General features: G+C 63.0%; 104 protein-coding genes and 1 pseudogene. 68 read left to right on the top strand and 37 right to left on the bottom strand.

The genetic code is table 11. The features are described from left to right. Positions 1-343 precede the first annotated feature (343 nt). The 16 genes from XINFAN_RS01035 to XINFAN_RS00960 all read left to right on the top strand — a co-directional run bounded on the left by XINFAN_RS01035 (position 344) and on the right by XINFAN_RS00960 (position 11,722). A complete protein-coding gene (locus tag XINFAN_RS01035; RefSeq protein WP_094463139.1) occupies positions 344-592 on the top strand; it encodes a helix-turn-helix domain-containing protein in 249 nt (82 codons plus the stop codon). 98 nt (positions 593-690) lie between these two features. Then, complete coding sequence (locus XINFAN_RS01030) at positions 691-966, top strand: DNA -binding domain-containing protein (protein WP_094463138.1); 276 nt, start codon at positions 691-693, stop codon at positions 964-966. 111 nt (positions 967-1,077) lie between these two features. Then, entirely contained in the window at positions 1,078-1,374 is a 297-nt protein-coding gene (locus tag XINFAN_RS22145; RefSeq protein ID WP_094463137.1) for a transcriptional regulator domain-containing protein, read from the top strand. 46 nt (positions 1,375-1,420) lie between these two features. Continuing rightward, complete coding sequence (locus XINFAN_RS01020; RefSeq protein ID WP_233352084.1) at positions 1,421-1,849, top strand: DUF2285 domain-containing protein; 429 nt, start codon at positions 1,421-1,423, stop codon at positions 1,847-1,849. A 140-nt stretch (positions 1,850-1,989) separates the two neighbouring features. Continuing rightward, positions 1,990-2,271 (top strand): helix-turn-helix transcriptional regulator, encoded by a 282-nt coding sequence (locus XINFAN_RS01015; protein ID WP_094463135.1) that lies wholly within the window; start codon positions 1,990-1,992, stop codon positions 2,269-2,271. 114 nt (positions 2,272-2,385) lie between these two features. Continuing rightward, complete coding sequence (locus tag XINFAN_RS01010; RefSeq protein WP_435530836.1) at positions 2,386-3,465, top strand: replication initiator protein A; 1,080 nt, start codon at positions 2,386-2,388, stop codon at positions 3,463-3,465. Beyond that, positions 3,462-4,115 (top strand): ParA family partition ATPase, encoded by a 654-nt coding sequence (parA, locus tag XINFAN_RS01005; protein WP_094463133.1) that lies wholly within the window; start codon positions 3,462-3,464, stop codon positions 4,113-4,115. The genes XINFAN_RS01010 and parA overlap by 4 nt, the downstream gene beginning before the upstream one ends. Continuing rightward, complete coding sequence (locus XINFAN_RS01000) at positions 4,112-4,855, top strand: DNA-methyltransferase (RefSeq protein ID WP_094463132.1); 744 nt, start codon at positions 4,112-4,114, stop codon at positions 4,853-4,855. Before parA ends, XINFAN_RS01000 begins: the two co-directional genes overlap by 4 nt. Next, on the top strand, positions 4,852-5,106 hold the full coding sequence (locus tag XINFAN_RS00995) for a hypothetical protein (RefSeq protein ID WP_094463131.1): 255 nt from the start codon (positions 4,852-4,854) through the stop codon (positions 5,104-5,106). The genes XINFAN_RS01000 and XINFAN_RS00995 overlap by 4 nt, the downstream gene beginning before the upstream one ends. Beyond that, positions 5,103-5,588, top strand: coding sequence for a DUF2840 domain-containing protein (locus tag XINFAN_RS00990; RefSeq protein WP_094463130.1), 486 nt, complete (start codon positions 5,103-5,105; stop codon positions 5,586-5,588). Before XINFAN_RS00995 ends, XINFAN_RS00990 begins: the two co-directional genes overlap by 4 nt. Next, on the top strand, positions 5,585-6,127 hold the full coding sequence (locus tag XINFAN_RS00985; RefSeq protein ID WP_094463129.1) for a S26 family signal peptidase: 543 nt from the start codon (positions 5,585-5,587) through the stop codon (positions 6,125-6,127). The genes XINFAN_RS00990 and XINFAN_RS00985 overlap by 4 nt, the downstream gene beginning before the upstream one ends. Positions 6,128-6,193: 66 nt before the next feature. Next, a complete protein-coding gene (locus XINFAN_RS00980; protein ID WP_094463128.1) occupies positions 6,194-6,529 on the top strand; it encodes a DUF736 domain-containing protein in 336 nt (111 codons plus the stop codon). Positions 6,530-6,531: 2 nt separating this feature from the next. Beyond that, the gene (locus XINFAN_RS00975) at positions 6,532-7,296 is read left to right on the top strand and encodes a lytic transglycosylase domain-containing protein (protein WP_094463176.1); all 765 of its coding nucleotides are present in this window, start codon (positions 6,532-6,534) and stop codon (positions 7,294-7,296) included. 243 nt (positions 7,297-7,539) lie between these two features. Then, positions 7,540-9,279, top strand: a complete 1,740-nt coding sequence (locus XINFAN_RS00970) for a relaxase/mobilization nuclease domain-containing protein (RefSeq protein WP_094463127.1) — start codon at positions 7,540-7,542, stop codon at positions 9,277-9,279. A gap of 24 nt (positions 9,280-9,303) precedes the next feature. Next, the gene (locus XINFAN_RS00965) at positions 9,304-11,289 is read left to right on the top strand and encodes a conjugal transfer protein TraG (protein WP_094463126.1); all 1,986 of its coding nucleotides are present in this window, start codon (positions 9,304-9,306) and stop codon (positions 11,287-11,289) included. 4 nt (positions 11,290-11,293) lie between these two features. Next, on the top strand, positions 11,294-11,722 hold the full coding sequence (locus tag XINFAN_RS00960) for a ribbon-helix-helix domain-containing protein (protein ID WP_124084659.1): 429 nt from the start codon (positions 11,294-11,296) through the stop codon (positions 11,720-11,722). 28 nt (positions 11,723-11,750) lie between these two features. On the opposite strand, the gene XINFAN_RS00955 is transcribed toward XINFAN_RS00960, so the two are convergent. Next, positions 11,751-11,981 (bottom strand): hypothetical protein, encoded by a 231-nt coding sequence (locus XINFAN_RS00955; protein WP_124084658.1) that lies wholly within the window; start codon positions 11,979-11,981, stop codon positions 11,751-11,753. A 387-nt stretch (positions 11,982-12,368) separates the two neighbouring features. On the opposite strand from XINFAN_RS00955, the pseudogene XINFAN_RS00950 reads away from it, so the two are divergent. The 16 genes and pseudogenes from XINFAN_RS00950 to XINFAN_RS00875 form a co-directional block, all read left to right on the top strand. Then, positions 12,369-12,521 (top strand): annotated as a pseudogene (locus XINFAN_RS00950) (multicopper oxidase domain-containing protein); the annotation flags it as partial. 41 nt (positions 12,522-12,562) lie between these two features. Beyond that, entirely contained in the window at positions 12,563-14,950 is a 2,388-nt protein-coding gene (locus tag XINFAN_RS00945) for a heavy metal translocating P-type ATPase (protein WP_124084657.1), read from the top strand. Between the two features lie 86 nt (positions 14,951-15,036). Then, positions 15,037-15,522: a DUF411 domain-containing protein gene (locus XINFAN_RS00940; RefSeq protein ID WP_094463122.1), complete on the top strand. Its 486-nt coding sequence runs from the start codon at positions 15,037-15,039 to the stop codon at positions 15,520-15,522. A gap of 164 nt (positions 15,523-15,686) precedes the next feature. Then, positions 15,687-16,097 carry a hypothetical protein gene (locus XINFAN_RS00935; protein ID WP_124084656.1) on the top strand — a complete coding sequence of 137 codons (411 nt, stop codon included), beginning with the start codon at positions 15,687-15,689 and terminating at the stop codon, positions 16,095-16,097. A 122-nt stretch (positions 16,098-16,219) separates the two neighbouring features. Then, a complete protein-coding gene (gene copM / locus XINFAN_RS00930) occupies positions 16,220-17,773 on the top strand; it encodes a CopM family metallochaperone (protein WP_199286331.1) in 1,554 nt (517 codons plus the stop codon). A 534-nt stretch (positions 17,774-18,307) separates the two neighbouring features. Further along, the gene (gene trbB / locus XINFAN_RS00925) at positions 18,308-19,258 is read left to right on the top strand and encodes a P-type conjugative transfer ATPase TrbB (protein ID WP_435530835.1); all 951 of its coding nucleotides are present in this window, start codon (positions 18,308-18,310) and stop codon (positions 19,256-19,258) included. Next, positions 19,255-19,584: a TrbC/VirB2 family type IV secretion system protein gene (locus tag XINFAN_RS00920; protein WP_094463118.1), complete on the top strand. Its 330-nt coding sequence runs from the start codon at positions 19,255-19,257 to the stop codon at positions 19,582-19,584. Before trbB ends, XINFAN_RS00920 begins: the two co-directional genes overlap by 4 nt. Then, the gene (locus XINFAN_RS00915) at positions 19,584-19,865 is read left to right on the top strand and encodes a VirB3 family type IV secretion system protein (protein WP_094463117.1); all 282 of its coding nucleotides are present in this window, start codon (positions 19,584-19,586) and stop codon (positions 19,863-19,865) included. Before XINFAN_RS00920 ends, XINFAN_RS00915 begins: the two co-directional genes overlap by 1 nt. Before the next feature lie 11 nt (positions 19,866-19,876). Continuing rightward, positions 19,877-22,387, top strand: a complete 2,511-nt coding sequence (trbE, locus tag XINFAN_RS00910) for a conjugal transfer protein TrbE (RefSeq protein WP_094463116.1) — start codon at positions 19,877-19,879, stop codon at positions 22,385-22,387. After that, complete coding sequence (gene trbJ / locus XINFAN_RS00905) at positions 22,384-23,151, top strand: P-type conjugative transfer protein TrbJ (RefSeq protein WP_199286330.1); 768 nt, start codon at positions 22,384-22,386, stop codon at positions 23,149-23,151. The genes trbE and trbJ overlap by 4 nt, the downstream gene beginning before the upstream one ends. Positions 23,152-23,167: 16 nt before the next feature. After that, the gene (gene trbK-alt / locus XINFAN_RS00900; protein ID WP_094463115.1) at positions 23,168-23,458 is read left to right on the top strand and encodes a putative entry exclusion protein TrbK-alt; all 291 of its coding nucleotides are present in this window, start codon (positions 23,168-23,170) and stop codon (positions 23,456-23,458) included. A 3-nt stretch (positions 23,459-23,461) separates the two neighbouring features. Next, positions 23,462-24,820: a P-type conjugative transfer protein TrbL gene (trbL, locus tag XINFAN_RS00895; RefSeq protein WP_094463114.1), complete on the top strand. Its 1,359-nt coding sequence runs from the start codon at positions 23,462-23,464 to the stop codon at positions 24,818-24,820. Beyond that, positions 24,817-25,506: a conjugal transfer protein TrbF gene (gene trbF, locus XINFAN_RS00890; RefSeq protein ID WP_094463113.1), complete on the top strand. Its 690-nt coding sequence runs from the start codon at positions 24,817-24,819 to the stop codon at positions 25,504-25,506. The genes trbL and trbF overlap by 4 nt, the downstream gene beginning before the upstream one ends. Before the next feature lie 101 nt (positions 25,507-25,607). Further along, positions 25,608-26,555 (top strand): P-type conjugative transfer protein TrbG, encoded by a 948-nt coding sequence (trbG, locus tag XINFAN_RS00885; protein WP_435530834.1) that lies wholly within the window; start codon positions 25,608-25,610, stop codon positions 26,553-26,555. Beyond that, positions 26,552-27,676 carry a TraB/TrbI/VirB10 family type IV secretion system protein gene (locus XINFAN_RS00880; protein WP_094463111.1) on the top strand — a complete coding sequence of 375 codons (1,125 nt, stop codon included), beginning with the start codon at positions 26,552-26,554 and terminating at the stop codon, positions 27,674-27,676. Before trbG ends, XINFAN_RS00880 begins: the two co-directional genes overlap by 4 nt. Before the next feature lie 2 nt (positions 27,677-27,678). Then, a complete protein-coding gene (locus tag XINFAN_RS00875) occupies positions 27,679-27,918 on the top strand; it encodes a DUF2274 domain-containing protein (protein WP_124084653.1) in 240 nt (79 codons plus the stop codon). Here XINFAN_RS00875 and XINFAN_RS00870 read toward each other — a convergent pair. From XINFAN_RS00870 to XINFAN_RS00850, 5 genes are all read right to left on the bottom strand, one after another. Beyond that, positions 27,851-28,822: a LysR family transcriptional regulator gene (locus tag XINFAN_RS00870; protein ID WP_094463109.1), complete on the bottom strand. Its 972-nt coding sequence runs from the start codon at positions 28,820-28,822 to the stop codon at positions 27,851-27,853. The genes XINFAN_RS00875 and XINFAN_RS00870 overlap by 68 nt on opposite strands. Before the next feature lie 276 nt (positions 28,823-29,098). Beyond that, positions 29,099-30,223, bottom strand: coding sequence for an ABC transporter permease (locus tag XINFAN_RS00865; protein ID WP_094463107.1), 1,125 nt, complete (start codon positions 30,221-30,223; stop codon positions 29,099-29,101). Position 30,224: 1 nt separating this feature from the next. Then, positions 30,225-32,954 carry a ribosome-associated ATPase/putative transporter RbbA gene (rbbA, locus tag XINFAN_RS00860; RefSeq protein ID WP_094463106.1) on the bottom strand — a complete coding sequence of 910 codons (2,730 nt, stop codon included), beginning with the start codon at positions 32,952-32,954 and terminating at the stop codon, positions 30,225-30,227. Next, positions 32,951-33,979, bottom strand: coding sequence for an HlyD family secretion protein (locus XINFAN_RS00855; RefSeq protein WP_094463105.1), 1,029 nt, complete (start codon positions 33,977-33,979; stop codon positions 32,951-32,953). Before XINFAN_RS00855 ends, rbbA begins: the two co-directional genes overlap by 4 nt. Continuing rightward, positions 33,976-34,623: a TetR/AcrR family transcriptional regulator gene (locus XINFAN_RS00850; protein ID WP_094463104.1), complete on the bottom strand. Its 648-nt coding sequence runs from the start codon at positions 34,621-34,623 to the stop codon at positions 33,976-33,978. Before XINFAN_RS00850 ends, XINFAN_RS00855 begins: the two co-directional genes overlap by 4 nt. 172 nt (positions 34,624-34,795) lie before the next feature. Here XINFAN_RS00850 and XINFAN_RS00845 point away from each other — a divergent pair, with 172 nt between their 5' ends. Further along, a complete protein-coding gene (locus XINFAN_RS00845; RefSeq protein WP_124084652.1) occupies positions 34,796-35,200 on the top strand; it encodes a hypothetical protein in 405 nt (134 codons plus the stop codon). A gap of 50 nt (positions 35,201-35,250) precedes the next feature. Next, complete coding sequence (locus tag XINFAN_RS00840) at positions 35,251-35,553, top strand: hypothetical protein (protein WP_124084651.1); 303 nt, start codon at positions 35,251-35,253, stop codon at positions 35,551-35,553. Positions 35,554-35,808: 255 nt separating this feature from the next. Here XINFAN_RS00840 and XINFAN_RS00835 read toward each other — a convergent pair whose 3' ends face one another. The 5 genes from XINFAN_RS00835 to XINFAN_RS00815 form a co-directional block, all read right to left on the bottom strand. Next, positions 35,809-36,168, bottom strand: a complete 360-nt coding sequence (locus XINFAN_RS00835) for a hypothetical protein (RefSeq protein ID WP_124084650.1) — start codon at positions 36,166-36,168, stop codon at positions 35,809-35,811. Positions 36,169-36,251: 83 nt separating this feature from the next. Then, the gene (locus XINFAN_RS00830) at positions 36,252-38,027 is read right to left on the bottom strand and encodes a PHA/PHB synthase family protein (RefSeq protein WP_094463101.1); all 1,776 of its coding nucleotides are present in this window, start codon (positions 38,025-38,027) and stop codon (positions 36,252-36,254) included. A 96-nt stretch (positions 38,028-38,123) separates the two neighbouring features. Continuing rightward, complete coding sequence (locus XINFAN_RS00825) at positions 38,124-39,116, bottom strand: alpha/beta hydrolase (RefSeq protein WP_160144506.1); 993 nt, start codon at positions 39,114-39,116, stop codon at positions 38,124-38,126. Positions 39,117-39,417: 301 nt separating this feature from the next. Then, on the bottom strand, positions 39,418-40,776 hold the full coding sequence (locus XINFAN_RS00820) for an ATP-binding protein (RefSeq protein WP_124084648.1): 1,359 nt from the start codon (positions 40,774-40,776) through the stop codon (positions 39,418-39,420). Continuing rightward, the gene (locus tag XINFAN_RS00815; protein WP_062562794.1) at positions 40,773-41,432 is read right to left on the bottom strand and encodes a response regulator transcription factor; all 660 of its coding nucleotides are present in this window, start codon (positions 41,430-41,432) and stop codon (positions 40,773-40,775) included. Before XINFAN_RS00815 ends, XINFAN_RS00820 begins: the two co-directional genes overlap by 4 nt. A gap of 141 nt (positions 41,433-41,573) precedes the next feature. On the opposite strand from XINFAN_RS00815, the gene XINFAN_RS00810 reads away from it, so the two are divergent. From XINFAN_RS00810 to XINFAN_RS00775, 8 genes are all read left to right on the top strand, one after another. Beyond that, the gene (locus XINFAN_RS00810) at positions 41,574-41,888 is read left to right on the top strand and encodes a PepSY domain-containing protein (RefSeq protein ID WP_062563333.1); all 315 of its coding nucleotides are present in this window, start codon (positions 41,574-41,576) and stop codon (positions 41,886-41,888) included. Next, positions 41,881-42,513 (top strand): cytochrome b/b6 domain-containing protein, encoded by a 633-nt coding sequence (locus XINFAN_RS00805; protein ID WP_062562795.1) that lies wholly within the window; start codon positions 41,881-41,883, stop codon positions 42,511-42,513. Before XINFAN_RS00810 ends, XINFAN_RS00805 begins: the two co-directional genes overlap by 8 nt. 186 nt (positions 42,514-42,699) lie before the next feature. Further along, positions 42,700-43,002: a PepSY domain-containing protein gene (locus tag XINFAN_RS00800; RefSeq protein ID WP_062562796.1), complete on the top strand. Its 303-nt coding sequence runs from the start codon at positions 42,700-42,702 to the stop codon at positions 43,000-43,002. Positions 43,003-43,089: 87 nt separating this feature from the next. Beyond that, entirely contained in the window at positions 43,090-43,494 is a 405-nt protein-coding gene (locus tag XINFAN_RS00795) for a PepSY domain-containing protein (RefSeq protein WP_233352083.1), read from the top strand. Positions 43,495-43,520: 26 nt separating this feature from the next. Continuing rightward, positions 43,521-43,991, top strand: coding sequence for a DUF2271 domain-containing protein (locus XINFAN_RS00790; RefSeq protein WP_062562798.1), 471 nt, complete (start codon positions 43,521-43,523; stop codon positions 43,989-43,991). A 9-nt stretch (positions 43,992-44,000) separates the two neighbouring features. Next, positions 44,001-46,208, top strand: a complete 2,208-nt coding sequence (locus tag XINFAN_RS00785) for a PepSY domain-containing protein (protein WP_124084647.1) — start codon at positions 44,001-44,003, stop codon at positions 46,206-46,208. Beyond that, positions 46,189-47,181 (top strand): FAD:protein FMN transferase, encoded by a 993-nt coding sequence (locus tag XINFAN_RS00780; RefSeq protein WP_062562800.1) that lies wholly within the window; start codon positions 46,189-46,191, stop codon positions 47,179-47,181. The genes XINFAN_RS00785 and XINFAN_RS00780 overlap by 20 nt, the downstream gene beginning before the upstream one ends. Positions 47,182-47,322: 141 nt before the next feature. Beyond that, positions 47,323-47,796 carry a hypothetical protein gene (locus XINFAN_RS00775; RefSeq protein ID WP_062562801.1) on the top strand — a complete coding sequence of 158 codons (474 nt, stop codon included), beginning with the start codon at positions 47,323-47,325 and terminating at the stop codon, positions 47,794-47,796. 44 nt (positions 47,797-47,840) lie between these two features. Here the strand turns inward: XINFAN_RS00775 and XINFAN_RS00770 are convergent, their stop codons facing one another. After that, the gene (locus XINFAN_RS00770) at positions 47,841-48,755 is read right to left on the bottom strand and encodes a LysR family transcriptional regulator (protein ID WP_062562802.1); all 915 of its coding nucleotides are present in this window, start codon (positions 48,753-48,755) and stop codon (positions 47,841-47,843) included. 412 nt (positions 48,756-49,167) lie between these two features. Beyond that, positions 49,168-50,520 (bottom strand): ferredoxin reductase family protein, encoded by a 1,353-nt coding sequence (locus XINFAN_RS00765; RefSeq protein ID WP_062562803.1) that lies wholly within the window; start codon positions 50,518-50,520, stop codon positions 49,168-49,170. 487 nt (positions 50,521-51,007) lie between these two features. Between XINFAN_RS00765 and XINFAN_RS21900 the strand changes: the two genes are divergently transcribed. Together XINFAN_RS21900 and XINFAN_RS00755 are read left to right on the top strand one after the other, a co-directional pair. Then, positions 51,008-51,307 carry a hypothetical protein gene (locus tag XINFAN_RS21900; RefSeq protein WP_199286329.1) on the top strand — a complete coding sequence of 100 codons (300 nt, stop codon included), beginning with the start codon at positions 51,008-51,010 and terminating at the stop codon, positions 51,305-51,307. A 68-nt stretch (positions 51,308-51,375) separates the two neighbouring features. Continuing rightward, positions 51,376-52,026, top strand: a complete 651-nt coding sequence (locus XINFAN_RS00755; RefSeq protein WP_233352082.1) for a DUF924 family protein — start codon at positions 51,376-51,378, stop codon at positions 52,024-52,026. A gap of 15 nt (positions 52,027-52,041) precedes the next feature. Here XINFAN_RS00755 and XINFAN_RS00750 read toward each other — a convergent pair whose 3' ends face one another. The 10 genes from XINFAN_RS00750 to XINFAN_RS00705 form a co-directional block, all read right to left on the bottom strand. Further along, positions 52,042-53,982, bottom strand: coding sequence for a heavy metal translocating P-type ATPase (locus XINFAN_RS00750; RefSeq protein ID WP_062562806.1), 1,941 nt, complete (start codon positions 53,980-53,982; stop codon positions 52,042-52,044). A 59-nt stretch (positions 53,983-54,041) separates the two neighbouring features. Next, positions 54,042-54,422, bottom strand: a complete 381-nt coding sequence (locus XINFAN_RS00745; protein ID WP_062562807.1) for a hypothetical protein — start codon at positions 54,420-54,422, stop codon at positions 54,042-54,044. 96 nt (positions 54,423-54,518) lie between these two features. Beyond that, positions 54,519-55,001: a cytochrome b/b6 domain-containing protein gene (locus XINFAN_RS00740; RefSeq protein WP_062562808.1), complete on the bottom strand. Its 483-nt coding sequence runs from the start codon at positions 54,999-55,001 to the stop codon at positions 54,519-54,521. 76 nt (positions 55,002-55,077) lie between these two features. Next, on the bottom strand, positions 55,078-55,770 hold the full coding sequence (locus XINFAN_RS00735; RefSeq protein WP_062562809.1) for an ABC transporter ATP-binding protein: 693 nt from the start codon (positions 55,768-55,770) through the stop codon (positions 55,078-55,080). Positions 55,771-55,775: 5 nt separating this feature from the next. Continuing rightward, the gene (locus XINFAN_RS00730; protein ID WP_062562810.1) at positions 55,776-56,909 is read right to left on the bottom strand and encodes an ABC transporter permease; all 1,134 of its coding nucleotides are present in this window, start codon (positions 56,907-56,909) and stop codon (positions 55,776-55,778) included. After that, positions 56,906-58,051 (bottom strand): efflux RND transporter periplasmic adaptor subunit, encoded by a 1,146-nt coding sequence (locus XINFAN_RS00725; RefSeq protein WP_062562811.1) that lies wholly within the window; start codon positions 58,049-58,051, stop codon positions 56,906-56,908. Before XINFAN_RS00725 ends, XINFAN_RS00730 begins: the two co-directional genes overlap by 4 nt. Positions 58,052-58,054: 3 nt before the next feature. Beyond that, positions 58,055-58,615, bottom strand: a complete 561-nt coding sequence (locus XINFAN_RS00720) for a TetR/AcrR family transcriptional regulator (protein ID WP_233352081.1) — start codon at positions 58,613-58,615, stop codon at positions 58,055-58,057. 650 nt (positions 58,616-59,265) lie between these two features. Continuing rightward, positions 59,266-60,654 carry a CBASS cGAMP synthase gene (locus XINFAN_RS00715; RefSeq protein WP_100653037.1) on the bottom strand — a complete coding sequence of 463 codons (1,389 nt, stop codon included), beginning with the start codon at positions 60,652-60,654 and terminating at the stop codon, positions 59,266-59,268. 4 nt (positions 60,655-60,658) lie between these two features. Further along, positions 60,659-61,672, bottom strand: a complete 1,014-nt coding sequence (locus tag XINFAN_RS00710; protein WP_100653039.1) for a CBASS cGAMP-activated phospholipase — start codon at positions 61,670-61,672, stop codon at positions 60,659-60,661. A 29-nt stretch (positions 61,673-61,701) separates the two neighbouring features. Beyond that, positions 61,702-61,944 carry a DUF2188 domain-containing protein gene (locus XINFAN_RS00705; RefSeq protein WP_100653041.1) on the bottom strand — a complete coding sequence of 81 codons (243 nt, stop codon included), beginning with the start codon at positions 61,942-61,944 and terminating at the stop codon, positions 61,702-61,704. A 101-nt stretch (positions 61,945-62,045) separates the two neighbouring features. On the opposite strand from XINFAN_RS00705, the gene XINFAN_RS00700 reads away from it, so the two are divergent. The 11 genes from XINFAN_RS00700 to XINFAN_RS00650 all read left to right on the top strand — a co-directional run bounded on the left by XINFAN_RS00700 (position 62,046) and on the right by XINFAN_RS00650 (position 84,036). Further along, the gene (locus XINFAN_RS00700) at positions 62,046-62,924 is read left to right on the top strand and encodes a BrxR family helix-turn-helix transcriptional regulator (protein ID WP_124084646.1); all 879 of its coding nucleotides are present in this window, start codon (positions 62,046-62,048) and stop codon (positions 62,922-62,924) included. 55 nt (positions 62,925-62,979) lie between these two features. Then, the gene (locus XINFAN_RS00695; protein WP_124084645.1) at positions 62,980-64,518 is read left to right on the top strand and encodes a type I restriction-modification system subunit M; all 1,539 of its coding nucleotides are present in this window, start codon (positions 62,980-62,982) and stop codon (positions 64,516-64,518) included. Beyond that, entirely contained in the window at positions 64,515-65,690 is a 1,176-nt protein-coding gene (locus XINFAN_RS00690) for a restriction endonuclease subunit S (RefSeq protein WP_124084644.1), read from the top strand. The genes XINFAN_RS00695 and XINFAN_RS00690 overlap by 4 nt, the downstream gene beginning before the upstream one ends. A 2-nt stretch (positions 65,691-65,692) precedes the next feature. Beyond that, positions 65,693-66,499 (top strand): TIGR02391 family protein, encoded by an 807-nt coding sequence (locus XINFAN_RS00685; RefSeq protein ID WP_124084643.1) that lies wholly within the window; start codon positions 65,693-65,695, stop codon positions 66,497-66,499. Further along, the gene (locus XINFAN_RS00680; protein ID WP_100653051.1) at positions 66,496-67,326 is read left to right on the top strand and encodes a hypothetical protein; all 831 of its coding nucleotides are present in this window, start codon (positions 66,496-66,498) and stop codon (positions 67,324-67,326) included. Before XINFAN_RS00685 ends, XINFAN_RS00680 begins: the two co-directional genes overlap by 4 nt. 11 nt (positions 67,327-67,337) lie before the next feature. Continuing rightward, a complete protein-coding gene (locus XINFAN_RS00675) occupies positions 67,338-69,437 on the top strand; it encodes a GmrSD restriction endonuclease domain-containing protein (protein ID WP_124084642.1) in 2,100 nt (699 codons plus the stop codon). Continuing rightward, entirely contained in the window at positions 69,434-72,826 is a 3,393-nt protein-coding gene (locus XINFAN_RS00670) for a DEAD/DEAH box helicase family protein (RefSeq protein WP_124084641.1), read from the top strand. The genes XINFAN_RS00675 and XINFAN_RS00670 overlap by 4 nt, the downstream gene beginning before the upstream one ends. Positions 72,827-73,610: 784 nt before the next feature. Then, positions 73,611-74,639, top strand: a complete 1,029-nt coding sequence (locus XINFAN_RS00665) for an AAA family ATPase (protein WP_124084640.1) — start codon at positions 73,611-73,613, stop codon at positions 74,637-74,639. Continuing rightward, complete coding sequence (locus XINFAN_RS00660) at positions 74,632-77,130, top strand: S8 family peptidase (RefSeq protein WP_124084639.1); 2,499 nt, start codon at positions 74,632-74,634, stop codon at positions 77,128-77,130. Before XINFAN_RS00665 ends, XINFAN_RS00660 begins: the two co-directional genes overlap by 8 nt. A 147-nt stretch (positions 77,131-77,277) precedes the next feature. Continuing rightward, on the top strand, positions 77,278-80,208 hold the full coding sequence (locus XINFAN_RS00655; protein ID WP_124084638.1) for a DEAD/DEAH box helicase: 2,931 nt from the start codon (positions 77,278-77,280) through the stop codon (positions 80,206-80,208). A gap of 219 nt (positions 80,209-80,427) precedes the next feature. Continuing rightward, positions 80,428-84,036, top strand: a complete 3,609-nt coding sequence (locus tag XINFAN_RS00650; protein WP_124084637.1) for an AAA family ATPase — start codon at positions 80,428-80,430, stop codon at positions 84,034-84,036. A 528-nt stretch (positions 84,037-84,564) separates the two neighbouring features. On the opposite strand, the gene XINFAN_RS22555 is transcribed toward XINFAN_RS00650, so the two are convergent. From XINFAN_RS22555 to XINFAN_RS00605, 9 genes are all read right to left on the bottom strand, one after another. Then, positions 84,565-85,092: a hypothetical protein gene (locus XINFAN_RS22555; RefSeq protein WP_233352080.1), complete on the bottom strand. Its 528-nt coding sequence runs from the start codon at positions 85,090-85,092 to the stop codon at positions 84,565-84,567. A gap of 167 nt (positions 85,093-85,259) precedes the next feature. Then, positions 85,260-86,009 (bottom strand): ornithine cyclodeaminase family protein, encoded by a 750-nt coding sequence (locus XINFAN_RS00640; RefSeq protein ID WP_199286328.1) that lies wholly within the window; start codon positions 86,007-86,009, stop codon positions 85,260-85,262. 292 nt (positions 86,010-86,301) lie between these two features. Continuing rightward, the gene (locus XINFAN_RS00635; RefSeq protein ID WP_124084634.1) at positions 86,302-87,246 is read right to left on the bottom strand and encodes a glycine betaine ABC transporter substrate-binding protein; all 945 of its coding nucleotides are present in this window, start codon (positions 87,244-87,246) and stop codon (positions 86,302-86,304) included. A 45-nt stretch (positions 87,247-87,291) separates the two neighbouring features. Further along, positions 87,292-88,041 (bottom strand): SDR family NAD(P)-dependent oxidoreductase, encoded by a 750-nt coding sequence (locus XINFAN_RS00630; protein ID WP_199286327.1) that lies wholly within the window; start codon positions 88,039-88,041, stop codon positions 87,292-87,294. Beyond that, the gene (locus tag XINFAN_RS00625) at positions 88,038-89,780 is read right to left on the bottom strand and encodes a GMC family oxidoreductase (protein WP_199286326.1); all 1,743 of its coding nucleotides are present in this window, start codon (positions 89,778-89,780) and stop codon (positions 88,038-88,040) included. The genes XINFAN_RS00630 and XINFAN_RS00625 overlap by 4 nt, the downstream gene beginning before the upstream one ends. Then, a complete protein-coding gene (gene choV, locus XINFAN_RS00620) occupies positions 89,677-90,894 on the bottom strand; it encodes a choline ABC transporter ATP-binding protein (RefSeq protein ID WP_124084633.1) in 1,218 nt (405 codons plus the stop codon). The genes XINFAN_RS00625 and choV overlap by 104 nt, the downstream gene beginning before the upstream one ends. Then, positions 90,891-91,745, bottom strand: coding sequence for a choline ABC transporter permease subunit (gene choW / locus XINFAN_RS00615; protein ID WP_124084632.1), 855 nt, complete (start codon positions 91,743-91,745; stop codon positions 90,891-90,893). Before choW ends, choV begins: the two co-directional genes overlap by 4 nt. Before the next feature lie 23 nt (positions 91,746-91,768). Further along, on the bottom strand, positions 91,769-93,400 hold the full coding sequence (locus XINFAN_RS00610; RefSeq protein WP_124084631.1) for a choline dehydrogenase: 1,632 nt from the start codon (positions 93,398-93,400) through the stop codon (positions 91,769-91,771). Positions 93,401-93,567: 167 nt separating this feature from the next. Then, positions 93,568-94,668: a cis-3-hydroxy-L-proline dehydratase gene (locus XINFAN_RS00605; protein ID WP_124084630.1), complete on the bottom strand. Its 1,101-nt coding sequence runs from the start codon at positions 94,666-94,668 to the stop codon at positions 93,568-93,570. 105 nt (positions 94,669-94,773) lie between these two features. On the opposite strand from XINFAN_RS00605, the gene XINFAN_RS00600 reads away from it, so the two are divergent. Then, positions 94,774-95,802, top strand: coding sequence for a GlxA family transcriptional regulator (locus XINFAN_RS00600; RefSeq protein WP_124084629.1), 1,029 nt, complete (start codon positions 94,774-94,776; stop codon positions 95,800-95,802). A 15-nt stretch (positions 95,803-95,817) separates the two neighbouring features. Here XINFAN_RS00600 and XINFAN_RS00595 read toward each other — a convergent pair whose 3' ends face one another. Next, positions 95,818-96,747, bottom strand: coding sequence for a LysR substrate-binding domain-containing protein (locus XINFAN_RS00595; RefSeq protein WP_124084628.1), 930 nt, complete (start codon positions 96,745-96,747; stop codon positions 95,818-95,820). A gap of 111 nt (positions 96,748-96,858) precedes the next feature. Between XINFAN_RS00595 and XINFAN_RS00590 the strand changes: the two genes are divergently transcribed. From XINFAN_RS00590 to XINFAN_RS00575, 4 genes are all read left to right on the top strand, one after another. Then, positions 96,859-97,953 carry an alcohol dehydrogenase family protein gene (locus tag XINFAN_RS00590; RefSeq protein ID WP_233352079.1) on the top strand — a complete coding sequence of 365 codons (1,095 nt, stop codon included), beginning with the start codon at positions 96,859-96,861 and terminating at the stop codon, positions 97,951-97,953. A 3-nt stretch (positions 97,954-97,956) separates the two neighbouring features. Then, positions 97,957-99,063, top strand: a complete 1,107-nt coding sequence (locus XINFAN_RS00585; RefSeq protein ID WP_124084627.1) for a mandelate racemase/muconate lactonizing enzyme family protein — start codon at positions 97,957-97,959, stop codon at positions 99,061-99,063. A 516-nt stretch (positions 99,064-99,579) separates the two neighbouring features. Next, entirely contained in the window at positions 99,580-100,401 is an 822-nt protein-coding gene (locus XINFAN_RS00580) for a type IV toxin-antitoxin system AbiEi family antitoxin domain-containing protein (RefSeq protein ID WP_124084660.1), read from the top strand. Continuing rightward, complete coding sequence (locus XINFAN_RS00575) at positions 100,391-101,308, top strand: nucleotidyl transferase AbiEii/AbiGii toxin family protein (protein ID WP_124084626.1); 918 nt, start codon at positions 100,391-100,393, stop codon at positions 101,306-101,308. Before XINFAN_RS00580 ends, XINFAN_RS00575 begins: the two co-directional genes overlap by 11 nt. A 280-nt stretch (positions 101,309-101,588) precedes the next feature. On the opposite strand, the gene XINFAN_RS00570 is transcribed toward XINFAN_RS00575, so the two are convergent. From XINFAN_RS00570 to XINFAN_RS00555, 4 genes are all read right to left on the bottom strand, one after another. Next, positions 101,589-102,299 carry a hypothetical protein gene (locus XINFAN_RS00570; RefSeq protein WP_124084625.1) on the bottom strand — a complete coding sequence of 237 codons (711 nt, stop codon included), beginning with the start codon at positions 102,297-102,299 and terminating at the stop codon, positions 101,589-101,591. A gap of 3 nt (positions 102,300-102,302) precedes the next feature. Then, positions 102,303-105,500, bottom strand: a complete 3,198-nt coding sequence (locus XINFAN_RS00565) for a hypothetical protein (RefSeq protein WP_124084624.1) — start codon at positions 105,498-105,500, stop codon at positions 102,303-102,305. A gap of 400 nt (positions 105,501-105,900) precedes the next feature. Continuing rightward, positions 105,901-109,326 carry an ATP-binding protein gene (locus XINFAN_RS00560; RefSeq protein ID WP_124084623.1) on the bottom strand — a complete coding sequence of 1,142 codons (3,426 nt, stop codon included), beginning with the start codon at positions 109,324-109,326 and terminating at the stop codon, positions 105,901-105,903. Then, the gene (locus tag XINFAN_RS00555; RefSeq protein ID WP_124084622.1) at positions 109,326-110,552 is read right to left on the bottom strand and encodes a metallophosphoesterase family protein; all 1,227 of its coding nucleotides are present in this window, start codon (positions 110,550-110,552) and stop codon (positions 109,326-109,328) included. The genes XINFAN_RS00560 and XINFAN_RS00555 overlap by 1 nt, the downstream gene beginning before the upstream one ends. Before the next feature lie 123 nt (positions 110,553-110,675). Between XINFAN_RS00555 and XINFAN_RS00550 the strand changes: the two genes are divergently transcribed. The 8 genes from XINFAN_RS00550 to XINFAN_RS00520 all read left to right on the top strand — a co-directional run bounded on the left by XINFAN_RS00550 (position 110,676) and on the right by XINFAN_RS00520 (position 115,281). Next, entirely contained in the window at positions 110,676-111,002 is a 327-nt protein-coding gene (locus tag XINFAN_RS00550; RefSeq protein WP_012177086.1) for a helix-turn-helix domain-containing protein, read from the top strand. A 10-nt stretch (positions 111,003-111,012) separates the two neighbouring features. Beyond that, the gene (locus tag XINFAN_RS00545) at positions 111,013-111,492 is read left to right on the top strand and encodes a hypothetical protein (RefSeq protein ID WP_233352078.1); all 480 of its coding nucleotides are present in this window, start codon (positions 111,013-111,015) and stop codon (positions 111,490-111,492) included. A 30-nt stretch (positions 111,493-111,522) separates the two neighbouring features. Continuing rightward, positions 111,523-111,735 (top strand): hypothetical protein, encoded by a 213-nt coding sequence (locus tag XINFAN_RS22135; RefSeq protein ID WP_233352077.1) that lies wholly within the window; start codon positions 111,523-111,525, stop codon positions 111,733-111,735. 107 nt (positions 111,736-111,842) lie between these two features. Then, complete coding sequence (locus XINFAN_RS00540; RefSeq protein WP_124084621.1) at positions 111,843-113,030, top strand: hypothetical protein; 1,188 nt, start codon at positions 111,843-111,845, stop codon at positions 113,028-113,030. Between the two features lie 61 nt (positions 113,031-113,091). Continuing rightward, complete coding sequence (locus tag XINFAN_RS00535; RefSeq protein ID WP_124084620.1) at positions 113,092-113,949, top strand: hypothetical protein; 858 nt, start codon at positions 113,092-113,094, stop codon at positions 113,947-113,949. A 168-nt stretch (positions 113,950-114,117) separates the two neighbouring features. Then, the gene (locus XINFAN_RS00530; protein WP_021096360.1) at positions 114,118-114,327 is read left to right on the top strand and encodes a helix-turn-helix transcriptional regulator; all 210 of its coding nucleotides are present in this window, start codon (positions 114,118-114,120) and stop codon (positions 114,325-114,327) included. A 10-nt stretch (positions 114,328-114,337) separates the two neighbouring features. Then, a complete protein-coding gene (locus tag XINFAN_RS00525; protein WP_124084619.1) occupies positions 114,338-114,823 on the top strand; it encodes a hypothetical protein in 486 nt (161 codons plus the stop codon). Continuing rightward, positions 114,823-115,281: an ATP-binding protein gene (locus XINFAN_RS00520; protein ID WP_124084618.1), complete on the top strand. Its 459-nt coding sequence runs from the start codon at positions 114,823-114,825 to the stop codon at positions 115,279-115,281. Before XINFAN_RS00525 ends, XINFAN_RS00520 begins: the two co-directional genes overlap by 1 nt. Positions 115,282-115,343 lie beyond the last annotated feature (62 nt).

Raw genomic sequence — 115,343 nt, 5'->3', positions numbered from 1 at the left:
TCTCAAACTCTCCCCCATGAAGGAAGGGGAAGGCCCCCTCCTTCAAACATCCTCCCCAAGGGAAGGGCTGAAGCCCCTCCCTTGAACCCACCCATGGGAAGGAGGCGACGGCTCCCTCGCCCTCCTTCCCAAACCCATCCTCCTCTCCCTGAACCTGTTGAGCCACATTCCCAGGACGCAATCGGAGTAACCGCTCGGCGACCGAATCAGATGCGAGGCCGTGAGGCCAAGTTTCGCCAGATCAGGCGTTTTCGCGCAAAAACAGATTGGCGGGCCACCACAGAGCGACTAAAATAGTCGTAGTTCTGGAGTGCGTGCAGATCCGAATGGGAGGTGATCATGTATGATCACCGCCCGACAGTCACGGGCCGCGCGTGCGTTGCTGGGTTGGACACAGGAGACGCTCGCTGACAAGGCCCGCGTATCACTTACCGCGCTCAAGCGCCTCGAATCCGAGAACGGACTCGAGGTGTTTGAATCCACGCGCGATGAGGTGCGCCGGGCGCTCGAAGCCGCCGGGATCGTTTTCCTGTCCACCGACAAGGGCGAGGGCGTGCTGCTCCTTCACGAAGGCAGCAACGCGAAACGGTGACGTCACGGCTGCCGTTACGGCCAGTTCTCGTCAAAAAGGATGGCTATCTCCCAACGGAGATGGTTAACAAATGCGTTACCTGCGACGATGAGAAAGTGATGGCACAGGCAATACAAGCATTTCTCGACAAACCGCCATCCGGTGACTCGCTCACATCCTATGATCGCGAGCATATGAAGCTTTATATGCGGCTGCTCGATGCGGAGCGAGACGGTGCCGACTGGCGCGAAGCGGTGCGGATTCTGTTCGGGCTCGATCCCGATAGCGATCCTGCGCATTGCCGCTCGATCCATGACGCCCACCTTGCACGCGCGCGTTGGATGACCGAACAGGGCTATCGCGAACTGGTCCGCGAAAGCCAGCGCAAGACCTGACCGTGATGCGCGCGACGCATCACCCGTTGACCTGCGCCTGACTTCCCCAACTCAACTCGCACGGGAATCCTGAGTCTTACCAATCCCCTAGAGAAGACTCGGGAGACCGCGATGACACCTGACGCATCGACCTGGCGTTCTTCGGTGGAATACGACCGTCTGGATGCGTTGACGGCATCCGACCTGGCATGGGAGTGCCTTCGCCGGAACGAAGCCTATGACGCCGATTTTGAAGCCTCTGTTGCTGGCCGTGGAGACCCCGAACCGCTGACCGAACACATTCGGCAGCGGTGGGGGTTGCGATTTCCCGGTCGATCCACAGGCCGCACCTCCTGCCGCCCCCATCCTCTGGCTGCCGCAAGAGGACACGAGCGCGATCCTCTTGGCCCCAGCTCCGCCAGCATTTGAAGACAGCCTCGGCGATGTCCCGGCCATATGGCGCGTCCACCTGCCGGTGGACGGCACCGACAGCGATTTCCGCTTCGCGCTCGGCAACGGGCAGACGCTCCAGATCCTCGACGATGCTGTCCGCAGCGAAACGATCGCGGTCGCCATCGTTCCGCTCGGTCTCGACGGATTCGATCGGATCGAGGCGATTCGTCGCTTCCTCTCTGCCCTGCATGGCCGCGCCATCCCGCCCGACACGCGCCTGACCCGGCAGCAGCGCGCACGTCTTCGGCGCATGCTGCGGGCCTTCGACGGATACAGAGCCGGCGCCACGCAGCAGGAGATCGCGCAGGTCGTCCTGAAGATCGGCCCGCTCGACCGTGACGAATGGCAGGCGTCCTCGGCCCGCCATGCCGTCAAGGCGCTGTTGCGCGATGCCCGCGCGATGGTCGCCGGCGGCTATCGAAAACTCCTGCGTCATCGCCGCCCACACTAGCGCAACTTCGCACGCCCGATGGTGGGTGATTTCGATACCCCCCAACTTCGCCCTGCAACTCGCCGGTTCTCCTTCGCCACCGTGGTCCTTGCCCGCCGCTGATCCGCAGCGGCCGTCCCAACACCACGGAGGCCCGTTCCATGCCGCACGAACCCGTCATTCTGCCGCCGCGCTTTCTGCGCACCAAGGAAGCCGCCGACTTCCTCAGCCTGTCGGCGCGAACGCTGGAAAAGCACCGCACCTACGGAACCGGCCCCGCATATCGCAAGCTCGGCGGCCGCGTCGTCTATGCCATCGACGATCTCGAAGCCTGGACCGAGCGCGGCGCGGTGACGTCGACCTCCGATCCGCGCGGTTCCATCCTGCCCGCCAAGCGACAGGCCGTTCCGTCCGGCCGACAGGCTGGCCGCTACGCCCGCTGATCGCACCCGGTTTCCTTCATGGCGGTGCGACGTCGACCCTCTTCCGAGCGCGGGCAACTCGACCTGTTCAGGGCGCTTCCCGGCGACTTCGCGCCACGAGACGCGCAGGATCTCATGGCCTATCCCTTCTTTTCCCTCGCCAAGTCGAAGCGCATCGCGCCCATCGACTTCACCGCCGGCAGCGTGACCATCCGGGTCGAGGCCGTTCCCGATCACGGCATGGCCACGATCTGGGATGCCGACATCCTGATCTGGGCCGCCAGCCAGATTGTCGAAGCCCGCGATACCGGGCTTCGCACCTCACGGCTGATGGCTGCCACGCCCTATGAGATCCTCACCTATGTCGGGCGCGGCACGGGCTCACGCGACTACCAGCGCCTGAAAGCGGCCCTCGACCGGCTGCAATCGACCACGATTTCCACCTCGATCCGCCAGCCGGCCGAGGGCCGGCGCCATCGCTTCTCCTGGATCAACGAATGGCAGGAGCGCACCGACCGCAACGGCCGCCCCGACGGCATCGAGATGATCGTGCCGGACTGGTTCTACCAGGCCGTCCTCGACGATGCCCTCGTGCTGACCATCGACCGGACCTATTTCGACCTGACAGGCGGTCTCGACCGCTGGCTCTATCGCCTGGTGCGCAAGCATGGCGGTCGCCAGCGCGATGGCTGGCGCTTCGACTTCCATCATCTCCATCAGAAATCCGGCAGCCTGTCGCCGTTCAAGCGCTTCGCCTTCGAGCTGCGCGACATCATCCGGCGCCAGCCTCTGCCAGGCTACACGCTGTTTCTCGAAGCCGAGATCGGCGGACGCATGCTGCTCGCTTTCGAGCCCACCGCGCCCTGTGGAAAACCTGTGAATGGCCTCGTGCTATCAGGAACCCGGACTATCGTGCTATCGGGAACCCGAGGCACGTGCTATCAGGAACCGAAACCGGCCTTAACCCACGGCAGTCATTCACGAAATCGCGCCCTTAACTTAGAGTCTAACAAAGAGTCTAACCTTGAAGAGCGCGCACGCGATGTGGAAAACCTCATCCGCGACACCGCGAAAAGCCTCAGCATAGCCGGGAAGAAAGGGGGATCTGCCGCATCGTCGGCGTCCCGATCAGCCTTCGCTCAGGACGGGACGTCGGCCGCCGACGATCCTGATACGCCCCGCCTTCCGCTCGATCCGCCGGAGGGCCGGCGATGATCATCGCGCTCCTCAACCAGAAGGGCGGCATCGGCAAGACGACGCTGGCCCTGCATCTCGCCGGTGAGCTGGCGAGCCGGGGCAAGCGCGTCACCCTGATCGATGCCGATCCGCGGGGATCTGCCCTCGACTGGTCGCAGCAGCGCGCGCGTGAGGGCCTGCCACGCGCCTTCGGCACCGTGGGCCTGGCCCGCGACACGCTGCACCGCGAGGCGCCCGAACTCGCCCGCGACGTCGATCACATCGTCATCGACGGGCCGCCGCGTGTCGCCGGCCTCATGCGCTCGGCGCTGCTCGCCGCCGATCTGGTGCTGATCCCGGTGCAGCCCTCACCGTTCGACGGCTGGGCCTCGGCCGAGATGCTGTCCCTCCTTGCGGAGGCCCGCATCTACCGGCCGCAGCTCACCGCCCGTTTCGCGCTCAACCGCTGCGGCGCCCGCACCGTCATCGCCCGCGAGACGGCCGAAACACTGGCCGACCACGATCCACCGATGCTTTCCAGCGCCATCGGCCAGCGCGTCGTCTTCGCCGACGCCGCGCAGTCCGGGCGGCTCGCCAGCGAGATCGACCGCCAATCTCCTGCCGCCCGTGAGATCGCCGCGCTCACCGCCGAGATCGAAGGGCTAGGCATCGGGAGGGCCGCACGATGAGCGTTCTCACCGGCGACTGCCGCGAAGAAATGCCCTGGCACGCACCCTACGACATGATCCTCGCCGATCCGCCCTATGGCGACACTTCGCTCGCCTGGAATCGGCGCGTCGAGGGCTGGGTCGCGCTGGCGCGCGCCGCCCTCGGGACGACTGGCTCGCTCTGGGTCTTCGGCTCGCTGCGCAGCTTCATGGCGACGGCCGACCGCTTCGCCGATGCCGGCTTGCGGATCGCGCAGGAAATCGTCTGGGAGAAGCAGAACGGCACCGGATTTCATGCCGACCGCTTCAAGCGGGTGCATGAGCTGGCCGTCCAGTTTTATCCGGCAGAGACCGCCTGGCGTGACATCTACAACGACGTCCAGACCACGCCCGACGCCACCGCGCGGACGGTTCGCCGCAAGCAACGTCCTCCCCATACCGGCCAGATCGACGCTGGCCGTTATGTCAGCCATGACGGTGGGCCGCGCCTCATGCGGTCGGTCATCTACCTACGCAACTGCCACGGCCGCGCAATCCATCCGACCGAGAAACCGTCGGCGCTGCTGGAAATCCTGATCCGCACGAGTTGCCCGGAAGGCGGGCTGGTCGGCGATTGGTTCGCGGGCTCCGGCGCGGCAGGCGAAGCCTGCCGGCTCTCCGGCCGCCGCTATATCGGCTGCGAGATCGATCCCGACATGGCCGAGCGCGCGCGGGCGCGCATCGCCATGGTGCTGCCGTTTCACGATGGAGGCGCGTCATGACGGCGCGCAACGAGAAGCGTGGCTTCGCTGCCCGCCCGGCCGATCCCGATGGTTGGATCAGGGCCGGTGACGCGCCGCCAGCAGGTGGCGGCGCTGCGACGGCCTACACAGCCCGGCTGACAATCGACATCACGCCAGAGCTTCGCGGGCGGATCAAGATAGCAGCGATCAGGCGCGCCGGCACTGTCACCGACATGCTGCGCGACCTGCTCGCGCGCGAATTCCCCGATACATCAGGAGAGCGCTCATGATCGGCGCCGCAGCTCATGAAGATGACCTGACCCGCGTGGAACTGACGTGGGTGGAAAAGAAGATCGAGTTCTGGATCAGGTTCGGTCAGGAGGTCGGGGAACATATCCTCGACCGCAGCCGCCGCACCGTCTCTTTCCGTCCCGGTGCCGTGTTCGCATTCGTCCGCTGGGCGGCGAATGACTATGGCACCGTCATCTCGCGGATCGACATCGTGCGCGCCGTCGCGCCCGGCTGCGCCTATCAGACGCTGCCCTTCGTGCGTCCCGGCGCGGAAATCCTGCTCAGGATCGATACCTGGCCGAAGGTCGAGGACGTCCTTCGCCATGTCGATGCCATCGAGGCGCTCGGCATCGATCCGGCCGAGGTCGATCCCGATCACTGGCGCCATGTCGCCCACTGGATGAACGCGAGCGAAGCGCCGCGTCCCTATACGGCGGATCGCCACGACGCATGGCTCCGGCGTCGGGAGGTCGGGCAATGACCCGCACCCGCTACGTCATGCTGACGGCGGCCGCGATCGCCACCGTCATCGCCAGCGTCGGTCCGACAGAGCCCAGGCTGGTCTGGAACGCATCGGCCAGCGTGCCGGTCGGCTTCTACACCATCGCGCCGGCGGACCGGCTCGAGGTGCCCGATCTGGTCGCCGTCATGCCGCCCGAATCCGTCGCCGCCTTCATGATCGCGCGCGGTTACGTCGCCCGCGACGTGCCGCTCCTCAAGCACGTTCTCGGCCTGCCCGGACAGCGCCTGTGCCGCGACGGCCGCGCGATCACGGTCGATGCCGTTCCGCTTGGCGAAGCCCGCGACCGCGACAGCCAGGGCCGCGACCTGCCGGTCTGGCAGGGCTGCCGCACCATCGCCGAGGACGAGATCTTCCTGATGAACCTCGACGTCGGCGACAGCCTCGACGGCCGTTATTTCGGCCCGTTCCCCGCCTCGGCGGTAATCGGCCGGGCCATTCCGCTTTTCACCGACGAGGACGGCGAGGGCCGCCTCGTCTGGCGCGCGCCGGAGCGGTGACGGCGCGTCCGCAGCGAAGCGTGCGAACGCTCCGCACCTTCTCCACCGCGTTTGAAGGAGCCTCCAATGGCACTGATCGGTCAATTCACCCGCACCCCGTCCGGCTATTCCGGGCATGTCCGCACCCTTACGCTCGACGTCGAGCTGACCTTCGCTCCCGCCGAGAACGCGGACTCCGAGAAGGCGCCCGCCTATCGCATCCATCTCGGCGACGAAGACGGCCCGGAAGTTGGCGCAGGCTGGAAGCATGTCGGCGAAAGCGCGGGACCGTTCATCTCGGTCCTGCTCGACGATCCCGTTTTCCGGCAGCCGATCCGCGCCCGCCTGTTCCAGTCGGACGACGAAGGCCGCGAATGGGGCCTGCGCTGGAACCGTCCGAAAAAGCGGGACGAGGAGGAGTGATCGTGATCATCTCCTGCACCCGTCCCGCCTCGGGAAGATGCGGCGCCCGTCGCCGCATCACCCTCCTTCTTCTTTCCGGCCTGTTCATCCCGGCCATCGCCCCGTCGCCGGTTCTGGCGCAGACCGCCGTGCCGGATCGTCCTGTCGCCGTGCATCCGCACGCCGCCCATATCGCCGAGGCATCGCAGCGTTTTGGCATCCCGGTGACATGGATCATGGCCGTGATGCGGGCGGAAAGCGCGGGCGATGTGCGTGCGCTGTCGCCGGCGGGTGCGATGGGGCTGATGCAGGTGATGCCCGACACCTGGGCCGGGCTGCGCATCCGTCATTCTCTCGGCCATGATCCCCTTGATCCGCGCGACAATATCCTCGCGGGAACGGCGTATCTGCGCGAGATGTGGGACCGCTACGACAATGTGGCCGCGATGCTCGCGGCCTACAATGCCGGTCCCGGCCGCTACGACGAATACCGCCTTGCGGATCGTCCGCTGCCCGCCGAGACGCGCGCCTATGTCGCTTCGCTTGCGCCCATTCTGCACGGCGAGCGGCCCTCGGGCACCGCTGCCGCTGCTGCCCGGCCGCTCGACTGGCGCGAGGCGTCGATCTTCGTTGCGCGCGAAGATGGGGCTTCCTCCGTCGATCCAGCCTTGCCAGATCGTGCGCCGGACGACGACCCTTCGCTCCTCCCGGCGGCACCGGAATCGCTCACCGCCTTGCAACCCGAGGGCCTCTTCGTCACCCGCAATGCCGGTGAGGACCGGCCATGAGCAGCGGCACCGCAATTCGCATCCCATCGTGCGCTGGCGTGTCATGGAGGGCGCGAGGGGTGGCGGCAGGCACCACGACCGAAGGATGGCAGGATAAAACGGGGCACGGTGTGCTCCGGTTGGGCGGTTGTTTTTGTTCATGTTTTCGGCGCGTTCCGCACCGTGCAGTGCTTTCGCGCGCCGTGCGCATCGCGCCCAACTTCCTGATTTTCCTTCCTGTTTTGCACCGTGCAGGATAGCGTCATGTCCGATGATCGCGAGTTCCGCATCCGTCCGGGACGAATCCGCTCGACCCGCTCGCAGCAAGTCAGGCCCTTCATCGCGCAGGCGCTCGCCGCCGCGAAGAAGGCCGGCGGCGGGGTCTCCCGATCCGGTCGCGTCACCTCCGGCAATCGCTCCCGCTTCGGGCGCGGCCAGCGCGCCAGCGTTCAGGCCAACCGCCTCATCACCTCCCGCACACGCGGCGCCGTCGTCAAGGCGCGCGTCGTCCGTCACATGGCATGGTCGGCGCCACTCGGAACGCATCTCGATTATCTGCGCCGCGACGGTGTGACCCGTGATGGCGAGAAGGCGCGGCTGTTCGGGTCGGAAACGGAGGACGCCGATGGTCGTGCGTTCGCGGAGCGCTGCGGTGATGACCGGCATCATTTCCGGTTCATCGTTTCGCCCGACGATGCGCCGGATATGTCGGACCTGCGATCCTTCACCCGCGATCTTGTCGGGCAGATGGAAAAGGATCTCGGAACGCGCCTCGACTGGGTGGCGGTCGATCACTGGAACACGGCGCATCCGCATGTCCACCTGATCGTGCGCGGCACCCGCGACGACGGGCAGGATCTCGTGATTTCCCGCGACTACATCAAGGAGGGGATGCGGGACCGGGCGCGCGATCTCATCACCCGGGAGCTGGGGCCGCGCACCGATCTCCACATCCGCCGCAGCCTTGAGGCCCAGGTCGAGGCGGAACGCTGGACACAACTCGACCGCCAGCTTGTTCGTGATGGTGGAAAATCCGGTATCGTCGATCTCGCCCCGCTCGCCGACCGTGCGCAGGATGAGTTCCATGCGCTGAAGGTCGGCCGACTTCGTACCCTCGAAATCCTCGGGCTGGCCGGGCAGATCGGCCATTCGCAATGGTCCATCAAACCCGAGGCCGAGACCGTCCTGCGCGAGCTGGGCGAGCGCGGCGACATCATCAAGCGCATGCACCGCGCCCTGACCGAACGCGGCATCGAGCGCGGCTCGGCCAGCTATGTCCTCGCCGGCGAAAGCCTCGACGTTCCCGTCATCGGCCGCCTGGTTGAGCGCGGCCTCGATGACGAGTTGAAGGGCACCGCCTATGCCGTGGTCGATGGCGTCGACGGTCGCACGCATCACATCAGGCTGCCGCATCTGGACGCCGCCGGCGACAGCCCGCCCGGCTCAATCGTCGAGTTGCGGACCTACGAGGATGCGCAGGGTGCTCGGCGCGTTGCACTCGCCGTCCGCTCCGATCTCGATCTCGGCGCACAGGTCGGTGCTACGGGCGCGACCTGGCTCGACCGGCAGGCCACCGCCCGTGATCCGATTGCACTTTCCGACAGCGGCTTCGGCGCCGAGGTCCGTCAGGCTCTGGACGAGCGCGCGGAGCATCTGATCGGGGAGGGCCACGCCGAGCGACAGGGCGGGCGCGTCGTCTTCGCACGCCGGCTGCTCAACACGCTGCGCAGGCGCGAACTCGACAACCTCGCCGAGAAGCTCGCAGCCGACACCGGCATGTCCTTAGACCGCGCCGCCAGTGGCGAATATGTCGCCGGCTCCTATCGCCAGCGCTTCGCACTCGCCTCCGGCCGCTTCGCCATGATTGACGATGGCCTCGGCTTCCAGCTCGTGCCCTGGTCACCCTCTCTCGAAAAGCAGATCGGCCGCCACGTTTCCGGCGTCGCCCGCGACGATGGCGGCGTCGATTGGGACTTCGGGCGCAAGCGCGGCCTCGGCCTCTGACATCAACCGGAAAGGATCATCGCCATGTCCGCTACGAAAATCCTCTGGGGACAGATCACCATCGTCTTCCTCATCATCCTCGCGACCACCTGGGGCGCGACACAATATGTCGCCTGGAGCCTCGGCTATCAGGGACAACTTGGCCCTCCATGGTTCGAGCTGTTCGGAACGCCGATCTACTACCCGCCGGCGATCTTCTGGTGGTGGTATTTCTATGAAGCCTATGCGTCGCCGATCTTCGCAAAGGGCGGCATCATTGCGGCCTCGGGCGGCTTCATCGCTATCGCGGTCGCCATCGGCATGTCGGTTTGGCGAGCGCGCGAGGCCAAGAACGTCGCCACCTATGGATCGGCACGATGGGCGGAAAAGCCAGAGGTCAAGGCTGCATGCCTGCTTGATCCCGATGGTGTCGTCCTCGGCCGGTATGATCGCGAGTATCTGCGCCACGATGGACCGGAGCATGTGCTTTGCTTTGCCCCGACACGTTCGGGCAAGGGTGTCGGCCTGGTGGTGCCGACCCTGTTGACCTGGCCGGGTTCGGCGGTGGTCCACGACATCAAGGGCGAAAATTGGCAGCTCACCTCGGGGTTCCGATCACACCATGGCCGGGTGCTGCTCTTTGACCCGACCAACCCCAAATCCTCAGCCTACAATCCGTTGCTCGAGGTGCGCCGCGGCGAGTGGGAGGTGCGCGACGTCCAGAACATCGCTGACATTCTTGTCGATCCCGAGGGCAGCCTCGACAAACGCAACCATTGGGAAAAAACCAGCCATTCGCTCCTCGTCGGCGCCATCCTTCATGTCCTCTATGCCGAAACCGACAAGACGCTGGCGGGCGTCGCCAAGTTTCTGTCCGACCCCAAGCGCCCTGTTGATTCCACATTGCGCGCCATGATGAAGACCGCGCATCTGGGGGAGGCGGGGCCACATCCGGTTGTGGCTAGCGCCGCGCGAGAGTTGCGCAACAAATCCGAAAACGAGCGGTCGGGCGTGTTGTCGACGGCGATGTCGTTTCTCGGCCTCTATCGCGATCCCGTCGTGGCCGAGGTCACGCGCCGCTCCGACTGGCGGATCAGCGATATTGTCGGCGGCGAGCAGCCGACCACGCTCTACCTCGTCGTGCCTCCCTCCGACATCAACCGCACCAAGCCGCTGATGCGGCTGCTTCTGAACCAGGTCGGTCGGCGCCTGACCGAGGACTTGCAGGCGAATGTCGGGCGCCATCGGTTGCTCTTGATGCTCGACGAGTTTCCGGCGCTGGGCAGGCTCGATTTCTTCGAGACGGCATTGGCCTTCATGGCGGGCTACGGTCTTAAAAGCTTTTTGATCGCGCAGAGCCTCAACCAGATCGAGAAAGCCTACGGGCCGAACAACTCGATCCTCGACAACTGCCATGTCAGGGTGAGCTTTGCGACCAATGATGAAAGAACTGCGAAAAGGGTCAGTGACGCGCTCGGGACTGCTACCGAGATGCGTGCCATGAAAAACTACGCCGGGCACCGGCTGTCGCCCTGGTTGGGCCACCTGATGGTTTCGCGCTCGGAAACCGCCCGCCAGTTGCTGACGCCGGGTGAGATCATGCAGCTTCCGCCGAATGAGGAGATCGTCATGGTGGCGGGTATCCCGCCAATCCGGGCGACGAAGGCGCGCTATTACGAGGACGCCCGGTTTCGCGAGCGCGTTCTGTCACCACCTGAACTGAAAGGCCCCGAAGGAACCCGGCCCGACGACTGGACCACACTTCCGATCCCAGCGCGCCCGGAACCCTCGGAGGACCACGAGGACCACATGGGGGATGATGACGATACGACCGAATCCGAACGTCGATTGCAGCCCGAACTCAGCCGCGTGAAGTCGGTCGAGAAGAAAAAGCCCATCGAGAACGAGTTCGACTTCGACCAACCCGATGAGGCCGACGAAGAGGCTGCCCAGAACCGGCGGATGATCCGGCAGGTGCAGGGAATCGCCCGGCAGGTCGCCATGGACCCGAACGACGGTATGGATTTGTAGGACCATGACGCAACGCAAGAAGAAGGCGAAGGTTACGATCTATCTCGATCCTGACATCACCGAAGCGCTGGCCGACTTCGCAGCACGCCGGGATCGCTCGCAATCCATGATCGCCGAGGCGGCCATCGCATCCTTCCTGTCGCCGGACGATGCCGAACGCCGCGAAGCGATCGTCGCCAAACGCCTCGACCAGATCGACCGCCGCATGACGCGGGTGGAACGTGACGTCGGTATCGCTGTCGAGAGCCTCGCGGTGTTCATCCGCTTCTGGCTGATGACGACGCCTGCCTTGCCCGAGCCGGCGGCAAAGGCGGCAAAGGCCAAATCTGCCGCGCGATACGAGGCGTTCATCACGGCGCTCGGTCGGCGTCTCGCACAGGGGCCGAAGCTGCGGCAGAAGATATCGGAGGACGTAGCGGGATCGGATAGCTGACTTGGTGCATATAGTCATGAAGTCAGCCTCAGGCACATGTTGAAGATGAACTTCCTCCAGAGGTTTGATGCCGCAAACGATGGACATTCCCGTGACCAGTGCCTATCTTGCCTAAATGTTCTCGCGCCTCGTCGCCATGCTTGCCGTACTCGCGATCGCCGTCATGACGACGGTGACTGTTGGGCACGCGGCGCGTCTGAGCGCGAATCCGGATCACGCCATGCATGTCAGCAAGACGATGCAGGTCGATGCCGGTCATGCAGAACCCTGCGACGGTGAACGGCACTGCGGATCAGGTGACGTCGCGAGCTGTGAGATACTTTGCGCCGGTGTATCGGTCTTCCTGACCTCGCCAAGCGAAGGGTCTGGCAGCAATTTTGCGCCTGTCAGCCATGACTTGTCGGCTGCTGAAAATGTCGCCAGTCGGGCACCTGGACTGAACGAGCGTCCTCCCAAGCTCCGTCTCCTCTGATCGCGCGTCCGGGCCCAGGCCCGCGGCGTCCTGTCGGTGTTGATGAACGGGACCAGCTGTCCCGAGGAGACGACCATGAATACTCTTTCACGACGCGGCTTTCTTACCGCTGGCGAAGCCATGTTGGGCTATGCGCAGCTCCCTCGCATCGCGACAGCGCAGGGTGCTGCCTCGCTCTCAGGCGCGAGGCGCGACACGGTCTATGTGCCACCGATGTCGATGGTTGATGTCGCGCTCGACGCCAGCGAGCGGCGCTGGATGCTGCATTGCCACCACATGCCGCATCTCGAAACCGTCAAGATGACCGAATCCGCAGCCAGCGCATAGTCGGGCGATGACCGAGGACAAGACGCCGAGGAGGCGTAAAAATGATCAGCAAGACTGAACACGATCATCAGCACCACGATCATTCGGCCCACGGCCATGAGCAGGGGCACGCGGCTGCGGCACCGGACAGTGCCCACAAGGTCCAGGACCCGGTCTGCGGCATGATGGTCGACCCGCACACGACCGCGCACAAGGCCGAACATGCGGGACGACCCTATTACTTCTGCTCGGCAAGTTGTCACGAGAAATTCCTGGCCGATCCGGAACGCTATCTCGACCCCGCCGCCGCGACGGAAAGGGCCGAGCCGGTGCGCGACGGGACGATCTATACCTGCCCAATGCATCCCGAGGTCCGGCAGGTCGGTCCCGGGTCGTGCCCGATCTGCGGCATGGCGCTGGAACCGGTGCTGGTCAGCCTCGATGCCGGGCCGAACGAGGAACTGATCGACATGACGCGTCGGTTCTGGATCGGTCTGGTGCTGACGCTGCCGGTGTTCGTACTGGAGATGGGCGGCCATCTTCTCGGTCTGGACCACCTCATCAGCCAGCGGACCTCGAACTGGATCCAGATGCTGCTGGCGACGCCTGTGGTGCTGTGGGCCGGTTGGCCATTCTTCCAGCGTGGCTGGCAGTCGCTCGTCAACCGCAGCCTTAACATGTTCACGCTGATCGCGATGGGCACCGGAGCTGCCTGGATCTACAGCATGGTGGCGACGCTCGCGCCCGGCATCTTTCCTGACCAGTTCCGGCAGCATGACGGGTCGGTGGCGGTCTATTTCGAGGCGGCGGCGGTCATCACCGTCCTTGTCCTACTCGGCCAGGTTCTGGAATTGCGTGCGAGAGAGAGCACCAGCGGCGCGATCCGCGCGCTGCTCGACCTCGCGCCCAAGACCGCGCGGATCATTCGTGACGACGGGACCGAGGAGGAAGTGCAGCTCGACAGTGTCCATGTCGGCGACCGGCTGCGGGTGCGGCCCGGTGAGAAGGTGCCGGTCGATGGTGAGGTGATCGAGGGCCGCAGCGCCGTCGATGAATCGATGGTCACGGGCGAATCCATGCCGGTGACAAAGGAGGCCGGTTCCAAGGCCATCGGCGGCACCATGAACCAGTCCGGCGCGCTGGTGATCGAAGCGCGCAAGGTCGGGCGCGACACCATGCTGTCGCAGATCGTCCAGCTTGTCGCCGAGGCGCAGCGGAGCCGCGCGCCGATCCAGCGGCTGGCCGATCAGGTGTCGGGCTGGTTTGTCCCGGCGGTGATCCTGGTCGCGATCCTCGCCTTCGTGGCCTGGTCGATCTGGGGGCCGGAGCCGCGCTTCTCCTTCGGTTTGATCGCGGCGGTCTCGGTGCTGATCATCGCCTGCCCCTGTGCGCTCGGGCTGGCGACACCGATGTCGATCATGGTCGGCGTCGGACGCGGGGCGCAGGCCGGCGTGCTGATCAAGAACGCCGAGGCGCTGGAACATATGGAAAAGGTCGACACCATCATCGTCGACAAGACGGGCACGCTGACCGAGGGCCGGCCCGCCGTCACCGCCATCGTTCCTGCGCCCGGCTTCACCGAGGCGGAAGCGCTGCGCCTTGCCGCCAACGTCGAGCGGGCCAGCGAGCATCCGCTGGCGCTGGCCATCGTGCGCGCGGCGGAAGAGCGCGGGCTCGATCTCGCGCCGGTCGTGGACTTCGACTCGCCCACCGGCAAGGGCGCCTACGGCACGGTCGAGGGCAAGCGCATCCCCCTTGGTAACGCGAAATTCCTCGCCGAGCAGGGCGTCGATGTCACACCGCTGGCCGATGAAGCCGACCGGCTGCGCGCGGACGGGGCAACGGCGATCTTCATGGGCGTCGATGGCCAGGTGGCGGCGATCTTCGCCATCGCCGATCCGGTCAAGCCCTCGACCCCCGAGGCGCTGGCGGCGTTGAAGGCGCAAGGTATCCGGGTGGTCATGCTGACCGGCGACAACTGGACCACGGCCAAGGCGGTCGCCCGCCAGCTTGGCATCGACGAGGTCGAGGCGGAAGTCCTGCCCGACCAGAAAAGCGCGGTCGTGCAGCGGCACAAGGCCGCCGGCGAGGTGGTGGCCATGGCCGGCGACGGCGTCAACGACGCGCCGGCGCTGGCGGCGGCGGATGTCGGCATCGCCATGGGCACCGGCACCGACGTCGCGATGGAAAGCGCGGGCGTCACGCTGCTCAAGGGCGATCTCACCGGCATCGTCCGCGCCCGGCGGCTGTCGGAGGCCGTCATGGGCAACATCCGCCAGAACCTGTTCTTCGCCTTCATCTACAACGCGCTCGGCGTGCCGGTGGCAGCGGGGGTGCTCTATCCGGTCTTCGGCCTCCTGCTGTCGCCGATCATCGCCGCGGCAGCCATGGCGCTGTCCTCGGTCAGCGTCATCGCCAATGCCGCGCGGCTGCGGAGGGTGAAGCTGTGATGATCGGCGGCACCTGCTCACTCCTTCGTGCCTCGTGTCCAGACCGGGACTTTGAGGCAACGCAATCCATGAAACGAGGCTCAACGATGAGAAACGCTCACCCCATCACCCGCCGCGCCATTCTGGCCGCTGCCGGCGCGCTCCCGCTGCTGATGTCCACCATCGGCCGGGGGCATGCCGAGGCGCTGCCTCTGGTGAGCGTCACCAAGGATCCGTCCTGTGGCTGCTGCGACGGCTGGGCCGCGCATATCGAGGCTGCGGGGTTCCCGGTGCGGGTCGTGGAATCCGCCGATATGGGCAGCCTCAAGCAGCGGCTCGGGGTGCCGGCGGAACTGGCGTCCTGCCACACCGCCGAGGTGGGCGGCTATGTGGTCGAGGGCCATGTGCCCGCCGCCGCGATCCGTCGCCTGCTGGCCGAGCGGCCCCTTGCCACGGGGCTGGCCGTTCCCGGAATGCCCGCCGGCTCGCCCGGCATGGACTTCCCGGGTGTCGAGCCGGAGCCGTATGAAGCGTTCCTGTTCGGCCCGACCACGCGGAGCTTCGGCCGCTTCCTCGGTCCGCGGGAAATCTGACACGGGGTTGCCGATATGACCGCACGGCTTGCGCATGACCCGAAACAGCACTTGGCCGAGGCGGCTTGCCTCCGTCCGCGGGGCTGCCTCCCGGCGTCGGGTGGCGCGCGACGTGAACGCGACAGCGCGCTGACCCGGCGTGCGACCGGAAAGGAAGCTGGCGCATGAGCGGGCGGGCGCGATCTGTTTTCCGGGCAGATTGCTCTCGGTTACGCCGGTTTGCGATCTGCATCCTGCTGCTTGCCATCGGCGCCCTGGTTTTGCAGGCCCCGGCACATGCCAGCTCCGCCGGTCACGCCATCGACCAGCAACAGGCCGCCCCTACGGCAAGCCACTGCGCCGGGCATCACCTGCCGGACGACCATGGCGCGGATCCTGGTGCTGGCTGCGTGAGAGCCGACGGCAGCCCAAATCTGGCGGATTGCTGCCAGATCTGTCTGACCGCCGCGATTCTCGTCGCGCCGCCGGAGTTCGGCCCGCCGGTGAACGGCGAGGTGTTCACTGTTTTGCGCCCTGACCCGCACGACCGCTCACCCGAAGGCATCCTGAAGCCGCCACGTCTCATCGCCGCGTGATGCGCAGGGATCGCCGCGAGTTGTCTGCGGCCGATCCGGCGCCAGTCCGAAAGACCAACGAACAGACGGAGACCCGCGCCCGCTAGCCCGGGCCGGCGCTCCGGAACCAAAGGATGAGATCAATGAACCGCACCACAATCGCCCTTGCTGTCAGCCTGCTGGCAGGCCTGCCGGGAGCTGCTCTCGCGCAGGCCGGGCATGACGCCCACCACCTGGCAACCCCGCCTGCGCAGGTCGAGCAGACGCCCGCGCCAACGCCGCCTGCGGGCCGGATGTCCGCCATGCAAGGGATGATGCCCGAGCAGTGCCGGGCCATGATGCAGGCCATGACCCCGGAATGCGTGGGGGCCATGCAGCAGATGATGCAGGGCGGGATGATGCAGGGAATGACGAGCGCGCCGAACGCCGGGGCGGCCCCGGCGAACGAAAGCCTTCCAGATTTCACGCGGGCCTATGTCGAGGCGATGGACGCGATGCACGCGCCGATGATGGACGGCGTCATGGCGGACGATCCGGATGTCGCCTTCGTCCGCGGCATGATCCCGCATCATCAGGGCGCGATCGACATGGCCAGGATCGTCCAGCAATTCGGCGACGATCCGCAAACGAAAGAATGGGCGGCCCAGATCATCGAGGCGCAGGAACGCGAGATCGCCGAAATGCAGGCATGGCTGGCGGCGAACGCCGGCGACGCACTGGCCGCGCTCGCCCAGACCGGCGGGACCGTCTGGTCCGCCAATGAAGGCGGCAACTCCATCAGCGCCATCGATCTCGGCACCGGAGCGGTCCAGACCGTTTCCATCCCGGTCGCACCGCACAACGTCGATCTGACGCCCGACGGCAAGCTGCTGCTGGCGGTCGGTGATCCGGCCGCCGAGGCGGATCACGGGTCCGGCGGACATGGTCACGGCGCGGAAGGCGCCGCCGAGGGTCAGCTGGTCATCCTCGATCCGCAGAACTTGTCGACGCCCAAGGCGACTGTTGCAGTGGGCTCGCACCCGGCCCATGTGGTCGCCGACCGGCAGGGCCGCGCTTTCGTCTCGCTGGCTGGCGGCGACGAGATCGCCGTGGTCGACCTCGCAAGGGCTGAGGTCATCGGGCGCATCCCGACGGGCGATTATCCGCACGGCCTGCGGCTAAGCCCGGACGAGACGCAGCTTTATGTCGCCAATGTCGAAGACGGGTCCGTGTCCGTGATCGACACGCAGGCACTTTCCGAGGTTGCGCGCATTCCGGTCGGGTCCGCGCCCGTGCAGGTCGCGTTCACCCCTGCGGGCGATCGGGTCTATGTCTCGCTTCGCGACGAGAACCGCGTCGCCGTGATCGACACCGCATCCCGCGAGGTCACGCGCAGGATCGACGTCGGCCCGCACCCGATTCAGACGTTCGTGACCTCGGATGGGGCCTATGTCTATGTCGCCAACCAAGGCACCGAGGCCGCGCCGAACGATACCGTGTCGGTGATCGGCACCGCGACCGGTCAGGTGGTGAAGACCCTCACCACCGGCGGTGGCGCTCATGGCGTGTCGGCATCGGCCGATGGGGCGTTGGTGTTCGTGACCAACATTGCCGACGATACGGTGTCGATTATCGACGTGAGGAGACAGGAAGTAGGCAAGACAGTGCCGGTCGGCGATCGCCCGAATGGCATCGTCTACGGTAGCGGAAGCCGATAGTTGGTAGGTGCCGGAGCGCATGCGCTCCGGCACTCAATCTAGAGAACATTGTTGACTTATTATAGATGCCAATCAATGGCTTGGAAGTGCAATTGTCAGTGCGGCCACGGAGATAGTGTGGATTTGATCCTCCTAAACGAGGCCCTCTCCAAAATGGATGCCCCTGTCAAATGTTTGGCATCCACGCTGAAGCCTTCAGTTGGACGCAAGTCAGCGCACAAATCCCGCTTCTGGCGTCGAGGCGACCACATTCATGGGTGCGAAAGATTCTAAAAAGCAGTCCTACCTCTCAGTCCGATCGAATCAGCCGCAAGCCTGCCAGTGGCCCGCTGACCAAGTGACTGATGAGGCTCACCGCCGTTTTCCTGTATTTGCACGCCACGCTACTACGACGGTCGAAACTTGTTGAAACGACCCAATTTGGGTCTCTTTTAGTGATCCCCATCCGGGGATCGTCTCTCGCCTCCTCGGTGGAACGGGGACGAGATGGCAGGCATCGACCACAAACAGGCAACGGTGGACCGCGGCGCGCGTATGCTCCGGACGGCGCTCGGGCCTGCCATCTCAGCCCTGCTGCAAGATCCGTCCGTCGTCGAGGTCATGCTGAACCCCGATGGCCGGATCTGGGTGGACCGGCTGTCCGAGGGACTGACCGATACCGGCGAAAGGGTGGCGCCTGCCGATGGCGAGCGCATCGTGCGCCTGGTCGCCCACCACGTCGGCGTCGAAGTCCACACTCGTAGCCCCCGCGTGTCGGCCGAACTGCCCGAGACCGGCGAGCGCTTCGAGGGATTGTTGCCGCCGGTCGTGTCCGCGCCCGCCTTCGCCATTCGCAAGCCCGCCGTCGCGGTGTTCACCCTCAATGACTACGTGGCGGCCGGCATCATGTCCGCCGGTCAGGCGGAAACGCTCCGCGAAGCCGTCCAGACGCGTGCGAACATCCTCGTCGCCGGTGGCACGTCCACCGGCAAGACCACGCTGACCAATGCGCTGCTAGCCGAAGTGGCCAAGACGCAGGATCGCGTCGTCATCATCGAGGACACCCGCGAGCTGCAATGCGCGGCGCCCAATTTGGTGGCGATGCGGACCAAGGATGGTGTCGCCACGCTGTCCGATCTGGTGCGCGCCTCGCTGCGGCTGCGCCCCGACCGCATCCCGATCGGTGAGGTGCGCGGTGCCGAGGCGCTCGACCTTCTCAAAGCCTGGGGCACCGGGCACCCCGGCGGCATCGGCACCATCCATGCCGGTTCCGGCATTGGCGCGCTGCGCCGCCTCGAACAACTGATCCAGGAAGCCGTCGTCACCGTTCCGCGCGCCATGATCGCCGAAACCATCGACCTCGTGGCCGTCCTCGCAGGTCGTGGTTCCGCACGGCGGCTTGTCGAACTCGCCCGCGTCGAAGGACTGGGGCCGGACGGCGACTACCGGATTTCCCCCGCCTTTTCAGAACCCGACACCGCTCACAACACTGGAGACACCGCATGATCCGTCGCGCTTTCCGTATCCACCATCACATCGCAACCGCCGCCTCCTTCGCCTGGGTGAGCCTGATGACGGCGCCCGCCTGGGCATCGGGCTCCTCCATGCCCTGGGAAGCCCCGCTGCAATCCATTCTCGAATCCGTCGAAGGGCCGGTGGCGAAAATCGTCGCGGTGATCATCATCATCGTCACCGGGCTGACGCTGGCCTTTGGCGACACCGGCGGCGGCTTCCGCCGTCTGATCCAGATCGTCTTCGGCATCTCTATCGCCTTTGCTGCGTCGAGTTTCTTCCTCTCGTTCTTCAGCTTCGGCGGCGGGGCGCTGGTCTGATGGCGGCGAGTTTCGAGGCACTCGACGCAGTGCCGGGCTTCAGCGCGCCGGTTCACCGTGCCCTGACCGAGCCGATCCTGCTCGGTGGAGCACCCCGCAGCGTCGCGATCCTGAACGGCACGCTGGCCGGGGCAGTCGGCCTTGGCCTGCAACTCTGGTTCGCCGGCATCCTGATCTGGGCCATCGGCCATATCGCGGCGGTCTGGGCGGCGAAACGCGATCCGTTCTTTGTCGAGGTCGCGCGCCGCCATCTGCGCTTGCCCGGCCATCTCGCGGTGTGAGGACGAGAGCCATGATGAACCTTGCCGAATATCGTCGCACTGCCTCCCGCCTTGCCGACTACTTGCCGTGGGTAGCGTTGGTGGGTGATGGTATCATCCTGAACAAGGATGGCAGCTTTCAAAGGACGGCGAAGTTTCGCGGTCCCGATCTGGATTCCGCGGTCGCGGCCGAACTGGTCGCCGTGGCGGGGCGGCTGAACAACGCCTTTCGCCGGCTCGGCTCCGGATGGGCGATCTTCGTCGAGGCGCAGCGCTCGGAGGCCGCAACCTATCCAGAGAGCCGCTTCCCAGATCCGGCCTCGGCGCTGGTCGATGCCGAGCGTAAAGCCGACTTCGAGGAAGAAGGCAGCCACTTCGTCTCCGGCTACTATCTCACCTTCCTCTGGCTGCCGCCCGCCGAGGATGCTGCGCGCTCCGAGTCCTGGCTTTACGAAGGGCGCGAGACCTCGGGCGTGAATCCCTGGGAACTGGCGCGCGCATTTGCAGATCGCACCGACCGGGTGCTGGCGCTGCTCGACGGCTTCATGCCCGAATGCCGCTGGTTCGATGACGGCGAGACCCTGACCTACCTGCATTCGACGATCTCGACCAAACGGCATCGCGTCGCCGTGCCGGAGACGCCGATCTATCTTGATGCGCTGCTGGCCGATCAGCCGCTGGCCGGAGGTCTGGAGCCGCGCCTCGGCAATCACCACCTGCGGGTGCTGACCATCACCGGCTTTCCGGGCACCACCACGCCGGGCCTGCTCGATGAGATGAACCGGCTTGCCTTTCCCTATCGATGGTCCACGCGCGCGATCCTGATGGACAAGACCGACGCGACGCGGCTGCTGACGAAGATCAGGCGGCAATGGTTCGCAAAGCGGAAAAGCATCGCCGCCATCCTCAAGGAGGTGATGACCAACGAGCAATCCGCTTTGGTCGACACCGACGCCGCCAATAAGGCCGCCGACGCCGACATGGCCTTGCAGGAACTCGGCGCAGATGTCGCCAGCGTCGCCTATGTCACCGCAACCGTCACGGTCTGGGATGAGGACACCCGCCGCGCCGATGAGAAGCTGCGGCTGGTCGAAAAGATCATCCAGTCTCGGAACTTCAGCGTCATGGTCGAGACGGTCAACGCCGTCGATGCCTGGCTCGGCAGCCTGCCCGGCCATGCCTATGCCAATGTCCGGCAACCGCCCATCAGCACGTTGAATCTCGCCCACATGATCCCGCTTTCGGCGGTGTGGGCGGGCGAGAGGCGGGACGATCACTTCGGCGCACCCCCGCTGCTCTACGGCAGGACCGAAGGATCGACCCCGTTCCGGCTTTCTCTTCATGTCGGCGATGTCGGACATACGCTGGTCGTCGGGCCGACCGGCGCCGGCAAGTCGGTGCTGCTGGCGCTCATGGCGCTGCAATTCCGCCGCTATCCGCGCTCGCAGGTCTTCGCCTTCGATTTCGGCGGGTCTATCCGCGCCGCCGTTCTCGCCATGGGTGGCGACTGGCACGATCTCGGCGGCGAGTTGACCGATGCTTCCGAGACGTCCGTTTCGCTGCAACCGCTGGCGCGCATCCATGAAACGGCGGAACGCGCCTGGGCCGCCGACTGGATCGTCGCCATCCTGCGGCGCGAGAATGTCCAGATCACCCCCGATGTGAAGGAACACATCTGGACAGCGCTGACCTCACTTGCCTCCGCGCCGGTCGACGAACGCACCATCACCGGCCTCGCCGTGCTGTTGCAATCCAACGACCTGAAGCAGGCGCTGCGTGCTTACTGTGTCGGTGGCCCCTATGGGCGGCTGCTCGATGCCGAAAGCGAACATCTGGGCTCGGCCGATGTGCAGGCCTTCGAGATCGAGGGGCTGGTCGGGACCGGCGCGGCCCCGGCCGTGCTGTCTTATCTCTTCCATCGCATCGGCGACCGTCTCGACGGCCGGCCGACGCTACTGATCATCGACGAGGGCTGGCTGGCGCTGGACGACGATGCCTTCGCGGAGCAACTTCGCGAATGGCTGAAGACGCTGAGGAAGAAAAATGCCTCGGTCATCTTCGCTACGCAAAGCCTGTCCGACATCGACAATTCCGCCATCGCGCCGGCGATCATCGAAAGCTGCCCGACACGCCTTCTGCTGCCGAACGAGCGTGCCATCGAGCCGCAGATCACATCCATCTATCGTCGTTTCGGCCTCAATGACCGCCAGATCGAGATCCTCGCGCGGGCAACGCCGAAGCGCGACTACTACTGCCAAAGTCGCAGAGGCAATCGGCTGTTCGAGCTGGGGCTCAGCGAAGTGGGCCTCACCCTCTGCGCCGCCTCCTCGAAATCCGATCAGGCGCTGATCGGTGACATACACGCTGAGCATGGCCGCGACGGATTCCTCGCCGCCTGGCTGAAAGCGCGCGGCGTCGAATGGGCGGCCGAGCTGATCCCCGACCTCAGCAATCTCGCGATCGACAACGAGGACCTGTCGCCGCTCATCCTCGTCGATGACGAGTTCGAATTCACCCTGGAAGAAGAGGAGATTACCCCATGACGCGGACGATGCCCCGGATGTCCCGGATGGCCAGCGCCTCCATGCTCGCGCTGACGCTGGCCTTGCCCATCACGCTCACCCCCATGCTGACGAGCCCTGCCCATGCCTGGCGCATCGTCTATGATCCGTCCAACTACGCGCAGAACGTGCTGACGGCAGTGCGCACGCTGGAACAGATCAACAATCAGATCACCAGCCTCCAGAACGAGGCGCAGATGCTGATCAACCAAGCCCGCAATCTCGCGAGCCTGCCCCACAGTTCGCTTCAGGCGCTTCAGCAGAACGTCCAGCGCACCCAGCAGCTTCTCGGACAGGCGCAGAATCTCGCGTTCGAGGTTGGCCAGATCGACCAGGCGTTCCAGAGCCAATATGGCAATGTTGCGCTCTCGTCGACCGACGCCCAACTGGTCGCCGATGCCCGCTCCCGCTGGGAGAACACCGTCGGCGGCTTGCAGGACGCCATGCGCGTTCAGGCCGGTGTCGTCGGCAATATCGACAGTAACCGGGCCGAGATGGCCACGCTCGTCGGTGAAAGCCAGGGAGCAACCGGAGCACTTCAGGCGACCCAAGCTGGCAACCAGCTCCTCGCCCTCCAGTCGCAGCAGCTCTCCGACCTGATCGCGGTCATCTCGGCCAATGGCAGGGCCGATGCCCTGTCCGAGGCCGAACGGGCGACCGCCGCCGAGCAGGGGCGTATCCAGCGCCAGAGGTTTCTGACGCCGGGGGCCGGCTACCAGCCCGGCAACGCGCAGATGTTCAACTGAGAAAAGGAGGGAGGCCATGGAAGGGAAGGTGCTGGCCCGGATCGCGGCCATCGTGTTCGTCGCCGTCGCCATCACGGCGACCGTCATAGAGATGACGCGCGAGGACGTCTCCACCGTGCCCGCACCTTCCGCACCTTCCCTCCAGCCACCGACCGATCCGCTGCGCGAAGGACAGCGCCGCTGCCAACGGTTGGGAGAGGCTGCGGCCAACGACGCCGAATGCCTGCGCGTCTGGGCCGAGACTCGCGACCGCTTCCTCGGTCGCGCACCTGCGCCCGCGACGGCTGCACCAATTGGAGGGCGATGAGCCATGGGCGGAACGGGGGTCATCGACAATTTCCTTGGCATATTCACCAGCTACATCGACAGCGGTTTTGGCCTGCTCGGTGGCGAGGTGGCATTCATTGCCACCACCCTCATCGTCATCGACGTGACGCTCGCCGCGCTGTTCTGGGCATGGGGAGCCGATGATGATGTGATGGCCCGTCTGGTGAAGAAGACCCTCTTCGTTGGTGTCTTTGCTTACATCATCAGCAACTGGAACAATCTCGCCCGGATCGTCTTCGAGAGCTTCGCCGGCCTCGGCCTGATGGCGTCCGGCACCGGGTTTTCCGCTGCCGATCTCCTCCGGCCCGGCCGTGTCGCCCAGACGGGCTTGGAGGCAGGTCGGCCTTTACTCGAATCCATTTCCGATCTCATGGGCTGGATCGCCGTCTTCGAAAACCTGGTGCAGATCCTCTGCCTGTTCTTCGCCTGGGCGCTTGTCATCCTCGCTTTCTTCATCCTGGCGATCCAGCTCTTCGTCACCCTGATCGAATTCAAGCTGACGACGCTTGCCGGCTTCGTGCTCATCCCCTTCGGCCTCTTCGGTAAGACCGCTTTCATGGCGGAAAGGGTCCTGGGCAACGTCATCTCCAGCGGCATCAAAGTGCTGGTCTTGGCCGTCATCATTGGCATCGGCTCGACGCTATTTGGCCAGTTCACCGCCGGCTTCGGTGGGGCGACACCAACCATCGACGACGCCATGGCCATCGTGCTGGCCGCGCTTTCCCTTCTCGGCCTCGGCATATTTGGCCCCGGCATTGCGACTGGCCTTGTCTCGGGTGGTCCGCAACTCAGCGCCGGCGCAGCCGTAGGCACGGGCCTTGCCGTCGGCGGCGCAGCGATTGCCGCCGGGGGCGCAACCATGCTCGCCGCGCGTGGTGGTTCTGCCGCCCTTTCCGGCAGTGCCGCACTGGTGCGTGGCGGCGCCTCGGCCGCCGGCGCGGCCTCGTCGGCCTATACGCTCGGCTCGATGGGCGGGTCCGGAAAGTCAGGCATCGCTGGCGGGCTCGGCGGTGTGGCTCATGCAGGTGCCTCCGCAGCCATTTCCCCGCTCAAGCGCGCCGCAAGCCGTGCCACCGATAGCCTGAAATCCAGCTACGCCGATGGTGTTCGGGGGGGTGTCGCGGCCACCGGCGGCAGCTCCACGATGGGCACCCTCGGCGGAGGCCAACCTCCGTCCCCTGCAACTCCAACCTCCGCTGAGGGTCCGCCAGCCTGGGCGCAACAGATGCGCCGCAGCCGGGCGATGAGCCACGGCGTCACCGCCGCTGCCCATGCCGTCCGGGCCGGCGACAGCCATGGTGGTGGATCCTCTGTCAGTCTTTCGGAAAGCGATAGATCATGAACCCCTTCAAACGACCGACGACCCATTTCGGCAAGACACCCGAGCCTGAGACGCCCTACCAGAAGGCTGCCCAGATCTGGGACGAACGCATCGGTTCCGCCCGCGTGCAGGCGAAGAACTGGCGATACATGGCATTCGGCAGCCTGATTCTGTCCGCCGGTTTTGCAGGCGCCCTTGTCTGGCAATCGGCGCGCGGGACGGTCGTCCCCTGGGTGGTCGAGGTCGATAACCTCGGCCAGGCGCAGACTGTGGCGGCGGCGGTTGCGGACTATCGCCCGACCGATCCACAGATCGCCTTCCATCTTGGCCGTTTCATCGAGCAGGTCCGCGCGATTCCTGCCGATGCGATCATCGTCCGGCAGAACTGGCTTCGCGCCTACGACTGGACCACAGACCGGGGCGCGGCGGCGCTCAATGATTATGCCCGCGCCAATGACCCGTTCTCTCTCGTCGGGCGGCAGCAAGTTGCGGTTGAGGTGTCGTCGGTCATCCGCGCCTCACCGGACAGCTTCCGCGTCGCCTGGTCTGAGCGCCACTACGAGAACGGCCAGCTTTCGGCAACCGAGCGATGGACCGCCATCCTGACCATCGTGATCCAGACCCCGCGTAACGCCGAGCGTCTACGCGCCAATCCCCTTGGAATTTATGTGAACGCGATCAACTGGTCGCGGGAGATGAGTCAATGACTTCCTCGGCATCTCGTCAGGCCGCAACTCTGGCTTTCCGTAAACCCGCTTCACCAGCCTTACGGAAACTCGGCCTTCCGGCTTTGCTGCTTTCCGCAACCATGCTGGCGGGCTGTGCCACCAATCGCACGCCGCAATTCGCCTATGACGACAATGTGCCGCCGCTACCGGCTGCGCAGGCGATCGCCACCAACGACACGCCCCGGCCACTCCACACGCCACCGGCCTGGACGGTGGCGCGGGGCGGAACTGCGGCAAATACTCCTGACGGCAGGGTGCAGAATGCCAATGCCGCAGCCCGCGTCGAACCGCGCCGGGAGGGCTACTACAATGCCATCCAGATCTATCCCTGGTCGGAAGGCGCGCTTTATCAGGTCTATGCCGCAGTCGGGCAGATCGCCACCATTGCGCTGGAGCCAGGCGAGAGCCTGACCGGCGCGGGACCGATCGCCGCCGGTGATACAGCGCGGTGGATCATCGGTGACACCGAGAGCGGTTCTGGCCCGACCCGCCGCGTGCATGTGCTGGTGAAGCCGACCCGGCCGGACATCTCTACCAACCTTGTCATCACCACCGACCGCCGGATCTACATGATCGAGCTGCGGGCACGCGAGGCCCTTTATATGCCCTCCGTCGCCTGGGCCTATCCCGCCCCTCAGCCGGGGCGTCGTGTTGCCACGCCATCAGCGCCGATCATCCCCGCTGAGGCCGCTCGCAACTACCGCTACGGCTTGCAGGTGCAGGGCAGCAGCCCACCTTGGCGGCCGGTTTCGGTTTTCGACGATGGCCGCCGGGTCTATGTCGTGTTTCCTCGCGGCATCGTTCAGGGCGAGATGCCGCCGATCTTCGTTCTCGGCACGAACGGCGAACCGCAGATCGTCAACAGCCGCATCCACCAGAACGTCCTGATCGTGGACCGCCTGTTCGGCGCGGCGGAGTTGCGTCTTGGAAGCGGCGATCGCCAGCAGGTCGTCAGGATCGTCCGAATGGAACAGACCCAGGCCGCAGCCCGGCCAGCCGGCGTGACAACGGGAGGATCGCCCTCATGAGCGACTCTGACACGGTAGCACCCATGCGATTGCGCGCCGAGCCGCCCCGCGTCACCCGCCTGTCCCGCAAGGTGCTGGCAGGCGTAGGCGCGGTTGCGCTTCTCGGCATCGGCGGCGCGCTGATCTACGCGCTGCAAACTCGCGATCCCAGCCAGGGAGGCGGTGAACTCTATTCGACCGAGAACCGGCCCACGGCGGACGGGCTATCCGGCCTGCCGCGCGATTATACCGGCCCCGTCTTGGGGCCGGCATTGCCGGGAGATCTCGGCCGTCCGATCCTTGAGGCGCAGAACCGGGGCCAGCCAGTCGTGCCGCCGACCATCACGACACCTTCTGTCGATCCCGAGGAGCAACGACGACTTGCCGAGGAAGAAGCCGCACGGTTGAGCGGTGTGTTCTTCCAGTCAGGCCCGCGCACGGTAGCGTCGGCCGGAACGGCCATGCCTGGCCTTGCCGGTCTTGGCCTTGGACAGCCGGACGGGCAGAGCCGCCATGCCACTTTCCTCAATGGACCCGTGGACCGGCAGACCGTCGCGCTGGATCGTGTCACGCCGCCGACCTCTCCCTACATCCTTCAGGCCGGGGCCGTGATCCCCGCCGCGCTCATCACCGGCATCCGTTCCGACCTTCCGGGCCAGATCACCGCGCAGGTGACGGAGAACGTCTATGACAGCCCGACCGGCTCGCTGCTCCTGATCCCGCAAGGGACGCGGATCATCGGCCAGTATGATGACGGCGTGACCTTCGGCCAGCGCAGGGTGCTCTTGGTGTGGAATCGCCTGATTCTGCCGGGCGGCGGTTCCATTGTCCTTGAGCGCCTGCCGGGCGCGGACGCCAGCGGCTACGCCGGCCTTGAGGATGGTGTCGATTATCATTGGTGGGATCTGATGAAGGCCGCAGGGCTGTCCACGCTGCTCGCGGTCGGCACGGAGCTGGCGACGAGCGACGAGAACCGGCTTATCCGCGCCATCCGCGACGGCGCGCAGGATACCGTCAATCAGGCGGGCCAGCAGATCGTCCAGCGCCAGTTGCAGGTCGCGCCGACGCTCACGATCCGGCCGGGCTTCCCGGTCAGGATCATCGTCACCCGCGACCTCGTATTTAAGCCGACAGGAGGTTGACCATGACCAAGTTGAAACTCGGCCCGCTCCCCGACGACAAGCCCGTCAAGATCACCGTGGAACTGCCCGCACCGCTTCACCGCGATCTTGTTGCCTATGCCGAGGTGCTGGCCCGCGAAACGAGCCAGCCCGCCGCCGATCCCGTCAGGCTCATCGTGCCGATGCAGGAGCGGTTCATTGCAACTGACCGGGGCTTTGCGAAGGCGCGGCGTGCCGGCCCGCGCCCTGCAGGGCAGGTTTGATCGCCAATGCCTTTGCCAGGCTAAGGAGTCGTCGAAACGCTGGATTGTCATTTTTAGCGGACCACACTGCCGAGAAGGGAAGAACCTCACCGAGGATCGGTCGATAAGCAACGCCGGGAAACTGTGCCACGGTCATGGCTTCGCTCACAAGCGTCAGCCCCCGGCCGAGCGCAACGAGCGGCACAAGGTTGTCCCGGCTGACTTGCTGCATCTGGATCTCGGGGTGCTTTCCGAGACCGGCAAGGCAGCGAACCAGATAATCGTGAATCTCCTGGCCTGGTGCGGTCTCGCTCACCATGAAAGTTTCTTCGGACAGATCACGCCAGGTCAGCCCCTCACTGCAGGTCAAGCGGTGATCGGATGGCAGAACAGCGAACACGCGCTCGGACCAAAGGAGCTGTCGTTCACAATCGGGCCACTCCCTCGTCCCGGTGACGAAGGCGACATCGAGGTTCAACTGCCGGATCGCCGAAACATGCTCGACGGGATTACCGTCGACCATCTCGATCTCGACCTTGCGGTGACGACGACCATAGGTTCCAAGCAACTCGGCCAGGAAGCCCGAGGCGATCGAGGAGTAAATACCAATCCGTATTCTCCCCTCTTCAGATCGTCCGACCACCGCGACATCGTGCGCGCCTTCACTGACACTCCTGATCACTTCACGCGCGCGAATAAGAAAGCGCTGACCAGCATAGGTTTGCGTGACCCCCGATGTATGTCGGTGGAACAGGGATGCCCCGATATGACCCTCAAGATCGGCGATACACCGGCTGATTGCCGATTGCGACAGGCCGAGAGCCGCCCCCGCCTTGCGGAAACTGCCATGCTCGGCTGCAGCCACGAAATAACGGAGATGGCGAAGCTCGATGACATCACGTTGCCTGACCACGTCTTCCGTCATGCTGGCACCCTGCCATGCCTAGGAACGTCGAGGCCGGCGCTGCGGCTACCATAAAGGGCCAAACCAGTCATCAAAACGCCGTCCGGAACTCAAGGCCGAAGATGCCGTCCCTCATAAGCCATGGCGGCAAAGATTGCGTCATTGCGCTGATATCGGACATAAGCCCCGAGCGTGGTTCCAAAAGGTCGTCCTCGAAGTCGCTTACATGGCGGGCCACCCCAGACACCTTCATGCCGAACGCACCGGCCGCGAACATGGGCATAAAAAACCTCAAGCTCACCCCGTCACGTTCATTGAGCGGCGAAACAGCACCAGACTGGCCGCGAAGAAGGCGGCGCCGAGACTGATCATCAGCGCAAGCTGCATCCAGACCGCCGCCAATCCGGCACCACGGAAGGCAACCGCCTTAGCGAAGGCGAGGAAGTGGCGCGAAGGCAGCAGCATGGTCAGGCGCCGCACGGCGTCGGGCTGGCTCTCGATGGCGCTGAAGCCGCCTGACAGCATGATGATGGGGATGATGGTCATCACGATCAGGAGCGCAAACTGCGCCATGGAACGCGCCAGCGTGCCAAGCAGCATTCCGATCGCCGCCGCTGCCCACAGATAGACCGCCGCCCCCATGACCAGAAGTGGCATCGACCCCGCCACCGGCACGCCGAGGATGCCCTGCACCACCACCAGCAGCGAGCCAACAAAGGCCACCAATACGATAAGCATAACCGCCAGCACCTTGGACAGTGCCACCTCGACCGGCGAGAGCGGCATCACCATCAGATGCTCGATGGTGCCGTGCTCACGCTCGCGTAGCATTGCGGCGCCGGTCAGAACGATGGTCAGCAACGACAGCTGATTGAGCAGCGATGAAAGCGTCTTGAACCAGACCGGATTGCCGTTTGGGTTGAAGGCGCGGCGCAGTTCAAGATCCAGATCAGGTACGGGCGCGTCGGATCGGCCGGTCAGAAAGACGCGCGATTCGTCAGCTACGATATTGCGAAGGTAATCGCTGCCAAGCTGCGCCTGCGAGACGGCGGTTGCGTCCGCCAGCAACTGCGCCACCGGCGCGCGGCCAGCGATGGCGTCAGAACCGAAATCGGGCGGGAAATTCAGCGTGAACATCACGTCGCCCCGGTCCATCGCCGCCGCCGCCTGATTGGCGGTCATGTAGAGGGGGGGCTGGAACCAGGGCGGCATCAGGGCACTGGCAATCTGGCGGCTGAGTGGCGAGTTATCCTCGTCAACAATGGCAATGGAGGCATTGTGCACGGTGTCGCCCGCGCCACGCGCCTCCATCATCACAGCGAAAAAGAACGACCACAGGATCAGCCCCACCATGACCGGATCGCCGAGAGTGCTCTTGATCTCTTTGCCGATTAGCCAGAAGATGTTGAGGATGGCGCGCATCTTACCGCTCCTGTTTGCGCAGCAACAGGATGGCGATGGCGGTGAACGCTGGTCCGAACAGCGCCAGTCGCCACAGCGCATCGCCCAGGTCGGCAAGGCCCATACCCTTGGTGAAGCTGCCGACACTGACCATCATGTACCATGTGGTCGGCCATAGGTAACCAATGGTCTGTGCCGGCCCTTCAAGCGAAGAGACTGGCACCATCATGCCGGAGAACTGCATCGTTGGCATGACCGACAGAACTGCGGCAGCGAAGGCTGCCGTCACCTGTGTGGCCGCGATCATCGAGATCATCAGTCCCCAGCCGGTCGCCGCCAGCGCATAGACCAGTGTGGCCAGGACCAGCACCATTGGACTGCCTTTCAGCGGCACCCCCAGCACCACCACCACGAGCACAGTCAGAATGGCAAAGTTCATCAGCGTGATACCGACATAGACCAGTTGCTTGCCGATCAGGAACTCGGCCCTCCCGGTCGGCGTGACATAGAAATTGGTGATGGTGCCGATTTCCTTTTCCCGTGCCACGCTGACCGCCATCAGGATCGCCGGAAACAGCAAGAGCAGCATCGGTGGGATGGTCGGGCCGATGGCCGGCAAGCTCTCCATCGCCGAATTGTAGCGAAAGCGCGGCTCCATCTGCACGGCTGGCGTCACCAAGGCCGGGCCTGTCGGCAAGGTCGCTGCTGCCATCTGGTTGGCGCCGGTCACATAGCTTTCCACGGTGCCCGCGCGACTGGTGTCGGTGCCGTCGATGGTGGCGGCAATGCTGGTCCCATGGCCTGCGCGCAGGTCGGCACCGAAATCCGGTGGAATCTCGACCGCCAGTGTCAGCTCGCCGCTGGCAAGGCGCTCGCGCAGCGCGTCCACGTCGTGCAGATCGGCATGGCGGATGAACCAGCCCGAATCCTCGAAGGCTGACAGCCAGGCGCGACTTTCCGGGCTGCGGTCATGGTCCAGCACCGCGAAGGGGATGTTGCGCACGTCCTGCGAGATGCCGAAGGACATGATCAACAGCAGCACCGCCGAGCCGAGGAAGGCAAAGACCAGCCGCACCGGGTCGCGTCGCACCTGCATTGCCTCGCGCGCGGTATAGGCCAGCATCCGGCTGAGGCTGAAGCCGGTGGCATCGACAGGCGGGGCCGGCTCGCTTGCCAGCCCCTCGGCCACCGGCGCCTCGGGCGGGATGGCAGCGGAAATATAGTGGATGAAGGCCTGTTCCAGATCGGCTGTGCCGCTTTGTGCGACGATGCCCTGCGGCGTGTCAGTGATGAGGACACGGCCGGCATGCATCAGCGACATGCGGTCACAACGCAGCGCCTCATCCATGAAATGGGTCGAAATGAAAATCGTCACCCGATCCTTGCGCGACAGCTCCATCAGCAATTGCCAGAAATCATCGCGGGCCTGCGGATCCACGCCCGAGGTCGGCTCGTCCAGGATCAGGATTTCCGGCGAATGGATGACGGCAACCGCCAGCGACAGCCGTTGCCGCAAGCCCAGCGGCAAGCCGCCCGCAGGCTGGTCAAGGTAATCCGTCAGACCGAAGCGGGCGACCAGATCATCAATGCGGGTGCGCGCCAGTTCGCGGGGCAGATGGAACAGTCGCGCGTGCAGGACCAGGTTCTCGTGCACGCTGAGTTCGCCATAAAGCGAAAACGCCTGTGTCATGAAACCGACGCGGGCGCGGGCATCCATGCCCTGCTCGGCGATGGGGCGGCCGAAGATCCAGGCCTCGCCCTCGCTGGGTGGCAAGAGGCCGGTCAGCATCTTCATGGTCGTGGTCTTGCCGCAGCCGTTCGAGCCGAGAAAGCCGAAAATCTCGCCGCGTGGAATGTCGAAGCTGACGTTGTCGACAGCGGTGAAATCGCCGAAACGTCGGGTCAGGCCCCGCGCCTTGATAGCGATGTCTCCATCCGGTGAGGGAGTGGGTGTCGCGGGCGAGATCACCGGCGTATCTGCTGCGCCGTCATCCGCCCCGCCCGTGCGCCGCAGCAGGCTGACATAGGCATCCCCAACCGATACGGTGCCGGTCCGCCCCATCAGCGCCTGTGGCGAGCCTTCTGCCAGAACATGACCGTCGTTCATCGCCACCAGGTGATCGAAAAGCGCCGCTTCCTCCATATAGGCGGTCGAGACCAGCACGCTCATTTGCGGACGGTCCCTGCGAATGGCTTCGATCAGATCCCAGAACTGGCGGCGCGACAGCGGATCGACGCCGGTTGTCGGCTCGTCCAGCAACAGGAAGTCCGGGTCATGGATCAGCGCCGCGCAAAGCCCTGTCTTCTGCTTCATCCCCCCTGAGAGTTTGCCGGCGGGTCGCTCGAGAAAAGGAAACAGCCCGGTCGCCCGCGTCAGGCGCGCGATCCTTGCCGACCGATCGGCCCGGCCGAGGCCGAACAGCTTGCCGAAGAACTCCAGATTCTCGCGCACCGAAAGATCGTGGTAGAGGTTCTTGCCCAAGCCCTGCGGCATGAAGGCCAATCGGTTGCCGACCGCGTTGCGGTGGCGCGCGCTGCCCATGGCGCCACCAAGGCAGGTGATGCCGCCCTCCTGAAGGCGCTTGGCGCCAGCAACGAGCCCCATCAGCGTCGATTTGCCGACCCCGTCGGGGCCGATCAGCCCGACCATCCGCCCGGCGGGCAGGTCAAGCGAGACATCCGCAAGCGCCAGCACCTTGCCATAGCGATGCGTAACACCCTCCAGCCGGGCGACGGGTTCGGGCGTTGTCATGGCGTGTCTGCGCCGGCTGTCGCGGGCAGGTCGATCAACGGTGGCGTCAGGCCGACGGGCCAGCTTGGCAGGTGGCCATCCGGATCGGCCAACCGCACCCAGACCACGCCGCGCACGCCGGTCTTGACCTGATCTGCGCGCGCCTCGACCAGTTCAGGCGGCACCCGCACCCGGATACGAAACATCAGGTTTTCGCGCTCGGTCAGGGTCTCGACCTGTTTGGGGGTGAACTGGGCCTGCGGCGAGACGAACATCACCTGCGCCGGCATCGCGCGATCAGGCATGATGTCGGCCACGATCCGCGCCTCGTCACCGATTACCACCCTTGGTGCGTCAGCAGCGGGCAGGAAAAATTCCATATAGACATCTTCGAGACTGGCCAGCGTCAGGATATTGCCGCCGGCGCCGATGATCTCGCCCGGCTGGGCCAGCCGGTAAAGCACCCGTCCCGCTCCCTCAGCATGCAGCGTGGCATCTGCGATCCTGGCCGCGATCTCGTCGCGGGCTGCGGCCTCGGCATCGACACTGCGTTCCCGTGAACGAAGCGTTGCATGGGCCGCCGCAAGTCCGGCTTCGGCGACACTGACCTCGGTGCGCTTGATGTCCAGATTGGCTTGCGAGGTAATATCGCGGCTGGCCAACCGCTCGGTGCGGGTCGCCTCGCTCTCTGCCAGCGCCAGCCGCGCCTCGGCCTCGTCCACTTGAGCTGAGGCTACCCCGACGGCGGCATGGGCGCTCTCCACGGCTGCCTCGGCGCGGGCCAGTTGTGCGCGCAGTTCTGCCGTATCCATCACCACCAGCACGTCGCCTTTGCTGACCCGGTCTCCCTCGCGCACGCGGATTTCCGCGATGCGCCCCGCCAGTCGCGGCGAAATGTCGATCAGATCGGCCTCAATGCGGCCGTTGCCGCGCGAAAATCCATCCGGTGGCAGGTCGGAGGGCTTCAACAGCACCGTCCAGGCGCCAAAGCCCATCAGCCCGGCCAGCGCAATGGCAAGGATGATCATGGAAACACGGCGAGTCATGGTGTGACCTCGTTGCAGTCGTCGGCGTTCCCGGTCGGTGGGTTGGCGCCACCCAGGACGCCCGTGCGATAGATTACGAAAACTCGCAACGCATCGGCGCGCATCCGAGTCACGTCGCCATGCAACAAAAGCTGCACGACAAGACCCTGGATCATGCCCAAATAAAGCGTGGCTGCGGCCTCGATATCCAGCTCCCGGCTCAGCGCGCCTTCTGCCACGCCCGCCGACAGGATGCGGTGCAGCCGCGTGGCGTAGTTTTCAAGCAGCACGCGCGCCATTCGTTTCGCCGCCGTATCACTATTGCGCTGAAGCTGACCGAAGATCATCCGCGGCACACCGGGATGTTCGGCGATGAAGTCGATATGGCCCAGAAACATTGCCTCGAGGGCGGCCATGGGTTCGGCCTGCGCGCCCGCCAGCCGATCGATGCGCGCCAGCAGCCGGTCGGCCACCCACTCCATCGTCCCCAGCCAGAGCGCTTCCTTGTTCGGGAAGTGCTTGAACAGCGCCCCCTGCGTCATGCGCATATGTGCGGCAACCTCGGTGGTGGTGATGGTTTCCGGATTGGCGTGCGCTGCCAGTTCCACGACCGCCTCGACCGCCTCGGCGCGGCGCTGTTCGGCGGGCAGATATTTTGCACGCATGATTATGCCCTCGGATAAGCGTGTTTGATGAAAGTATGTGTTCACTTCCTATGAGTGTGTAGATGGCTCGTCAATGGAAAAATCTGGAGTAATAACCATTCACCATCCATGATTCACATGATAAATGAATAGAAGTGACTGATCGCTTGATTCTTGAATGTGGAGGTGCGCGATGCTGGCGAGAGCCAAATTCGAGGGTGGGGATCAATCGGAGACCTCTCAATGTTACGTCACACCAAATGCCCTCATCCTCATCGCCGCTTTAAGCCTGTCGGTTGTGGCACACCCCGCGCAGGCCGAGGTCATGAGTGCCGCCGAGATTGCGGAGCAGATCGTCGATAAGGATCTGGTCGCGCGGCGCATGGGGGCCAGGGTCCATTTGCGTTATGATGTCAGCGGCACAGTCACGATCCGCGCTCCATTCTTTTCCGGAACGGGTAGTTGGGAGCGCGATGGCGATCGGCTGTGCATGACCGTGAGGGGCGGACCAAATCCCGGAACCTCATGCCATAGCTTTGAGAACCTCGGTGGTGGGCGGTTTCGCAACTCTGATGGCATGGTGTTGCAGTTGAACTGAACCCACGTTTCGGGCGACAGGAAGAACCAACGGCCAGCAGGATATAAAGTATGATACGCAACTGGATATTCGGCGGTCTCGCCATCATCTTGGGGTTAGCTACTATTGCAGAAGGCGGCAGCGTTCTGCTCGGTAGCAGATCTGCAACCGCAGCAGCCGGCAATTTTGTACCGCTCGTGCTGTGGGTTAATTTTTTGTCTGGTTTCTTCTATGTTCTAGCCGGGGCGGGCATACTTATGGCCCGGCCTAGTGGGGTGTTTCTTGCTCGTGGACTGGCTGTAGTGCTGCTGGTGCTGTTTTCTTCTACGTCCTGCTGGGCGGTGCATGGGAGACGCGAACGCTGGGCGCAATGATCCTGCGCCTGAGTTTCTGGGCCGCCGTCGCCTTGCTGGTCAAACCGCGGTCGAAAGCTGCTCGAACAGCCTGACCCTGCGGAAATCGACATCGACAACATGCTGGATGGAGCGTCTTAGCCTGCTGATCAAGCTGCACTTCATGAGCCGGCGCTCTGTCATTGATTTGCAATCTTCATGGCCGGCATCATGGACCACCTGAGATGCGCATGGGACCGAGTCATACCCCGGCCGTCGGGCTGCCAATATCACAACTCAGGAACCCGGCAACACGCGTTGCACGACCGCAGCTTGCCATTCCTGGATCGCCTTTTGCAGGCCTTGAGCATAGGCAGTCTGCGCCGCAACCAGTGGTGCCCCCATGGCCAGGACCCCGCTCATGCTGGCTCCAGCCAATTGCATAAAAATATCTGTCGGCAAGCTGAAGGAAGTTTCGGGTTCGCATTGCTGCGAGACTCGGCCGACCTCTGCCCTGGTCTTTGCGATGACATCCTCATGATAGCGGCATGCGGCCTCAAGCCCGCGATGGCGGAAATCTTGTGACAGGTTCAGAATACGAAGCATCAGCTCTAAATTTGCCTTATGCAGGTTAAGAGGGTGCATATCGATCTCCATTGCAGACTCCTTGCGGTGGGATAGGGGCTTTGCCTGTTGCCTGACGCCCGCTTTGATCTGTCGCTTTTCCTGAACCACTGCGATCATCTCTCCAGCACGTAGGTGCCGGGAGCATCCCCCAGCGGCGCAAGGCCAGCTTTCGTGGCCCCCATCGACGGCGGGGCGACCTGCTCCTCGGACGAGCGCGTGGCAAGCCAATCGCCCCAAGCCGGCCACCATGAGCCTTGTTGCACGGGGATTTCCTCGCGCCACTTGTCGGGATCGGTAAAGCGCTGGCCATGTTTGCGCGTCGCGATCTGGAAGCTGCGATTGGCGCGCCCCGGCTCGCTGACCACACCGGCATTGTGGCCGCCGCTGGTCAGGGCAAAGGTGACGTCGGCGCCACCGATCACTCGATGGACCTTGTAAACGGTTTTCCACGGCGCCACGTGGTCGCGCACCGTGCCTACGGCAAAGACCGGCAGGTGGATGTCGCTCGGGACCGCCGGAATGCCGTCGACCAAATAGCGCCCGTCGGCAAAGTCGTTATCCAGATAGAGCTTGCGCAGATATTCGCTGTGCATCCGCGCCGGCATGCGTGTGGTATCGCTGTTCCAGGCCATCAGGTCAAACAGTTCTCGCCGTTCGCCCAGCAGATACTCCTTCGTTCGTCGTGACCAGATCAAATCCTGTGAATTGAGCAACTGGAACGCGCCCGCCATCTGCCAGCCGTCCAGATAGCCTTTATCGGCCATGATCGATTCAAGAAAAGCAAGCTGGCTTTCGCCGATGAACAGTGACAATTCGCCCGGCTCGCGGAAGTCGATTTCAGCCGCCAAGAGGGACATGCTGCGCAGCCGCTCATCTCCGTCACGCGCCATGGCGGCCGCGGCAATAGCCAGCAGCGTGCCGCCAAGGCAATAGCCGACCGCGTTCACCTGGCGCTCAGGCACGATGGCGCCCACCACATCCAGTGCCGCCATCACCCCAAGTTGGCGATAATCCTCCATCCCCAGATCGCGATCATCCGATCCGGGATTTCGCCACGAGACCATGAAAACGGTATGCCCCTGATCGACCAGCCAACGCACCATCGAATTATGTGGTGACAGGTCGAGGATATAGTATTTCATGATCCACGATGGCACGATCAGCACCGGCGCGGCGTATACCCTGGGGGTGGCGGGCGCATATTGGATTAGTTCGATCAGATGGTTTCGGAAGACGACCTTGCCCGGCGTCACCCCCACATTCTTGCCGACAATGAGGCCCTCGCTGTTTGCAGGCGGTGCGCCGGCGAGAAGGCCTCCCAGATCTTCCAGCCAGTTCCTCGCGCCCTGCAACAGATTGGCCCCAGCAGTCTCGGCGGTCTTTTGCAGCACCTCGGGGTTGGTCCAGAAAAAATTGACCGGCGACAACATGTCCAACCATTGTCGGGCGGAAAAGGACACCATGTCCTCATGCTGGCCCGAGACGCCCCGCACCCCGGACGTGGCGGATTGCCACCATTCCTGTTGCAGCAGGAAGCCCTGATGGATGACGTTGAAGGGCCATTTTTGCCAGGCGTCGCCTTCGAAACGGCGGTCCTGTTCCAAAGGCTCAACGCAGTTGGGGCAGTTGGGGTTGGCGGCCGAACGCAAGACATAGTTTAGAAACCGCCGGTGCCCGTCGAAGGCTTCTTCAAGCAATTTTCGCCGCTTGCCCGGCGAGATTGCCAAATGAAGCGCCCAGTCATGCCAAGCGAGTTGCGCGGCGGCGGGCGACAGCCCGCGGGTGGCGCGAGCAAGTGTCATATACGCCAGCTGATCCAGCGGGTCGGCGCGCTGTGGCTGACCATCGCCTGCTGTCGCGGGAACGCCTGCTACAGACGAATCAGCCATGGTCACGCTCCATCCTTATAGAAGTGCGTTATTACTTACTTTTTGCTCCAGGCACAACCATTTTATGTAACCGGTCTAGCCAGTCACCCATAGCCGTCACTTTGCCGTGATCCCTCCGGCGCTCAGAATGAAAGTTCCCGCCGCGGCCATCCCAGTCCGTTCCAGCACAAATGCACCGGCATCCGATATTGCCTGACCTGGTTGCAGACGCATGCTTGGATAGAGCGCGGCAAGCATCGCGTATCGGCTGTGCCCCTGAGCATCCGGGGATCGAATATCGGCAACATCAATGAGGGCGACACCAGAAGCTTCGGCGGTTACGGCGATTCGCGGATCCCCGACATTCAGCGCCCCGACCCGCGGTCTCCCGGCATTCAGCCTTGCCGAGATCCCCAACGCCCGATCGTCGGGGGCGACCAGCACGGTCAAGGGTGGGTCCAGCGGCCCTATTCCGCGGAGTTGTGCGCGAAATACGTCTACATCAATATCCGGTGCGGCCAGAACGACTTTTAGTCGGCGAAGAGTGGGATCATCCCCAGTCAATCGCAACTGGCGAAGTGCCTCCATTACCAACCACCCGCCCATTGAGTGACCCAACACGGTGATCGGGCCGATCCGTCTGTCCCGAGCCAGAGTTGCCAGCAGTCCTGTCAGGTGATCACGCGAGTAGGTTGCGGCCTCACGATCGGCGGCATATCCCATCATGGCCGCATTTGATGGCCAAGAGAACAGAATAGCCGCACCCTCTCCGCCGCTGTCATGGGTAATCTGCGCCAGGCGAAACAGGCCCTCCTGAAAACTGGTGTTGTAGCCATGCACGAAAACCCGCACGTCTGCACGTTCCGGTCCAGATGCAACGTCATCGATGAGGGCCGACAGCGGCATGTCCTGTCTGGCGGCGACGGTCATGGTGACCAATGGATCCGGATGCCGCCCCGGCCATTCGATGTTGCCGGCCTTGTGCGTGGGCGGGATCGAGATGGAAAAGCGTGCGGCCGAGAAGGTCGTGGCTCGCGCATCACTGAAACCAGATGCAGGATTGTCGGGGGATTCTTGTCGCAACCGGTTGGTTGCTGCATACAGGGTCACGACATCGGCTCCCGGCAGACTTGGACCCGGCACAAGGACGCTGTCACCTGGTCGAGATGCGCATCCAGCGCCCAGCCAAGGTATCACGAGAAGGACCAGCAGGAGGACCCGAACACGCATAATGTATCACGGCACCTTTCGTGAGGTCGAAAACCATACCGACGCATAATAGAAGTTATCACTCACTAGTATCAATCCCCAGGCAACCTCACCTTCAACTCACCAAGGCGCCTCAGTCATGTAAAGCAAGCATCCAGCCGGGCTGCGAACGGCCGGCCGAAGGTTGGTCCGATTGTCGCGACTATCGGGCGCCGGCAGCCTTGCTCAGCTTCCGTGAAGCTATCGGGAGAACCACGATCGCCTCAAAGCCGGACGAGCTTCCCGGCCTCGGCGATTGCAAGGTGAGCTTTGACGAAATCCGGTCCGCAATGCCGGCGACGATGGCAAGGCCAAGCCCGCTACCTTCCGTTTTGGCTGCCCCCCTCTCGAAACGACGGGTCAGCCGGCCAAGCGCCTCGGCGGGCACGACGGGGCCGTCATTGGCGACGCGGAACGTGCCGTCCTCACTGAGGCTTACCGTGATCGGTTTGTCAGATGCGCCGTGCCGCAGGGCGTTCTCAATGAGGTTGCGGCCGATGATGCCAAACGCATCGGGGTCGAGGTCGGACATTACCGGGTGCTCCGGCAGGGCGAGCGCGATCCGGTTCGGTGCTGTCCTCTCGATATCGTCCACGACCAGACGGGCGGTGATGCGAAGATCGGATAGGTGATCGAGCCGTAACCGCCCGCCTTCTGCTCGGGCCAGTTGCAGAAGCCGTTCCGCGATCCGGGCCAGCCGCTTCAGAGAAGCCTCGATCTCGGCGGCCCTGTGGCCGGCACCGGTATCTTTCGTTTCTACCTGTATCCGCTGGGCCTGCGCGATTGCGCCTGCGAGCGGTGTTCGCAATTCATGCGCTGCGTTGGCGGCGAAGGTGCGTTCGGCCTCGAATGTGGATTTGAGTTGCGCCAGAAGCACATTGATCGCCGCCCCCACCGGGGCGGCCTCGACGGGAAGATCGTCGCAGGCGACGGGGGCGAGGTCGCGCGGCGAACGCGCGGCCAGCCGGTCGCGGTAGCGGCGCAACGGGGCCAGACCCGAGCGGACAGTCAATACGATCGCCAACAGTGCGGCAGGGATGAATACCAGCAACGGCAACCCCAGGCCCGCCCAGACATCGCGTGCCGCCGCCGCGCGATGGGCAAGCGGCTCGGCGACCGTGAGGCGGATCGTGCCTTGGAGGGCGTCCTCGCCATACAGGCGATGGGTTGCGGTCGTGCGAAAGCCCGGCCCGTCCCATTCAGGGAAGATGGCGGGATCGGCCTCATGCGATTGCAGAAGAATTCGCCCTTCGTCATCGCGCACGATATAGGTGAGGAATTCGTCGTGGTCGCGCAGGTCGGCAAGGTGTTGTGTCACACCTTCCTCCTCACGTCCGACGATCTCGACAGCGGCCAGCGGCAGCAGGCGCTGCGCCGCCTCCTGTAGCGACGAGTCGAAGATCCTGTCCATCTCGTGCCGCAGCATGACCGCCGTGACGGCGGCGGCCGCGATCCACAGAAGCGTCAGAAGGATACCCAGCGACACCCCCAACCGCATCTGAAGGCTGCGTGGCATCGTCATGGCGAACCTAGCCGGTAGCCCAACCCGCGCTCGGTCTCGATCACCTCGGCGCCCAGCTTCTTACGCAGCCGGCTGACATGGACCTCGATGGTGTTGCTTTCCACCTCCGTATCGAAGGCATAAAGCTTTTCCTCAAGCTGTGCCTTGGACAGAAGATGCCCCGGGCGGGTGAGGAACGCCTCGAACAGTGCCCATTCACGTGCGGTGAGCTGCACCGGCCGGCCGTCGCGGCGGATGCTGCGCGAGGCAAGGTCGACGGCAAGCGCGCCGTGGACGATGATCGGGTTGGGATTGCCGCTATAGCGCCGCGCGACCGAGCCGATCCGCGCGGAAAGCTCGGCCAGATCGAAGGGCTTCACCAGATAGTCGTCGGCACCGGCGTTCAAACCTTCGATCCGGTCCGAAATCTGGTCCAGCGCGGTCAGGATGATCACCGGCGTCACGTCGCCGCTGGTGCGCAGCGACCGAAGGAAGGTGATGCCGCGTCCGTCGGGCAGCATGAGGTCCAGCAATACCAGATCATAGCCGGTGCCGGCCATCGCATCGCCGGCCGCGTCCAGACGCGTGACCCAATCCACCGACTGGCCACCCGCGGCGATCTGGTCCCGCACGGCGGCACCCAGAACGGTATCATCCTCGATCAGCAGGATCCGCATGATCTTCCTACTCGTTTGCCTCTGGCCATTATGGCGATCCAGGCTGACGCAAAGCTGATGGCGGGACGCCCCGGGCTTCAGCATCCCGTCAGGTTCGTGGCGCAGAATGTCATCCAATGGCCGTTATACGGAGTGTGGTCCATGAAGAGATCGCTGACAATTCTGACCTTTCTCGCGGCCCTTCCGTCCGGGGCTGCACTTGCCGGCGACGACTGTGCCGTGCCGCTGGCAGATTGGCAGCCAAGAAGCGCGGTAGTGCGGCTCGCGGAAGAAAACGGATGGGTGGTGCGGCGCATCAAAATCGACGACGGCTGCTACGAGATAAAAGGCACAGACCGGGAAGGACGCCGCATCGAGGTGACGGTCGATCCCGGCACGCTTCAGGTGATCGAGATCGAATACAAGGACGGAGATGATCGGCGCTCCCGTGAGGGCAGAGAGCACAAACATGACTGAGATGATGAAGGGTGACGGCATTCAGGACGTCGCCGATACTACGCGCACGGTGCTGGTCTGGGATCCGTTGGTGCGCAGCTCTCACTGGGGTCTGGTTGCCGCCTTTGCAGTGGCATGGCTCGCGGCGGACGAGGTGCAGCCGCTTCACGAGGCGGCCGGTTACGCGGTGGCGGCGTTGCTTGCCCTTCGCCTGATCTGGGGTTTCGTTGGCAGCCGCCATGCCCGTTTCACGCAATTCGTGCGTGGCCCCGCCGCGACGCTGGCCTATCTCGGGGACATGCTGCACGGGCGCGAGCGACGCCATCTCGGGCACAACCCGGCCGGCGCCGCGATGATCGTGGCACTCATGGTCACGCTTTCCGGCACCGCGCTGAGCGGCTGGCTGCTCGAACAATCGATCGAGGAAGCCCGGGCCGTGACGGTTGCGGGCGAGCACGGAAACCGGGAAGTCAGAGGGGATAAGACCTTGAAGGAGGTGCATGAAATGCTGGCCAACATGGCTCTGGTTCTCGTGGCCTTGCATGTTGGGGGTGTGGCCGTCACCTCATGGCGCCATCGGGAGAACCTGCCCCGTGCCATGGTCACGGGCCGAAAGCGCCCTCCCGGCACAAATGACGTGACCTGATCGTTACGTATTCCCGCTGTTCTGGCCCCGCCTGTTTGGCGGGACCTGTTTGTTTTGTGCAACCGCTGCGGTTCGTCGCGGCAGGCTGACGAGAAGCTGACGCAGGTTTTCCGCGGCGATCAGGATCACGTCAGCCGCCCCCTCCAGATTGGTTTCATCAGGCAACCAAGGCTGAGGAGCATAGCCATGAAAACCATCCTGACCGCCACCGCATTGGCCCTCGCGATCCCCGCCGGGGCCGCGTTCGCTGGTGAGAAATGCAACGTGCCGACCGAGAACATGCAATCGTGGGAAGCTCTCATTCAAGTGACCGACGAGTTCGGTTGGACCATCTCGAAAATGGAACTCGACGACGGCTGCTACGAACTGAACGTCATCGACCAGGGCGGCAACAGCCTGAAGATGACCGTCGATCCCGGAACGCTCGAGGTGATCGACGGCAAGGTCAAACGCTGGAGCGACGGCACCAAGCCCGAGAAGCGCAACTGATGGCTGCAAGGGTCCACCTCATCATCGAGGTGGACCTCTTTCCACACGGGCGTTCGCCTCGGCCATAGCCGGGAAAGTGCCCCCGAGATGATCGTAAAGGACATTCGAACCATGAAAACTCTATTGATCGCCGTAGCCGCTCTCGCGGTATTGCCTGCGGCGGGGGCGATGGCAGGTGACGACTGCCATGTGGGGCACGGGGCCTGGCAACCACGCGAAGCGGTAATGCAGGCGGTAACCGGCCTCGGTTGGCATGTTGAGAAGATCGAGGCGGACGACGGCTGCTGGGAGGTCAAGGGACGCGATGCCCAGGGCCGTCGCATCAAGGCCAAACTGGATCCCGCGACGTTGCAGGTCGTCAAATTGCGCCACAGGGATGGTCAGCAGATCCGCGAGCGGGATCGCGGCAATGCACCCACCGTCGCTCCGTCGGCACCCCCCTCCAATCCGCTGTTCCAGAACGGCACCCCGCCCGTTGTGCGGGTGAACTGATATATCAGGCAGAAGAGAGCAGAGTCATGAAATCCATCCTTGCAGCACTCGCGCTGACTTCGGCCTTGGTGGCGCCCAGCCTTGCCATGGCCCGGCCGGTTACCCTCACCACCACCCTGAACACGTACGGTGGCGATGGTGCCTATCTCGTCCTCTACGTCACCGATGCGCAGGGGGCGTATGCCGGAACCCTGTGGATGGCCGGCGGCAAGTCGAAGTATTACGAACATCTCAGCGACTGGTATCGCGCCACCGGCGGCGACCTGGCGCAGGTCGACGGCATCACCGGCGCCAGTGTCGGCGCGGGCCGGTCACTCGAAATCACCCTCGACCTTGCCGATGCGCTGTTCGATGCGGGCTATACGCTGCATGTCGACGCCGCCGTGGAGGACATGCGCGACAGCCCGAACGACATCGCCGTGCCGCTGACGACGGCAGGAGCGGGAAAGCCTGCGCCCGGCCGCAGGTATGTCGCCAGCCTCCGCTACGACATGTGAGGCAACGCCATGATCCGCACGCTGCATCGCTGGCCGGGTCTGCTGGCCCTCATTCTCGTCATGGCCCTTGCGTTGAGCGGCGCGGCGCTCTCGGTCTTTCCCGCGGCCGAGCGGCTTTCCACGCCGCAGGCCGAGGCCGGGCTGACCGTCGCCGATCTCGCAGGACGTATCCTGGCTGCCTATCCGGGGGTGGAGCAGATCCGGCGCGCGCCGTCGGGCCGGATCACCGCGTTCTGGTTCGACGACGGCACGCCCGGCGCCGCGGTAATCGACCCGGCGACCGGCAAGGGTATCGCCAGCGCCGATCCCGATCCGGTCAAACGCTGGTTGACCAACCTTCACCGTTCGCTATTCCTAGGCGATGCCGGTCGTATCGCCATGGCCATTGGCGCCGTGGCGATGCTGATCCTGTCGGCCTCCGGCGCGATGCTAGTCGCGCGGCGCATGGGCGGCTGGCGGCGTTGGTTCGCCCCTTTGCGCGGGCCGGCGTCGAGCCGCATCCATACCGGGATCGCCCGCGTGGCGGTCACGGGGCTGGTTTTGTCCTCGGCGACTGCACTGTGGATGGCCGCCTCGACCTTCGATCTTCTGCCGGATGGAGCCGCACCGCCGACCTTTCCGACTGAGGTCAGCGGCAGCACCGGGGTCTTGCTTGCTGCGATGGAGCCGCTCTCCGTGATTGCTGTCACGGAATTGCGCGAGCTGAGCTTTCCCTATCCTGGCGACGCCACGGACGCCTTCACTCTGAAGACGGATCGCGGCACCGGCTATCTCGATCAGGGGACGGGTGAGCTTCTGGCCTGGGCCGAGCTGACGATGTGGGAACGGATATCTGAAACCATCTACATGCTGCATACCGGGCAGGGGGCCGCATCTCTCGGCCTCGTGCTGGGTGTGCTGGCGCTCGGCGTGCCGGCAATGGGGGTGAGTGGTCTTGTGCTCTGGTTCGCGGGGCGGCGGTCAAGACCGCGTCTCCGTGGCAATCATCCTGCAAAAGGCGCTGCGACCATCCTGCTGGTGGGCTCGGAGGGCGGCAGCACCTGGGGTTTCGCTGCGACGCTCCAACATGCGCTGACCACGGCGGGCCAGCATGTTCATGTCGCGCCAATGTCCGGTTTCGAGCCGGCGCGCTATCCGCAGGCCGAACGGTTCGTCATTCTCGCCGCCACCTGGGGCGAGGGACAGGCTCCCGCCACGGCGAAGGGGTTCATTGAACGCCTCGCGGCGCTGGAATCTGTCCCTGAGGCCCCGCTTGCCGTGCTTGGTTTCGGCGATCGCAGCTTTCCCGCGTTCTGCGCGTTCGCCGATGAAGTCGCGAGTCGGGCTGCTGCCAAAGGCTGGGCGCAATTGATGCCCTTCGACACGGTCGATCGCCAGTCGCCGCAGGATTTCGCCCGCTGGGGCCGCGCCCTGGGGGCGGCGCTGGGGATCGAGCTTACGCTCGAACATGTGCCAACCCCGCCGGTGACGGGGCGGCTCACCCTGATCTCGCGCCGTGATTACGGGGCGGAGGTGCAGGCGCCGACCACGATCCTGCGCTTTGCCCTACCCGAGGCGACGTTTTTGCAACGGCTGACAGGTCGGGGGTTTGGCCGGTTTCAGGCCGGCGATCTCCTCGGCGTTCTGCCCGAGGGTGCGGACCTGCCGCGCTTCTACTCGCTGGCGTCCGGACGGCGCGACGGGTTCGTCGAGATCGTGGTGCGCAAGCATCCCGGCGGCCTCTGCTCGGGTCAGCTTCTGGCGCTGGAGCCGGGCCAGGCGATCCGCGCCTTGGTCCGGCATAATCCGGCTTTCCATGCCGCAGCAGGACGCTCGCCGCTGATCCTGATCGGCGCCGGCACCGGCATCGGCCCGCTTGCGGGCTTCATCCGGGGCAACAGCAGCAAGCGGCCCATCCATCTGGCCTTCGGGATGCGCCACCCCGACAGCGATTTCCTGTATCGCGACGATCTGGCCGGCTGGCAGGTCGATGGCCGTCTGGCGCGATTGACCACCGCGAACTCGCGCGGGGCAAAGCCGCGCTATGTCCAGCACTCGCTGCGGGCCGAGAGCGCTGAACTGATCCGGCTGGTGCAAGAAGGGGCGCGCATCATGGTTTGCGGCGGGCGCGACATGGCCTCGGGTGTGGCCGATGCGCTGACCGACATCCTCGCGCCGACGGGCCTTACCCCGCTCGCGCTGAAAGCGGAGGGGCGCTATGCCGAAGATATCTACTGACCCGGGCCGCCACGCACTGAACGGCCCGACCATGGGCACGCGCTGGTCGGCGCTTTTCCACGCCGATGCCGGGCTGGACCCCGCCCCGGTGCAGGCTGCCCTGCAAGCGGTCGTGACGGAGGTCGATGCCGCGATGTCGACATGGCAACCCGACAGCGACTTAATGCGCCTAAACCGGGCGCCCGCAGGCGCCTGGGTGGCCGTTCCTGCCGGCTTGGCCGAGGTGCTGAACCTCGGGCTGCGGATCGGGGCTGTATCGGGCGGTGCTTTCAACATCGGCATGGGCGATGCGGTGCGCGCCTGGGGTTTCGGCCCCGAGGAGGCCGATGCCGGAGCTATCCGTGCGACCATGGTAACCACGCGCCCGCCCGCGCATGAGGTGCTGGAGATCGACCGCACGGCCGGGTTGGCGCGAAAACATGCACCCATCACGCTCGACCTGAATGGCATCGCCAAGGGGTACGGCGTCGACAGGTTGGCCGAAATGTTGCAGGGCTTCGGCATCACCGGGTTCCTTGTTGGCATCGACGGCGAGATGCGGGCCTCCGGGCTGCGGCCCGACGGCATGCCCTGGACCGTTGCCGTCGAGGCGCCCGATCCCGAACGCCGCGCGCCCCACTCGGTCCTGATGCTGCAAGATGCCGCCGTCGCCACCTCGGGCGATTACCGGCATCATATCACCGTTCAGGGCCAGCGCCTGTCGCATACGATGGACCCGGCGACGGGCGGCCCGCTGCGGTCGTCGCCGGCCTCGGTCACGGTCGTCACGAGCAGCTGCGCCGAAGCCGATGCCTGGGCAACCGCGCTGATGGTGCAGGGTCCGCAGGCTGGCGGCGAACTCGCTGCACGCCTTTCCCTCGATGCTCTGTTTCTCATGCGCGAGGCAGGCGGCATCCGGGCCCATGCCGTCGGGGCGCTGTTCGACAGCCCGATGGTATCGGCGGCAGGCCGCGAGGGACTGGTTCGTGCCTGAGGTCTGTCCATTCGTGCAACAGGTCTTTGCAGGTTTCGTCAATTCTCGTGCGAGAACGGACAGCCTATGTCTATCCCAAGCCCGGCGCTTCTGTCGATGCCGGCCGCGGCCAGAACCACTTAGCAGATACAGGAGATCACCGTGCGGACTGTAAAATCTTTCACCACCGTCGCTGTCGCTCTCGCCCTTGCGCTGGGGCCATCCGGCATTGCTGCCGCGCAATCCCAGGGACATGACGGCCATGGCGCGGGGGCCATCAAGATCACGCTGAACGATGGCGTCAAATGGCAGGGCGATCAAAACATGATCACCGGCATGACCGCGATTCACGGAACCATGGCCGCGAACCTGGACGCGATCCACAACGGCACCCTGCCGGCCGAGGTTGCGAAAGGGGTCGCTGCCGATGTCCAGAAGCAGGTCGATTTCATGGTCGAGAACTGTGTGCTGGAACCCGAGGTGGACGAGCAGTTCCATATCGTCCTCGGGGAGGTGATGACCGGTATCTCGGCATTGGAAGCCGGCGAGGTCGAGACTGGCGCGGTGACGATTGTTCAGGCGTTGAACGCCTATGGCGAGCATTTCGAGCATCCGGGCTGGCAGAATTTCAACTGAGGCCTATTTGCGCAAGTCAGAAAGGGGCCGGACCGGCAGAGGCGTCATGCCCCTGCCGGTATCGCCTTGCATGGGCAGCGCCCCTCCAGCAGATCGGCATCGGCGGCCAGGGCTGCGGCCATGAAATCCACGAAGATGCGAATGCGCGCGGTGTGGCGCAGGTCTTCATGGGTCAGCACCCAGAGATCCAGCATGAAATCCTCGGGCAATGCGGCGGCGCGAATCAGTGCGGGGTCGCAATCGGCAACCACGCAGGGCAGGGCTGCAACACCGATCCCCGCTTGCGCCGCGGCATGGGCGGCGATGATCGAGTTCGTCCGGTAAACCTGCCGCATTTGCGGCCACCAGCGCGCCAGACTGCGGCTGAGCGGACCATGGGCCGCGCCGTAGCTGATCCAGTCGCCATCGGCCGGGTCGCTCAGCCCTCGCGCATGAAGGCCGGGCGCTGCATAGATAGCGAAGGCCAACCGCCCGACCCGCCGTCCGACCAGTGTTTCCTGCCCCGGATTGCCAAGCCGCAACGCGACATCGGCTTCGCGCCGTGTCAGGTCGAGCACGGTATCGGCTACGACCACCTCGATCTCGATCCCCGGCCATTCCGCCCGGAACGCCGCGATATGCCGCGGAAGAACCCCGACGGCCAACAGGTCGGTCGCGGTGATACGGATCATCCCGCTTGGCCGCTGATCCTGCCCGGTGACCTTCAGCGCCAGCGCCGCAACCTCCTCCTCGATGCAGGTGACAGAATCGCGCATCTCTTCGCCGGCGGCCGTCAGGGCATAGCCGCCGGGCAGCCGGTCAAAAAGTCGTACACCCATCCGCTGCTCGAAAGCGCCGATGCGACGAAAAACGGTTGAATGGGTCACGCCAAGCACCCGTGCCGCGCCCGAAAGCGATCCCGCTCGGGCTACGGCAAGAAACAATCGCAGATCGTCCCAGTCCTGCGCCTGTGTATTCATGCAAGGTCTCCGTGCCGATTTGAATAATGTTGATCCTGAGAGGACAGAACATATTGAATCGGCAGGCAATAATGAGGTAGCTGCGGTGAACTAGACATGACCAGAATCGCCCTGTGCAGTGTCGAGCTCCCCTGTTTGTCCTGCGTCGCTCAACTTGAGGAGGAGAATGTCTTAAAACTCTTCGGCACGTGGTTATAAGCTGATTCTATTATGCGCCAACCGCAGCAGGAATCCCTTCAAAGGTTTTAGGATGGTCTGCCCAAGTTTCGCGACAGAATCGCCGGCATTTTTCTTGGAAATCCTGTCGCAAAAGCCCGATGCAAAAGTCAAAGCTTGTGCGACAGACTTACGCATCAGGTCGCGACGCGGAATCCGGGCCGCTGCGCTCTATTGCATGGCCTAGAGATCAAACTTACCTCATGGCGAATAGCTCGTGATGGAACCGCTTCGCGACTGGCAGTCCCTGCGCGGCAAAATCCCGCCGCAGCGCCTCACCGAACCCCGTCGGACCGCAGAACCAAATGCTGGCGTCGCGCCAATCCGGCACAGCCGCACGAATACGCTCGCCGGTCAGTAGGCCGTCGCGGGAATCAACCAGGACATGCAGACGGACGCCCGCCGATTTCGCATCCGCCGTCAGCTTGGCGATGGCCTTCTCGTCATAGTCGGCGGTCGTGTGAAACAAGTCGATTACGGGATGAGGCTGGACCAGATGCACGCGCCGTTCTTGCGTCAGATGCTTCATGCCGGCGATGAACGGCGTGATGCCGATGCCGCCGCCGATCCAGATCTGCCGGGGCTGACCGTTGTCGAAGTCGAAACAGCCATACGGCCCTTCGATCCTGACCTCCTGGCCCACGTTCAGCTTCTCGCGCAGACGGCTGGTGTGGTCGCCGAGTTCCTTGGTCACGAAGGTGATGCGTGGATCCTTTTCGTTCCAGGCAGAGGCGATCGTGTAGGGATGAGCCCCTTCGGTACGGTCGGACAGGGCGAAGGCAAACTGGCCAGGCTTGTGGCCGGGCCAGCCCTGTTGCACCTCGATCTCTGTCTCGAGAGCCTTCACACCCGGATAGTAATGGAGCGAGGCGATCCTGCCCCGAACCTGCCGCCCCGCACCGACGAGGCGTAGCAAGACTACGACCGCCGCATAAGTACCTGCCGCAAGAAGCAGCGCCATCACCGCGCCGATTGGCGACGTCCAGTAGCTGAACGTGGTCAGCACCACGGCATGGAACACGAGTATCAGGTAGACGACGGCCAACAAGCGGTGCGTTTTATAGAACGGCCGGTAGGGGAAGTATTTGATGAGCGCCAGCGCGATCAGCAGCACAGCAGCATAGAACGCCCATTCGCCTAGACCCTCCGCCGTCCCGCGCTGGCTCATGAGAAACTGCTCGATCGGATTTTCCAGGGACGGCCTCTCACCGCGCACCGGCGGCGCGATCACGCCCCAGCCCACCGCCCATTTCGGCCCTTGGCTCCACAGCCAATGGATCACCGAAATGACGAGAGCCGCTATGCCCAGCCATTTGTGCAGCCGGTACATTTTGTCCAGCCCGCCGAACCACCGTTCCGGCCAGCGCGGCCGCAGCGCCAAGATCATGGCAACGCTCATTGCAGCCATGGCGATGATGCCAGTGTACTGGACCATCGTTCCCCGAAGCACGAAGAAATTGGCCGGTTGGAATACCGTGGGCTCCGCGACCAGCCACAAAACGGTCAACAGTGCCAGAGCGCCCCAGAAGGTGAGCTTGATGTGCTGCATCGCGGCGAGTTCTTTCTATAGTGGCCACTGTGCTTTCGTGTATCGCAGGAAGGATTCAGACTCGTTGACGCAGGTCAAGAGTGGAACTTGCCACGCATTTGTCGCGAAATCGTGAAGACTACTCGAACCTGGCATCGCCTTTGACGATGCCTCGGCGTTGGCATTGGCCGCGCTTCCGGAGCGTGGGCATACGCTGGTGATCGTTCCTCTCGATGGGTGCATCGCGGGAATCTTGTGCCTTTCGATCAATTGTGCCCCTCGGCCGCCGGCCATCGCCCGGCTTCATGACATTGGAATCCGGCACATCACCAGGCTAACCGCGAGCAGCTACAGGTTCCCGCCGCTCGTCTGCCCGACGACAAGCTCCACCTTATCCCTCGGTTTCAGGCCGAGGGCACCAAGTCGCCATGATCGGCGACGGCATCAACGACCTCCCGAGCTGACCGCCGCCGATACCTTGATCGCCACGGGTGCTGCGGGGTCCGACGTGGCGATCGAGACCGCCAACATCGCGCTGATGGCTAACGATCTGGACATGCTGGCCGAGGCCACGGCGATCTCGCGCGCGACGTTGCGCAACATGCGCCAGAACCTTGTCATTGCGCTCTTGACGGTGGCCGGGCTGCTGGCGGGCGTGTTCAACGGCGATGTGCATATGGCCGAGGGCATGCTGATCCATCAGCTTTCGGTACTGGTGGTGATCGCCAACGCCATGCGCCTGCTGCGCGTCCCGCGCGGGCCCGGCGGGCGCCGACCTGTGCCGGCAGCGGTGCCCGCGACCGCCTAGGCGCGTGTGCCTCATCAACAATTCCGCTCCCGTGCCCATGGCGCGGGGGCGTTTTCATGGGGGATGACATGACCGATAGCAATGATGCCAGACAGATCGGCGAGGTTCTGGATTTCTGGTTCCCCGAGGGCCGGGCGCTGGATATCGACACCGCCCGCCATGCCGAGCTATGGCGCTGGCGGATGCATGGCGGCGCGGACGGTACGATTGCGGCGCGCTTTGGCCCGCTGACCGAACGCGGCGCGGCGGGAGCGCTGGATCATTGGGCAGGGACGCCCGAGAGCCGGCTGGCGCTGATCGTGGTGCTGGACCAGTTCCCGCGCTCGCTGTGGCGGGGCAGCCCGCGGGCTTGGGCGCAAGACCCGGCGGCATTGGCGCAGGCGCTAGAAGGGTTGGAAAACGGAGACTGGGCGGCACTTGGCCTGCCGTGGTTCCAGATCGCCTTCACCCAGCCCCTGGGCCATGCAGAGGGGTCGGACCATCTGGCCCGCATCGACCGGCTGATCGCCCTGCGCCGCGACATCGCCGCCCGCGCGCCGGCGCCGTTGCGGCCGCTCTATGCCTCGCTCGTCGATCAAGCGGGGCAGGTGCGCCGCATCATCGCCAGCTTTGGCCGCCACCCGCACCGCAACGCCATCCTTGGCCGCAGATCGACGCCCGAGGAGGAAGCCTATCTGGAAAAGGGCGCGTTTCCGCATCTGCGCGTCTTTCGGGGGTGAGCGCATCCCCACGGTTCAGGTGGGCTGCGCGACACCCGTCAGCGCCTGTCCGGCAACAGACGCCTTCGGCCGGCGGATCGGGTCCGACAGCAACCGCAGCCCGTTCAGCACCACCAGCACGGTGCCGCCTTCATGGCCAATCACCACCAGCGGCAACGGCAGATCGAAGAACAGCCCGCCGATGACCAGAACCACCATGGCGCCGATGGCGAAGGTCAGGTTCTGCCGGATCACCCTTGACGTTCGGCGCGACAGGCGGTGCGCGTCCGCAAGCCGCTCCATATCCTCGGACAGCAGCGCCACATCGGCGGCCTGAAGCGCCACCTCGGACCCGGCCGCGCCCATGGCGATGCCAACATCGGCGCGGGCCAGCGCCGCGGCGTCGTTCACGCCGTCGCCGACAAAGGCGACGCGGCCGGTTGCGGCCAGTTCGCCAACCGCGCGAACCTTGTCCTGTGGCAGCATTTCGGCGTGAGTCTCCTCGGGCCCCAGCCCAAGCCGGGCGCCGATGCGCAGCGCCACCGACCTGCGATCCCCGGTCATCATGACGATGCGGCGGACACCACTGTCGCGCAGGGCCGCGATCGCCCCGGCGGAACTGGCCCGTGCCTCATCCGCCACGCTGACGGCGCCCAGCACGGTGGCGCCGCGACCCAGATAGACGACCGTATTGGCGCCATCCGCCAGCGCCTGCAACGCGGGGTGATCCGTTGCGGCCTTCATGTCCTCGGCAAGATAGGCATTGCCCGCCCAAACCGGGCCAAGCGCATCGGACCCTTCGATGCCGATGCCTGGCCGGGCGTTCACATCGGCCACCTGCGCCGGATCAAGCCCGCGGCTGGCGACCTCACGGCGGATCGCGGCGGCGATATGGTGCTCGGAATGCGCCTCCAGCCCCGCCAGCAGCGACAGGAACCCGGCCTCGTCGCCATCCAGAGCGACGATTTCCGTCATCTCGGCGCGGCCGGTGGTCAGGGTGCCGGTCTTGTCGAAGGCGAAGATATCGACCTCGGCCAGCGTCTCCAGCGCGCCGCCGCCCTTGAACAGAACACCGCCCCGCGCCGCCGCCGAAAGGGCCGACAGGATCGCGGCGGGGACGGAAATGACGATGGCGCAGGGGCTGGCGGCGACCAGCAGCGTGGCGGCGCGGTAAAGCGCCAGTTCCCAGTCGCCGCCCAGCCACCAGAACGTGGCAAAGGCGATCACCGCACCCGCCAGCACCGCGACCGTGTAGCGTTGTCCGAACCATTCGCTGAACCGTTCGGAGGGCGCGCGGGCGGCCTGTGCCTCGGTTACCAGCCGGATCATGCGGGCGATGGTGCTGTCGCTGACGCTGCGCGTGACCTCAACCTCCAGCACGCCGTCCAGATTGATCGTGGCCTCGAACACCTGCGCACCGGCCTCTTTCGACACCGGCATGGATTCGCCGGTGATATTGGCCTCGTCGATGCCGCCGCGCCCGGTGACGACCACGCCATCACTGGGCACCCGGGCGCCGGGGCGCAGCACCACTACATCGCCGACGGTCAGCACCTCGGCGGGAACTTCCTCGACAGCGCCGTTGGCGGTCTTGCGCAAGGCGGTCTCGGGGCGCAGCGCCATCAGGGCCTCGATGGCGCGGCGGGCGCGGCCAAGCGCGCGTTCCTCCAGCGTGGTCGAGATGCTGAACAGCGTCAGCAGTACCGCACCCTCGAACGGGGCGCCGACGATTGCGGCGGCGATTGCCGCGACGATCATCAACAGGTCGATGTCAAGCACGCGCGCGCGCCACAGTTCCGACAGCGCGCGCCAGCCGGTGGGCAGGCCGCCAGCCAGATAGACCAGCACCAGTCCCGGCAGCTCCAGAGCGTCGAAAGCTCCGCTTGGCAGCCACCTGCCGGCCGCCGCCATTGCCATGCCGAGCACGGTGACGAGCGAAAGGGTCAGTGACAGGTCAACAGGTGGAAAACGCTTCATGTCAGGCTCCTGGCTGGCGAGGTCGCGGCTGGCAGCCGCCATCGCTGGCTGGGTGAGTATCAATCGGATGGCTTATGGCACCGAAATGCAAAGGCCGCGACGGCTATCCAGATGGCGCTGCGCAGGATCATCGCGCCCATGGTGCGTGCTTCCCATGCGCCGCCGGCACCGACATGCCACAGGAAGGCAGCGAAGACGGCCACCGTGGCCGTGGCAATGGCAATCGCCAGCATCGGCGCCCAGCCCGCGCCGCGCCACAGGCCGATCCCGGCCAGGACATAGGCAAAGCCCGCGAAGAAGTTGAACCACAGCACGAATGGCACCACTGCGCCCATATCGACGCCGCCGAACAGCGCCCTGCCGCCCGAAACGATGGTCAGCAGGCCGAAGATTACCGCGACGGCGGCGGCAACGGTCTGGCTGCGCGGTCGTCTCGTCATGTCTGCCTCCGAAGTTCGGGGTTTGGGGAGCGTCCGGGCGGGTGTGGCCCGGCCTGCCATGGGTTGCGGGTTGCGGCGCGCGGAACGGACCCCGCCTCAGGCCCGGCCAAGCATGCGCCGCAGCACATCGGTCTTGAGCCAGAAATGATGGTAAAGTGCGGCGAGGACATGCAGGAGGACCAGCGGAACCAGCGCCAGCCGCGCGATGGAGTGGGCTTCGCCGATCGCCTCGACGCCGGAAATCCACGCCGCCATTCCCGAAAGCGCCATCAGGATCAGCAGGAGGTTGAGAGCCGCATGCATGCCCGTGGCCAGAACTTTCAGGGCCGGGTGCTCGCCTTCCGGCAGGCCGGGGACGCCGCGCCGACGGCGCAGCACCAGCCGCCACAGGACCAGCACGAGGATCAGCGCGCCGGCAATGGCATGGGGATTGATTGTCGGCTGGTTCGGGAGCGTGCCCTCCATCCGCCCGTCCCATACCTTGACGATGCCGTCATGCATGAGGATCTGGAAAAAAACGAGGGCCGCAATCGTCCAGTGCAGGGCGATCTGGGTTCTGGAATAGGATGTCGGCTGCATCTTGGTTATACCTTTTCAAGGGCGAGGATCGGCGTGCGGGGTCTTGTGGTCATGTCTGCCTCCTGAATCCTGCCCGTCATGTGCTGACCAGATGGCCGTCGCGCAGGTGGATCAGGCGGTCGAAACGGTCGAAGATCTTTTCGTCATGGGTGACGGTCACGATGCAGGCTTCCTGCTCGACCGCGAGCTTGCGCATGAGGTCCATCACCAGCCCGGCGCGGGCGCCGTCGAGGGCTGCGGTGGGTTCGTCGGCAAGGATAATGCGGGGGCGGTTGGCCAGCGCGCGGGCAATCGCCACACGCTGCGCTTCGCCGCCCGACAGCAGCGCCGGCTTGACCATCGCGCGGTGGCCGACTTCGAGATAGTCCAGGAGTTCGCGCGCCCGCGTCCGGCCTTCCTCGGCGGCCAGGCCGGCAAGATCGAGCACGACCGCGACATTCTCCTGCGCCGTCAGGAAGGGCAGCAGGTTGTGACTCTGGAAGATGAAGCCGATCTTGTCGAGACGCAGCCGCCTCAGGTCGCGCCGCAGCCATTTGCCGTCGAAGACCGGCTCGCCGTCCAGCACCACTCGTCCCGCCGATGGGGCGAGGATGCAGCCAATGATGTTGAGCAGCGTCGTCTTGCCCGAACCGGACGGACCGAGCAGTGCGATCACCTCGCCGGCCCGCACGGTCAGATCGACCGCGCGCAGGGCATCGACGCGGGTTTCGCCCTCGCCGAAATGCTTGGCTACGTTCGAGACCTCGATGAGGATGTCGCCGAGCGCCATGTCGGTCAGCTCCCGAGCGCTGTGGCCGGGTCGACCTTCATCGCCGCCCGCACGCCGAGCGCCGAGGATAGAAGACAGACGGCGGCGATGATGCCGGCAAGGACCATGACGTTGAACGGCTCCAGCACCACGCGACGGGGAAAATAGTCCTTCACCGTAAGGATCAGCATCAGGCCGATCCCCCAGCCTGAGGCGCCGAGGATCAGCGCCTGCTGCACGATCAGCGCGATGATGGTGCGGTCGGGCGCGCCGATCAGCTTCAGCGTGGCGATCTGCTTCAGCTTCTCCATGGTCATCGTGTAGATGATGAGGGCGATCACCACGGCGCTGACGGAGAGAAGGATGCCGAGGAACAGCCCGATCTGGCGGCGCGCCTTGTCGACCACCGAGGCGAGCAGCAGTTCCTCCTGTTCGGCCTGGGTCATGGCGGCGAGGTGCTTCCATTGGCGCACGGTCGCGGTCAGCAGATCGACATCGGCGCCCGGCGACATGCGGGCAATTATGGCGGCGACCGATGCGGACTTGACAGAGACAGCCCCGCGCGCGGCCTGCACCCGCTGGGCGGCGGGGTCGAGTTCAGTCTGAAGCGCCATCGCGTCGGCCAGCGTCACATAGACCGCCGGATCCCCGCCCGAGTTCATAGCCCCTTCGACCAGCCCGACCACGGTAAAGCGGTCGCGCCCGAGCCGGATCGTCTCGCCGGGCAGCAGGCCGGTCTTGCGGTCGGCCACCAGTTCGAAATGGCCCGCGCCGATGCCGCGCCCCTCGGCGATCGCCTGCGGCCCGCCCGGGCGGCCCGGATCGTAGCCGACGACATAGAGTCGCAGTGTGCGCCCGGCATGAGGCGCTTCGACGTTCTGGTAGTTGACCGCACCGGCCTCGGCCACGCCGGGCATTCGCGCCACCGCGTCGCGCGTGTCGACGGGGATGCTGGAGGCTTCCGCGAACGGTCCCTTGGTGCCGGCCTCCACCACCCAGACATCTGCGGCCGGTGCCTTTACCACCGCCAGCGCGTCCGAGACGAGGCCGTTGTAGATGCCGATCATCGCCAGCACGACCGTCATCAGCAGCCCCAGCCCGAAACAGGTGAGGACGAAGCGGAACAGCCCGTGGCGGATGTCCTTGAGCGCAAGGTTCATGTCGCCCCGCCGATGCGCGCGCGGCGGCCCTCGGCCGCGCCCGCCGGCGGGCGGGCGACGATGGCGGCGCCGTCCGGCAGGCCGCCCGTGACCTCGACCCGGCCGCGGTCGTCGCGGGCGCCGAACGTCAGTTCCACCCGCGCGAGGCGTCCGTCCCGCACGGTCCAGACCGTGCCGCGATGCCCGTCGAAGCCGGTGATCGCCACCTCCGGCACCATCAGCGCACTGGCGCGGGTGCCGGTGGTGATGCGCACCTCGGCCTGTTCGCCGAGGAACATCTCGGCCGGACAGTCGGCGCAGGTCACCCAGACGCGGCGTTCCTCGTTCACCCGGTCGCTTTCGAGGCCGATGCGGGCGATGGCGCCGTGGAATTCGGCCGAGGGCTGCGACCGCAGCCGGATCGTGGCCGGCTGGCCCGCGACGAGCTGCCCGGCCCGTTCCTCGTCGACATAGGCCTGGATCCAGATGGTGGCCGGGTCGATCAGGGTGAAGATCGCATCGCCCGCCTTCACCACCGTGCCCGGCTCGGCATGGCGGGCGACGACCAGCGCGTCATAGGGGGCAAGCAGGCGGTGGTGGGCGAGAAGGGCTTCCTCCTGCCGCAGGGCCGCCGCCGCGTCGAGGCCCTGCGCCCGGATCACTGCCACATCAGCCTCGGCCACGGCCAGATCGGCGCGGGCCACATCCTCGTCGCGTTGCGCTTCCTCGGCGCGTTGGACCGACGCAATATCACGCTGTACCAACCCTTGCTGGCGGCGGTTCGCCGCTTCGCGCTCGGCCAGAACGGCATGGGCGCGCACCACCGCTGCGGTGGCCTTGGCAAGATTGGCCTCATTGGCCGTCACCGCTGCGCCCGCGCGGGCAACGCGCGCTTCCTGCTCGGCAGAGTGAAGGACGGCCAGTTCCTGCCCCTTGGCCACGCTGTCCCCGGCATCGGCGGCCAGCGAGGCCAAGGCAGCGCCCACCTCGAAGCCGACACGGCTGAGTATCCGCGCCTCGACGGTGCCGAGCCCGTAGATGCGAAGGTCGACATCATGTTCGGGCTGAACGACCACCACCGTCAGCGGACGTTCGGTGAAGATCAGAAAGCCGGCAGCGACAGCCGCCGCCAGAAGAAGACCCGACAGCCAGATGCGCCGCATCGTCTATTCTCCTTCCGCAGCCAAAAGCCGGCACTGTGCGTCGAACAGGCGCAGCCCCTCGGCTCGCAAGTCGAAATCGCGGGCGCCGAGCGCCCAGCGGATCGCCACGCCCTGCACGAGCGACGTCAGCAGCGCCGCCGCATCGTTTGCGGCGATGTCGCCGCGCAACGCGCCGGTTTTCTGGCCGGCTCTGACCTCCATCGCCAGAAGGCCGTGGAAGGTCGTGAGCCTGCCGTGAAAGGTGGCGCGCAGCTCCGCATTGGTGACATTCAACTCACGCGAAAACAGCAGCATCGGCAGCGCGGGGGTCGCGTCGATCTGCGCGAATTGTGCGGAAATCAGTGCACGCAACCTGACGACCGGCGTGTCTCCGAGGCGCAATGCATCCTCCCACGCCGTTGCCAGCCCCTCGGCCACATGCTCGGCAACGGCCTGCCAGAGTGCCGCCTTGGTCGGGAAGTGCCGGAACAGCGCGGCCTGCGTGACGCCGATCTGCGACGCGACCGCCCCCGTCGTCACCCGGTCCGGTCCGATCCGGTCGGCCAGGTCGAGCACGGTGGCCACGATCTCGGCCTTGCGAAGCTCCGCTGACTTTCGCACGGGGCACCCCGTTAGTTAGTGAGTAGTCACAAACATATTTAGGCAGCCCCATGCGATGCGTCAATCACTGGGCATCATTTTCTGCATGCATTGATTGCCGCGACACCGGGAACTAGGTGGGCAAGAGGGAGGCTGGCCTATCTCTGCCCCCAACGCGGCGAATACGGAAGACAACACGTAAGTTCGTCTAACGGACGCTAAGCCGCAGCTCTGAAAAGTGCAGAACCATCTGGTTCAAGTTGTTTTATTAGGAGGATTACGTTTGGTGCGGGGGAGCGCCGATAAAGATGGTTGCGCGCTCCCGCAACCATCTTTGCCGGCGTCCACTGCAAGTTTTGACCGACGGCTTCACACCCCATTTTCGACGTTCGAGTGACAGTTGCGACTTCCCGAAAGCCGACATTGCTTATCGTTGGTCCGAGCGCCAGCCTATTACTTCGACGTATACGTTCGAATCCCACCTGGTCCGCCAAACACCGCCGATTGCCGCACCAATTGATCTCTTATATCTTTATTTTCAGTGAGATAGACGTTTTTATTTGATTGGTCCACCTTGTATGGTTACCGCACACCCAGCCAGGATGGCGCTATCGGTATAGCCGATCGGATTCTTGCTACTTTCTGCCGCGAAGGCGGACGTAGTCGGGCCTGGCGGCTGGGTTGCGGCGGGGCATGGCGATGCCCGTGATAGTGACAGGCACGCGTCGCATGGCGACGGTCTGGCTACCGATCTTCACGACGCAGTCCATGTAGTGGGTGCCGCGGTAGGCCGAGCGTTCATTGGCCGTGAGGCCGAGCCCGGCAAAATGGCCAAGATCGTTCGTGTTCTCGGCCTCGCCGCCCTCATTGCGCACCATCCATGCGACGGAGCTGTTCGCTGGAAGCTGTCCCGGGTTCACGACCTCGAAATAGATGTCACAGTCCTTCGGTATCGGTCCGATCCGGTTCATGTCAGTGAACCGCCCGCCCTGCGGGTTGTTGCGAGAAACCGCCGTAACCCTGATCTCGGGCATCACCGACCTTACCGGCAGCCACCTTGCCATTTCGACCAGCGCCTGCTGCCCCTCCGGCATAGGAAACAGATGCTCGAACGCCTCCTGCCAGATGTCGGCCGCGGCGAAGTCGGTTTCCGCCTCGCAGGCGCGGCTGGCAACGTCCAGCAGGTCAGATAGCGCACGGGTGAAGACTTGCATCTGCTGCGAGGACATCCGGACCAGGTTTTCATCAGGATCAACGGGATTAGGTACTTGCCAATCGTCCTCAAGGCGCTCGGTGATATGTTCGACGAGATCGCGCATAGCTTCATCATCGGCCAGAAGTTGGCCCAAGTCCCGCGCCGCTTCCGCAATCAGGACGGTTAGAAGGATTGACGAAGGCCGGTCGGTTTCAGCGAATTTGAGGGCGACCCATGCCTTCAGATATCTGATCTGGCGTCGCACTTTGGCGCGCTCGATGTCATCGAACGAGTCGCGGAACCAGATATAGATGGCCTTCGGATCGCTGTCCTCCCAGCCATCACGGGTCGCAAGCGACCGCGCGTCCAAATCAGGTTCAAGATGATATGCAGGCACGTCGATATGGAAGTCGCCCTTGAACCGGATGCGCTCGCACCGGGGCTTGGACGGGGCGACCTCCAGAACGTCGTCCGGATTGTCCGCGGCATAGGCGACAAGACTGTCCCTGACGAAACCCTTCAGCGTTTGGGGATCGTGGTCTCCGTCGTCGCGCGAACCCTTCCACACATAATAGATGCCGAGGTCGATATCGAACTCTTCGCCAAGTCGGACAGGGCGCGTCTGCGTTCCGAACTTATATGAACCCTGAAGCCAGGTGCGGATCGAATAGCCGCTCCTTTCGCGCAGGTCGGTCGTTAGGTGATCGGCTAGGGCGTTCCAGCGTTCCTGCTGTTCCTCGAACTGCTCGCTAGATGGCGTAATCCGCCGATGCAGCGTCTGCTTCTCCTTGTCGTTCGAGCTGTAAAAAAGTGATGATGCGGAACCCATAAAATCATCCCTTCAATGTATCGAGATTGTAGAAAGCAGGTGCTGGGGCTTGCCCTGACATTATTTCCTTCAGGAGGGGTGCGTTAAGCGCGGTCTGGACAGTGGCTTGCGCCAGACCCTTGATGGTTTTCTGGGCATCAGGCGTTGCCACGTCGAGCGCCAGATGGCGCTCCTGTTCTTTCGACTGCACCGCGTCAAGCCGCAGGTAACGCTCGCCCAAACGGTGTCTCATCATAAAGTCGACGGAATGTTGCTGCGCAGCGATGATGACGCTGACAAGCCGCTGCTCGCGCATCCACCCGAAGGCGCCAAGCTCTCGGCCGTGCGCATGGGCAAAAGAAAACTGCGCGGTAGTCGTGCCGATACTCAGCAGCCGAACTTGGCCAGCCGGTCTCTTAAAGAAATGCTCGGCCTCATGTACGGCGAGCAAGTCGGGGGAGTTCGCGTAGAGCCCGCCGTCGGTGAACAGCGCGTCCCCGACTTCGGCGATAGGAAAGTAGGTGGGTGCCGCAGCGGTCGCCAAGGCGACATCGACGGCCTTCAGGTGCAGATCCCTGCGGAAATCCTCGTGATGCGGGGTCTTGAACATCTGCGGCCCGCCCTTAGTCAGGTTGACGGCCGGGACAATGACCGGATGTTTCAAATGACCAATGAGCGTATCGGCGCCCACGATACGGACGATGGTGTTCCTCAGGGCATCGGGTCGGTATTTCGGCTTCCACCAATAGCGGCACAGGTCAACAAGCGAGCCGGCAATACCTTGCGGCGCCGGACGGTCGGAAAAGATCGTCGTGCCGTCGTCCTCGAACGCTTTTTTGATGTTTTGGGCGGGTACTTCATTCGCCAGACCTAAGGCGATAATTCCGCCGACCGATGTGCCAGCGATCAGGTCAAAATGGCGGGCGATAGGGGCACCGTAGCTCTCTTCGAGTGCTGCGAGGACCGACGCCGTGTAAAGGCCGAGGTAGCCGCCGCCACTCAAGGAGAGGATCGTGAAGCGATCAGTTTGCGCGCTCATATCTGTTCTCCCCGTCCGGCGGCCGCTTCCTAATGCTTCTTGTCGCGCGGCGGGTTCGGGTCATGGCCAGGTGCAACCGTATCGGAATCCCGCCACTTTCCGTCACGCCCCTGAATCCGCACTTCGCCGCCTCCCGCCCTTTCCACGACCTGCTTGGCCGCCCGTTCGGCATCCGCCTGCCGCTCGTGGACGCTACTGGCCCGCTCCGCGCCAGCGCCTTTCACGGCCCAGCCCTTCGGATGCTTGACCACGTATCGATCGTTCTTCGACATCGCACTCTCCAATTGCGTTGACGGCGATTCCCTCATGGGATAAGAAAGTATACGGGCAGCGTTTCACTGTCAATATAGTTACTATACGGATCGGAGTGCGCATGTCGGCTGGTGGACCAGAGCTGCGGTGGGGGGTGGAGCAACGGCTTGAATTCATTGAGTTCCGTCTCTTCTGGGAGGGCGGCATCAACCGATCAGACATCACCGGATTTTTCGGCGTATCGGTGCCGCAGGCGTCGAAGGACCTGACCCAGTACCAGGAGCTTGCGCCTGACAACGTGCGGTATGACCGCAGCGAGAAGCGCTACTTCGCGACCGAGTCGTTCCGCCCGCGCTTCCTGAAACCGGACGCGGATCGCTACCTTGCGCAGCTTCTGTTCGCGGCCGATCCCGCTCTCCATGGTGAGCGGACATGGCTGACCATTCCCCCGAGCGTGGATACCATGCCCGTGCCGCATCGCCGGGTGGACATCGCTGTCCTCCGCATGATCCTGACTGCGCTCCGGGGCCAAGCCTCGGTTGAGGTTCTCTACCAATCGATGAACGAGCAGCGGCCGGAGCCTGTTTGGCGGCGTATCAGCCCTCATGCCTTCGGCAGCGATGGCTTTCGCTGGCATGTCCGCGCCTTCTGTCACATCGACAACAGGTTCAAGGATTTCTTGCTCTCGCGATGCCTTGAGGCCCGATCGCTCGGGGAGTGCGGGGCGCGCGCCGAAGATGATAAGCAGTGGACAGATTTCTTCGACGTGAAGCTTTCGCCAAATCCGAAGATCGGCGAGAATCAACAAAAGATAATCGCGCAGGATTACGGCATGCGCGACGACAGTATCGCAATCCCCGTCAGGCGGGCGCTGCTTTACTATTTCCGAAAGCGGTTGCGTTTGGACGTGGCGGATGTTCTCGACGATCCGCATGAGACTCCCGTTGTCGTGACCAACCGTGCGGAATTTGATGCCGCCTTGGCTGAGGCGATGAAGTGAAACGGGGAGACGCCAGCTTGAAGAGCAAGAACAACATTGTGAGGTGGGGCAAATCATGCTGACCGGCGAAATCCGTAGCCAGATCGATAGCATTTGGAACGACTTCTGGGCAGGCGGGGTCGCCAATCCGCTCTCTGTCATCGAGCAGATGACCTATCTGCTATTCATCAAGCGTCTGGACGACCTGCACACCCTTGAAGAGCGCAAGAGCCAGACGCTCAAGATTCCGATGGAGCGCCGCATCTTCCCGGAGGGACGAGACGACAAGGGCCGGCCCTACGACGATCTTCGCTGGTCGCGATTCAAGAATTTCGAGCCACGCGAGATGATGGACGTGGTCGATGAGCACGTCTTCCCGTTCCTGCGCGCGCTCAACGGCAGTCAGTCCAGCTACGGCAAGCTGATGCGCGACGCCCGGCTTGGGTTCTCCAATCCGGCACTTCTGGCGAAAGTGGTTGAGAAGCTCGATCGCATCCCGATGGAGGATCGCGACACCAAGGGCGATGTCTACGAGTACATGCTCGCGAAGATCGCGAGCGCAGGCCAGAACGGCCAGTTCCGCACACCACGGCACATCATCAGGCTGATGGTCGAGATGACCGCACCGAAGCCGACCGACGTGATCTGTGACCCCGCCGCCGGCACCTGCGGCTTCCTTGTCGCCGCCGGTGAGTATCTTCGCGAGAAGCATCCCGAACTGATGCGCGACCCTGCATTGCGGAAGCATTTCCACGAGGGTCTGTTCCACGGCTTCGATTTCGACACGACGATGCTGCGCATCGGGGCGATGAACATGACGCTACACGGCGTTGAGAACCCGAATGTCAGCTATCGCGACAGCCTGGCCGAGGACCATGCCGAGGACGCGGGCGCCTATTCCTTGGTGCTGGCGAATCCTCCTTTCGCCGGATCGCTCGACTACGAGGCGACGGCCAAGGACCTCCAGAAAATTGTCAAAACGAGGAAGACGGAACTTCTATTCATCGCGCTCTTCCTGCGTCTCCTGAAAACGGGAGGAAGGGCGGCGGTGATTGTGCCTGACGGTGTCCTGTTTGGTTCGTCTGGTGCGCACAAGGACATCCGCCGCATGCTGGTCGAGGATCACAAGCTCGACGCGGTTATCAAGCTGCCCTCGGGCGTGTTCCGTCCTTACGCGGGCGTGTCCACCGCCATCATCCTCTTCACTAAGACGGGCGTCGGCGGCACCGAAAATGTCTGGTTCTATGACGTGGCTGCTGATGGTCTCAGCCTTGACGACAAGCGGGCCGAACTGCTGCCGCCCGAGAAGCAGGGGCCGACGCCCGCTCAGCCGCTGTCCGAGGCAGAGCACGACAAGAACAATCTGCCCGATATCTTGGCCCGGTGGCAGGATCTCGCAGCCGAGGCCGAGCGCCCCCACACTGCGCAGAGCTTCATGGTACCGGTGGAGGATATCCGGGCGACAGGGTCATGGGACCTGTCGCTGAACCGCTATAAGGAAGTGCAGCACGAAGAGGTCGTGCACCAATCCCCGAAGGAGATCATCGCAGAACTGCGTGCCATTGAGGCCGAGATCGCCAAAGGTCTGGATCGACTGGAGGGGATGTTGGCATGAAGCACGTCAGCATAGGGGAATTTGTTGAACGTGTTCAAACATGGAGCCCACAGAAGGAAGGAGGCAGTTCGTCCTTTCAATACATAGACATTGGCGCGGTCTCGCAGATCGAAAAGACGATCACAGAAGTTCCGACTGTTAGGGCCTCCGAGGCACCATCACGGGCTCGCCAAATAGTCAGAGCTGGAGACATCCTTGTGTCCACAGTCCGGCCAAACTTGAATGCCGTTGCTGTCGTCCCTGACGACCTTGATGGCGCGACCGCATCGACTGGCTTCACTGTTCTCAGGCCAAACGAACGCAAACTGTCTGGCAGCTTTCTTTTCCATTGGGTGCGATCGCCCGCGTTCATCGCCGAGATGACCAAGCTGGCCACCGGCCAGAGCTACCCCGCGGTCAGCGACAAAATCGTCAAGACGTCGAAAATCCTGTTCCTCCCCTTGGATCAACAGAAGCGGATCGCAGGGATTCTGGATCAGGCGGACGCGCTTCGCCGCTTTCGCACCAGCGCGCTAGACAAGCTGAACACCCTTGGTCAGGCAGTCTTCCATGAAACGTTTGGGGACCCGGCGAGCAATCCGAAAGGTTGGCCGATGGGCGTCATTGGCGATCTTCTAAAGGAAGCGAAATACGGTTCATCTGGTAAGGCAAACTCCGAAGGGCGCGGTTTGCCGATGTTGCGCATGGGCAATGTAACCTACGACGGACGCATCGACTTGTCCGACCTGAAACACGTTGAGCTGTCCGATAAGGAATTTGACAAGTACACGACACGCCCCGGCGACCTTCTTTTCAACCGAACCAACAGTAAGGAACTCGTCGGAAAGACTGCCGTGGTCACTCGGACGGAACCTATGGCAATTGCTGGTTATCTTGTCCGCGGGCGAGCGAATGCACGAGGAAACACCCACTATATTAGCGGCTATCTGAACTCGACCCACGGCAAAACAGTGCTCCGCAACATGTGCAAGAATATTGTGGGTATGGCCAACATCAATGCAACGGAGTTTCAATCCATTCCGATAGCGATTCCTCCCGTCGAACTTCAACGCTCTTACGCCGAAAAACTGGGGGCCCTCAGAGCTGAAGAGGCCCAATTTCAAGCATCCTTGGGAATTGCATCAACGCTATTCTCCTCCCTTCAACATCGAGCTTTTCGGGGCGAACTGTAGCTATGTCCAACGTGCCGATTCTCACAGATGCCCAGCTTGAGCAGGTTTCCCGCTTGCTGGGTGACTGTGCGACCGGTTCGGAGATCACCCGCGTCCTGAACAGCTTGGGGCTTGACGACGTTTCAGGAGAAAGCACTAAGTGGCGGCGCCTGTATGCCACGTTCCTCTACTATCAGCGGCAGGACCGGGCGGCCAGCAAGCTGATCGACTTCATCCGCACCTTCCTTGACCCATCCGGATTCGTGGGGCGCCCGGACGAGTTCGAGGCTTTGCGTCAGCAGCTGAACGCGGTCCTCGCGTTTGCCGGCTTGCAGTATGGCGAGGATGGAAAATTCCGGCGGGCAACGGCGGCGCAGACGATCGAGGAGGCCCGCCAGCGTGCCAAGACGCTGCAAGCCAAGTTCAGGGGGCGTCGCATCCATTCCGAGGTCGTCAAATACTGCAAGCCCGAGCTGCTACAGGATAACTATTTCCACGCCGTGTTCGAGGCTTCCAAGGGGCTCGCGCAAAGGATCAGGGAGTTGTCAGGTGCGGACGGCGACGGCGCGGCACTGGTCGATAAGGTGTTTTCCGTCGATCGGCCGCTGCTTGCAATCAACACGCTCCAGACGGAAACTGAACGGTCAGAACACAAGGGTTTTGCATCGCTCCTGAAGGGATGCTTTGCGGCAGTGCGAAACCCCTTGGCGCATGAGCCAAAGCTCCTTTGGAAAGGCGAAGATGACGCTGCTGATTACCTGTCGCTGATATCCCTTCTGCATCGGAAGCTGGACGACTGCGCAAGGACTGGCCTCGGGGGGACGCGATGAGGGGAGAGATTATCGGGGTCTGGTCGGAGACCTGGCGTGAAATCTGGTCGAAGCTGGCGAAACACCCGGACGCACCGGAGGACCTGTTTTGCGAACTTTACCGGGAACTCGTCGGGGCATTCGAAATCGTCCCCGATGTGACAACGCTTGCTGATATTGTTGATCAATCCGACCAGGCCCGTTCAGCGTTTCGCAAGACGAAGGCCACCGCCTTCCGGGGCGAGCTTGCGCTTCTGGAGTTCATGGAGCGCGCGCATGGCATCGCTGCCGACCTTGGTGGCGATCCACTTGCCAACCGCTACTTCCTACTGATCGATGCCTTTCTCGAAAAGTACAGCTTGCGCTACGACCTGCGCCGCCCGTTCAGTCTCAACCCGACGCTGAGCGGCGTGTTCGCTCGGTTGATCCGCGACCTGAAGGAAGCGACCTCCCGCGACGCGGATCTCCATCCGCTGATGGTCGAGTTTGAAGAGGCTGTCCGGGACCTCCGCGCTGATCGCTCTCCGGGGCGCATTAAAACCTGCATCCAGAAACAGGTGAACTTGTTGGAGGCCATTGGTCAGCGCTGCCCAGGTGTCAATGCCAATACGCTTGGCCAGATTTGTGACCAGGTTGGCACATGGCCTCACAACAAGGTCAAGGATGCGATGAAGGAGATGTATCGCTTTGCATCTGATTATCCTGGTATTCGGCATGGCGGAAATGCAAACAATCGTATTCGTGAAATAGAAATGCGTGATCTTGTAAGCGTTACCGTGTTGCTTGCTGGCTTCACACCGTATCTGACCGATCTGCTAAATTCGGACAACATCTATCGGGGTGCGTAGGGGGCACGGAAATGAAGGCAACAGAAGCAGGGCTCCTCGCGTTTCTCAAGAAATCACCACAGTTCGTGATCCCGATCTACCAGAGGACATATTCCTGGACCGAGCGTGAATGCCGCCAGCTCTGGGATGATATTATCCGAGCTGGAAGCGACGACGCGATATCCGTCCACTTCATCGGTTCCATCGTCTACATTGAGGCAGGTCTATCCCAAGTCTCCCACCAAGCCCCCCTGCTCGTCATAGACGGACAGCAACGTCTGACAACCGTCACACTCCTGCTCGTGGCGCTTGCCGAAACGATGGGCGACGATGAACCGATTGATGGCTTCTCCGCCCGGAAGCTGCGCAACTACTACCTTCTGAACCCTGAAGAAGCCGGAGAACGGCACTACAAGCTTCTCCTGTCTCAGACCGACAAAGCGACACTCACGTCGATCGTTGGCCAGAATGAGCCCCCGGCCGAACGCTCACTTCGGGTCATGCAGAATCACGCGCTATTCAGGGATCTGATAGCGGCGCGTCGCGACAAGCTGGCGGCAGTCTGCAAGGGCCTCGCAAAGCTCGTGGTGGTCGATATCGCACTCAGCCGTGATCAGGACAATCCACAGCTCATTTTCGAGAGCATGAACTCCACGGGCCGCGAGCTCAGCCAGGCCGACCTTATCCGAAACTTTATCCTCATGGGGTTGGAGCCAACCCTTCAGACCCGCCTCTATGAGCAGTTTTGGCGACCGATGGAGGTCTCTTTCGGCCAAGAGGCCTACAACACGCATTTTGACAGCTTTATGCGTCATTACCTGACCGTGAAGACCGGGGAGATTCCGCGGCTCGATGACGTTTACGAAGCTTTCAAAGGGCATGCGCGGTCGCCGAAGGTGGCTGACGCCGGCGTCGAGGCGCTCGTAAAGGATATCCGGGACTTCGCACGGTACTATTGCGCCATGGCTTTGGGAGCGGAAAGCGACAACGCCCTGAAGACCGCATTCCACGACCTCCGGGAACTTAAGGTTGATGTCGCGTATCCATTCCTACTGGAACTGTATCAGGATTATTCAACCGGACTGCTGGCCAAAGATGAGTTCCTAGAGGCGGTGCGGTTGATCGAAGCCTATGTATTTAGGCGCGCAATCTGTGCAATACCGACAAATTCGCTTAACAAGACCTTTGCTACGTTCACGAAGGCATTGAAGAAGGATCGATATCTCGAAAGCATCAAGGCGCATTTCCTTCTAATGCCTTCTTATCGTCGCTTTCCGAGTGACGACGAGTTCAAGCGCGATATCCAGACCCGGGACCTGTATAACTTTCGTAGCCGCAGCTATTGGCTACGTCGATTCGAAAATCATGACCGGAAGGAGAGGGTTCCTGTCGACGAGTACACGATTGAGCATATCATGCCTCAGAGCGAGCAGCTGTCGAGCGCATGGAAGGTCGCACTTGGTGACGAGTGGGAGCGGGTTCATCAGACTTACCTGCATACTCTCGGCAACCTGACCCTCACAGGCTACAACTCTGAGTACAGCAATCGACCATTCAAGGAAAAGCGGGACATGCAAGGGGGCTTCAAGCAAAGCCCGCTTCGGGTCAACGTGGGCCTCGGTGAGCTGGAGGGATGGAACGAGGACACCATTCGGTCGCGCGCGTCACGGCTGGCGGCTCAGGCGTCAGACGTTTGGCGGGCACCGTTGATTGCGGCCGATGTTCTCGCCGCATACCAACCAGAAACCGTTAAAACCGCCGGATACTCCATCGACGACCATCCGCACCTTCTGAACTCGCCTACACGCGATTTGTTCGAAGCGTTCCGTACTGAGGTGTTGAAGCTTGATCCTTGCGTGGGCGAAGAATTCCTGAAGCTATACGTCGCTTACAAGGCAGAGACGAACTTCGTTGACGTTGTCCCTCAAGCGAAACAACTGCGCCTTTCATTGAACATGGGCTTTGCTGAAATAAGTGATCCCCGTGGCATGTGCAAAGATGTCTCTGGCCTCGGCCGGTGGGGAAATGGCGACGTTGAAGTGCGTTTCAGCACGCTGGACGAGCTTCCCTACATAATCGGCCTCGTTCGGCAATCCCTTGAGCGCCAGCTTGGAAGTGGAGGCGATGCATGAGCCAATTCGCATTCCTTCAAGCTGAATTTTCCGAGGTGCACGAGCATGCCGTAAAGGCCGAAAGCTTGGCTCTTTCCGACCCGCGCAGCGCTTGTTTTTACGCCCGGCTGGCGCTGGAGGTGGCGGTCAAGTGGATGTATCGCCATGATCGCGCGCTTCGGTCGCCCTACGAGACGACACTATCCGCGCTGATCCACGAGCCGACCTTCCGGAAGCTTGTCGGTGACGCGCTCGTGGCCAAAGGGAAGGTGGTCAAAGACCTGGGCAACGCAGCGGTGCATGAAGCCAAGCCCGTTGCCCCCGCACGCGCCATCACTGCCGCTAGAGAGTTGTTCCATATCGCCTACTGGCTGGTGCGCACCTATGCGAAAGGCGCCAAGCCAGCCGCCACAGTCGAATTCTCGGCTGATGCGTTACCTCGCACCACTCAGGTGGAAGCGTCCACTCTCGGTAAGCTGAAGGAAATCGCGAAACGCTTCGATGAGACGGCTAGGGAACGAGACCGCGCTGAGCAGCTACGCCTGAAAAGCGACGGCGACCGATTGAAGCTGGAGACCGAGATCAAGCGGCTTCAGGACGAGATCGCCAAGATCAAGAAGGCCAACCAGGCCATCCCCGACGGGCACAACTACAACGAGGCGCAGACGCGGGATGCTTTCATCGACCTGCTGCTGGCGGAAGCTGGTTGGACCTTCACCAAGCCCGGTCACGATACCGAGTATCCCATCAGCGGCATGCCGAATGCCACAGGCGAGGGCTTCGTCGATTATGTGCTCTGGGGCGACGACGGCCGACCGCTCGGCTTGGTAGAGGCGAAACGCACTCGCCGGGATGCGCGGGAAGGGCAGCGTCAGGCTGAACTGTACGCCGACGCGTTGGGGCGCCAGTTTGGACAGCGGCCGATCATCTTCTATTCCAACGGCTATGAGCATTGGATCTGGGATGACCACCGCTACCCGCCGCGCTCAATCCAAGGATTTCTCAAGAAGGATGAGCTGGAGCTTGCGATCCAACGGCGCGACACACGTAAGCCGCTTGCGCCGGAGGACATCAACTCAAAGATAGTCGAGCGCTACTACCAGACCCGTGCCATTCGCCGGGTTGCAGAGGCTTTCGAAAAGGACAATCTGCGCAAGGCGTTGTTGGTCATGGCGACTGGGTCCGGGAAGACGCGCACCGTCATCGCGCTGTCCGACCTGTTGATGCGCACCAACTGGACAAGACGTATCCTGTTCCTTGCTGATCGTGTGGCGCTGGTCAATCAGGCGGCCAACGCTTTCAAGGCGTTCCTGCCTCAGGCTTCGCCCGTGAACCTGGTCACCGACAAGGTGGCCCATGGACGGGTCTATGTTTCGACCTACCCGACCATGATGGGGCTGATCGACGAGACGAAAAGCGGTGTAAGGCGCTTCGGGCCGGGGCATTTCGACCTGATCGTTATCGATGAGGCACATCGGTCGGTCTATCGGAAGTACAAGGCGATCTTCGACTACTTCGACAGCCTGCTCGTTGGGCTTACCGCAACGCCAAAGGATGAGGTGGACCGGGACACCTATGCGCTCTTCGATCTGGAGCGCGGTATCCCGACTGACGCCTATGGGTTGGACGAAGCCGTCAGTGACGGCTTCCTCGTGCCGCCCAAGGCGGTCTCCGTGCCGCTCAAGTTCCAGCGGGAGGGCATCAAATACGACGATCTCTCCGAAGAGGAAAAAGAGGCGTGGGACGCGATCGAGTGGGATGAGGACGGTGCTATCCCCGATCGGGTTGAGGCCGCCGCTGTCAACAAGTGGCTGTTCAATGAGGATACCGTTGACAAGGTCCTTGAACACGTCATGACCCATGGTCTGAAGGTCGCCGACGGCGACCGGCTGGGGAAGACCATCATCTTTGCCAAGAACCACGATCACGCGCAGTTCATCGCTGAACGCTTCGATGCGAACTACCCGCATCTCCAAGGGCGTTTTGCCCGCGTCATCGACTTCAAGACCGAATACGCCCAGTCGCTCATTGACGATTTTTCGTCGGCGGACAAGGAACCTCACATCGCCATCTCCGTGGACATGCTCGATACCGGCATCGACATCCCCGAGGTGGTCAACCTCGTCTTCTTCAAGATCGTTCGCTCGAAAACAAAGTTCTGGCAGATGATTGGGAGGGGAACGCGGCTGTGCCCTGACCTGTTTGGCATTGGTCAGCATAAGGAATATTTCTACGTTTTCGACTTCTGCCAGAACTTTGAGTTCTTCAATCAGAACCCTGACTTGTCCGAAGGATCATCTGGCGCTTCACTGAGCGGGCGCCTGTTTGCGGCGCGCGTCGAACTGGTCGACGAACTCGACAGGCATGGGTATCCGGACGTCGATGATCCGGCCGCGGTGCTGCGGCGCGATGTTGTCGCCCAGCTTCGTGCCGAGGTGGACGGCATGAACGTCGAGAACTTCATCGTTCGACCCAAGCGGCGGATCGTGGAGAAGTACAGGGCTGACGACGTTTGGTCGAAGCTGGGCCTGGATGAGCGCACCGAGCTCATTGACCACATCGCCGGGCTTCCGTCTGCCGTGGTAGATGACGACATTTCCGCCAAGCAGTTCGATTATCTCATGTTGCAAACTCAGCTGGCGGTACTGCGAGCGGAGAAGGCATTTGCTGGCTATAAGAAGCGCATTGTGGATTTGGCGGCGGCGCTTGAAGAACTCGGCAATGTCCCGATGGTCGCGGCCGAGATGGCGTTCATCGTAGAAATTCAGACCGACGAGTTCTGGCAGGACGTGACGCCGCCGATGCTGGAAGCTATCCGCCGCCGTCTGCGGAGCCTTATCAAGCTCATCGAGCTGAAGAAGCGCCCACACGTCTACACCGATTTCGAGGACGAAATCGGAGGCCCGACCGAGGTCGAGCTTAAAGGCGTCGCCGTCGGGACCGATATGCACCGTTTTCGCGTAAAAGCCAGACACTTCCTGAAGGAGCATGAGAACCATATCGCGATTCAAAAGGTTCGCCTAAATGAGCCCCTGACAGCGCAAGACCTGGCGGAGCTGGAGCGCATCTTTATCGAAGCCGCTGTCGCCGCTCCCGAGGACTTGGAGCGAGTCCGCAACGATGGTGGGCTTGGGATTTTCGTTCGCTCTCTGGTCGGCCTCGACCGCGAGGCGGCAAAACACGCGTTCGATCAGTTCCAGTGCAAGCGAAAGCTGTCGGCCAACCAGATCGAATTCCTCAACATGGTGATTGATTACCTCACGGAGCGTGGCGTGATGGACCCACGGCTCCTGTATGAGAGTCCTTTCACCGATTTCGATGCGATGGGGGTGGAAGGTGTTTTCGATAATGTGGGTGTTTCTGAGCTTATCAGTATCTTGGAGGAGGTTCGGCAGCGTGCGGCTGCTTGACGTATAATTGGCTCTGATAACTGAATGTGGTCGCGCTTCTATGCTTTCATGATGACCAAGCTGCCCTATGTGACTTGTTTCCGCGAGCGGCGAAGGAAGCGGTAAACTTCCGCCCGCCCGTCAGGCCGTTGCCGCAAAGAGTGCATCACCTTGACTCGGCGCATCCACTAGTTGGAATTGCCTCGCGAGTTCAGATATAAAAGGCAGAGTTGTGCTGGTGCTGGTGTGTTTACCGGAACCTGCAACCATCTTTACCGACGGTGATCGCAAGTTATGATCGACGCCGATCCCCGCAACCATCTTTACTTGCTCGGGGCGCAAGTGAAGATTAGATCTTGCCCCCGCAACCAGTTCAAATATGAAAAACCCCGTCAAACCAACAGGTTGGCGGGGTTTTGTTTTGCCTGCTCCACACCCGCATCAACAAAATCAACGACCTGCATCCGCAGGTTCAAATCAGGTGTCCTGAACCTGCAACCAGATGCGGAGCGTACCGGTGCGTGGAAGAGAGTATGGCGGAGGGCAGCATAGCGCGCTAGCGTAGTCGGCGGCCCCACGCTGCCGATGATCTGAGGCCTGCCGCCCCCGCGAGATTGCTGCCAGAAGCCCCGGTGTGGTTTTTTTCAAGCCGAGTAAGGGGGTGAGCTCGTGGCGTTCGATGATGTGGCTTCCACTGAGGCTGGGCGGAAGGATCATACGTCAGGTCTTTGGAGCGCGTCTGCGTGCCAGCAGCGATTGAAAGCTTCCTAAATCGGTGCGACTAGACTACGATTCTCAGAAAACGATGATCGGTTGGGGCAACGCGGTGTCAAATGCGAAGCAGATACTGGCGATGCTGAGAAGCCAGGCAGAGGGCGATGAGGAGCAGTTTTTCTCCATCGCGCTGCAGGTTGCTGCCGGAGAAGCACGCCAGGGCCACAGGGCCACCGCCGAAGAGATCCGTTCCGCGGTGGATGCTGCGCGCGCACAGCGTGGTGCCCGATCTTCGGTTCCGATCTCCTTCTCTCGCCCGCGTGGCGATCTCGACAGCCTGCTTGACCTTCGGGAACCAGGCATCCGTCTCGTGGATGTCATACTCAGCAGTGACATCAAGGGGCATCTCGACGCGGTGGTACTTCAGCAGCGGCGCCGCGACTGGCTTCGTGAGCACGGCAAAACCCCCAGCCGTCGACTGCTCTTCGCTGGGCCTCCAGGCTCGGGCAAGACCATGACGGCAGAGGCCCTGGCGGGCGAGTTGCGGTTGCCACTGTTTGTGATCCGCCTCGAAAGCCTGATCACGCGCTTCATGGGCGAGACGGCCGCCAAACTTCGGCTCGTTTTCGACGAGGCTCATCGGCGCAGAGGCGTCTATCTGTTCGATGAGTTCGATGCGGTTGGCAGTAACCGTCTGGCGACGAATGATGTGGCTGAGATGCGTCGCGTTTTGAATAGCTTCCTCCAATTCATGGAAGAACCATCGGCAACGGACAGCGTCCTTGTCGCTGCCACCAATCACCCGTCTCTGCTGGACCGGGCTTTGCTCCGCCGTTTCGATGAAGTGTTGCGGTTCGAAATGCCGTCGTCCGAAGAGGTGCGGGCAATCATCAAGGCGCATCTGGCTCCTATGAAATACCCAAAGCTCACCTGGAAGACGATCGAGGCTGCGGCGGATGGATTGAGCCAGGCGGAAATCGTTCACGCGGCGGAAGAGGCGGTAAAGGAAGCCATCCTTGCCGAAAGAGGGCAGGTTGCTACGGCCGATCTGACACGCCAGCTCAACAAGAGACAGAGCATGAAAACCGTGTTCGCCGAGGAACAAGAGCGCCTTGGCTGAGTATGAGTACCGTCATATCGATCTGAGCGGTCTGGGAGTTGTCCGCGATTATAAATCCCCCGGCAGTAATGCGCGCCAGAGAACGCTTCAGCGTATCCGCGAAGAGCATGGCCGCCGGGTGGTTGGGGAGCTTGATGCCGCCTTTCAGTTTGCGGACCGGCGAAGAGACGCTCTTGATCTCCCCGACGGTACACCGCCCCCTGATGGGGTATATCTTGAGGTTGAGCTTGCGCCGGGAGCGGGGCCGACGACTCTCGAATGCAAGCGCGAGGGGACCCGACAGGGAGCCGTTACTGTCGCCGCCAACGGTATTCGTCGCATCGCGCTTTTCGTGCCCGATGATACGCGCGATGTCTTCGACGCGGTCTTCCGTGACTATGCGTTTGGTGAGGTCGAAGGGGACAGTATCCCGAAGAAATCCCGCGTCGAGCCTGTCGAGCATATCCGAACCGCCCGCCTCCAGACCTTCTGGCGGGATGACCTGGCAGCATTGCCAGACGATCCCCAGGCTGAAATGTGGTGGGCGCTCTGGTGTTTCACAGATCGGGTCGACCGGGTTGACGAACTGGCGCGGCGCCTCGGGCTGAGCGTTGGAGGAGACGACACGCGGTTGCGCTTCCCGGAAGTGATCGTTCTCCCGGTCCATGGCCGGCGTGCGGCCATCGAACTGCTGCTGTTTTCTACCGGAGGAATTGCCGAGATCCGGCGCGCGACCGATACGCCTGCCGTATTCACCGACGAGCTTGCCGGAATGGCGAATGATTTCGTCGAAGATCTCGCCGAGCGTGTCACCTGGCCGGGCAGGGATGTGCCGGCCGTTTGCCTGCTCGACACCGGGGTCAATCGTGGGCACGCCCTGATCGAGCCGGCACTTGATCGCAGCGATCTCTACGCCGTGGTTGCAGACTGGGGCGTCGATGATCACAGCGACATCGGCCATGGCTCCGGAATGGCCGGCCTGGCTCTGCATGGCGACCTGACGGCGCCCCTGGGGGATGCTTCGCGGCCGATCCTGTCTCACCGACTGGAATCCGTGAAAATTCTGCCGCCGGACGGTTTTGAGCCGAATGACCCATTTTCCTACGGCGCAATTACCACTTCGGCGGCTTCATTGCCGGAAATCTCGGCACCTGAGCGCCCAAGAGTTTTCTGTGCGGCGATTACGAACGAGAACCGTTCCGGAGCGGAACCGACAGGCTGGAGTGCGGCACTGGACCAGATCTCCTCCGGCGCGGATGCCATTGATGAAGGGCCTGACCATCTCCGACGTCTGTTTGTGCAGGCGCTCGGGAATATCGGAGACAGTTCCAGGGCGGATGAAATCTCCGATGCCGATGCCTTTCCGGGTGAGGATCCGGCGCAGGCATGGAATGTGCTTACCGTCGGTGGCACCACGCTGAAATCCGACATTTCGGAACGTGGCTATCGGGACTGGTCCGGTTGGTCGCCTCCGGGGGGCCGCAGCCCTTACAGTCGGACAACGACGCTCTGGCGGTCAAGCCAATCCCCAATCAAGCCTGAGGTGGTGTATGAGGCCGGGAACCGCGCGCTCAGCAGGTCCGGGTTCGAAGCCCTCTCCGGCCTGCCGTCTCTTTCTCTGCTGACGACATCCAAGGCCGCAGGCCGCGAGCCGGTTGTACCTTTCTGGGCAACGAGTGCTGCGACCGCACAGGCGGGGAGGATGGCCGCAAGGATAATGGCCGAGCGATCCGATTTCTGGCCCGAAACCGTCAGGGCCCTTATGGTGCATAGTGCGAGGTGGACGCCGCATATGCTCGCCGAATTCGGAGGCGCCGCCGGCAAGACGGAGAAGAAGGCCCTTGCGAGAAAGTATGGCTACGGAGCGCCCGATCTCCGGCGGGCGATTGCTTCGGCACGTGATGACCTCGCTCTGGTCGCTCAGCGGCATATTCAACCCTTCCGGCTGGAAGGAGGTAGTGTTCGATTTGGCGACGCCCATGTCTACCGCCTGCCCTGGCCGCGTGAGCTTCTCGAAAATCTCGGCGACGAGCGTGTCCGGCTCAAAGTGACATTGTCGTATTTCATTGAGCCGAATCCCAGCTTTGCAAGCGCGATCGATCCCGCACGATACCAGTCATTTGGCCTTCGTTTCGACCTGAAGCGTGCGCGTGAGACGGAAAGGAATTTCCTGCGTCGGGTCAACAAGGATGACCGTGCTGATGGTGATCCAAGACCAGTGAATGAAGACAATGACGGCTGGTTCTTTGGGCCGAAATCGGTGTCTGCCGGCTCAATCCATATGGACATCTGGGAGGGTAGCGCTGTCGAGCTCGCGGCGCGGGACCTCCTCTATGTGTATCCGATTTCAGGCTGGTGGCGCGAACGCAAAGCCCTCGGACGAGCCGAGAGCAAGACGCGCTACGCACTGGTTGTTGGCATCGAGACGCCGGATGTCGACGTTGACCTGATCACACCAATCGCCACAGAGATTGAAAATCTGATAGCTGCTGGCGTAACCATTGAGACCTAGCATGAATGCCCTGAGATTTAGTGCCGATTTATATGATGGTAGGGCCGTTGATCCAAGAAGAAGATCGCACCATCAAAATCCGGGAGCAAACAACTAGGCAGTACTTTCTTAATCAATATAATCTAGCCTAATGATCCGGGGGGATTGATGGCATACTTTATTGATAATAGCCTTGCGCTGAATCTGGTAGGCGCCCCCAATACAGGTTTTCGCCCGGGGCAGTTGGGCGCATTGCATTCGTCCTTGGCGCATTTCTCGGTTTACGACGAACCGGCGATCCTTTCCTTGCCCACTGGCTACGGAAAGACGGCATTACTCATGGCCTTGCCTTTCTTGCTGCGGTCAGTGCGGGTACTGGTCGTCGAGCCTTCCGACGCTCTGCGGCGGCAGACCACCGCCCATTTCAAAGAGCTGTCCGTCTTGCGGCGGCTCCGGGTTATCGACGACGCCACACCTAACCCCAAGGTTCACGGTCAGAAGGGTGTGCCTGCAGGTGCTGACGAGTGGTCCAAGCTTGCGGAACAGGACATAGTGATCTCCACGCCTCAGAGCCTATCACCGGTCGTCGCGCCGCCGGCAATGCCGGATCTGTTCGACCTCATCATTTTTGACGAAGCGCATCATGCGCCCGCAGAAACGTGGGCGACCTTCCTTGAGCACTACCCGGACGCGAAGTTCGTCTTCCTGACCGCCACACCGTTCCGGCGCGATCGAAAGGCGATCCCGGGCAGAATGGCTTACTACTACCCGGTATCGAAGGCTGCCAAGGAGTCGGCATTCGGGCGGGTGACGTTCACACAGGCACCAGTGCGGAATGAGAACGATGACGAGGAGATAGATCGCTCGGTTGCCCAAACTGCGGTCGCGCGCCTACGTACCGACCAAGAAAATGGATTTGACCATCGCATTTTTGCCCGAGCTGCGACGATCGCTTCAGCGCGGAAGTTAGTCGAGATCTATGCCGATTTCGGCGCTCGCGTGAGGAGCATCGACAGCCACGCCTCCAAGCGCGCCCAAGACGCTGCGGAGGCAGAGCTACTCGCAGGTGAGATCGATGGTGTGGTCTGCGTTGACATGTTCGGCGAGGGCTACGACTTTCCCAAGTTGAAGATCGCAGCTCTTCACGCACCCCATCGTTCCTTGGTGCCTACACTGCAGTTCATCGGTCGCTTCGCACGGACGAACGATGCTGCGACCGGCGATGCCACTCTGGTCGCACCACTTTCGCGTCTCAAGGAGGCGTCGCTGAAGCTGTTCAAGGAAGGGATCGACGTCTCCGACTTGATCGATGAAGTCGCTCGGGCGCAGATCGCGGATGCGGAAGCGGATCGGGAGGTCCTAGACCTGCTCAAGATCAGAAAGCAGGCAGACTCGGACTACGATTCCGTGACACCGCTCCTTTTGGAACTTTACGCGCACGCGCAGATTTTCGAATGCCACGCGCAACCGGACTTCTCGCGGTTTGGCGATACCATAGCTCGTAATCTAAGGGTTGCGAAGCAATGGTCATCGGAGGACGGGCGTATTTCGCTTCTCCTCACAGTTGATACCTCACCGCCGAGCTGGGCGACATCTGATGTACTGGTCAACGTGCGCCATGATGCATTCCTCTTGGCCTACAACGATGCCTCTCATCTGTGCTTCATTGGTTCGACCCGCCGAACAGCGCGTATCTATCAAGATCTTATCCAGACCGCGCTGCCCGATCAGCACAGGCCCATTAGCTATGAGCAAACGCGCCGTGCGTTGAGCGGGCTTAATAGTCTCAAATTCTACAATGTCGGTTTGAGAAATACGGCGGTCAATTCTCAGGCCGAGTCCTACCGGGTGATGACCGGTCCCGCTGCGGAGCGCGCGATAACGAGCGGCGACGCCCGAGCCTATTCCCAAGGGCACTTCTTCGGTAGCGGTGTCGGCGATGGCGACATCCGTGAGACGATCGGTGCCAGCAGCAGCTCGCGCATCTGGTCCAATCAGCGCCTGACCGTCGCAGAGTACATAGAGTGGATTACCGAGCTCAATGGCAGACTTGGTGGTGGAGGTGGGATTTCAGTCTCGCAACTAGATATTATTCAGCACGCCCGCACCCTTCGAGAGCTTCCCGAGCGGATCATCGCCGCTGGCTGGCATAAACAGACCTACCGGCTTACACCAAGGATCCGATGGAGAAATCAAGCGGGAGAGCCGTGGTTCTATGGTAATATAACAGATCTCGATCTGACCAATTGGCAAGTGAACGGTACGCGTTCCGCTATGACCTTTGATATCGTCTCCGATACTTTCAACGAGAGCTTTCGCTTCCGTATTGATGGTGGTGCGCTGTTCACAAAAATTGGCGCGAAGGATGTCGAGATCCATACTGGCTATGACGAATGGTCGGAATTGGCGTCGTGGCTGTCCGAGCACCCGCCGGTTTTCTATGCGGCTGACAAGTCTTCCTTCGTCGGCGTGAACTTGATCGTCGCTGCAACGGCTGTCGTAAACCAGCTGCGCGACGACGACGCAGACGCTCTTGACTGGGACGGTTGCAAGATCGATTTGGAGTTTGGACCAGATCAACCAGACGGAAGGTTGAGCGTCCATCGATGGCTTGAGCGATATCTGATGGCCGTGCCGAACACCGTTGCGCTGGTCTATGACCACCGAAGTGGCGAGGCGGCAGATTATATCGCCGTGGTGCGAATTCCGGATGGCACCGTCGCGGTCAGGCTGTATCACTGCAAAGGCGCTGGTGGTGCCCCGTCGGGCGGACGCGTCAACGACGTCTACGAAGTCTCAGGGCAGATGCTGAAATCCATCTCCTATTGCGATGCTGCGGTGTTGGTCCAGCATATTGGGCATCGTATGAATCCAGGACGCCACCGCAATCCTTCTCAGTTTGCGATGGGTGACTTCCAGACTTTGAAGCAGACGTTGGAGGAAGCACCGCCAACAGGACTGATCTTCGAAGTTTTCGGTGTTCAGCCGGGAATATCTAAAGGTGCGGTTGACGCGCATCTCGCCGATCTGATGGTCTACGGGTTGGATTATGCGCAGCGGGGTGGTGCCTCACGAGCTCAGTGGCTCGTCAGCGCCTAACAAGGGGATGCCTTTTGATAACGACAAGCCTCTTTAGCCAGAGGAACCTGTTGGATGGGAGTGGCTCTCCAGCACAAATACACGAACTATGAAGAGCTTTGCCGGCACGAGGTCGAGGGCATCGACTATTCTGGTGCGGCCAAGCCAATATAGGGTAGCTTGATCGCCATAGGGTGTGTTTGTTGAGATTGAAGTGGACTATAGCGCCGGGAAGATATCATGACCGTACATTTGACTGCGCGCCTGGCCTGGCATGATGACGGTTGGAACGGCCGCGTTTGCGAACGGCCGGACTGCAACACCTATTGTGTCGGCGGGCACTCCTATCCTGGAGACGTGGTTGCACGGGAGCGTGACCTGGAAAAGGAAATGTCGCAGGCAGGCAAGCCTCTGACCAAGCTCTGTGGCGCGGACCTGCCGCCCTGTATTTACAGCATCAACGCATTCGGACCGGATCCCATTCGGGGTTACTCCAATCCGCCGGATTTTTTCCGGGGCGGCGCACTGCGTACAGAGTGGGACATTCCTGAGGCCACGGCCTGCGTCTGGCCCTATGAGGCCATGTATGGTGACGACGTCTATGATGAGACGGGCCGCCTCGACAATGACCGCCGCTCGGCCAATGCCGAGGCGTTCTTTGCCGAGATCGAGGACAACAAGAGCCTCATCTTCTACTATGCGAACTACTCCAACCCATTCTCCGAGGAGGAGAGTCCCCGCTACGCGCTTATTGGCGTTTCGCGCGTCAAGAAGGTCGGAGACCGCCTGATCTACGATGACGCGAACGAGTATATCCGCGCACGATATGCCGGGGGCATGATCTGGGCGCGCAATGTCAGTTCGCACTACCCGAATGAAGGCCTGCGGCTGCCTTACCACCGCTACCGCGATGATCCTGAAATGCTGGCGCGTATAGCCATCTTTCCCGAGAACCCGCGCACGTGCAAATACGGTGCCCGCCATCTGACCAACGATGATGCGATCGGGTTGCTTGAGCAGTTTCTGAGTGCCGTCCATGAGCTCAAGGCCATCGGTGATGAGAGCGAAGACTGGGCCGAACGCGAGCGGTGGCTGCTCGGTTGCATCGCAGAACTTTGGAGCAAGCGCGGCCTTTATCCCGGCCTGCTGAATGTGATGCGCTTTCTGGGGGCCGACGCTGCCACCGCCCCGGCGCGCACGCTCATGGAAAAAGGCCAATCCAAGGAAGCCTATAGGCTATTCTTCGATGCCGTCGACAACGGCGCTGATGCGTCCAGCTTCGGGCTGTTCGGAAAACCCCTCCAACGGCTTTCAAGGCAATGGCGGCTCAAGCCCGATAGCGCCCGCTCGTTACTGCGCGATGTACTGCCGCGTCTTGATCTGAACCTTGAACAGATAGAGCGTATTGTCAGCGAAGAAACGTCGGTGCGGGAGGCGCATGGATTGCCCGTCGTGGTCATCGACCCCGTCGACAACCCTTACCTGCTTTCGGAGGGCTATGTCGGTGACAGCACTGATGACACGATCCCTTGGGGCACGATTGACCGGGGCGTACTGCCGTCCCCCGACCTTGGCGGCGAGCCTCTTGCCGAAATGGAGTTCGACGATGTCCGGCGGCTGCGGGCACTTTGCGTCGAGCACTTGCGGCGCGAGCCGAACCAGACATTTCGCGCTGCCGACGCCGTCCTTGCCGAGGTCAACGCACGTCTCGCCAAGCTGCCTGAGTGGAAAGGGGCTACCTTTACGGAGCGCTACTTCGAGGTGGATCGCGATGTGCTCGAAGAGTCGCTCGTCCTGCGGAGCGAGGGAGACCGCCTGTGGCTCTATCTTGCCGAGGTTTACGATGACGAGCGGGTAATCGAAGAGGCACTAACCAAACTCTCCGGCCGTGCCGATATTGCTCTCGCGCGCCCTTTTGATTCTGACAACTGGCGCGCAGAAATCCGTGACGCAAAGAGTCCGCTCGTGACAAAGGCTAAGGCGGAGTACGAGGATGCGGTCGACGCGCAGGCCGACGCCTGCGCCGAAATCTTCCGGAGGCCCTTGTCAGTGGTCACAGGCGCGGCCGGTACGGGCAAGACGTCGGTGATTTGCGCCGTCATCCGCGCCGTACGGCAGACTGAAGGTGACGGCGCACCGATTACCGTGCTGGCGCCGACCGGCAAGGCCTCCGATCGTGTGCGTGCCAAAATGCACGAACGCGAGATCGAGCGCGTTGCCACGTCGACCGTCCATTCTTTCTTGGCGAAGGGCGGCTGGCTCAACAACAACCTCACCCTCAAGCGGTCCGGCGGCAAGCGCGCTGGAAGCGGTACAATTGTCGTTGATGAAGCGTCGATGCTGGACCTAGTTGTGATGGCGAGCCTTATGCGCGCTATCGACTGGCGGCAGGTACGACGCCTCATTCTTGTCGGTGACCCCAACCAGCTCCCGCCGATCGGGAGGGGGCGCGTGTTTGCTGACACAATTCGGTGGCTGAGCGAAAAGAATGCTTCAAGCATCGCCAGCCTCCACCACAACCTCCGCCAGCTCGAAAATACCGTCGAGGGGAAAGGAACGGCCATCATGCGGCTTGCCGATCTGTTCATTGGTGCGAATGCGCGTGATGACGGCCAGTCGACTTCCTGTGCGGCCGAGGAGTTGCTGACGAAGGTGCACAAAGGCGGCGACGTCGATGCCGACCTGCGCGTGGTCTACTGGGACGATCCGGTCGCACTTTCGGATACACTTATCCGCGCCATCGAAAAGGAAATGGAAGATCATACCGGCGTGGCGCTCGACCCGGCCAAACCGTTTGATATCTGGCGAAAAGCCTTTGAATGGAAGCCGGAGAAGTACCAGGTCCTGACACCGCATCGCGGCGAGTTGCACGGTGTTGAGGCCTTGAACGAAGCTATTCAGGACAGGGTCGCGGACGAGGTTATGAGCCGCTACGGTTTGCTGGACGGCGTCACGCTCTACGACAAGGTCATTCAGTACCGTAACAGGCCGCAGTCGGACCCGGTCTGGGCCTACAACTTTCAGACCCGCAAGCCCGAGCGTGTCGAAGTGTTTAACGGCGAGATCGGCTTTGTTCAAAAGCACAACTTCGACAAGAAGTTTTCGCCCCGGCTGAAACGCTTCCAGGTCAAGTTTGAAAGAAAGGACCACCTTGCTGTCGGCTATGGCAGCGAACTCTCCGCAAGCGGTGGGTTCGAGAGTGTGGAAGACAATCTGGAGCTGGCGTACGCGATTTCCGTCCACAAAGCGCAGGGCAGTGAGTTCAACCATTCCTACGTGGTTGTGCCTCGCTCGAAGGGCCGGTCATTGTCCTCCGAGCTCGTCTATACAGCGCTCACGCGTGCCCGGCAGCACTGCACGCTGCTTGTTCAGGGCGACGTCTCTACGCTCTTGTCCGCACGGCGCCCGGAGAACGCCCAGACCGGGCTGATTAACTCGTCTCTGTTCGACGGGTTCTTCCGTGCCGTTTCCGATGAGCTTATCAATCGCAAGGGCTGGTACGAGGAAGGACGCATTCACGAGGCGCTTAGCAGCGACATGGTACGGTCAAAGTCCGAACTCGTCATCGCCAACCTGCTGCATGAACGTGATGTTCCGTTTTCCTACGAGGTCCTGCTCCGTGCGCCTGACGGCACCATGTACTTGCCCGATTTCACGATCAACTGGCAGGGCGAGACTTGGTATTGGGAGCACTGGGGGATGATGTCTTCGGATTCTTACCAAGAGCACCGGGCGCGAAAGATCGCATGGTACGACAAGCACTTTCCCGGTCGCCTGATCGAGACGTTTGAAGGGCCGCAGCTTAGCCAGCATGCCGCAGGCGCCATTGCTAAGCACTTCGCCGCCTGAGTGCTGGGTGATCCCCCTACCGAACTTTGTAAGAAAACCTCTGCGCTCGTTTCCTGGAGGGCGCAACTGCTATCAGGCCAACCCAGCGTGATCGCGCTCGCATATCGCGGTGGCCGAGCTGGACTCTGGCTGAATCGCGAAGGTCAATCTGATATACAGTCACGGAACTCGCCCCGGCGTTCCGGTCGGCACCGCCACCATCGGTATGATGGGGCGACGAGTGCAGGGCTTATGGATAATGTGAGTTACAGAGGGGAAACCATATGTTATCATGATGTTGTAACGGGTTGGTGGAGGATGCGGTCAATTCTACGCTGCAGTACGAAGCAGCCCTCTGGACTTCGCTAGTGCCGATCGCTCAAGGAGGGCGCGATATACAGAGAGAAGTCGCAATTTGAGATGGTTGCACGCCCCCGCAACCAGATAGCACCACAAAAACCCTGCCAAACCAATTGGTTGGCGGGGTTTTTGTTTGTCCGCAACATACCCGCATCAACAAAATCAACAGCTTGCACTCGCAGGTTCAAATCAGGTGTCGCGCAACCCGCAACCAGTTGCGAAACGTAGCAGGGGATAGGGCAGCAGCCCAAGGAGGGCCGCTGAGGGCTCCGGCGTGGAGCTTGACCCCGCGGAACCGGCATGCACGCCTTCCATCGCCATCTGCTTGCTGCCAGAAGCGCTAGGTTCCAGAACGCCGGAGCCTCTATGCCCAAAGCCGCCCTCTACGCCCGATACTCGTCCGACCTCCAGAGCCCAGAATCCATCGACGATCAGATCAGGGAATGCCGGGAGTTCGCGGCGCGCAAAGGGTGGGATGTAGCTCAAATCTACGATGACGAGGCGATCTCCGGGGCCGCCGTGCGCAGCAGGGCCGGGATGCTCCGAATGCTCGATGATGCACGGAACGGACGGTTCGACATTCTCTTCGCCGAGGCACTCGACCGGATCTCCCGCGACCAGTAGGACATCGCCCATGTCTACAAGCTTCTCCGCTTCACAGGCATAGGCCTCTAGGCTCATGGTTTCGGGAGAGCCGTAAACGTCAGATCCCAGCATATGTCACTTTCCGATACTGGCGAAACAGCTTGGGTCATTGCTGCGGCAGGATGGCAGAAGCCTCAGCGGATGAGCCCCAGCATATTCCGCACCATCTCGGCCTCTTTGCCTCACAGTTGGAGGCAAAGCGCTGAAAACTCAGGGGCACCTCAAATGCCTGCAGAGGGTCACTGTCCGTTCAGATAGGCGCGGGCGACAAGCAGATCCATATAGGCGCCCCCTGCATTCTTGTAGAGTGTGATCCCGCCAAGACGCCGCGACAGGTCTCGCCCGACAAGATCGAACAGATCGCCACGGATGTCTTTTTCCGAGATCGTGCCGTTGCTGATAGGCTGGCATATGTCCCCGACCTGGCCGATGGCGGAGGCCCGGAAATTGACGTGCACGTCCGCCTTGGCGACCAGTTGGTCATCCGCCTCGCGCATGTCGGGCGTGTAGCCGCCCACCAGGTCCACATGGGTCCCCGGACGCACATCTTCGCCCCGGATCAGCGGCTCCCGCGACCCGGTGGCGCTGGTGATGATGTCCGCCTGCCGCACGGCCCCGGGAAGGTCGCTCTCGACGCGCAGCTCGCGCTGCAGCGGCCCCAGCAGGCGACGCATTTCCGCCAATCGGTCGGGAGAGCGGTTCCACAGCAGGATGCGCCGGATCGCGGGGCGCACATGGACATGCGCTTCGGCCAGCGCCGCCGCAATCGGACCCGCGCCGAGGACCAAAAGGGTCTCGCTGTCGGGGCGCGACAGGATTCGCGACCCAAGGGCCGAATCCGCCGCCGTTTTCCATCGGGTCAGCTCTGCGCCGTCCAAGATCGCGCTGATGCGTTTGCTGTCTTCGTCGATCACCGCAAAGGCGGCATCTTCGGCCGGCAGCGGTTCGGCCCGCGTCAGGTTCGGCGGATGGATCGAGGCGATCTTCATCCCGGCCCCTCGGCCCGGCAGGATGACGCCACGCCCGAACAGGGAAAAGGCGCCGCTGGTCAGCAGCAGATCCTGCACCAGGGGCGGAGCGCCAAGGTGGCCCTGGGCAAGGGCCGAAATCGCCTTTTCCCAGGTCATGCCCGCGCGAAACTGTTCGGCCGAGATGAGGCGCATCCGTAGAGTCTCCGATTGCGAAAGTCGGCCAACCGCCGGGTCAGGGTCCGGGGCGGTTGGCCACACGACAGGAGGGCGGAGCACGAGGGAGCTAACCACACGCCGCCCCTCCTCTCGGTTACGGCTTGGGATAGGCCGCCAGCAGCGCCTCGAAGGCATCCCCGCCATCGATCGTGGTGACACCGGCCAGCCAGGGCTGGATATCGTCCTGATGGGTCAGGACCCAGTTTTCGGCCGTCTGTTCCGGACGGGACCGCTCGGTTTCCTGATAGGCCAGAAGGTCGGTCAGCATCTCGATCGAGAAGGACACGTTCTTGAACAGCCCGCCGACATTCGGGCATTCGGTCAGATAGCCCGCCCGGACGTTGGTATAGACGGTCGCCTCACCGAAAGAGGCATCCGGGATGTCGGACAGGAAATGCAGGTCCATCTTCCCCATGGCAGCATGCGGCGTATAGGGCAGGAAAATGATCCATTCCTTGTTCTCAATCGCCTTTTCGGCCTCGGTCACCATGCCGGCTTCCGAGCTTTCGACCAGGGTCCAACCCGTCAGACCATTGGCAGGATCGTCGATCAGGGCTTGAACATGGCGGTTCACGTCATTGCCCGCCTCGAAACCGTAGACCCTGGAGCCGAATTTGTCGGCATTCCCGGCCAGATCCTTGAAGGATGTGACGCCCGCCTCAGCGACATAGCTCGGAACCGCGATGCTGGACTGCGCGCCGGCCAGGTTCACGCCCAGAACCTCGACCGACTTGTCATCAAGGTAGGGTTGCAATTCCGTGGTCTGGCTGGGCATCCAGTTGCCCATCCAGACATCGACGTCGTTGTTCTTCAGCGAGGCGTAGACAACAGGAATGGTCAGCGTGGTGATATCCGTGTCGTAGCCGAGCGCCTCGGTGATCATCTCCATGATGGCCGAGGTGATCTGGATATCCGGCCATTCCCCGGCGGCGATCCTGACGTCGTGGCAGCTGTCGGCTTCCTGCGCGAAAGCGGGCCCGACCGCGACGATCAGCGATGTTGTCATCAGGGCAGCCAGGGTATTCAGTTTGCGTGACATTCTATTACTCCCTTGTGGTGGTTCTTGTTGTTTGCCGTCTTCGGATCAGGCAGCGGTGGTGCCGCCGTCTGCATTCAGGATATTGCCGGTCGAGAAGGTTGCCTGGACCAGCACGAAACAAATGAACTCCGCGATCTCTTTCGGGTCGGCGAAGCGCTTCAGCGGCACCCGGTCGATGGCGGCCTGCCGGATCTCGGGCGTTCCGCCAAAGGCCAGCAGCTCGGTTTCCATCATCGGCGTGTCGACCGGACCGGGGCAGACGCAGTTGACCCGGATCACCGGCGCCAGCTCCAGTGCCAGGGCCCGGGTCAAGCCCAGAATGCCTGCCTTGGCGGCGCAGTAATGCGGCAGTCGCTCCAATCCCAGATGCGCAAGCTCCGAGCCGATCAGCACGATGCTGCCCGACCCCGCCCGCTTCATCCGGATCGCGGCCTCGCGTGCGACGTAGAACGAGCCTGACAGGTTGATCGCGATCTCGCGCTGCCAAAGCTCGGGCGTCAGATCCTCGAGGAAGGCCGGGGTGCCGACGCCGGCGGCGTTCACCACATAGTCGATCGCGCCCAGGGCATCGGTGGCGCGCTCGAAGGCCTGTGCGACAGAGGCCGCATCGCCGACATCGGCGGCAATCGCCAGCCCGCCCGTCGGCAGTTCCGACACCGAGCCTGCTGATCGGGAGACGCAGGCGACGCGCGCGCCCCTGGCGGCCAAGAGCGCCGCGACCTCCTTGCCGATGCCGGAGGTTGCACCTGTGACAAGGGCCGTCTTCCCGACCAAGCTGCCTGACATCCCGCTCATCGTGAATTCCCTTGATTGGTGTCCTGTTTCACAAAATCGGCGCAGCGTTCGCCGATCATCACGCAGGAGGCGTTAAGGTTGCCGCTGACGATGGTCGGCATGATCGAGGCATCGGCGACGTAAAGCCCGCTGATCCCGTGCACCCTCAGGCGCGCATCCACCACCGCCATCGGATCGGTGCCCATCTTGCAGGACCCGGCGGGATGATAGACGCCGATCGCCTCGCGCAGCACAAAGTCGCGCCATTCGTCGTCGCTCTGCACTTCGCGGCCCGGTTTAAATTCCTCAACGACATGACGGCTGAGCGGTGCGGTCGTGAAGAAATCCCGCAGACGCTTTGCCCCCAGAACCAAGGTCTCGATATCGCGCTCGTCGCTGAACAGATTGGGCTGGATCGCGGGCTGATCCATCGGATCGGAGGACTTCAGCCCGATGCTGCCGCGGGAGAACGGCCGGTGCAGGTTGCACAGCGCCGTCACGGCGGGGCGGTCGAAGAGGACCGGGCCATCCTCGGTCAGGTCGAAGCCTGCGGGCGTGAAGTGATACTGGATGTCCGGCCGGGTCAGCTCGGGGCGGGAGCGGACGAAGGCCAGCGCATGGGCATCGGGCGTGGTTCCCGGACCGCGCCCCGCGAACAGCCACATCGCGCCGAAGGCCATCATGTGCAGCAGCGAGTTCTGCACATTGTAGGTGGGGCGGTTCACATAGGCGATATGCGCCGTGCCGGCGTGATCGTGGAAATTCGCGCCGACGCCCGGCAGATCGGCCTGCACGCCGATGCCATGCGCCTTCAGCTGCGCCGCCGGACCGATGCCCGACAGCATCAGAATCTGCGGGCTGGACAGGGCGCCGCCGCTCAGCACGATCGCGCGTCTGCCCTGCACCGTCTGGCACTTGTTCCCGGTCTGGAACTCGACCCCGCTGGCCCGCTTGCCGTCGAACAGGATGCGACGGACATGGGCGCCGGTCCGCAGGGTGAAGTTGCGGCGTTTCATCGCCGGGTGGATATAGGCCTTGCCTGCGCTGCACCTGCGCCCGGACCGCTGCGTCGCCTGCAGCTGTCCGATCCCCTCTTGGTCACGCCTATTGAAGTCGGTCCGGTGTGGCAATCCCAGGGACATGCCAGCGGCGATCCATGAGTCCGAGAGCTCATGCCTGATCCGAAGGTTCGACACGGTCAGCGGGCCGCCCGCGCCATGCATGTCATCGGCACCGTTCTCGTTGTCTTCCGCGCGTTTGTAGACGGGAAGCACATCGCCGTATTCCCAGCCGGTGCACCCAAGCTCCGACCATTCTTGGAAATCCTCGGGCTGGCCACGCAGGTAGATCATGCCGTTGATTGAGCTGGTTCCGCCCACGACCTTGCCGCGCGGCATGTAATCGCGCCGGCCATGGCGAGTCGGATCGGCCTCAGCCTTGTAGCGCCAATCGAAGCGCGGGTTGCCGATGGCCTTCAGATAAGAGGCCGCCGGCATCTGGATATACAGGTGACGGTCACTGCCACCGGCCTCGAGCAACAGGACGCTGTGCTTTCCGTCCTCGGACAACCGGCCCGCCACGGCGCATCCCGCCGATCCCGCCCCGATGACAACATAGTCGAAGGTCGTTTCCATCCCTGCCATCCCGAAGCTGCGGTCAGTTTGGCGTCGAGGGCGACACGCGCACTCCCGACGCCTCGCGCCCCAGAATTGCGCCCAGAACGTCGCGGACGCCGATGGCCCCCACGACCCGCCCGCCATCCAGAACAGCGATCGGCCCTGCGGCGGAATGCTGCATCGCCTCCATTGCGGCCTTCAGGGGCATGGTCACCGGAATGGTGAAAACCGGCCCGCCCCCGTCATGCCCCGACTGCGGCGCCGCGTAGGGGACAAGCGCTACCGGCTTGCCATCGCGCTCCACTTCCAGACCGGCGGCTCCGGAGGCCAATTTCAGACGCGTGGTCCGGCGGCGGTCCAGCCAGACCCAACCCTCGCCGGCAGCAGCAAGGTCGCGAACATCGCGCATGACGTTCCATGCGGTTAGGACCGACATCGGGTTCACATTGGCAACGAAATCGCGCACATAGGCATTGGCCGGCTTCAGGACGATCTCTTCGGGGGTGCCGGTCTGGACGATCCGCCCGGATTCCATGATGGTGATGTGGTTGCCGATCTTCAGCGCCTCTTCCAGATCGTGGCTGACGAAGAGGATCGTCTTCCTGAGCTTTTCCTGAAGGATCAGCAGTTCGTCCTGCAATTTGGTGCGGATCAGCGGGTCCAGGGCCGAGAAGGGTTCATCCATCAGCAGGATCGGCGCCTCGGTCACGAAAGCCCGCGCCAATCCGACGCGCTGCTGCATCCCGCCGGACAGTTCATTGGCGTATTTGCCAGCCCATTGGTCCAGGTTCACCAGCCGCAGCTGCTCGGCCACGCGCCTGCGGCGCTGCTCTTCGGGAACACCCGCCAGTTCCAGCGGGATGCCGACGTTCTGCTCGACCGTCCGCCAGGGCAGCAGGCCGAACTGCTGGAACACCATCGCGACCCTGTGCTGCCGGATCCGTCGCAGCGTGACCTCGTCGCAGGAGGTGATATCGACCTGCCGATCGCCATCACGCACCAGCACCTCGCCCCGGGACACAATGTTCAGACGGTTCACGGCGCGGAGCAGGGTGGACTTGCCCGATCCCGAAAGCCCCATCAGGACCGAGATCTCGCCCTCCTGCACCGACAGACTGGCACCGGCGCAACCAAGGACATTGCCGGTTTCCTGCAGGATCTGGTCCCGGCTTGCGCCGCTGTCCAGCATGGCCAGCGCCTGGTCCTGCCGTGCGCCGAACATGATGTCGACATTTCTGAACTCGACAGCAGTCGTCATTTCCCGCCCCTCGTTTTCACGTGAACCATCCGGTCCAGAACGATCGCCAGCACCACGATAGCAAGCCCGGCCTCGATCCCGAGGTCGATCCGGCGGGATCCGAGCGCACGGTTGATCTCGGTCCCCAGCCCGCCCGCGCCGATCAGCGCGGCGAAGACGACCATCGACAGCGATAGCATGATGGATTGGGTCAGCCCGACCATGATCGTCGGCAGGGCCGACGGCAGTTCATACTTCCACAAGAGCTGCCGCCTGGTCGCGCCGAAGGCCTGTCCGGCCTCGATGATGGAGGTCGGCACCGAGGAGATGCCCAGATAGGTCAGCCGGACCGGCGTAGGCAGCACGAAGATGATGGTGACGATCAGCCCGGGCGCATTGCCCAGACCGAACAGCGTCAGCACCGGGATCAGGTAGACGAAGGTTGGCAGCGTCTGCATCAGGTCCAGCACCGGCAGCATGACGCGGTAAAGCCTGGGGCGGTGCGCGGCGGCGATCCCCAGGGGAATGCCGATGGCCATCGACGCTGTCGCCGCCGTCACGACCAGGACAAGCGTCTGCACCGTCTGTGCCCACATGCTCTGATTGATGATGAAGAACAGCCCCAGGGCCACGCCGATCGCCAACCGCAGCGAGCGTTGCAGATACCAGGCAAGCCCGGCAATCATCAGCGCCAGCGCGACGGGCGGCAGCAATAGGAACAGGTCGACCAGCCCTGCCAGGAAGTTGTTCAGTGATCTGGAGAACAGCCGGAGGAAGCTGTTGAACTGGTCGGTGATAAGATCGAAGAACGCCATGCCCCATGGACCGACGGGGATGCGATGATCGACCATGAACTCTGTGATTGGATCCATGACAGCCGTCCCGGGTGAGAGGTTCAGGCGTAGGCGATGGGGGTCGGCGGCAGCGCCCGCCCCATCACCGCATCCGACAGTTTCTCCGCCAGCATGATCGTCGAGGCATTGGTGTTGCCCGTCGGCAGGTTTGGCATCAGCGAGGCATCGATCACACGCAGACCCTCGATCCCGTGAACGCGGCCCTGCTGATCCGTCACCGACATGTCGTCACTGCCCATGCGGCAGGTCGCGACGGGGTGGTAGCCTGTGTTGGCTTCCTTACGGATCCAGGCCTCCAATCCGGCGTCATCGGTGACATCGGCGTCGGGGCTGAAGGCGGCCCCCCGGATACCGTCCCAGGCGGACTGCCGCACCATCTCTTGCGTCATGCGGATCCCGCGGGCGAGCCGCTTGAGATCGTCCCCGGCCGAGAGGTAGTTGAAGCGTAGCTCGGGCCGCGCCTTGGGGTCGGCCGATTTCAGCCGGATGCTGCCCTGGCTTTCGGGGTGCATTAGGCTGGTGAAATACTGGAATCCGTCCCAGGCCTGCGCTTTGCCCTGATGATACATCCCGATCATCGGGAAGAATTCCTGCTGGATGTCCGGCCCTGCCGTGTCGTCGCCGGTGCGGAAGAAGGCTCCGACCTCGAAATAGTTGCTGGCGCCAAGCCCGCCCTTGGTCAGCATCCAGCGTGCTCCGGTGAACACCCGCCCGACGGGCGAGAGCTGGCGGGTCGGCGACAGCGGTTTGGTGATCTTGTATTGCACCGGCACGCCGATATGGTCCTGCAGATGGCGCCCGACGCCGGGAAGGTGCTGCGCCACCTGAACGCCATGGGCGCGCAGATCATCGGCATCGCCCAGACCGGACAGCATCAGAAGATGCGCCGATCCGATGGCCCCGGCGCAAAGGATCACCTCGCGCTCTGCCTCGACCCGGTGCGTGGCGCCGCTGTCGGTGGTGAAGGCGACGCCAGTCACCCGATTGCCCGATACGGTCAGCCGGTCGACCTGCGCGCCGACCTGCACGGTCAGGTTGCTGCGCCCGCGCAACGGCTTCAGATAGGCCTGCGCCGTGCTTTCCCGGGTGCCATTGCGGATCGTCACCTGGGCCAGGTGCACGCCTTCCTGCTTTTGCCCGTTGTGGTCGTGAGTCCTGCCGATGCCATACTGAACCCCAGCCTCAAGGAAGGCCTGATACAGCGGGTTCTCGGCACGGCAGCGATGCACCAGCAGCGGACCGTCGCCGCCGCGATAGCTGTCCGCCCCGCCGTCAAAGGTCTCCATCCTGCGAAAATAAGGCAGGCAATGCGCGAAGGACCACTCCGACAGGCCCGATTGCGCCCAGCCGTCGAAATCGCGCGGATTGCCGCGGTTGAAGATCATGCCGTTGATCGAGGAGGAACCGCCCAGCACCCGGCCACGATGCTGCTCGCTGACCCGGCCGTTCAGACCCGCCTCAGGCTCGGTGAGGTATTTCCAGTTGAAGCGCGTCGTCTCCAACGGGATGCCCATCGCTGCCGGCATGCGCAGGAAGATGCTGTTGTCGCGCGGCCCCGCCTCGATCAGCAGCACGCGGACCGAGGGGTTGGCGCTCAGTCGGTTGGCGACGACACATCCCGCCGAGCCGGCGCCGACGATGACGTAATCGAAAGTGTGAGAGGCGGCGTTCATGGGTTTCCCTGCGGCTTGGCTTTGCATCCGGTTGGCTTTGCGCCTGACATGGCTTTGGACGGCTCCAGCCATCCTTCGCCAAGTTTCACATTATGATGCCGGATTACATTTTTACGACAACCGTGATAAAATTCGATCAAGAGTTGATCTGAAATCAACTCCGCGCGTTATTGGATGACAGCCACGGGATCGCCCAGCACGTCCATATGAGGCTCGACCCCCAGCCCCGGCTTGTCCGAGGCCACCATGAAGCCGTCGGCCACCACCGGCCCGCCCGAAGCGATCTCCAGCGAGTGGTATTCGTGGAAGGCCGAAGACTGGAAGTGCAGGCCCCTCTGCGTGGAATGCGCCAGATGGGCGATGGCCGAGGTCGCGATCTCACCACCCCAGGTGTCTTCGATGGTGACCCCGATCCCCATGTCGGTGCACAGGTCGCGGAACTGTCGTGTCTTCGAGATGCCGCCGATCCGATTGATCTTGACGTTGACCGCGTCCATCGCCCGGTCGTGATAGCCACGCATCAGCGAGAATACGTCGTCCATGCATTCGTCCAGGATCATCGGATGATCCGTATGCTGGCGCACGACCAGACATTCCTCATAGCTCATGCAGGGTTGTTCGATGAAGATGTCGACATCGCGAACCGCCTTGACCACCCGCAGCGCCTCGTGCTGCTTCCAGCCGGTGTTGGCATCGGCGGCCAGGATGTTGCCGGATTTCAGCTTGGACGAGACTGCATGGATGCGGTCGATGTCATCATTGGCACCGGCGCCGACCTTCATCTGGAACTGGCGGAAGCCCTGATCCTGATAGGATTGCAACTTCGCCGCCATCTTTTCGGGGTCGTCACGGCTGACCACCTTGAACAGCGTCACTTTGTCTTGCAGCTTGCCACCCAGCAGGTTGTAGACCGGCTGCCCCGTCACCTTGCCCAGAATGTCCCAGCAGGCCATGTCGATGGCGGATTTGGCATAGGGATGGCCCTTCAGCAGCTGCTCCATCCGCTCGCCCACCCTGGCGATCTGGGTCGGATCCTCGCCGATCAGACCCTGCGCCAGCTTGGCAAGCCCGGTGCGCGCGCCTTCGGCATAGGCCGGCAGATAGGCAGGCCCCAAGGGGCAGGTCTCGCCCACCCCGGTGACGCCGTCGTCGGTTTCGATCAGGACCACAGTGCTGTCGAAGGCTGCAAAACTGTGGATGGACCAGCTGTAGCGGCCCTCCTTCAGCGGCAGGTCGACTTGGTGGATCGAAACTTTGGTGATCTTCATCTTGGCGGCTCCCGAACCTGATTGCCGCAAGATGGTTTGCCTTGATCGGGGATGATTGTATGTTTCGGACAAATTCTTGGAGGGGCCTACCGGCCATACCCGGCGATGAACGCAGATTATTCCTTCCTGTCGCCGGTGCGCACACCTGCGTCCACGGGGTCGCTCCTTCGGGTCGGCATCGTTCCCACCCCGCAGTTCACCCTGATGTCGCTGGCCTGTTTCGTCGAGTTCCTGCGCCTTTCGTCGGACGAAAGCGACTTCAGCCGGCAGATCTACTGCTCGTGGGAACTGCTGGGGTCTTCATACGACCCGATCTCCGCAAGCTGCGGCTTCGGGCTTACCCCCACCCAGCTTTACGGCGATCCGAGCGCCTTCGACTTCATCGTCGTCCATGGCGGCGTGATGCACAGCGGCCGGGAAGTGCCTGCCGAACTTTACAATTTCGTCCGCCTTGCCGTGGACCAGGGCGTTCCGGTCATCGGGCTCTGCTCCGGCCAATTCGTGCTGGCAGAGCTTGGCCTCTTGAAGGGCCTGCGCTGTGCCGTCCACTTCTCGCTGGCCGAGGCCATGCGGCGCAACTTTCCGGATGTCACCCCAGTCACCGATCTGCCCGTGGTGTCAGACGGCGGATACATCACCTGCCCGGGGGGATTGGCCGCCGTCAATCTGGCCATGCACCTGGTGACGAACTTCTGCGGCAACTCGCGCACGCGGAAGGCACTGCATTACCTGATGGCGGGCCGCGGCTTCGACGAGATCCAGCAGATGCAGGAGGACCCCGAGCTTGGGTTGAAATGCCTGGATCAACGCGTGATGAATGCCGTCGGCCTGATGCGCCAGATGACGTTCGACCGCAGCTCGGTGGCCATGGTCGCCCAGGGTGTGGGCACGACCGAGCGGGAGCTGACCCGCCTGTTCCGCAAACATCTCAAGACCTCGCCCGGCGATTACTGGCGCAGCATGCGGATCAAGACGGCGCGCTGGATGGTCCTGAACACCAACCGTTCCATCACCCAGATCGCACATGACTGCGGCTTCACCGACAGCTCGCACATGATCCTCTGGTTCAACCGGAGTTTCGGGATGACACCGTCCAAACTCCGGCGGTCTTACTCGGATGTCGGGGTCAGCTGAGGGGCCGCCTCGCGCTCATGACCCTACCCAGCTTCCGCGGCTCCGCTCCACCGCCGCCTGTTCCAGGATCCAGCCATGCAGCGCTTCGGCGGCCGGGGAAAGCGGTCTCGACTGGCTTCGTGTCAGCCAGTAGCGGCCCGGCGCGGGGAAGATCAGATCGGTCAGCCGCACCAATTCACCCCGTTCGACCATCGGCGCCACCATGCGGTGCCAGCCGAGGACCACGCCTTGGCCAGCTGTGGCGGCCTGCAGGGCCAGGCTGAACTTGCCGAACCGCCGCGACTGGCGCGCGTGGTCGCGGACACCGCCTTGCAGCAGCGCCTCGACCCAGGTCACCCAGTCCGGAGCGACCCAGTCGATGTCGATGAGGGGCAGGTCCAGCAGGTCACCGACCTGTGCCCCGGCATGGCGCTGCGCGAAATCCGGGCTGCAGACAGGGTAGAGCCATTCGTCGAACAACGGCTCCGCCACCTCGTTCAGCCAACCGCCCAAGCCGTGGCGGATGCGCAGGTCCAGCACCTCGGGGCGGAAGGTCACACTGTTCTCAACCAACTGGTGGTCGATCATGATGTCGGGGTGGCGCTGCCAGAAGTCCGGCATGCGGGGCACCAGCCACATCGAGGCGGTGGTGTCGGTGCTGGCGATGGTCACGTTGCGGCAGTTGCAGCCCTGCTTGAGGTTGCGGGTCACATCGGCGAAGCGCGAGAACCCGGCGGCCAGCGTGGCGTAAAGCTCCTCTCCCGCCGGGGTCAGGGTAACGCCACGCCCGGTGCGCAGGAACAGAGGCACGCCCAGCTCGGCCTCCAAGGCCTTGATCTGGCGGCTGATGGCCCCCGAGGTCACGTTCAGCTCGGCCGTCGCGGCTTTGAGGCTGGAATGGCGGGCGGTGACTTCGAAGACCGACAGGGCGGTCAGCGAAGGGAGGTCGTAATAGGGTCGTGCCATGTCGTATCCGCAAAGGGTTGATATGGGATCAATTCAGCTTCGAAATTTAGGCGAGTTGTCGGTGGGATGCAATTCTGCGCTGATCTGCCGGAGAGATCAGGAGAAGCCGTCATGACCACCCCGCCCGCCACCTTGCCCAGCACCATGTCGGGCGTCGTCCTGACCGGCCATGGCGGGTTCGACAAGCTTGAGTTCCGCACCGACCTGCCCGTGCCGCAGCCCGGCGCGGGCGAAGTGCTGATCCGCGTCGCGGCTTCCGCCATCAACAACACCGACATCAACACCCGCATTGGCTGGTACTCCAAGGCGGTGCGCGAAAGCACCGCAGAGGGCGGCACGCCTGAGGATGACGATGCCAGCTGGACGGGCGAGGCGCTGCATTTCCCGCGCATCCAGGGGGCGGATTGCTGTGGGTATATCGTGGGGGTCGGCGAGGGCGAGGACCCCGGGCGGGTCGGGCAGCGGGTGATCGTGCGCAACCTGCTGCGAACGCCGGTGGACTTCCGGCCCTTTGAATGCTGGACCTTCGGATCGGAATGCGACGGCGGCTTCGCGCAATATGCCAAGGCGCCCTCGGCCGAGACCTATGCGGTGGAGTGCGACTGGACCGATGCCGAGCTCGCCTCCATCCCCTGCGCCTATGCCACCGCCGAGGGGCTGGTGCATCGGGCGGGCGTTAAAGCGGGGGAGGTGGTGCTGGTCACCGGCGCCTCGGGTGGGGTCGGCTCGGCCGCGGTGCAACTGGCGAAACGGCGAGGCGCCAAGGTGATCGCATTGGCCGGGGCGGCGAAGGCGGATCAGGTGCTGGCTCTGGGGGCCAGCCGCGTGATTTCGCGCGGCGACAGTCTGGTCGCGGCTTTGGGCGCCGACAGCGTGGATGTGGTGATCGACATCACCGCTGGCCCGGGTTTCCCCGAGCTGCCCGAAGTGCTGAAGCGTGGCGGCCGCTATGCCATCGCAGGCGCCATCGCCGGGCCAATCGTGGAGCTGGATGTGCGCAACCTCTATCTGAAGGATCTGACCTTCTTCGGCTGCACCTTCTACGAGGACGAGGTCTTCGAGAACCTCGTCTCCTATATAGAGCGCGGCGAGATCCGGCCCAATGTCGGCGCAACCTTCCCGCTGGAGCAGATCGTCGAGGCGCAAAAAGAATTCCTGTCGAAATCCACCGCCGGCAAGATTGTCCTTCTGGTTCCGCAGGGGTAAGCCATGAAGATCAAGGAGATCCACATCTACGCCCATGTACTGCCGGTGAAGAATGGTCCCTATGTCATGGGCCATTCGACCGTCTGGGCGCTGGACACCACCCTGGTGAAGCTGGTGGCCGACAACGGGCTGTTCGGCTGGGGTGAGGTCTGCCCGGTCGGTCCGGTTTACGAGGCGCAGCATTCGGGAGGAAACCGCGCGGCGCTGGCCGAGATGGCGTCGGGGTTGATTGGGGCAAGCGTCTTCCCGGTGGCGCTGCGGCGGCGGATGGATGGGCTGCTGAACGGGCACTCCCATGCCAAGGCCGCCATCGACATCGCGGCACATGACCTTCTGGGCAAGCATCTTGGGGTGAGGGTGGCGGATCTGCTGGGCGGGGCGGTGACCGAGAACGTCCCCTCCTATTACGCCACGAATGTGGGCGACCCGGACGAGATCGCCCGCTTTGCCGCCGACAAAGCCGCGCAGGGCTATCCGCGCCTGCAGCTGAAGATCGGCGGGCGTCCGGCCGAAATGGATGTGGCGGTGATCCGCAAGACCTGGGAGGCGGTGCGCTCTCGCGGCACGAGGCTGGCCGCCGATGCCAACCGCGGCCTGCCCACCCGCGATGCGCTGCGGATCAGCCGCGAATGCCTCGACGTGCCGGTGATCCTGGAGCAGCCCTGCAACACGCTGGAAGAGATCGTCGCGATCCGGGGCCAGCTGCATCATGCGGTCTATCTGGACGAGAACATGGTCGACACCTCCACCGTATTGCGCGCCGTGGGGCAGGGGCTGTGTGACGGCTTCGGGCTGAAGATGACCCGCGCGGGGGGATTGCAGCCCATGGCCACGCTCCGCGACATCTGCGAGGCGCGCAGCCTGCCGCACACCTGCGACGACAGCTGGGGTGGCGACATCATCGCCGCCGCCTGCACGCATATCGGCGCGACCGTCTCGCCCCGGCTGTTCGAGGGCACCTGGATCGCCGCGCCTTACATCGACGGGGCCTATGACCGGAAGAACAGCCCGCAGGTGCGCGACGGCCATATCCGCCTGAACGAGGGGCCGGGGTTGGGCGTCGTGCCGGAAGAGGGCCTGTTCGGCGACCCGGTACTGTCGGTCAAGTGACCGCTCCTGCCCCCATGGCCGAGGCGAGTACCTCGAATGCGGTGCGGGGAAGCTTGATGGTCCCTCTAACCTTCGTGCATCCTACCCCGAATCACGCGGCCTTCACCAGCGACGACGAAGTGGAGCGATCGCACGGGACCGCATCGGCGACATGATGTCGCGAATGTTGATCAGGCGTTTGTCGAACGGCTGCCCTGGGGAACGCCGCGACGCAGCACCGACAATGCCAGACAGTCCGCTAAGGGCCGCGAGCGTTATACATCGCGCTACACTGCGTATCCTTGGCTTTGGTCATGCAGTCGGCGGGCCGACGACATGTGTCGATCTGATCGACATGCCGGGGAAGATGTGCCAGATCTTTTCGATCTGGCTCGAAATGTCCCCGCCTGCGGGGGCTGCCGTGCGCTCTGAACTTTCCTTGAAAAATCCCTGGTTAGAGTGCTTGGAGCACTGGATCTGGGCATTTCTTAAAGAGACATATGGCGCGCGCTTTGGAAAAGTGCCATTATGGGCGTCATGGTGGCCGAACGAACGCAAAACCTGAAGAAGGTCCTTGATGCAGTGCCCTCTGGGTATCTAGTCGATGCGGCATGGCTCACGGCGCATGGCATCGCCTACGAGACCTTTCGTGACTACGTCAAGCGCGGCTGGCTCGAGCGTCTGACCCGGGGCGTTTTCCGTCGCCCGTCTCCGGGCGCTTCTGCGTCTGATATGATCGACTGGAAGATCTGCCTGCTCTCAGTCCAGCACATCATGCGCTACGATGTCCATGTTGGCGGCATGACGGCACTCGCCCAGCAGGGGCACGGCCACTATCTGCGTCTGGGTGGCAATGCCCCGGTATGGGCCTATGGGGACGCCATACCGAACTGGCTTTCGAGGTTGCCGCTGAACGCGCCGATCGAGACGCGCAACAGGTCCCTCTTTGACGATCCGCAGCTTGGTCTTCCCGATGACAGCACGAATGCAGGGCAAACCCTTCACTGGGATTGGCAACTCAGGATGTCGCCTCCCGAACGGGCGATCCTGGAAGCCATGGACGAGCTGCCCGACGACGAGAGCTTCCACAACCTCGACATGGTGTTCGAGAGTCTGACGACTCTTCGCCCAAAGATGCTGTCGGCGCTGCTGCACAGTTGCCGGAAGATCAAGGTGAAGCGGCTGTTCTTCGTTTTTGCCGATCGTCACGATCATCCCTGGCGCAAACGTCTTGATTCCGGGGAATTCAACCTCGGCCGCGGCGACCGTGCTTTGGTCAAGGGCGGCAGGATACACCCGCGCTACCGCATCGTGGTGCCGGAGGAATTCGTTGTGACCGGGGTCGGCGATGGCGCGTGAGGATTATGAAGCCCAGGTGACGCTGCTCGTGCGCCTGCTCCCGCATGTAGCGAAAGAAAAGGTGTTCGCGCTCAAAGGCGGTACGGCGATCAACCTGTTCTATCGTGATCTGCCTCGCCTGTCGGTCGACATCGATTTGACATACCTGCCCATCAAGGACCGCCGCGAAAGCTTGGCCGAGATCAATGAGGCGATGGATCGTATGGCGGCCGCGATCGAAGGCAACATAGCCGGCGCAAAGACCCAGCGCATCCAGGGCGGTGGGGGCGGCGCCACTCGCGTTCTCGTTCGTCTGGGTGGCGCCGAGATCAAGATCGAGACCTCGCCGGTCATGCGTGGTGTCGTCCACGATCCTGAGATGCGCCCGGTGTCGGATGCGGTGGAGGATGAATTCGGTTATGCAGAGATGCAGGTCGTGTCCTTCGAGGACCTGTTTGGGGGCAAGTTGCATGCGGCAGTGGACCGCCAGCATCCGCGTGACCTCTATGACATCAAGCTGCTCTATGAAAATGAAGGCCTGACAGAGGATCTGTTCCGGACCTTCCTGATCTACATCGCCTGCTCATCCCGTCCGGCGCATGAACTTCTGAACCCGAACTTCATCGACCTGGACCAGCCCTATACGAAAGAGTTCGAAGGCATGACGAAGGCACGTGTCAGCCTCGACGACCTTCTCGCAACCCGCGAGCGGCTGGTCGCGGACATCAGGTCTCGCCTGGACGAAAAGGCCAGAACGTTTCTCCTGGGCCTGCATGATGGTGCGTCTGCCTTCGACGCTATCGAGAGGCCGCAGGCGGCCGACCTGCCTGCGGTTCGTTGGAAGCTGATCAATCTGGAGAAGCTGAAGAAGGATAACCCGGCCAAGCATGCGGAGCACCGATCATCGCTGGAAGCGCTGTTCAGTTAGTCTTTGGGGACTGGAAGGCCCCTGCTGGTAGATGCGAGGTGTTCGTGCTTCGAAAACAGGGTTTCCCAAGACACGATAATGGGTTACGTTAAGCAGCGAGTTTGGGGATTTGGCGTTCGACCAATCGCAAGTATCGTTGGTTGCACGCCCCCGCAACCAAAAAATTACGTGTTTCCAAACGCTTCCGCTCCGCCCGCCGGGGCGGCGTTTGCGTTTCCAACTCCCGTGGAAGCACTGTGGAAGCAAGAGGGACCGAAGCCCTTCATATCGCTTCGAAACTCTAAGGTCGCATGGATTCGTGCTCGAGCCCTAGGTAGTCGCGCAGTGCGCAGATCAAACGTATGAGCTCGATCATGTCCTCGACGAGTGCCTCCTCTGCGACATACCTCTGCAATCGTCCCTTACCTTCCCTGCTGAACTCGCGATGGACGCGGCCCGCCATCTGCTGCTCGCGGATGAGCGCGCCGGGATTCGAATTGCAGAACCCTTGGATCAGATCTTCAGGTAGGTAATCCTCGATCTCCCAATCCAGCCCTGCGCAACTACCGTTCTGCGCCTCAGCCCGGCGCTGCAGCTCAGGGCCCAGGACGCCGTTCGAAGCCGGCATGGTCGGATGCAGGAGGAACACGTCCCGGTAGTGCTTCACTCGGAAATCCATCTCGCAAAGCATACGAGTGTGCTTGCGGCCCGCGTGGTCGTTGTCAAACAACCCCACGAACTTTCGTTCCGTCATCAGGCTTGCTGCGTCCTGGAATGCCATCTGCCGCAGCGCCTGCAATTCTCGCACTACCCCTTGAACGCCGCCATCATCCTTCAGACCTGCCTCAAAAACGGAAAATCCGGAGTCGAAGAGATCATGATTGCTCTCGCGTTGCCAAAGGTCTCGGGCGAGGCGCAGGTAGCGGACATCGCTCGTCCCCTCGACAAGGACATTGGCCTTGCCGACGTTCCAGCCCTTTCCATTGGCGTATCTCTCGACGAGTCCGATCAACGCTCAACCTGCCGTCAGCGGCCGCAGTAGCGGACCGTTATGGCCGAAAGAGATGAGGCCGCTGATACTAGTGCCAGGCCGCAGTTGGGGGCCATCAAATTCGGCTATACGAAACGGGACCCGATCGTTCTGAAGTTCTTGGACCCTGGCATGAAGTCGTGCTCCGTCTCCGCCCGAGGCGATGCGGGCGCGGACCTGCCGTCTATTCCCTGTGCTCTCGTCGATCAACCAGCGGAGACGGTCCGGAACTTCTACGTAGTGTTCCCCTCGCGCCCAGAGCTGGCGCAGTTTCCCAAACCGCCGCGATGCCTCGTGATGGCGGTTTCTCTGATGCATGAGAATCGCCAATTCCAGCTCTAGTTGTGGCGACAGGATCGCCCGGTTGCCATCAAGGGTTTCGAGCAACTCAAGTTGCAGGGCGAAATCCTTCGGGTGATCCATACACGCCAAGATGTAGCGCAGTCGGACCGCCTGTGCGTTGGACCGCAACAGTGGATGCCCTAGCCGAGCGGCCGCGTCGATCCGGTTCGCGCGGGGGAAGTCATCCAGCGACATGCCCTCACGCCCGGTTATCCCTTCGCCCAAGGCAGACAGTGCTTGCTGGATTGCCTCGCCTTCAGATGAGGGCTCGGTGTCATGCACCGCCCCGGCTGACCGAAGCAGCAGTTCGAACGCCTTGTCGGCGAGGCGCGACAGCGCATTTCGCCGCAACTCTGCGGTCTCTCGCTGCATGGCCCCGTAGACGATCCCCAGAACCTCTAGCGCGACACTTGCCGCGCCGTCGGGATCCTCATTAGCCCCTATGAGCCGGTCGCGCGCATAGACTTCCAGAACGTAGGAATTGTCAGGGTTCAGCCTGTAGGCACTATAGGTCGCCTTGTTTGCCTTGGCGCGCAGGGCCGCCACCTGTTCGGCCGGCATTCCGCGACGCGCCTCCACCTCGGCGAGGTCGTGATAGGCATGAGCGAGCGAATTATAGAGGTTCAGGTCGGGCTCGCCCCCGGGGTCGTACTCAAGGTCAAGCGCGGCTTCGATATCCCCGGTAGCGCGCCGTAGCAAATCGGCGCGCTCGTCATCGGTGATCGGGAACATGACGTCGTCCTTCGCGATGCGCCGCCGCGATATCGAACCATGGTGAAGAAACGTCCGGCTGGTCATCCGAAATGCTTTCGGCATCGCGTCCAGAGCTCCCAGCGCTTCGCGCCAGTAGAGGGCGAACTCGCTGCGGCCTTGTCCGGGGTCGATCTTGAAGATGCTGGTGGCGAAGGTTTCGGCCAGTTCCACCAGATCCGGGTGTGCGATCATCGGATTGGAGGCGATCCGCGCGAGAACCATTAGCCGTAGGTGATCGGGATTCTGCGCCTCCGTCAGCCCGACCGAATCGCGAGCGGCAGCATCGTAAAACAGCCCGGTCAGAAGGAATCGTCCCAGTTGGTCGTGGATCATCGCCCAGTGGCTTACCGTGTCAAAGCGCTGGCGCACGACGCCCAAGGCCCCGACGGTCGATTGCAGATCAGAGAGCTTGTCTCGGGTCGGAAAGTCTTCGGACCGCGGCAACAGTGTCTCGGGCAGAAGCTGGCGCACCGTGCTCATGGCGGCGATGTCGACTATCGCGCGCCGCACCACCGGATCAGCAACTTTCTGCCGGAACTGTTCGTAAAGCCAGCCCTGTACCGTTTCGGCAAGGTCAATTTGCCGTTGCAGCCAGAATGCCAGCGCGATCCAGAATACCGAGCGGCCTGCCGCGGGGCCGACGAGTGAGTGGTTGAAGAATGCCTGCCATTCGTGGGCATCGCGCGCGGTGCCCAGTGGTCTAAGGAACCGGTTCAGGTGCCGGCCCAAGTCCATCGCCGCGTCCTGCGAGATCTCGTGAGATAGATCGCACAGATTTTCCAGACGCTTCTCGGCGTAGATGGCGACTGGTAGCAGCGCATCGGTGACGAAGACGATGCAGATTCGACGCCCAGCCTCCGTGATCTGCCTGGCAAAAGTGGCGATATCCCCTTCGCGTCCCTCCCACTGCGACCGATCGAACACGATCAGCCAAGGTGCCTCGTACTGGCGCAAACCCTTCCCGATTTCGGCTGAAGCGATGCCGTTCAAGCAGGAGGTGATGAAATTCGCTACTCCGCGCCCGCTGGGGGTAAAGGGAGCTTGGGTAGCTATTAGCGTCGGATACCCGTCCATGGCGGCCCCGAAGGCAAGGTCGCGGATGAACGTGGTCGCCCCTGCTCCGGATTCCGCCCGGATGTAGAACATCCGGCTGGCCTCCGGTCCGTTACGGTCGAGGTCCCGCAGCGCCTTTGTTAAAATGTTCCGGGCGCGGTCGTCCCGAGACCACGGCATTTGCGCTGCGTAGGGTCGCCATGAGGCCGACGGATCCCGGAAGAACCCGTTGATTTCCTCCGAGCTCAACCCCTCCGGCGTCACGTATTCCAGATGAGCCTCAGAGAGAAGTTCGTAATTGCCCAGTAGCGGATGCTCGGGATCATCGCGTCCTGACAGGTCGACCCGGTGCCGGTTCCCTTGTGCGTCCCGGACGCGGATGATGAGCCGGTCGTCTGCGCGCTCCGTATAACGCCTATGCAGGGCTTCCGACAGCAGCGCCGCGGGGGCAGGCAGCAGCGTTACCCGCCGCGCCCCTGCGTCGGCACGCCATTCAGTGATCTTTTGCCGAGCCTCGGGATCATCGCTGACGATCGTCAGGCCGCACTGGAATCCGTCCTGCCAGAGTTGCCCCAGTTCAACGGGCAGCGTCAGATCGGGTCCGCCGAGCACCACGAGGTTCCGGACCCCGCGCTGCTGCAACTCCATGATCATTTCCATCCGGCGTGCACGAGCGGCGAGCCCTGCCTTGTCGGCCCCGGTGCGGCCGTTGAGCAGAAAGATTGGAAGGCTCCGGGGCGGCAGCACGGTGTTTGAAGGTGGGACATCGATGACGTGCACCAGCCCCCGCCGGCGAACGAGCGGTGACTCGATTGCGCTGTCCAAAGCATCAACAGTCTTGAGCAGGTCATCCGATGCGGTCTCGCTCAGGACGAATTCCCAGGGCAAGCCCAACACCCTCGCGGTCGCTTCTGGGCCTGCCGCCTCTGCAAACGACGGCATCAGCCAAACGCTGGCATCGCGGGAATCAAGTTCCGCGAGGATCGGAAGAGCGTCAGGAGCCAGAATTTGCAGCCCGTCAACAATCTCGTTCATTATTCGTTCATCCATTCAAGTCGTCGATTGCACCACGGGGCTCTCGACAAGGAAATCGGGAATCATGAAAAATGCAATCTCCGTCATTTTATTTGAGCCAAGGCCGTTCCTTGTTGAGGAAATCGACATCTGGACAAGTTGCGCGTTACCCGAGCTGTCGTTGATCTGAGCCGCAGCATTGGTCGAGAAAGGCTTGCAGCAGCGGGACCCTGCGTTTCGCTCAGAAAGTCTGTAGCTTGCCCATCTCGAGCGTTGTTTTAGGCAATGGCGAGCGTCAACTTTATCCGTCGACCGCTTCGACCCGACAGTGAGCGTCGGTCTTGAGGCGATTGACTGGCTCACTCGCCGCACAATATCGCGCAGTGGACAATTTTTGGGGTCGTGAGAATTCACTATCACCTTAGATCTCATGAATGACTGGCTGTGCATCACACACCTTCTTCGCGATTTCGACGACGTGACGGTGATGCGTCAGGTAGAGTGCTTGGCCACTTCTACCGATCCGTTCCATCAAGCGGCACGCTGCGCGCGTCCGATCCTCATCAAAGGTCTCGAAAACGTCGTCACAGAAGAAGGGTAGCCGAACCCCCTGTGCTACCATTTGTTCGTAGGCCGCGGCGCGCAGCGCCAGATAGAGTTGGAACCTAGTTCCCTTCGACATGTCGCCGATCCGCTTGGGGGTGCCGCTCGCATCGACCGCCAACAAGATTTCAGCCGCACCGTCCGGTTGTGTCAGCAGCTTCTGGTAGGCGCCATTCGTGAGCTCCGCAAATGCACGCTCAGTGGCTGCCATCATGTCGCTCCGATGCCTGTCGCGATAGCGGTGGATGGCGTCTTCGGCGAGGCGCAGACCGAAGTCCCACTCCAGGTAGTCAAGAACCGCCTCTTCAATCTGTATCTGCAGCGTGGCGCGCCGCTCAACCAGTTCGGCGATCTCTGCGCCGCCGGTGACATTGCCGAGGTCCCGTTCAGCATTCGCCCGCGCCACGGTCGAGGTGGACATTCGCTCTTCTGCGACGTTGAGATCGGTCTCTAGCAAGTGCGCCTTTGGCTCGAGTGTTGTAGCAGTTTCATCGGCAAGTAATTGGCGGGCTCCCTCGAGCCTCCGCAGCGAGAGGTCGTCAAGGATCTGCCGTTCGAGTTCGGCGACCCGTTCTCTTCTTGCGATGACGTCGAGGCCCTTGCCCACAGCGGTCCGCAGGGCGTCAATAGTGCTGGTATCCACCGTCTCCGGGAATACCGCGCCAAGTTCCACCACTTTTCTGTCGATGTCTTCGAGCTTCGCCTCGATTTCCGTTCGCCGAGTTGCACCGTCTTCAAGCCTAGTGCCGAGCTCCTCGTGCTGTGACTTGTCAACCTGCGCTTGTTCTGCGAGCTCCCGCAGGCGGCGGAACGTGTCGAGAGGGTCAGTCTCCCCGATGCCGAAACGTGCACCAAGGGCGCCAGAGGCTTCCGTGAACCGGCGCTGATCATCCTGCATCGTGTTAACCTGGCGCTCGGCTTGTCGTCGCTTTTCGTTATGTTCGCGTATTTCACGCAGCTGCCCGAGAGCTGCGGCAAGTTGGCCGGGTGAAAGCGTCTCGCCGAAAAGCTCATGTACCTTTGCTTTCCAGGCCGCAGCAGTCCTCTCTGCGGCGTCCTTAAGGACTCCTTGCTCGTCTTGCCGGCGTTCGAGATCCTCCTCTAGGGCGGCGGTCTTGTCTGAGGCTGCCCGCACCTCGTCCTGGTAGCGCCGTTCGGTTTCGGCAAGACGCCGCGCGGCGAGCAACGCTGCATCCAATGTCGGGGTCTCCAACGCGACGAGGGGCGTGAGCGCCTTACGAAGCCGCTCCGCCCGATCCAGCGTCTCCCGGTGGCGTTCGGCAAGCCGGTTCCGTTGCCGCTCAGCGGTTATGGCTTTGCCGTAGAGCGCAACCCAGTCCGAAAAAGCCGAAGGGGAAAGCGCTGGAAGCCCGATCTGCGAACATAGACCGTGGACTTGGCTCTCGAGCTCTCGTACCTGCTCGGCGAGCCCATCGCGCTGTCCCCGGGTCGTCGTCGCGCGTGCTTCCGCGTCCGCCAGATCCTGCAGGAGCTTTCGCAGTTCGCCGAGTTCTCTGGCGTGGGCGAGACGCGCAGCGTTGATGTCGTCCACCGTTTTCATCGCCGGCGCAAAGCTGTCGGCGCTCTCGGAAGTCAGTGTCTCGCGATGCGCTTGCCACAGGGCGTCACGCCGAGCCCGGGCCTCCTGTTCCTCTTCGTCACTGGCAATTCTTGCGTCTTCCGAGAGCCGGGTGGTTTTCGTCTTCACGGCGGCGATGTCCTCGTCCAAACGCTCCAACCTGTCGTCAAAGCGTCCGAGCTTCTCCGCCAGATCGGCATGGTGTTGGGCAGTATCTGCTGCTGTCGATGGATCGACCGGGCAGACCAGGAGGGCGCTGAAGGTGCATGCACCGATGGAAAGCGCGTCGAGCGCCTGCTCCAGGGCCGTGTCGGCAGACGCGATAGCTTGTGTCGCCGTGGCGACTGCTGGTGCCAGGGCATCGGCGTCGAACCGCTTGAGCAGATCCACCAAACCCATCTGCGGCGGAGCTTCCAGCAATGATTGATGTGCCTTCCGGGCCTGCTCGATTCGGGTCTGTAAGCCCGCGGTCTCACATTGCTCAGTCTCCCAAGCCGCGGCGGCGTCTCGCATCTTGTCACGCAGGTCTTCAAGGATGGAAATTTCTCCCGGAGACGTAACAAGTGCAGTGACATCGCAATCTTCGGGTGCCCCCAGATCCTGAGCGATGCGTGCCATGTCCGAACGAGCCTCCTCATGGGCCCGTTCGCGTCTGGGAACGTCCAGCACCGCCGTTTGCATCCGGCCACGCAGTTCGTCCAGATCGTCCAACTGCTTGGCGAGGGCTAGGCGGTCCGCGTCTATGACGAGCGCGGCGCGCGCCTTTTCCGCCTCGTCAAGTTCCTCGAGCCGCCGCCGCAACTCGGCATCCGCCTGTCCCCGGTCGGTCCTCATCGTGACAAGATCTTCGGGATTGATGTCTATCCGCTCGGGATAGTCGGCGCAGTCGGCGATCTCGTCCGTGAGGCGGTCAAGCTCGCCCAGATTGGGCAGGGCCCGGCGCAGCGCGGCAATCTGCGCCTGTTCGGCGCGAAGCTCGTCCCGTGCCTGCCGAGACTGAATCTCTTCGTCCCTGGCGGCCTGAAGCGCATCCTTCAGCTTTCGCCACGCGTTGGCGCTGACATCGAGGGTGCGGATGTTGGTCTCGACCTCACTCAACTCGCGCTTCAGTTCCGCGACGCGCGTGGTGCTGGCGCGCTTCTTGTAAAGGCCGGTTGCCTCGGCCCGCGCCTGTTCCAGAACTGCATTGAGGTCCGCGACACCGGCAGCCGCGGAGAACAGCAAACGGCCGATATCGCCTCGCGCGCTGGCGATGTCTTCGCCACCCTTCTCGATGGTGTCGTCGTCGAGACAAAGCAGGCTGCGGTAGTCGTCGAGCGACAGCCCGCCGAGGTGAGAGGCGATCGCGGTCTCGGGTATGGTCTTGTCGGCCTCTCCCCTGAGATTGCCACTGCGGGTCGGCAGTCGCGTAAACAGGCGGGTTTCGCCTCCGATGTCGAGCAGACCGGAGATCCGAAGGTTCTGTCGCTGGTGCTGAAACCCGTAGGGCTCCCGATTGGGGAAGCCGTAAAGAAGACGCAGATAGGCTTCCATTACTGTGGTTTTTCCGGCTTCGTTCAAGCCGTAGATCACATGGAAATCCGAAGCCTGACCGGCTTTCCCAAAATCCAGGACCTTGCCCGCGAAGTGACCAAAAAAGTCGAGAGAGAGCCGTTCGATCCGCATCAGGGCGTGGCTCCCTTCATTCGCGCAAGGATCCGATCTGCGCCGGCTTCTGCGAGACGCCGCGCAAGCTGGTCCATTGCCGCTTCGTCAGGCAACAGCTCGGCACGTCGTTGCGGCGCCAACTCCTGCAGAATGCTTTCAATCTCAGCACGGCAGGTCTCGGAAAACCCGGGTTCCTCGCGGATGGTCTTCATGATCCCAGCCAACTCGTCCGTGGCGCTGTGCCCGGGCTCTGCGGTGTTGGACAGGTCGAACACGACCTTGTCCAGCCAAAGCGTGCCCGTCTCCCGGGCATATTGCGCCGCGGTCTCTTTCCAGACGTCCTGATCGCGCAGGACCTGCCAACGACGCCGGGTGCGACCGGTCAGTTTCAGACGGATCACGGCGCTTCCCGACGCCAGGTTTCGCGCCGTGTCTCGCAGGGTCCGCCTCAGCATATCGCGCAGGGCATCGTCGCTGTCGGTATCTGTGACGTCGACCTGGAGGTGCAGGAACTCGACGACCGAGGTCGGCACTTCTTCAATCTTGATTGCCTTGTCGATGGTCAGCAGCGTGGCGGACTTCGGACCGGGCTCGCCGATATCGCGTCCTTGGGGCGTTCCGGGCATCACCACCCATGGCGCCTTGGAGTGGACCTGCCGCCGGTGAACATGCCCCAGCGCCCAGTAGTCGAAGCCGGCAGCCGTCAGTTCACCGATCGTGCAGGGTGCGTAGGGATCGTGGCCCTCTGCACCCGTGAGGGAGGTATGCAGCATCGCGATGTTGATCGCGCCTTCGACCGGCGCGGCGAACTTCGGCAGCAGGCTTTCCGGGGCATGACGATTGGCGAAGCTGACGCCGTGGATCCAGATGCCCTCTGCGAGCTGCACCTTGCCGCCGCGGCCGTCAAAGACATGCACGTTGTCAGGCAAGCTCAACTCGCCGGTGAGAGGGTTCTCAGCGTCGTGGTTGCCCTTGACATAGAACACGCGAATCCCGCGTTCGCGCAGGCGTTCCAGTTGCAGCGTCAGGAAGGCGGCAGTCCGCGCGCTGCGCTCTGCCCCATCGAAAAGATCGCCTGCAATCAGCAGGGTGGCCACATCCTCGGCAACTGCGGTATCGACGATCCTGGTGAGTGCGGTGCGGCTCGATGTCCGGACTCGATCTCGCAGCTCGGGGTCACGCAGCGCGAGGGATCTCAACGGGGAGTCGAGGTGCACGTCGGCCGTGTGAAGGATCCTGATCATTTACTAGCTCCCGGCTCCGAACGTCATATCCTGCTTCGCTGTTGATCACCTTGTGGATAAGGAGTAACAACTCGCAAATCCGCGAACAAGCGGATTGACGGGAGTAAATGTGATGAACCTGCCATGTCTGCGGACGGTGTGACCTTCGGCCAGGCGATTTCGAAGGCCCGCAAGGCACTCGGTCTCAGCCAGAAGGAGCTCGCAGCGCGCGTGATGAAGGAAGAGGGCGGCGGGTCCATATCCCCGCAGTACCTCAACGACATCGAGCACGACCGACGCAGCCCTAGCTCGGGGCACCTGATCCGTCAGTTCTCCGGCATCCTGAACATACCGGAGGATTACCTATACGCACTCGCAGGCCGGCTACCGGATGATCTGCGACCGGATGCGTCCACCCCGGACAAGGTCGTCGAGGCCTTCGCCAATTTCAGAAAGACGTTGAAAGAGTAAGGAGGTTCGCATGGTGAAGATGATCCGTGACAACACGGGACGCTTTGCCGAGCGCCCCTTCTACGACGAGCGCGACCTCGACAACGAGTGCGAGCGACTGATTCGCGACTTCCAGTTGAAGCGGCATGGAAAGATCGACTACCCGGTCGCTACCGACGACCTGACTGTGCTCATCGAGATGCACGACGCAGAACTTGACAGCTACGCGGACCTTTCCGAGCACGGCGAGGATGTGGAGGGCGTCACCGAGTTCTTTCCCAACCGGGGGCCCAAGGTTTCGATCTCGGAGCGGATTTCGGCCAACGACCGGCGCGAGAATCGCTTTCGCACTACGCTCACCCACGAGTTCGGTCACGTGAGGTTCCATTGGCCCCTCTGCGCGCAGAAGTTCGCCACCGGCGACATGCTGGAGCGCGGCCTGAACGCCAACAAGGCGATTTCCAAGCGCGACAATATCCTGAACGCGCCGAAGTCGGACTGGATGGAATGACAGGCCGGTTACATCAGCGGGGCGCTGCTGATGCCGGCCACGCCGGTCCGTTGCCTCGTTTCCGACTACTGCGGACCGCGTGAGCTGCATGGCGATATCCACGTTTCGACGGGGCATGCCGCGCAGCTGATCCAGATGGTCATGGAGCGGTTCGCCGTCTCCGAAGAGGCCGCGCGCATCAGGTTGCTCAAGCTGAACCTGATCACGACGGCCCGTGGGCAGGGCTCGCTGTTCGATCGCTGATCGCGAATCTGCGGAAGTGCGTATTTTTCGATTAACTCCGCTTTGGCTCGATATACGCTTATTAGCAGATCAGCCGATCTATGGAGTCAGAGCAAAGGAGAACCAGCGTGACGGCTCTGTCTGCCCTTCTTCGCAAAACGCCGGGTGAGGCGCTTCGCGACTACTTCGACCGGCCGGAGATCGGTCTTCCTACCGAGTTCGACTGGACCGTGCCGGAGGTCGAGCTGTCCAGGCCGCTTCTCGGCGCAATCGAGAAAATGTCCCGCGCTCAGCGCGACCGCATCTCGAACGACGCCGAGCGCGTCCATGCGCTGTCCGATGAGCCGGGGCAGGCCGCGATCTATAGCGTGGCCGAGGATCCCGCTTTCCTCGACGGTCTCGCGAATCCGCACGCGCGGTCGCTCTGGATGTACCTCAACGCGCAGGATCGCTTTCGGCATGCCGAGGAAGTCCGCTTCACCGAGGATCGTCGGCGCGGCCGGATGTGGGCGGGCTACATGACCGATGCCGGCTGTGTCGTGCAGCGCGATACGGTCACCCGTCACGCCTTCATCTCCGCAATCAAGGAGTTCTCGGGCGCCGCCCATGCACATGTCGACATCTTCGACCGGGTGCGGACGACCCATGAGGGCGACGAGTGCGACCTCGTGCAGGTGACGATCTACCGCGAGGGACGGCCCGACGATCTGCGGCGGTTCGACGATAAGGGGTCTCTCGTGCGGCAGGCCTATCGTCCCGTGTTCGAGGCCGCAGTGACCTACGAGCCCGCGACCGGCGGCATCGAGGTGATCGCCAACGACAAGGTGACGCGGGGCGAGATCGTGAAGGCGACGGTCACGCACCTCCTCGGCATCGAGTTCAAGGAGAACCGCCTGCCGCTGCGGTGCTATGACCTGTCTGTGCTGCTGGCGCCCTACGATTTCCCGGTCGATCCGGAGGACGGGATCGAGGGCGTCGAAGTGCGCGAGCTGCGGCTGATGCCGATCGACGACAGCGATTTCCGGGTGACGCTGGAGAAGCCCGCGCGCGCTGACGAAACGATCTGGACGAAGGCGGAGGAGAGGTTCGGGGATCGCACCCCCCTGAGCGAGAGGTATGTGGTCACGCGGGCCAAGATCGCCGTGAAGCTCGCCCGCCGCCCGGGAGGCGACAGGCGGCGCACGCTGGCCCTGACGATCACCTGGCCCCATGGCTGCGATCTGAAGGATCGCACCGCGACCGAGCAGATGATCGGCGAGAAGTACCTGCGGCGCTGGGCGATCCTGGTCGATGACCTGCAGCTCTTCGAGGATTGATCTCGCCGCCCGCCGACTGCTGTCGTCCATAGCCGGGACCCGCGACGCGCGGGTCTCGGCTATGGCGCTCGCGCACAAGCGCGGCGCAGGCAAGCAGCTGATGGATGCCGGATTGCTCGTGCAGCGCGGCAGCACCATGTCCGTCGTCGCCGAGGACGATCTGGACGACACCCCAACATCCGTCATCGCGCACCCGATCACGGGGCAACATGGGCATCTCGGCAACGCGGCTTGGCACGAGGAACGTACGAGCGCACGCCGCCGGGTCTATGCGCTGGACATGGCGGCCGTAGCTCGACGGTTGGTCGCCCGGCTCGACTGCTCGCTCGGAAAAGACCCGGTGCCGTACCTCGACGGCGCGGTGTTGGATTTCGGGACGGCGCGGTTGCCGAAGCGCAGGGCGCGTGTCGGAATCTGGATCGCTCGCGGTCTGACGACGCCGTCCATGTTCGAGGGGTTCCACCAGTTCGTTGCGCGCCGCCCGCCCGACGGGCTTCGTGTGGTCCTCTTTCTCGACCCTCCAGATCGGCGTCGCTTCCGCTTCATCCGGGGCCATGAGTTCGTCGCGCTGGCGGATGTGGTCGATCATGAGGATGGGCTCGCCATCGCCCCGGAAGTCCTGAGCGCACGCCTGCTGAAGGGACCGTCGCACATGGGGCCTGTCTGGGTCTCCGGCGACGGCGGCGTGCTGATCGTGCACGGCAGGTGGCACGAATTCACGGGCGGCAAGCAGAAGATTGCCGTCGCCATGCTCGCCGAGGCCAGGCTTGACGGGGATCCGGTGCTGCCCGTCGCACGCATCCTTGAGGAAGCCGAGTGCGGGCCTTCGGTGAAGCGATTGAAGAATCTCTTCGACGGGCACTCCACGTGGCAGGAGGTCATCCGGGAGAGCGGCTCCAGCGCCTGGCTCGAGGTGTGACGCCACGAAATCACGACGATCAGGCCGTCCTTCGGGGCGGCCTTTTTCGTTTTCGGGCGCCCCGATCTGCATTCCTCCCGTCTCCCCTCCCTCTGCCCTCCCGATCTCCTCTCCTCGCACACCCCAGTCTCGTTCGCAGGCATTCGGCCAATCGCGAAGGAGACGACGATGTCAGTCACGCATCTCAACCAGGTCGAGCTGGCGGCTCGATGGAAGATCAGCCCGCGCACGCTTGAGCGCTGGCGTTGGACCGGTGAGGGCCCCGCCTTCATCAAGATCGGGGGCCGCGTCGTGTACCGGCTCGAGGATGTCGAGGCCTACGAGGCCAACCGGCACTGCTCGAGCACGGCCGACAAGCCCGCCGTGAAGCTGGCGTGAGGGGGCGACCATGACGATCCCCAACCGCCTCACCCTCGACAATCTGCCCACCATGCCGGTCGGCGAGATCGCCGCTCTGCCCGGCGACCAGCTCGCGCTCCTGAAGCAGGACGCCGACGAGCGCCTGCGCTCCGCGAAGACCCTCTGCGACTGGCTCGATGGCGCCATCGCGCTGAAGTACGACGACGAGGCACAGGACGCGCGCCGCGCGGAGGGCAAGGACACCGGCACCGTCAGGCTGCAGGACGGCCCGGTCACCGTGGTCGCCGAGTTGCCCAAGCGCGTCGACTGGGACCAGGCGATGCTCGCCGGTCTGGTCGAGCGGATCCGGGCCGACGGCGCCGATCCCGCCGAGTACGTCGACATCGCGTTCAGCGTGCCCGAGCGCAAGTACACCGCCTGGCCGAAGGACATCCGCCAGGAGTTCGAGCCCGCGCGCACGGTCCGCACCGGCAAGCCGAAGTTCCGGCTGCTGCTTGGCGAGGAGGTACGCTGATGGCCATCTCGCTCGCATCCCTGCAGACCTCGACGGCTCTGCGCCCGCCGCGCATGCTGATCCATGGCGTCGCCGGCATTGGCAAATCCACCTTCGCCGCGTCGGCCGACGCGCCCGTGTTCGTTCTCACCGAGGATGGTCTCGGCAAGCTGCAGGTGCCGCACTTCCCGCTGGCGACGAGCTATGCGGAGGTCGCGGAGGTGCTCGAAGCCCTCCTCGACGAAGACCACGCCTATTCCACGGTCGTCGTGGACAGCGTGGACTGGCTGGAGCCGCTGATCTGGGCTGAAGCGTGTCGGCGCAACGGCTGGCAGTTGATCGAGAGCCCCGGCTTCGGCAAGGGCTACGCCGAGGCGCTGACCATCTGGCGCGAGTACATCAATAGGCTGAATGCGCTCCGCGATCGGAAGGGCATGGCGGTCATCCGTGTGAGCTACTCCCCGGAAATCGGACAGTGACGGAAGCTACGATCTGACGTTTGCTGGTCTCCAATGACGAGGAGATCAGGAATGCGGAAACG

The sequence above is a fragment of the Pseudogemmobacter humi genome (genome assembly GCF_900609055.1).
GTDB lineage: Bacteria > Pseudomonadota > Alphaproteobacteria > Rhodobacterales > Rhodobacteraceae > Pseudogemmobacter > Pseudogemmobacter humi.
Note: the sequence above shows the minus strand (reverse complement) of the source record. Positions and strands in the feature narration are given on the sequence as shown.

Bases quoted from the DNA above. Each gene is read 5' to 3' on its own strand.
- choV (WP_124084633.1), bottom strand. From the start codon at position 90,894: ATGACGACTGCTGTCGAGTTCAGAAATGTCGACATCATGTTCGGCGCA.
- XINFAN_RS00670 (WP_124084641.1), top strand. From the start codon at position 69,434: ATGAGCCAATTCGCATTCCTTCAAGCTGAATTTTCCGAGGTGCACGAG.
- XINFAN_RS00735 (WP_062562809.1), bottom strand. From the start codon at position 55,770: ATGGCGCTCGGCGACATCCTCATCGAGGTCTCGAACGTAGCCAAGCAT.
- XINFAN_RS00700 (WP_124084646.1), top strand. From the start codon at position 62,046: ATGTCGGCTGGTGGACCAGAGCTGCGGTGGGGGGTGGAGCAACGGCTT.
- XINFAN_RS00985 (WP_094463129.1), top strand. From the start codon at position 5,585: ATGACCCGCACCCGCTACGTCATGCTGACGGCGGCCGCGATCGCCACC.
- trbE (WP_094463116.1), top strand. From the start codon at position 19,877: ATGATGAACCTTGCCGAATATCGTCGCACTGCCTCCCGCCTTGCCGAC.
- copM (WP_199286331.1), top strand. From the start codon at position 16,220: ATGAACCGCACCACAATCGCCCTTGCTGTCAGCCTGCTGGCAGGCCTG.
- XINFAN_RS00850 (WP_094463104.1), bottom strand. From the start codon at position 34,623: ATGCGTGCAAAATATCTGCCCGCCGAACAGCGCCGCGCCGAGGCGGTC.
- XINFAN_RS00685 (WP_124084643.1), top strand. From the start codon at position 65,693: ATGTCCAACGTGCCGATTCTCACAGATGCCCAGCTTGAGCAGGTTTCC.
- XINFAN_RS00770 (WP_062562802.1), bottom strand. From the start codon at position 48,755: ATGAATACACAGGCGCAGGACTGGGACGATCTGCGATTGTTTCTTGCC.
- XINFAN_RS00835 (WP_124084650.1), bottom strand. From the start codon at position 36,168: ATGGAGATCGATATGCACCCTCTTAACCTGCATAAGGCAAATTTAGAG.
- XINFAN_RS00980 (WP_094463128.1), top strand. From the start codon at position 6,194: ATGGCACTGATCGGTCAATTCACCCGCACCCCGTCCGGCTATTCCGGG.
- XINFAN_RS00575 (WP_124084626.1), top strand. From the start codon at position 100,391: ATGGCGCGTGAGGATTATGAAGCCCAGGTGACGCTGCTCGTGCGCCTG.
- XINFAN_RS00765 (WP_062562803.1), bottom strand. From the start codon at position 50,520: ATGCAGCACATCAAGCTCACCTTCTGGGGCGCTCTGGCACTGTTGACC.
- XINFAN_RS00655 (WP_124084638.1), top strand. From the start codon at position 77,278: ATGGCATACTTTATTGATAATAGCCTTGCGCTGAATCTGGTAGGCGCC.
- trbG (WP_435530834.1), top strand. From the start codon at position 25,608: ATGCTGGCGGGCTGTGCCACCAATCGCACGCCGCAATTCGCCTATGAC.
- trbL (WP_094463114.1), top strand. From the start codon at position 23,462: ATGGGCGGAACGGGGGTCATCGACAATTTCCTTGGCATATTCACCAGC.
- XINFAN_RS00920 (WP_094463118.1), top strand. From the start codon at position 19,255: ATGATCCGTCGCGCTTTCCGTATCCACCATCACATCGCAACCGCCGCC.
- XINFAN_RS00960 (WP_124084659.1), top strand. From the start codon at position 11,294: ATGACGCAACGCAAGAAGAAGGCGAAGGTTACGATCTATCTCGATCCT.
- XINFAN_RS00740 (WP_062562808.1), bottom strand. From the start codon at position 55,001: ATGCAGCCGACATCCTATTCCAGAACCCAGATCGCCCTGCACTGGACG.
- XINFAN_RS00810 (WP_062563333.1), top strand. From the start codon at position 41,574: ATGAAGAGATCGCTGACAATTCTGACCTTTCTCGCGGCCCTTCCGTCC.
- XINFAN_RS00730 (WP_062562810.1), bottom strand. From the start codon at position 56,909: ATGAACCTTGCGCTCAAGGACATCCGCCACGGGCTGTTCCGCTTCGTC.
- XINFAN_RS00715 (WP_100653037.1), bottom strand. From the start codon at position 60,654: ATGGGTTCCGCATCATCACTTTTTTACAGCTCGAACGACAAGGAGAAG.
- XINFAN_RS01015 (WP_094463135.1), top strand. From the start codon at position 1,990: ATGCCGCACGAACCCGTCATTCTGCCGCCGCGCTTTCTGCGCACCAAG.
- XINFAN_RS00990 (WP_094463130.1), top strand. From the start codon at position 5,103: ATGATCGGCGCCGCAGCTCATGAAGATGACCTGACCCGCGTGGAACTG.
- XINFAN_RS00870 (WP_094463109.1), bottom strand. From the start codon at position 28,822: ATGACGGAAGACGTGGTCAGGCAACGTGATGTCATCGAGCTTCGCCAT.
- XINFAN_RS00560 (WP_124084623.1), bottom strand. From the start codon at position 109,326: ATGCGGATCGAACGGCTCTCTCTCGACTTTTTTGGTCACTTCGCGGGC.
- XINFAN_RS00790 (WP_062562798.1), top strand. From the start codon at position 43,521: ATGAAATCCATCCTTGCAGCACTCGCGCTGACTTCGGCCTTGGTGGCG.
- XINFAN_RS00995 (WP_094463131.1), top strand. From the start codon at position 4,852: ATGACGGCGCGCAACGAGAAGCGTGGCTTCGCTGCCCGCCCGGCCGAT.
- XINFAN_RS01000 (WP_094463132.1), top strand. From the start codon at position 4,112: ATGAGCGTTCTCACCGGCGACTGCCGCGAAGAAATGCCCTGGCACGCA.
- XINFAN_RS00795 (WP_233352083.1), top strand. From the start codon at position 43,090: ATGATCGTAAAGGACATTCGAACCATGAAAACTCTATTGATCGCCGTA.
- XINFAN_RS00915 (WP_094463117.1), top strand. From the start codon at position 19,584: ATGGCGGCGAGTTTCGAGGCACTCGACGCAGTGCCGGGCTTCAGCGCG.
- XINFAN_RS00580 (WP_124084660.1), top strand. From the start codon at position 99,580: ATGGTGGCCGAACGAACGCAAAACCTGAAGAAGGTCCTTGATGCAGTG.
- XINFAN_RS00880 (WP_094463111.1), top strand. From the start codon at position 26,552: ATGAGCGACTCTGACACGGTAGCACCCATGCGATTGCGCGCCGAGCCG.
- XINFAN_RS01035 (WP_094463139.1), top strand. From the start codon at position 344: ATGATCACCGCCCGACAGTCACGGGCCGCGCGTGCGTTGCTGGGTTGG.
- XINFAN_RS00845 (WP_124084652.1), top strand. From the start codon at position 34,796: ATGCTGGCGAGAGCCAAATTCGAGGGTGGGGATCAATCGGAGACCTCT.
- choW (WP_124084632.1), bottom strand. From the start codon at position 91,745: ATGGATCCAATCACAGAGTTCATGGTCGATCATCGCATCCCCGTCGGT.
- XINFAN_RS00535 (WP_124084620.1), top strand. From the start codon at position 113,092: ATGGCGCTCGCGCACAAGCGCGGCGCAGGCAAGCAGCTGATGGATGCC.
- XINFAN_RS00830 (WP_094463101.1), bottom strand. From the start codon at position 38,027: ATGGCTGATTCGTCTGTAGCAGGCGTTCCCGCGACAGCAGGCGATGGT.
- XINFAN_RS00785 (WP_124084647.1), top strand. From the start codon at position 44,001: ATGATCCGCACGCTGCATCGCTGGCCGGGTCTGCTGGCCCTCATTCTC.
- rbbA (WP_094463106.1), bottom strand. From the start codon at position 32,954: ATGACAACGCCCGAACCCGTCGCCCGGCTGGAGGGTGTTACGCATCGC.
- XINFAN_RS00585 (WP_124084627.1), top strand. From the start codon at position 97,957: ATGAAGATCAAGGAGATCCACATCTACGCCCATGTACTGCCGGTGAAG.
- trbF (WP_094463113.1), top strand. From the start codon at position 24,817: ATGAACCCCTTCAAACGACCGACGACCCATTTCGGCAAGACACCCGAG.
- XINFAN_RS00750 (WP_062562806.1), bottom strand. From the start codon at position 53,982: ATGAAGCGTTTTCCACCTGTTGACCTGTCACTGACCCTTTCGCTCGTC.
- XINFAN_RS00865 (WP_094463107.1), bottom strand. From the start codon at position 30,223: ATGCGCGCCATCCTCAACATCTTCTGGCTAATCGGCAAAGAGATCAAG.
- XINFAN_RS00780 (WP_062562800.1), top strand. From the start codon at position 46,189: ATGCCGAAGATATCTACTGACCCGGGCCGCCACGCACTGAACGGCCCG.
- XINFAN_RS00970 (WP_094463127.1), top strand. From the start codon at position 7,540: ATGTCCGATGATCGCGAGTTCCGCATCCGTCCGGGACGAATCCGCTCG.
- XINFAN_RS01030 (WP_094463138.1), top strand. From the start codon at position 691: ATGGCACAGGCAATACAAGCATTTCTCGACAAACCGCCATCCGGTGAC.
- XINFAN_RS00605 (WP_124084630.1), bottom strand. From the start codon at position 94,668: ATGAAGATCACCAAAGTTTCGATCCACCAAGTCGACCTGCCGCTGAAG.
- XINFAN_RS00710 (WP_100653039.1), bottom strand. From the start codon at position 61,672: ATGAGCGCGCAAACTGATCGCTTCACGATCCTCTCCTTGAGTGGCGGC.
- XINFAN_RS00635 (WP_124084634.1), bottom strand. From the start codon at position 87,246: ATGTCACGCAAACTGAATACCCTGGCTGCCCTGATGACAACATCGCTG.
- XINFAN_RS00745 (WP_062562807.1), bottom strand. From the start codon at position 54,422: ATGACGAGACGACCGCGCAGCCAGACCGTTGCCGCCGCCGTCGCGGTA.
- XINFAN_RS00630 (WP_199286327.1), bottom strand. From the start codon at position 88,041: ATGAGCGGGATGTCAGGCAGCTTGGTCGGGAAGACGGCCCTTGTCACA.
- XINFAN_RS00600 (WP_124084629.1), top strand. From the start codon at position 94,774: ATGAACGCAGATTATTCCTTCCTGTCGCCGGTGCGCACACCTGCGTCC.
- XINFAN_RS00550 (WP_012177086.1), top strand. From the start codon at position 110,676: ATGTCTGCGGACGGTGTGACCTTCGGCCAGGCGATTTCGAAGGCCCGC.
- XINFAN_RS00705 (WP_100653041.1), bottom strand. From the start codon at position 61,944: ATGTCGAAGAACGATCGATACGTGGTCAAGCATCCGAAGGGCTGGGCC.
- XINFAN_RS00955 (WP_124084658.1), bottom strand. From the start codon at position 11,981: ATGACCGGCATCGACCTGCATCGTCTTGCTGACATGCATGGCGTGATC.
- XINFAN_RS00965 (WP_094463126.1), top strand. From the start codon at position 9,304: ATGTCCGCTACGAAAATCCTCTGGGGACAGATCACCATCGTCTTCCTC.
- trbB (WP_435530835.1), top strand. From the start codon at position 18,308: ATGCTCCGGACGGCGCTCGGGCCTGCCATCTCAGCCCTGCTGCAAGAT.
- XINFAN_RS00725 (WP_062562811.1), bottom strand. From the start codon at position 58,051: ATGCGGCGCATCTGGCTGTCGGGTCTTCTTCTGGCGGCGGCTGTCGCT.
- XINFAN_RS00545 (WP_233352078.1), top strand. From the start codon at position 111,013: ATGGTGAAGATGATCCGTGACAACACGGGACGCTTTGCCGAGCGCCCC.
- XINFAN_RS00590 (WP_233352079.1), top strand. From the start codon at position 96,859: ATGACCACCCCGCCCGCCACCTTGCCCAGCACCATGTCGGGCGTCGTC.
- XINFAN_RS00755 (WP_233352082.1), top strand. From the start codon at position 51,376: ATGACCGATAGCAATGATGCCAGACAGATCGGCGAGGTTCTGGATTTC.
- XINFAN_RS00940 (WP_094463122.1), top strand. From the start codon at position 15,037: ATGAGAAACGCTCACCCCATCACCCGCCGCGCCATTCTGGCCGCTGCC.
- XINFAN_RS00565 (WP_124084624.1), bottom strand. From the start codon at position 105,500: ATGAACGAGATTGTTGACGGGCTGCAAATTCTGGCTCCTGACGCTCTT.
- XINFAN_RS00595 (WP_124084628.1), bottom strand. From the start codon at position 96,747: ATGGCACGACCCTATTACGACCTCCCTTCGCTGACCGCCCTGTCGGTC.
- XINFAN_RS00625 (WP_199286326.1), bottom strand. From the start codon at position 89,780: ATGGCGGGCGGGTCGTGGGGGCCATCGGCGTCCGCGACGTTCTGGGCG.
- XINFAN_RS22145 (WP_094463137.1), top strand. From the start codon at position 1,078: ATGACACCTGACGCATCGACCTGGCGTTCTTCGGTGGAATACGACCGT.
- XINFAN_RS00675 (WP_124084642.1), top strand. From the start codon at position 67,338: ATGAAGGCAACAGAAGCAGGGCTCCTCGCGTTTCTCAAGAAATCACCA.
- XINFAN_RS22135 (WP_233352077.1), top strand. From the start codon at position 111,523: ATGCCGGCCACGCCGGTCCGTTGCCTCGTTTCCGACTACTGCGGACCG.
- XINFAN_RS00610 (WP_124084631.1), bottom strand. From the start codon at position 93,400: ATGAACGCCGCCTCTCACACTTTCGATTACGTCATCGTCGGCGCCGGC.
- XINFAN_RS00935 (WP_124084656.1), top strand. From the start codon at position 15,687: ATGAGCGGGCGGGCGCGATCTGTTTTCCGGGCAGATTGCTCTCGGTTA.
- XINFAN_RS00525 (WP_124084619.1), top strand. From the start codon at position 114,338: ATGACGATCCCCAACCGCCTCACCCTCGACAATCTGCCCACCATGCCG.
- XINFAN_RS00640 (WP_199286328.1), bottom strand. From the start codon at position 86,009: ATGAAGATCGCCTCGATCCATCCGCCGAACCTGACGCGGGCCGAACCG.
- trbK-alt (WP_094463115.1), top strand. From the start codon at position 23,168: ATGGAAGGGAAGGTGCTGGCCCGGATCGCGGCCATCGTGTTCGTCGCC.
- XINFAN_RS00815 (WP_062562794.1), bottom strand. From the start codon at position 41,432: ATGCGGATCCTGCTGATCGAGGATGATACCGTTCTGGGTGCCGCCGTG.
- XINFAN_RS00555 (WP_124084622.1), bottom strand. From the start codon at position 110,552: ATGATCAGGATCCTTCACACGGCCGACGTGCACCTCGACTCCCCGTTG.
- XINFAN_RS00800 (WP_062562796.1), top strand. From the start codon at position 42,700: ATGAAAACCATCCTGACCGCCACCGCATTGGCCCTCGCGATCCCCGCC.
- trbJ (WP_199286330.1), top strand. From the start codon at position 22,384: ATGACGCGGACGATGCCCCGGATGTCCCGGATGGCCAGCGCCTCCATG.
- XINFAN_RS00520 (WP_124084618.1), top strand. From the start codon at position 114,823: ATGGCCATCTCGCTCGCATCCCTGCAGACCTCGACGGCTCTGCGCCCG.
- XINFAN_RS00690 (WP_124084644.1), top strand. From the start codon at position 64,515: ATGAAGCACGTCAGCATAGGGGAATTTGTTGAACGTGTTCAAACATGG.
- XINFAN_RS00855 (WP_094463105.1), bottom strand. From the start codon at position 33,979: ATGACTCGCCGTGTTTCCATGATCATCCTTGCCATTGCGCTGGCCGGG.
- XINFAN_RS00945 (WP_124084657.1), top strand. From the start codon at position 12,563: ATGATCAGCAAGACTGAACACGATCATCAGCACCACGATCATTCGGCC.
- XINFAN_RS22555 (WP_233352080.1), bottom strand. From the start codon at position 85,092: ATGCTGGGATCTGACGTTTACGGCTCTCCCGAAACCATGAGCCTAGAG.
- parA (WP_094463133.1), top strand. From the start codon at position 3,462: ATGATCATCGCGCTCCTCAACCAGAAGGGCGGCATCGGCAAGACGACG.
- XINFAN_RS00650 (WP_124084637.1), top strand. From the start codon at position 80,428: ATGACCGTACATTTGACTGCGCGCCTGGCCTGGCATGATGACGGTTGG.
- XINFAN_RS00805 (WP_062562795.1), top strand. From the start codon at position 41,881: ATGACTGAGATGATGAAGGGTGACGGCATTCAGGACGTCGCCGATACT.
- XINFAN_RS00680 (WP_100653051.1), top strand. From the start codon at position 66,496: ATGAGGGGAGAGATTATCGGGGTCTGGTCGGAGACCTGGCGTGAAATC.
- XINFAN_RS00665 (WP_124084640.1), top strand. From the start codon at position 73,611: ATGATCGGTTGGGGCAACGCGGTGTCAAATGCGAAGCAGATACTGGCG.
- XINFAN_RS00875 (WP_124084653.1), top strand. From the start codon at position 27,679: ATGACCAAGTTGAAACTCGGCCCGCTCCCCGACGACAAGCCCGTCAAG.
- XINFAN_RS00820 (WP_124084648.1), bottom strand. From the start codon at position 40,776: ATGACGATGCCACGCAGCCTTCAGATGCGGTTGGGGGTGTCGCTGGGT.
- XINFAN_RS00840 (WP_124084651.1), top strand. From the start codon at position 35,251: ATGATACGCAACTGGATATTCGGCGGTCTCGCCATCATCTTGGGGTTA.
- XINFAN_RS01010 (WP_435530836.1), top strand. From the start codon at position 2,386: ATGGCCTATCCCTTCTTTTCCCTCGCCAAGTCGAAGCGCATCGCGCCC.
- XINFAN_RS00695 (WP_124084645.1), top strand. From the start codon at position 62,980: ATGCTGACCGGCGAAATCCGTAGCCAGATCGATAGCATTTGGAACGAC.
- XINFAN_RS00530 (WP_021096360.1), top strand. From the start codon at position 114,118: ATGTCAGTCACGCATCTCAACCAGGTCGAGCTGGCGGCTCGATGGAAG.